This window comes from Microbacterium sp. CIAB417, from assembly GCF_022788845.1.
The window spans coordinates 1-111,781 of record NZ_JAHZUT010000002.1 but is presented as its reverse complement, the minus strand read 5'-3'; the positions used below and the strand labels follow the sequence as shown (position 1 = coordinate 111,781).

At 69.2% G+C, this 111,781-nt stretch carries 110 protein-coding genes, 3 tRNA genes and 1 pseudogene (1 of these 114 cut by a window edge); 51 read left to right on the top strand and 63 right to left on the bottom strand.

Annotated elements, in window-relative coordinates; genetic code table 11:
• On the bottom strand, nt 1–703 hold the 5' end (the start) of the coding sequence (locus KYX17_RS07200; protein WP_243226301.1) for an aldehyde dehydrogenase family protein. Its footprint begins 845 nt before the window's first position; the window shows 703 of its 1,548 coding nt (coding positions 1–703); it begins with the start codon at nt 701–703; the stop codon falls past the left edge of the window.
• A 199-nt stretch (nt 704–902) separates the two neighbouring features.
• On the opposite strand from KYX17_RS07200, the pseudogene KYX17_RS07195 reads away from it, so the two are divergent.
• The 3 genes and pseudogenes from KYX17_RS07195 to KYX17_RS07185 all read left to right on the top strand — a co-directional run.
• Nucleotides 903–1,321: pseudogene (locus tag KYX17_RS07195) on the top strand (transposase); the annotation flags it as partial.
• A gap of 86 nt (nt 1,322–1,407) precedes the next feature.
• On the top strand, nt 1,408–2,058 hold the full coding sequence (locus KYX17_RS07190) for a GntR family transcriptional regulator (protein ID WP_243226300.1): 651 nt from the start codon (nt 1,408–1,410) through the stop codon (nt 2,056–2,058).
• Nucleotides 2,055–3,290 (top strand): MFS transporter, encoded by a 1,236-nt coding sequence (locus KYX17_RS07185; RefSeq protein ID WP_308220854.1) that lies wholly within the window; start codon nt 2,055–2,057, stop codon nt 3,288–3,290. Before KYX17_RS07190 ends, KYX17_RS07185 begins: the two co-directional genes overlap by 4 nt.
• A 94-nt stretch (nt 3,291–3,384) precedes the next feature.
• On the opposite strand, the gene KYX17_RS07180 is transcribed toward KYX17_RS07185, so the two are convergent.
• On the bottom strand, nt 3,385–4,167 hold the full coding sequence (locus tag KYX17_RS07180) for an acetoin reductase (RefSeq protein WP_155049184.1): 783 nt from the start codon (nt 4,165–4,167) through the stop codon (nt 3,385–3,387).
• Nucleotides 4,168–4,338: 171 nt separating this feature from the next.
• Here KYX17_RS07180 and KYX17_RS07175 point away from each other — a divergent pair, with 171 nt between their 5' ends.
• Entirely contained in the window at nt 4,339–4,932 is a 594-nt protein-coding gene (locus KYX17_RS07175; RefSeq protein ID WP_243226298.1) for a hypothetical protein, read from the top strand.
• Here the strand turns inward: KYX17_RS07175 and KYX17_RS07170 are convergent.
• A complete protein-coding gene (locus tag KYX17_RS07170) occupies nt 4,929–6,254 on the bottom strand; it encodes a transcriptional regulator (protein ID WP_243226296.1) in 1,326 nt (441 codons plus the stop codon). The two genes, KYX17_RS07175 and KYX17_RS07170, sit on opposite strands and share 4 nt — an antisense overlap.
• A gap of 462 nt (nt 6,255–6,716) precedes the next feature.
• Nucleotides 6,717–7,052, bottom strand: a complete 336-nt coding sequence (locus KYX17_RS07165; RefSeq protein WP_243226295.1) for a helix-turn-helix domain-containing protein — start codon at nt 7,050–7,052, stop codon at nt 6,717–6,719.
• A gap of 74 nt (nt 7,053–7,126) precedes the next feature.
• Here KYX17_RS07165 and KYX17_RS07160 point away from each other — a divergent pair, with 74 nt between their 5' ends.
• Nucleotides 7,127–7,780, top strand: a complete 654-nt coding sequence (locus KYX17_RS07160; RefSeq protein ID WP_243226294.1) for an FMN-dependent NADH-azoreductase — start codon at nt 7,127–7,129, stop codon at nt 7,778–7,780.
• A 155-nt stretch (nt 7,781–7,935) separates the two neighbouring features.
• On the opposite strand, the gene KYX17_RS07155 is transcribed toward KYX17_RS07160, so the two are convergent.
• Together KYX17_RS07155 and KYX17_RS07150 are read right to left on the bottom strand one after the other, a co-directional pair.
• Entirely contained in the window at nt 7,936–9,363 is a 1,428-nt protein-coding gene (locus KYX17_RS07155; RefSeq protein ID WP_243226293.1) for a CCA tRNA nucleotidyltransferase, read from the bottom strand.
• A 9-nt stretch (nt 9,364–9,372) separates the two neighbouring features.
• Nucleotides 9,373–10,866 (bottom strand): methyltransferase, encoded by a 1,494-nt coding sequence (locus KYX17_RS07150; protein WP_243226292.1) that lies wholly within the window; start codon nt 10,864–10,866, stop codon nt 9,373–9,375.
• A gap of 104 nt (nt 10,867–10,970) precedes the next feature.
• Between KYX17_RS07150 and KYX17_RS07145 the strand changes: the two genes are divergently transcribed.
• From KYX17_RS07145 to trxA, 4 genes are all read left to right on the top strand, one after another.
• Complete coding sequence (locus KYX17_RS07145) at nt 10,971–13,043, top strand: DUF6049 family protein (RefSeq protein WP_243226291.1); 2,073 nt, start codon at nt 10,971–10,973, stop codon at nt 13,041–13,043.
• Nucleotides 13,040–14,641, top strand: a complete 1,602-nt coding sequence (gene murJ, locus KYX17_RS07140) for a murein biosynthesis integral membrane protein MurJ (RefSeq protein WP_243226290.1) — start codon at nt 13,040–13,042, stop codon at nt 14,639–14,641. Before KYX17_RS07145 ends, murJ begins: the two co-directional genes overlap by 4 nt.
• A 70-nt stretch (nt 14,642–14,711) precedes the next feature.
• Nucleotides 14,712–15,689 carry a thioredoxin-disulfide reductase gene (trxB, locus tag KYX17_RS07135; protein ID WP_243226289.1) on the top strand — a complete coding sequence of 326 codons (978 nt, stop codon included), beginning with the start codon at nt 14,712–14,714 and terminating at the stop codon, nt 15,687–15,689.
• 60 nt (nt 15,690–15,749) lie between these two features.
• Entirely contained in the window at nt 15,750–16,073 is a 324-nt protein-coding gene (gene trxA / locus KYX17_RS07130; RefSeq protein WP_137418515.1) for a thioredoxin, read from the top strand.
• A 58-nt stretch (nt 16,074–16,131) separates the two neighbouring features.
• Here trxA and KYX17_RS07125 read toward each other — a convergent pair whose 3' ends face one another.
• The 9 genes from KYX17_RS07125 to rpmH form a co-directional block, all read right to left on the bottom strand.
• Entirely contained in the window at nt 16,132–16,473 is a 342-nt protein-coding gene (locus KYX17_RS07125; protein WP_243226288.1) for a tryptophan synthase subunit alpha, read from the bottom strand.
• A 164-nt stretch (nt 16,474–16,637) separates the two neighbouring features.
• A complete protein-coding gene (locus tag KYX17_RS07120; protein WP_243226286.1) occupies nt 16,638–17,600 on the bottom strand; it encodes a ParB/RepB/Spo0J family partition protein in 963 nt (320 codons plus the stop codon).
• Complete coding sequence (locus KYX17_RS07115) at nt 17,600–18,544, bottom strand: ParA family protein (protein ID WP_243226285.1); 945 nt, start codon at nt 18,542–18,544, stop codon at nt 17,600–17,602. The genes KYX17_RS07120 and KYX17_RS07115 overlap by 1 nt, the downstream gene beginning before the upstream one ends.
• Before the next feature lie 85 nt (nt 18,545–18,629).
• Nucleotides 18,630–19,262, bottom strand: a complete 633-nt coding sequence (gene rsmG / locus KYX17_RS07110; protein ID WP_243226284.1) for a 16S rRNA (guanine(527)-N(7))-methyltransferase RsmG — start codon at nt 19,260–19,262, stop codon at nt 18,630–18,632.
• Nucleotides 19,263–19,282: 20 nt separating this feature from the next.
• The gene (locus KYX17_RS07105) at nt 19,283–19,777 is read right to left on the bottom strand and encodes a R3H domain-containing nucleic acid-binding protein (protein ID WP_243226283.1); all 495 of its coding nucleotides are present in this window, start codon (nt 19,775–19,777) and stop codon (nt 19,283–19,285) included.
• A gap of 10 nt (nt 19,778–19,787) precedes the next feature.
• Nucleotides 19,788–20,885, bottom strand: a complete 1,098-nt coding sequence (yidC, locus tag KYX17_RS07100; RefSeq protein ID WP_243226282.1) for a membrane protein insertase YidC — start codon at nt 20,883–20,885, stop codon at nt 19,788–19,790.
• A 5-nt stretch (nt 20,886–20,890) separates the two neighbouring features.
• The gene (gene yidD / locus KYX17_RS07095; RefSeq protein WP_243227268.1) at nt 20,891–21,226 is read right to left on the bottom strand and encodes a membrane protein insertion efficiency factor YidD; all 336 of its coding nucleotides are present in this window, start codon (nt 21,224–21,226) and stop codon (nt 20,891–20,893) included.
• A gap of 17 nt (nt 21,227–21,243) precedes the next feature.
• Nucleotides 21,244–21,579: a ribonuclease P protein component gene (gene rnpA, locus KYX17_RS07090; protein WP_249223364.1), complete on the bottom strand. Its 336-nt coding sequence runs from the start codon at nt 21,577–21,579 to the stop codon at nt 21,244–21,246.
• Nucleotides 21,580–21,587: 8 nt separating this feature from the next.
• A complete protein-coding gene (gene rpmH, locus KYX17_RS07085; RefSeq protein ID WP_022879826.1) occupies nt 21,588–21,725 on the bottom strand; it encodes a 50S ribosomal protein L34 in 138 nt (45 codons plus the stop codon).
• 291 nt (nt 21,726–22,016) lie between these two features.
• Here rpmH and dnaA point away from each other — a divergent pair, with 291 nt between their 5' ends.
• From dnaA to KYX17_RS07040, 9 genes are all read left to right on the top strand, one after another.
• Entirely contained in the window at nt 22,017–23,429 is a 1,413-nt protein-coding gene (gene dnaA, locus KYX17_RS07080; protein WP_283818105.1) for a chromosomal replication initiator protein DnaA, read from the top strand.
• Between the two features lie 437 nt (nt 23,430–23,866).
• Nucleotides 23,867–25,015: a DNA polymerase III subunit beta gene (gene dnaN / locus KYX17_RS07075; protein ID WP_243226281.1), complete on the top strand. Its 1,149-nt coding sequence runs from the start codon at nt 23,867–23,869 to the stop codon at nt 25,013–25,015.
• Between the two features lie 31 nt (nt 25,016–25,046).
• Nucleotides 25,047–26,201, top strand: a complete 1,155-nt coding sequence (gene recF, locus KYX17_RS07070) for a DNA replication/repair protein RecF (protein ID WP_243226280.1) — start codon at nt 25,047–25,049, stop codon at nt 26,199–26,201.
• A complete protein-coding gene (locus KYX17_RS07065) occupies nt 26,194–26,685 on the top strand; it encodes a DUF721 domain-containing protein (protein WP_243226279.1) in 492 nt (163 codons plus the stop codon). The genes recF and KYX17_RS07065 overlap by 8 nt, the downstream gene beginning before the upstream one ends.
• A gap of 121 nt (nt 26,686–26,806) precedes the next feature.
• On the top strand, nt 26,807–28,840 hold the full coding sequence (gene gyrB / locus KYX17_RS07060) for a DNA topoisomerase (ATP-hydrolyzing) subunit B (RefSeq protein WP_243226278.1): 2,034 nt from the start codon (nt 26,807–26,809) through the stop codon (nt 28,838–28,840).
• A gap of 68 nt (nt 28,841–28,908) precedes the next feature.
• Entirely contained in the window at nt 28,909–31,467 is a 2,559-nt protein-coding gene (gene gyrA, locus KYX17_RS07055; RefSeq protein WP_243226277.1) for a DNA gyrase subunit A, read from the top strand.
• On the top strand, nt 31,464–31,868 hold the full coding sequence (locus KYX17_RS07050) for a DUF3566 domain-containing protein (RefSeq protein ID WP_137418500.1): 405 nt from the start codon (nt 31,464–31,466) through the stop codon (nt 31,866–31,868). Before gyrA ends, KYX17_RS07050 begins: the two co-directional genes overlap by 4 nt.
• A 64-nt stretch (nt 31,869–31,932) precedes the next feature.
• Nucleotides 31,933–32,009: transfer RNA gene (locus KYX17_RS07045), tRNA-Ile, on the top strand.
• Between the two features lie 10 nt (nt 32,010–32,019).
• A tRNA-Ala gene (locus KYX17_RS07040) sits at nt 32,020–32,092 on the top strand.
• A gap of 143 nt (nt 32,093–32,235) precedes the next feature.
• Here the strand turns inward: KYX17_RS07040 and KYX17_RS07035 are convergent.
• From KYX17_RS07035 to KYX17_RS07025, 3 genes are read right to left on the bottom strand one after another with little or no spacing between them, the layout of a single operon-like run.
• Nucleotides 32,236–33,549 carry a hypothetical protein gene (locus tag KYX17_RS07035; protein ID WP_243226275.1) on the bottom strand — a complete coding sequence of 438 codons (1,314 nt, stop codon included), beginning with the start codon at nt 33,547–33,549 and terminating at the stop codon, nt 32,236–32,238.
• Complete coding sequence (locus KYX17_RS07030) at nt 33,549–33,869, bottom strand: type VII secretion target (RefSeq protein WP_234074093.1); 321 nt, start codon at nt 33,867–33,869, stop codon at nt 33,549–33,551. Before KYX17_RS07030 ends, KYX17_RS07035 begins: the two co-directional genes overlap by 1 nt.
• Before the next feature lie 20 nt (nt 33,870–33,889).
• Complete coding sequence (locus KYX17_RS07025; RefSeq protein WP_243226274.1) at nt 33,890–34,243, bottom strand: hypothetical protein; 354 nt, start codon at nt 34,241–34,243, stop codon at nt 33,890–33,892.
• 66 nt (nt 34,244–34,309) lie between these two features.
• Here KYX17_RS07025 and KYX17_RS07020 point away from each other — a divergent pair, with 66 nt between their 5' ends.
• Entirely contained in the window at nt 34,310–34,750 is a 441-nt protein-coding gene (locus tag KYX17_RS07020; protein ID WP_243226273.1) for an NUDIX hydrolase, read from the top strand.
• Nucleotides 34,751–34,829: 79 nt separating this feature from the next.
• Nucleotides 34,830–35,963 carry a PIG-L family deacetylase gene (locus KYX17_RS07015; protein WP_243227265.1) on the top strand — a complete coding sequence of 378 codons (1,134 nt, stop codon included), beginning with the start codon at nt 34,830–34,832 and terminating at the stop codon, nt 35,961–35,963.
• Between the two features lie 15 nt (nt 35,964–35,978).
• Here the strand turns inward: KYX17_RS07015 and KYX17_RS07010 are convergent, their stop codons facing one another.
• Nucleotides 35,979–36,452 carry an aminoacyl-tRNA deacylase gene (locus tag KYX17_RS07010; protein ID WP_243226272.1) on the bottom strand — a complete coding sequence of 158 codons (474 nt, stop codon included), beginning with the start codon at nt 36,450–36,452 and terminating at the stop codon, nt 35,979–35,981.
• Nucleotides 36,449–37,030, bottom strand: a complete 582-nt coding sequence (locus KYX17_RS07005; RefSeq protein WP_243226271.1) for a DNA helicase — start codon at nt 37,028–37,030, stop codon at nt 36,449–36,451. Before KYX17_RS07005 ends, KYX17_RS07010 begins: the two co-directional genes overlap by 4 nt.
• A gap of 99 nt (nt 37,031–37,129) precedes the next feature.
• On the opposite strand from KYX17_RS07005, the gene KYX17_RS07000 reads away from it, so the two are divergent.
• A complete protein-coding gene (locus KYX17_RS07000; protein WP_243226270.1) occupies nt 37,130–37,687 on the top strand; it encodes a peptidylprolyl isomerase in 558 nt (185 codons plus the stop codon).
• A gap of 13 nt (nt 37,688–37,700) precedes the next feature.
• On the top strand, nt 37,701–38,570 hold the full coding sequence (locus KYX17_RS06995) for a rhomboid family intramembrane serine protease (protein ID WP_243226269.1): 870 nt from the start codon (nt 37,701–37,703) through the stop codon (nt 38,568–38,570).
• A 77-nt stretch (nt 38,571–38,647) separates the two neighbouring features.
• Here the strand turns inward: KYX17_RS06995 and KYX17_RS06990 are convergent, their stop codons facing one another.
• The gene (locus KYX17_RS06990) at nt 38,648–38,884 is read right to left on the bottom strand and encodes a cell division protein CrgA (RefSeq protein WP_137418491.1); all 237 of its coding nucleotides are present in this window, start codon (nt 38,882–38,884) and stop codon (nt 38,648–38,650) included.
• A 55-nt stretch (nt 38,885–38,939) separates the two neighbouring features.
• On the opposite strand from KYX17_RS06990, the gene KYX17_RS06985 reads away from it, so the two are divergent.
• Genes KYX17_RS06985 through KYX17_RS06975 form a run of 3 tightly spaced genes read left to right on the top strand, consistent with a single transcriptional unit; the run spans nt 38,940 to nt 40,554 of the window.
• Nucleotides 38,940–39,743, top strand: a complete 804-nt coding sequence (locus KYX17_RS06985) for a class E sortase (protein ID WP_243226267.1) — start codon at nt 38,940–38,942, stop codon at nt 39,741–39,743.
• Nucleotides 39,743–39,898 carry a hypothetical protein gene (locus KYX17_RS06980; RefSeq protein WP_243226266.1) on the top strand — a complete coding sequence of 52 codons (156 nt, stop codon included), beginning with the start codon at nt 39,743–39,745 and terminating at the stop codon, nt 39,896–39,898. Before KYX17_RS06985 ends, KYX17_RS06980 begins: the two co-directional genes overlap by 1 nt.
• Nucleotides 39,895–40,554, top strand: a complete 660-nt coding sequence (locus KYX17_RS06975) for a gamma-glutamyl-gamma-aminobutyrate hydrolase family protein (RefSeq protein ID WP_243226265.1) — start codon at nt 39,895–39,897, stop codon at nt 40,552–40,554. The genes KYX17_RS06980 and KYX17_RS06975 overlap by 4 nt, the downstream gene beginning before the upstream one ends.
• Here the strand turns inward: KYX17_RS06975 and pknB are convergent.
• From pknB to KYX17_RS06940, 7 genes are all read right to left on the bottom strand, one after another.
• Nucleotides 40,539–42,248 carry a Stk1 family PASTA domain-containing Ser/Thr kinase gene (pknB, locus tag KYX17_RS06970; protein ID WP_243226264.1) on the bottom strand — a complete coding sequence of 570 codons (1,710 nt, stop codon included), beginning with the start codon at nt 42,246–42,248 and terminating at the stop codon, nt 40,539–40,541. The genes KYX17_RS06975 and pknB overlap by 16 nt on opposite strands.
• 78 nt (nt 42,249–42,326) lie before the next feature.
• Nucleotides 42,327–44,072, bottom strand: coding sequence for a serine/threonine-protein kinase (locus KYX17_RS06965; protein ID WP_243226263.1), 1,746 nt, complete (start codon nt 44,070–44,072; stop codon nt 42,327–42,329).
• Nucleotides 44,069–45,529 carry a penicillin-binding protein 2 gene (locus KYX17_RS06960; protein WP_243226262.1) on the bottom strand — a complete coding sequence of 487 codons (1,461 nt, stop codon included), beginning with the start codon at nt 45,527–45,529 and terminating at the stop codon, nt 44,069–44,071. The genes KYX17_RS06965 and KYX17_RS06960 overlap by 4 nt, the downstream gene beginning before the upstream one ends.
• Nucleotides 45,526–46,908 carry an FtsW/RodA/SpoVE family cell cycle protein gene (locus KYX17_RS06955; protein WP_243226261.1) on the bottom strand — a complete coding sequence of 461 codons (1,383 nt, stop codon included), beginning with the start codon at nt 46,906–46,908 and terminating at the stop codon, nt 45,526–45,528. Before KYX17_RS06955 ends, KYX17_RS06960 begins: the two co-directional genes overlap by 4 nt.
• Nucleotides 46,908–48,140: a PP2C family serine/threonine-protein phosphatase gene (locus tag KYX17_RS06950; RefSeq protein WP_243226260.1), complete on the bottom strand. Its 1,233-nt coding sequence runs from the start codon at nt 48,138–48,140 to the stop codon at nt 46,908–46,910. Before KYX17_RS06950 ends, KYX17_RS06955 begins: the two co-directional genes overlap by 1 nt.
• A 9-nt stretch (nt 48,141–48,149) precedes the next feature.
• Nucleotides 48,150–48,671 (bottom strand): FHA domain-containing protein, encoded by a 522-nt coding sequence (locus KYX17_RS06945; RefSeq protein WP_243226259.1) that lies wholly within the window; start codon nt 48,669–48,671, stop codon nt 48,150–48,152.
• Nucleotides 48,671–49,417: a DUF3662 and FHA domain-containing protein gene (locus KYX17_RS06940; protein ID WP_243226258.1), complete on the bottom strand. Its 747-nt coding sequence runs from the start codon at nt 49,415–49,417 to the stop codon at nt 48,671–48,673. The genes KYX17_RS06945 and KYX17_RS06940 overlap by 1 nt, the downstream gene beginning before the upstream one ends.
• Before the next feature lie 161 nt (nt 49,418–49,578).
• On the opposite strand from KYX17_RS06940, the gene KYX17_RS06935 reads away from it, so the two are divergent.
• Nucleotides 49,579–49,662: transfer RNA gene (locus KYX17_RS06935), tRNA-Leu, on the top strand.
• A gap of 182 nt (nt 49,663–49,844) precedes the next feature.
• Here the strand turns inward: KYX17_RS06935 and KYX17_RS06930 are convergent.
• Nucleotides 49,845–50,126, bottom strand: coding sequence for a hypothetical protein (locus KYX17_RS06930; protein WP_243226256.1), 282 nt, complete (start codon nt 50,124–50,126; stop codon nt 49,845–49,847).
• 405 nt (nt 50,127–50,531) lie between these two features.
• Here KYX17_RS06930 and KYX17_RS06925 point away from each other — a divergent pair, with 405 nt between their 5' ends.
• Nucleotides 50,532–51,473, top strand: coding sequence for an aldo/keto reductase (locus KYX17_RS06925; RefSeq protein ID WP_243226255.1), 942 nt, complete (start codon nt 50,532–50,534; stop codon nt 51,471–51,473).
• Nucleotides 51,474–51,630: 157 nt separating this feature from the next.
• Here the strand turns inward: KYX17_RS06925 and KYX17_RS06920 are convergent, their stop codons facing one another.
• Nucleotides 51,631–52,272: a GntR family transcriptional regulator gene (locus KYX17_RS06920; RefSeq protein ID WP_243226254.1), complete on the bottom strand. Its 642-nt coding sequence runs from the start codon at nt 52,270–52,272 to the stop codon at nt 51,631–51,633.
• 312 nt (nt 52,273–52,584) lie between these two features.
• Here KYX17_RS06920 and KYX17_RS06915 point away from each other — a divergent pair, with 312 nt between their 5' ends.
• On the top strand, nt 52,585–52,791 hold the full coding sequence (locus KYX17_RS06915; protein ID WP_137418469.1) for a cold-shock protein: 207 nt from the start codon (nt 52,585–52,587) through the stop codon (nt 52,789–52,791).
• A gap of 57 nt (nt 52,792–52,848) precedes the next feature.
• Here the strand turns inward: KYX17_RS06915 and KYX17_RS06910 are convergent, their stop codons facing one another.
• From KYX17_RS06910 to KYX17_RS06895, 4 genes are read right to left on the bottom strand one after another with little or no spacing between them, the layout of a single operon-like run.
• Nucleotides 52,849–54,930 carry a bifunctional lysylphosphatidylglycerol flippase/synthetase MprF gene (locus KYX17_RS06910; RefSeq protein ID WP_243226253.1) on the bottom strand — a complete coding sequence of 694 codons (2,082 nt, stop codon included), beginning with the start codon at nt 54,928–54,930 and terminating at the stop codon, nt 52,849–52,851.
• 26 nt (nt 54,931–54,956) lie between these two features.
• On the bottom strand, nt 54,957–55,637 hold the full coding sequence (locus KYX17_RS06905; RefSeq protein ID WP_243226252.1) for an HAD hydrolase-like protein: 681 nt from the start codon (nt 55,635–55,637) through the stop codon (nt 54,957–54,959).
• Nucleotides 55,638–55,672: 35 nt separating this feature from the next.
• Nucleotides 55,673–56,407: an endonuclease NucS gene (gene nucS / locus KYX17_RS06900; protein ID WP_243226251.1), complete on the bottom strand. Its 735-nt coding sequence runs from the start codon at nt 56,405–56,407 to the stop codon at nt 55,673–55,675.
• Between the two features lie 38 nt (nt 56,408–56,445).
• Complete coding sequence (locus KYX17_RS06895) at nt 56,446–57,180, bottom strand: GAP family protein (RefSeq protein ID WP_243226250.1); 735 nt, start codon at nt 57,178–57,180, stop codon at nt 56,446–56,448.
• A gap of 116 nt (nt 57,181–57,296) precedes the next feature.
• On the opposite strand from KYX17_RS06895, the gene KYX17_RS06890 reads away from it, so the two are divergent.
• Both KYX17_RS06890 and KYX17_RS06885 read left to right on the top strand, forming a co-directional pair.
• A complete protein-coding gene (locus KYX17_RS06890; RefSeq protein ID WP_243226249.1) occupies nt 57,297–58,481 on the top strand; it encodes a sensor histidine kinase in 1,185 nt (394 codons plus the stop codon).
• Nucleotides 58,478–59,119 (top strand): response regulator transcription factor, encoded by a 642-nt coding sequence (locus KYX17_RS06885; protein WP_243226248.1) that lies wholly within the window; start codon nt 58,478–58,480, stop codon nt 59,117–59,119. The genes KYX17_RS06890 and KYX17_RS06885 overlap by 4 nt, the downstream gene beginning before the upstream one ends.
• Before the next feature lie 18 nt (nt 59,120–59,137).
• Here KYX17_RS06885 and KYX17_RS06880 read toward each other — a convergent pair whose 3' ends face one another.
• The gene (locus KYX17_RS06880) at nt 59,138–60,373 is read right to left on the bottom strand and encodes an MFS transporter (RefSeq protein ID WP_243226247.1); all 1,236 of its coding nucleotides are present in this window, start codon (nt 60,371–60,373) and stop codon (nt 59,138–59,140) included.
• A gap of 63 nt (nt 60,374–60,436) precedes the next feature.
• On the opposite strand from KYX17_RS06880, the gene KYX17_RS06875 reads away from it, so the two are divergent.
• From KYX17_RS06875 to mnhG, 7 genes are all read left to right on the top strand, one after another.
• Nucleotides 60,437–61,501, top strand: a complete 1,065-nt coding sequence (locus KYX17_RS06875) for a LacI family DNA-binding transcriptional regulator (protein ID WP_243226246.1) — start codon at nt 60,437–60,439, stop codon at nt 61,499–61,501.
• A gap of 87 nt (nt 61,502–61,588) precedes the next feature.
• Nucleotides 61,589–64,492 carry a Na+/H+ antiporter subunit A gene (locus KYX17_RS06870; protein ID WP_243226245.1) on the top strand — a complete coding sequence of 968 codons (2,904 nt, stop codon included), beginning with the start codon at nt 61,589–61,591 and terminating at the stop codon, nt 64,490–64,492.
• Nucleotides 64,489–65,028, top strand: coding sequence for a Na(+)/H(+) antiporter subunit C (locus KYX17_RS06865; protein WP_243226244.1), 540 nt, complete (start codon nt 64,489–64,491; stop codon nt 65,026–65,028). Before KYX17_RS06870 ends, KYX17_RS06865 begins: the two co-directional genes overlap by 4 nt.
• On the top strand, nt 65,025–66,590 hold the full coding sequence (locus KYX17_RS06860; RefSeq protein ID WP_243226243.1) for a Na+/H+ antiporter subunit D: 1,566 nt from the start codon (nt 65,025–65,027) through the stop codon (nt 66,588–66,590). Before KYX17_RS06865 ends, KYX17_RS06860 begins: the two co-directional genes overlap by 4 nt.
• Nucleotides 66,587–67,180 carry a Na+/H+ antiporter subunit E gene (locus tag KYX17_RS06855; RefSeq protein ID WP_243226242.1) on the top strand — a complete coding sequence of 198 codons (594 nt, stop codon included), beginning with the start codon at nt 66,587–66,589 and terminating at the stop codon, nt 67,178–67,180. Before KYX17_RS06860 ends, KYX17_RS06855 begins: the two co-directional genes overlap by 4 nt.
• Nucleotides 67,177–67,446 (top strand): monovalent cation/H+ antiporter complex subunit F, encoded by a 270-nt coding sequence (locus tag KYX17_RS06850; protein ID WP_243226241.1) that lies wholly within the window; start codon nt 67,177–67,179, stop codon nt 67,444–67,446. Before KYX17_RS06855 ends, KYX17_RS06850 begins: the two co-directional genes overlap by 4 nt.
• A complete protein-coding gene (gene mnhG, locus KYX17_RS06845) occupies nt 67,443–67,823 on the top strand; it encodes a monovalent cation/H(+) antiporter subunit G (RefSeq protein WP_243226240.1) in 381 nt (126 codons plus the stop codon). The genes KYX17_RS06850 and mnhG overlap by 4 nt, the downstream gene beginning before the upstream one ends.
• Before the next feature lie 40 nt (nt 67,824–67,863).
• Here mnhG and KYX17_RS06840 read toward each other — a convergent pair whose 3' ends face one another.
• Nucleotides 67,864–68,244: a helix-turn-helix domain-containing protein gene (locus KYX17_RS06840; protein WP_243226239.1), complete on the bottom strand. Its 381-nt coding sequence runs from the start codon at nt 68,242–68,244 to the stop codon at nt 67,864–67,866.
• A gap of 97 nt (nt 68,245–68,341) precedes the next feature.
• Between KYX17_RS06840 and KYX17_RS06835 the strand changes: the two genes are divergently transcribed.
• Nucleotides 68,342–69,196, top strand: a complete 855-nt coding sequence (locus tag KYX17_RS06835) for an SDR family oxidoreductase (protein ID WP_243226238.1) — start codon at nt 68,342–68,344, stop codon at nt 69,194–69,196.
• Nucleotides 69,197–69,256: 60 nt separating this feature from the next.
• Here the strand turns inward: KYX17_RS06835 and KYX17_RS06830 are convergent, their stop codons facing one another.
• From KYX17_RS06830 to KYX17_RS06775, 12 genes are all read right to left on the bottom strand, one after another.
• Nucleotides 69,257–69,991 carry a hypothetical protein gene (locus KYX17_RS06830; RefSeq protein ID WP_243226237.1) on the bottom strand — a complete coding sequence of 245 codons (735 nt, stop codon included), beginning with the start codon at nt 69,989–69,991 and terminating at the stop codon, nt 69,257–69,259.
• Nucleotides 69,992–70,340: 349 nt separating this feature from the next.
• Nucleotides 70,341–72,194, bottom strand: coding sequence for a YhgE/Pip domain-containing protein (locus tag KYX17_RS06825; RefSeq protein ID WP_243226236.1), 1,854 nt, complete (start codon nt 72,192–72,194; stop codon nt 70,341–70,343).
• On the bottom strand, nt 72,191–72,820 hold the full coding sequence (locus KYX17_RS06820; protein ID WP_243226235.1) for a hypothetical protein: 630 nt from the start codon (nt 72,818–72,820) through the stop codon (nt 72,191–72,193). Before KYX17_RS06820 ends, KYX17_RS06825 begins: the two co-directional genes overlap by 4 nt.
• Complete coding sequence (locus KYX17_RS06815) at nt 72,820–73,437, bottom strand: TetR/AcrR family transcriptional regulator (RefSeq protein ID WP_243226234.1); 618 nt, start codon at nt 73,435–73,437, stop codon at nt 72,820–72,822. Before KYX17_RS06815 ends, KYX17_RS06820 begins: the two co-directional genes overlap by 1 nt.
• A gap of 49 nt (nt 73,438–73,486) precedes the next feature.
• Nucleotides 73,487–74,929, bottom strand: a complete 1,443-nt coding sequence (gene argG / locus KYX17_RS06810) for an argininosuccinate synthase (protein ID WP_243226233.1) — start codon at nt 74,927–74,929, stop codon at nt 73,487–73,489.
• Nucleotides 74,930–74,966: 37 nt separating this feature from the next.
• Nucleotides 74,967–75,647: a peptidylprolyl isomerase gene (locus KYX17_RS06805; RefSeq protein ID WP_243226232.1), complete on the bottom strand. Its 681-nt coding sequence runs from the start codon at nt 75,645–75,647 to the stop codon at nt 74,967–74,969.
• Between the two features lie 232 nt (nt 75,648–75,879).
• The gene (locus KYX17_RS06800) at nt 75,880–76,635 is read right to left on the bottom strand and encodes an ABC transporter ATP-binding protein (RefSeq protein WP_243226231.1); all 756 of its coding nucleotides are present in this window, start codon (nt 76,633–76,635) and stop codon (nt 75,880–75,882) included.
• Nucleotides 76,632–77,441 (bottom strand): ABC transporter ATP-binding protein, encoded by an 810-nt coding sequence (locus tag KYX17_RS06795; protein WP_243226230.1) that lies wholly within the window; start codon nt 77,439–77,441, stop codon nt 76,632–76,634. The genes KYX17_RS06800 and KYX17_RS06795 overlap by 4 nt, the downstream gene beginning before the upstream one ends.
• Nucleotides 77,438–78,310 carry an ABC transporter permease gene (locus tag KYX17_RS06790; RefSeq protein ID WP_243226229.1) on the bottom strand — a complete coding sequence of 291 codons (873 nt, stop codon included), beginning with the start codon at nt 78,308–78,310 and terminating at the stop codon, nt 77,438–77,440. The genes KYX17_RS06795 and KYX17_RS06790 overlap by 4 nt, the downstream gene beginning before the upstream one ends.
• Complete coding sequence (locus tag KYX17_RS06785) at nt 78,307–79,269, bottom strand: ABC transporter permease (RefSeq protein ID WP_243227264.1); 963 nt, start codon at nt 79,267–79,269, stop codon at nt 78,307–78,309. Before KYX17_RS06785 ends, KYX17_RS06790 begins: the two co-directional genes overlap by 4 nt.
• A gap of 60 nt (nt 79,270–79,329) precedes the next feature.
• Nucleotides 79,330–80,823, bottom strand: a complete 1,494-nt coding sequence (locus tag KYX17_RS06780) for an ABC transporter substrate-binding protein (protein WP_243226228.1) — start codon at nt 80,821–80,823, stop codon at nt 79,330–79,332.
• 54 nt (nt 80,824–80,877) lie between these two features.
• A complete protein-coding gene (locus KYX17_RS06775; RefSeq protein WP_243226227.1) occupies nt 80,878–81,576 on the bottom strand; it encodes a DUF1684 domain-containing protein in 699 nt (232 codons plus the stop codon).
• A 200-nt stretch (nt 81,577–81,776) separates the two neighbouring features.
• Between KYX17_RS06775 and KYX17_RS06770 the strand changes: the two genes are divergently transcribed.
• Nucleotides 81,777–83,063, top strand: a complete 1,287-nt coding sequence (locus KYX17_RS06770; RefSeq protein WP_243226225.1) for an adenylosuccinate synthase — start codon at nt 81,777–81,779, stop codon at nt 83,061–83,063.
• 1 nt (nt 83,064) lies between these two features.
• Nucleotides 83,065–84,255: a beta-propeller fold lactonase family protein gene (locus KYX17_RS06765; RefSeq protein ID WP_243226223.1), complete on the top strand. Its 1,191-nt coding sequence runs from the start codon at nt 83,065–83,067 to the stop codon at nt 84,253–84,255.
• Nucleotides 84,256–84,272: 17 nt separating this feature from the next.
• Here the strand turns inward: KYX17_RS06765 and KYX17_RS06760 are convergent, their stop codons facing one another.
• Entirely contained in the window at nt 84,273–85,397 is a 1,125-nt protein-coding gene (locus KYX17_RS06760) for an AI-2E family transporter (RefSeq protein WP_243226221.1), read from the bottom strand.
• Between the two features lie 54 nt (nt 85,398–85,451).
• Between KYX17_RS06760 and KYX17_RS06755 the strand changes: the two genes are divergently transcribed.
• Nucleotides 85,452–85,754: a chorismate mutase gene (locus tag KYX17_RS06755; protein ID WP_234074159.1), complete on the top strand. Its 303-nt coding sequence runs from the start codon at nt 85,452–85,454 to the stop codon at nt 85,752–85,754.
• Nucleotides 85,755–85,787: 33 nt separating this feature from the next.
• Here KYX17_RS06755 and KYX17_RS06750 read toward each other — a convergent pair whose 3' ends face one another.
• From KYX17_RS06750 to KYX17_RS06735, 4 genes are all read right to left on the bottom strand, one after another.
• The gene (locus KYX17_RS06750) at nt 85,788–86,966 is read right to left on the bottom strand and encodes a MalY/PatB family protein (RefSeq protein WP_243226220.1); all 1,179 of its coding nucleotides are present in this window, start codon (nt 86,964–86,966) and stop codon (nt 85,788–85,790) included.
• Between the two features lie 67 nt (nt 86,967–87,033).
• Nucleotides 87,034–87,729, bottom strand: coding sequence for a hypothetical protein (locus KYX17_RS06745; RefSeq protein WP_243226219.1), 696 nt, complete (start codon nt 87,727–87,729; stop codon nt 87,034–87,036).
• A complete protein-coding gene (locus KYX17_RS06740; RefSeq protein ID WP_243226218.1) occupies nt 87,726–88,628 on the bottom strand; it encodes an ABC transporter ATP-binding protein in 903 nt (300 codons plus the stop codon). The genes KYX17_RS06745 and KYX17_RS06740 overlap by 4 nt, the downstream gene beginning before the upstream one ends.
• Nucleotides 88,625–89,008, bottom strand: a complete 384-nt coding sequence (locus KYX17_RS06735) for a GntR family transcriptional regulator (RefSeq protein WP_243226217.1) — start codon at nt 89,006–89,008, stop codon at nt 88,625–88,627. Before KYX17_RS06735 ends, KYX17_RS06740 begins: the two co-directional genes overlap by 4 nt.
• Before the next feature lie 405 nt (nt 89,009–89,413).
• Between KYX17_RS06735 and KYX17_RS06730 the strand changes: the two genes are divergently transcribed.
• From KYX17_RS06730 to KYX17_RS06720, 3 genes are all read left to right on the top strand, one after another.
• Nucleotides 89,414–90,712 carry a glycine betaine/L-proline ABC transporter ATP-binding protein gene (locus KYX17_RS06730; protein WP_243226216.1) on the top strand — a complete coding sequence of 433 codons (1,299 nt, stop codon included), beginning with the start codon at nt 89,414–89,416 and terminating at the stop codon, nt 90,710–90,712.
• On the top strand, nt 90,709–91,587 hold the full coding sequence (locus tag KYX17_RS06725) for a proline/glycine betaine ABC transporter permease (RefSeq protein WP_243226215.1): 879 nt from the start codon (nt 90,709–90,711) through the stop codon (nt 91,585–91,587). Before KYX17_RS06730 ends, KYX17_RS06725 begins: the two co-directional genes overlap by 4 nt.
• A 113-nt stretch (nt 91,588–91,700) precedes the next feature.
• Nucleotides 91,701–92,597 (top strand): glycine betaine ABC transporter substrate-binding protein, encoded by an 897-nt coding sequence (locus KYX17_RS06720; protein WP_243226214.1) that lies wholly within the window; start codon nt 91,701–91,703, stop codon nt 92,595–92,597.
• A 53-nt stretch (nt 92,598–92,650) separates the two neighbouring features.
• Here the strand turns inward: KYX17_RS06720 and KYX17_RS06715 are convergent, their stop codons facing one another.
• Together KYX17_RS06715 and KYX17_RS06710 are read right to left on the bottom strand one after the other, a co-directional pair.
• Nucleotides 92,651–93,283 (bottom strand): TetR/AcrR family transcriptional regulator, encoded by a 633-nt coding sequence (locus KYX17_RS06715; RefSeq protein WP_243226212.1) that lies wholly within the window; start codon nt 93,281–93,283, stop codon nt 92,651–92,653.
• Between the two features lie 82 nt (nt 93,284–93,365).
• On the bottom strand, nt 93,366–94,196 hold the full coding sequence (locus tag KYX17_RS06710) for a hypothetical protein (RefSeq protein ID WP_243226210.1): 831 nt from the start codon (nt 94,194–94,196) through the stop codon (nt 93,366–93,368).
• Nucleotides 94,197–94,334: 138 nt separating this feature from the next.
• Between KYX17_RS06710 and map the strand changes: the two genes are divergently transcribed.
• Complete coding sequence (map, locus tag KYX17_RS06705; protein WP_243226209.1) at nt 94,335–95,105, top strand: type I methionyl aminopeptidase; 771 nt, start codon at nt 94,335–94,337, stop codon at nt 95,103–95,105.
• A gap of 166 nt (nt 95,106–95,271) precedes the next feature.
• Here map and KYX17_RS06700 read toward each other — a convergent pair whose 3' ends face one another.
• The 4 genes from KYX17_RS06700 to KYX17_RS06690 all read right to left on the bottom strand — a co-directional run bounded on the left by KYX17_RS06700 (nt 95,272) and on the right by KYX17_RS06690 (nt 100,131).
• The gene (locus tag KYX17_RS06700; protein WP_243226207.1) at nt 95,272–96,135 is read right to left on the bottom strand and encodes a hypothetical protein; all 864 of its coding nucleotides are present in this window, start codon (nt 96,133–96,135) and stop codon (nt 95,272–95,274) included.
• Between the two features lie 203 nt (nt 96,136–96,338).
• Nucleotides 96,339–96,473 (bottom strand): hypothetical protein, encoded by a 135-nt coding sequence (locus tag KYX17_RS31975; RefSeq protein WP_283818104.1) that lies wholly within the window; start codon nt 96,471–96,473, stop codon nt 96,339–96,341.
• Nucleotides 96,473–98,803 (bottom strand): phosphoribosylformylglycinamidine synthase subunit PurL, encoded by a 2,331-nt coding sequence (purL, locus tag KYX17_RS06695; RefSeq protein ID WP_243226206.1) that lies wholly within the window; start codon nt 98,801–98,803, stop codon nt 96,473–96,475. Before purL ends, KYX17_RS31975 begins: the two co-directional genes overlap by 1 nt.
• 158 nt (nt 98,804–98,961) lie before the next feature.
• Nucleotides 98,962–100,131, bottom strand: a complete 1,170-nt coding sequence (locus tag KYX17_RS06690) for an RtcB family protein (RefSeq protein ID WP_243226205.1) — start codon at nt 100,129–100,131, stop codon at nt 98,962–98,964.
• A 479-nt stretch (nt 100,132–100,610) separates the two neighbouring features.
• Between KYX17_RS06690 and KYX17_RS06685 the strand changes: the two genes are divergently transcribed.
• From KYX17_RS06685 to KYX17_RS06665, 5 genes are all read left to right on the top strand, one after another.
• The gene (locus KYX17_RS06685; RefSeq protein WP_243226204.1) at nt 100,611–101,111 is read left to right on the top strand and encodes an SMI1/KNR4 family protein; all 501 of its coding nucleotides are present in this window, start codon (nt 100,611–100,613) and stop codon (nt 101,109–101,111) included.
• Nucleotides 101,112–101,155: 44 nt separating this feature from the next.
• The gene (locus KYX17_RS06680) at nt 101,156–102,238 is read left to right on the top strand and encodes a DUF4241 domain-containing protein (RefSeq protein WP_243226203.1); all 1,083 of its coding nucleotides are present in this window, start codon (nt 101,156–101,158) and stop codon (nt 102,236–102,238) included.
• Nucleotides 102,239–102,523: 285 nt separating this feature from the next.
• Nucleotides 102,524–102,862, top strand: coding sequence for a helix-turn-helix transcriptional regulator (locus KYX17_RS06675; protein ID WP_243226202.1), 339 nt, complete (start codon nt 102,524–102,526; stop codon nt 102,860–102,862).
• A 47-nt stretch (nt 102,863–102,909) separates the two neighbouring features.
• Nucleotides 102,910–103,890 carry an SRPBCC family protein gene (locus KYX17_RS06670; RefSeq protein ID WP_243226201.1) on the top strand — a complete coding sequence of 327 codons (981 nt, stop codon included), beginning with the start codon at nt 102,910–102,912 and terminating at the stop codon, nt 103,888–103,890.
• A 342-nt stretch (nt 103,891–104,232) separates the two neighbouring features.
• Entirely contained in the window at nt 104,233–105,981 is a 1,749-nt protein-coding gene (locus tag KYX17_RS06665; RefSeq protein ID WP_243226200.1) for a DEAD/DEAH box helicase, read from the top strand.
• A gap of 409 nt (nt 105,982–106,390) precedes the next feature.
• Here KYX17_RS06665 and sufU read toward each other — a convergent pair whose 3' ends face one another.
• The 3 genes from sufU to KYX17_RS06650 all read right to left on the bottom strand — a co-directional run bounded on the left by sufU (nt 106,391) and on the right by KYX17_RS06650 (nt 110,349).
• Complete coding sequence (gene sufU, locus KYX17_RS06660; RefSeq protein ID WP_243226199.1) at nt 106,391–106,852, bottom strand: Fe-S cluster assembly sulfur transfer protein SufU; 462 nt, start codon at nt 106,850–106,852, stop codon at nt 106,391–106,393.
• The gene (locus KYX17_RS06655) at nt 106,849–108,126 is read right to left on the bottom strand and encodes an aminotransferase class V-fold PLP-dependent enzyme (RefSeq protein WP_243226198.1); all 1,278 of its coding nucleotides are present in this window, start codon (nt 108,124–108,126) and stop codon (nt 106,849–106,851) included. The genes sufU and KYX17_RS06655 overlap by 4 nt, the downstream gene beginning before the upstream one ends.
• A gap of 258 nt (nt 108,127–108,384) precedes the next feature.
• On the bottom strand, nt 108,385–110,349 hold the full coding sequence (locus KYX17_RS06650; RefSeq protein WP_243227263.1) for an APC family permease: 1,965 nt from the start codon (nt 110,347–110,349) through the stop codon (nt 108,385–108,387).
• 226 nt (nt 110,350–110,575) lie between these two features.
• On the opposite strand from KYX17_RS06650, the gene KYX17_RS06645 reads away from it, so the two are divergent.
• Nucleotides 110,576–111,301 (top strand): Pr6Pr family membrane protein, encoded by a 726-nt coding sequence (locus KYX17_RS06645; RefSeq protein WP_243226197.1) that lies wholly within the window; start codon nt 110,576–110,578, stop codon nt 111,299–111,301.
• Between the two features lie 117 nt (nt 111,302–111,418).
• On the opposite strand, the gene KYX17_RS06640 is transcribed toward KYX17_RS06645, so the two are convergent.
• A partial coding sequence (locus KYX17_RS06640; RefSeq protein ID WP_374208928.1) for a hypothetical protein occupies nt 111,419–111,781 on the bottom strand: 363 nt, incomplete at its 5' end.

Sequence of the window (111,781 nt, the reverse complement as noted above, 5' to 3'; positions counted from 1 at the left end):
GCGCCCCCGCCTCGATGCCGAAGCCGTTGACGATGTTCACGACGCCCGCCGGCAGCAGATCGCCGATGAGATCGAAGAGGAAGAGGATGGATGCCGGCGTCTGCTCGGCGGGCTTGAGTACGACGCAGTTGCCGGCGGCGAGCGCGGGGGCGAGCTTCCAGGTCGCCATGAGGATCGGGAAGTTCCACGGGATGATCTGACCGACCACGCCCAGCGGCTCGTGGAAGTGGTAGGCGACGGTGTCCTCGTCGATCTGGCTGAGCGAGCCCTCCTGCGCCCGCAGGACCCCCGCGAAGTAGCGGAAGTGGTCCACCGCGAGCGGGATGTCGGCGGCGAGTGTCTCGCGCACCGGCTTGCCGTTCTCCCACGTCTCGGCGACCGCGATCTTCTCGAGGTTCGCCTCGATACGGTCGGCGATCTTGTTGAGGATGACGGCGCGCTCGGCGGGTGTCGTCCGCTTCCAGCTCTGGAACGCTTTCCAGGCCACATCCACGGCGCGGTCGATGTCCTCGCTCGTGCCGCGGCCGACCTCGCAGAACGGCTTGCCGGTGACGGGGGTGATGTTCTCGAAGTACTGGCCCTTGATCGGCTCGACGAACTCGCCGCCGATGTAGTGGCCGTAGCGGCTGCGGTACTCGGCGACCGATCCGCGGGATCCGGGGGCGGCGTAGACGCTCGAGACGCCGTCTTCAACGATGGTCATGTCATCTCCTTCGACGATCAGGACGGAGGCGGCATCAGCGCCGCGCTCGTTGCCCGACACCGTAAGCACCCCCGGGTTGCATCGGGTTGCGCGTCGAGACGACTAGGGCGTGTTGATCAAGAGGCGGGGCCGGGCGCGGCCAGTGATTCCATCCGACGGGAAGGTCGCGGAGGACGGGCTTGGCGTCTTTGAGGCGCTGGGCAGGAAGACCATCCTGCGCGCCGGAGCGGAGAACCTCACCGACAAGCAGCGAGTTAGGCTGGCCGCGGCGATCGAGGCAGATCCTGCGCACGACGAGGTGTTCGTTCGTGGCAGTGCGCGCAGCAACTGCGATCCGCCTACCACGCGAAGGATCTCGCCGAGGGCCGCCGAATCGCGGAGCGAGTCGCCGAGACATTCCACACCTGCCCGATCCCGGAGATCGCCCGCCTCGGTCGCACCCTGCGCCGGTGGCGGTCAGCGTTCCTCGCGTATTTCGCGACCGGGCGCGCGAACAACGGCGGCACCGAGGCGATCAACGGAATCATCGAGCTGCACCGGCGCCTCGCCCGCGGCTATCGCAACCGGCACAACGACCGCCTCCGCATGCTCCTCGCCGCCGGCGGCCTCACCCCATGACCCCCACCGAATGTCCGAGGAGCCACTTTGCACCGGGCTGAGATGCAACTAGTATCTATCTTGTTCATCAGCACGGGGACGGGGTCATGGAGCATCAGGAGACGGAGGCATCCGCCGCGGATGCCGCGTACGCGAAGGTCAAGGAGCGGATCCTCGACGGCGATCTCGCCGGCGGGATGATGGTCAGCGAAGGAACGATCGCCGACGAACTCGGGATGAGCCGCACCCCCGTCCGCGAGGCGTTCCTGCGCTTGCAAGTCGAGGGGTGGATGCGGCTGTACCCCAAGCGCGGTGCGCTGATCCGCGATGTGACGCCGGGAGAGCTCGACGACGTCGTCGAGGCGCGCATCCTCATCGAGACCGATGCCGTGCGGCGGCTCGTCCGTGACTCCGAACGGGTGCAGGACGTCGTCGACGAGCTCTCCGACATTCTCGACGAGCAACGCCGCGCGTACGAGGCATCCGACCTCGCGCGGCTCGCCGAGGCAGACACGGCCTTCCACGCCCGGATCGTCGCGGCCGGCGGGAACGCCCTGCTCGCAGAGTTCTTCGCGACGCTGCGCGATCGGCAGAGGCGGATGCTCGCGCGGTCGCTCTGGCGACGCGACGACCGAGCCGAGCAGGTGCTCGACGATCACGGATTGCTCGTCCGCCTCATCGGCGATGGCGAGACCGCGGCGTTCGAGGTGGCACTCGGCCGTCACATCAAGAAGACCCACCGGGAGCTGCTGTCATGAGTGAGATGTCCTCCGAGGGAGCCGCCGCCGGAGAGCGGATCGCGATCGTCCCCTGGATGCGCGTGAGCGCTGCCCTGTTCGCTGTCGCGTGGGGTGGAAACGAGTTCACACCGCTGCTCGTGATGTACCGCCAGATCGACCAGATGAGCGCCTTCAGCGTGAATGTACTGCTCGGGGCATATGTCCTGGGCATCGTGCCCGCGCTCCTTCTCGGCGGCCCGCTGTCCGACCGGTACGGCCGCCGACCGCTGTTCGTCCCCGCCCCGATCATCGCGATTGCGGGCAGCACGCTCCTCGCCGTCGGGGCTTCCTCGATGCCGCTCCTGTTCGCCGGGCGGGTGCTGTCGGGTATCGCGCTGGGGCTCGTGATGGCAGTCGGCACGAGCTGGGTGAAAGAGCTCTCCGAGCCTCCGTTCACGACCCGCGCCGTCGACGGCCGTGGCGCCTCACGCGCTGCACTCGCACTGACGTCCGGGTTCGCGCTGGGCGCCGGATTCGCTGCGGCGCTCGGGCAGTTCGGCCCGATCCCCACCGCGTCGCCCTACCTCCTGCACATCGCTCTCACCCTCGTCGCGCTCGTGCTGCTGTGGGCGGCGCCGGAGAGCCGGCCGCGCCGAGACACCTCTGGGCCGCTCCTCGCCGACCTGCGCATCCCCACCGCGATGCACCGCCGGTTCCTCCTCGTCGTCGTCCCGATGGCGCCGTGGGTCTTCGGCACCGCCGCAAGCGCGTACGCGATCCTGCCGGGCCTCATGATGTCGCAGGCGCCGGGACTGCAGATCGGTGTGTCGGGTCTGCTGTGCGTCGTCGCGCTCGGCTGCGGTGTCGCGGTGCAGCGGTTCGCCGCGAAGGTCGACACCCCGCTGTCGGCCCGCGGCATCGGGATCGCGCTGACGGTCACCGTTCCCGCCATGATCCTGGCCGCCGTCGCGGTGAGCCTCAACTCGCTCGCCTGGGCGTTCGTGGCCGCCGCGGCACTCGGCGCGGCCTACGGCATGCTGCTCGTCGGGGGACTGCGCGAGATTCAGCGGATCGCCGGTCCGTGCGATCTTGCCGGACTCACCGCGGTGTACTACTCACTGACGTATCTCGGGTTCTTCATCCCGGCGATCCTCGCCGCGCTCGGCGCGTGGATCCCGTACACGACGATGTTCCTCGCCGGCGCGGTCCTGGCGGCGGTCAGCGTCGGGATCGTCGCGCTCAGCTGGCGCCGGCACCTGCCGGCGGCCTGATGAGGAACCGGCCGGGCGCGGCGTCCTCGCGAAGACTTCGCAAAAAAGGGGGGCGCGGGAAGGACATGTCCTCCCCGCGCCCCCTTCGGATGCATCAGTTGTAGAGCATTCCGCCGTCCACGAGGAGCACCTGGCCGGTCACGTAGTCGGCCTTCTCGCTTGCGAGGAACGACACGACGTTCGCGACGTCTTCGGGCGTCTCGATGCGGCCGAGGGCGATGCTCTCGACGTTCTCCTTGAGGTTCTGGCCCCGCGGCTTGCCGTTGATCTCCGACAGCTTCTCGTCGATGAGGTCCCACATGCCCGTGCCGACGATGCCGGGAGCGTACGCGTTGACGGTGATGCCCTTCGGGGCGAGCTCCTGCGCCGCGACCTGCGTGAGGCCGCGCACGGCGAACTTCGACGCCGAGTACGCGCCGAGGATCGGGAAGCCCTTGATCGACGCGATCGAGGCGGCGGAGATGATCTTGCCCTTCACACCGAGCTCGATGAACTTGTCGGCAGCGGCCTGGATGCCGAAGACCACGCTGTTCACGTTGATGGAGAAGATCTTGTCGAGCTCTTCCGCCGTCACGTCGAGGATCGGCTTGACCTGCGCGATGCCCGCGTTGTTCACGATGACGTCGAACCCGCCGAGCTGCGTGGCGGCTGCGTCCACAGCGGCGACGACGTCTTCCTTCTTCGACACGTCGGCAGCCACGAAGATCGCACGGCGGCCCAGCGCCTCGATCTCCGCGACGACGCCGCGCGCCTTCTCCTCCTGGAACGTGAGGTCTGCGACGGCGACGTCGAAGCCGTCCTTCGCGAGCTGGAGCGCGATTCCGCGACCGATTCCCTGACCTGCGCCCGAGACGAGAGCGACCTTGGCAGTGGACATTCCGACTACTCCTTCATGGTTCGATGAAGCGCTGTCGCGCTCCGAGAGAAGGTCGCCCGAAGGCACGTTGCTCGGCGCCGCACGACCCTCGACATCCTCGCAAAACTCATCGAGTCGGACGGAGATGGCAAGTATGCTCGCGAAGACCGCGTCCACGAGCTGCTTTTCCCCATGCGCAAGGACTCGAACGATGTCGGGGTCGATGCGTCGACCCTGTGGATTCTGGACGAGCGGCTCGTCTTCCACGACTACCTCGCGTCCGACAAGACTCTCAAGAGCATGCCCGTCACGGACGACGCCTCGACGAACCGACCGGACATACGGGCGACACGCGTGCTCGAGGCGGACTCGCCCGTGCTCGCGACCGCGGGGCAGAAGTTGCCGCTGCAGTCGATCGTCGTCGTCGAGCTCAAGCGCCCCATGCGCAACGACGCGACGACGGAGGACAAGAACCCCATCGCGCAGTGCCTTGACTACGTCGCGCGGGTTCGCGAGGGCAAAGTAACGACGGCAACCGGGCGGCTGATTCCGTCGAGCGCGCAGGAGCCGCCGGCCTTCTGCTACGTCATCGCCGACCTGACGCCAACGATGGAGCGCATGTGCAAGCTGTCGAACTTGACCAAGACGCATGACGGGCTCGGGTACTTCGGCTACGTCGAGCCGTACAAGGCGTATGTCGAGGTCATCAGTTTCGACGGCCTCGTCAACGCGGCCACAGAGCGGAACAGGGCGTTCTTCGACAGGCTCGGCCTACGGTCGAGCTAGGCGCCGAGCTGCTCCAAGCGCGCCACGATCGGCCCGCGACGCGGCGAGCGCGGGGCGAGCAGCTCGAGGCAGAGCCGGAGCGCATCGGCATCCTCGCGTCCCTCATCCGTGTCGATGTAGGCCAGCAGCACGTCGAGCCCGGCCCCCGCGAGGAGGGATTCGCGCAGCGCCGCCTGCACGCTCTGTCGCAGCTCCTCCACCCCCGGCGCGCGGGAGTCCGGGAGCACGGGGCCGCGGTAGGCGGTGAGGGCCACGCGGTGCGCGCCGCGGTCGAGGAGCGACACGACGTGATCGGCGTCGGTCTGGAGCGAGCTCGTCAGCCGGTAGGGGCGGGATGCGGGAATCAGCGCGGGGGCGACGGCATCGAGCACCCGGCGCAGCCGCACCATCTCGGGGCGCAGGGTCTCCACCGGCGCGGCTTCGCCGTACACGAGGGCGGCCAGGCGTTCCGCGGAGAGGCCTTGCTGGTGCACCGCCAGCATGAGCAGGATCTCCGCGTGACGCGCGCTCAACTCGGTGACGGTGGCGCCTCGGTCGTCGACGACGTCGAGCACCGCAAGGTCGCGTCCGAGCACACGGAGGGTGGCGTGTTCGGTGGCGCCGCGTGTACGACGCGGGGCCTGGCTCTTCACGGGCGGTTGGGCGCGCGCACGCAGCCTGGCCACCAGCAGCTCCCCCTCGATCGCCCGCGCCGTCGCGTCGACGAGCAACTGCGCCTGCGGGGTCGTGGCCTCGGCACCGCCGGTCACATCGATGACCCCGAGCACGCGCCGGCTCTCGGGGTCGCGCACCGGCGCCGCCGTGCACGACCACGGCTGCACGAGCCGGTTGAAGTGCTCGGCTCCGCGGATCTGGACGGACGCGTCGAGGGCGAGGGCCGTGCCCGGCGCCGAGGTGCCCACGGCATCCTCCGACCAGTTCGCCCCCGCGACGAAACCCATGTCGCCCGTGAGGTCGCGGATGCGGCGATCGCCCTCGACCCACAGCAGGCGGCCCGCCGCATCCCCCACCGCCACGACGACGCCCGACTCGTCCTCGTCGCCCGGCAGCAGCAGCTGACGGATCATGTCCATGACGCTCGCGAGGGGATGCGTGCGGCGGTAGGCGTCGAGGTCGTCCGAGATGAGATCCAGGGGCGGCACGGCATCCACGCCGACGAGGCTGCGGGCCGAGCGCTGCCAGCTCTCGCGGACGAGACCGCGCACGGCGGTGACCCGCGGATCCTGCGCGTTTCCGCCGACGAACTCCTCGTGCGCGCGCTCGATCAGCAGGCGCGAGCTCTCGGCCGACGCCTCGCGACGCAGAGACCAGGGCGAGGGCACAATAACTCCGATCAACGGTGATCAGGTGGCTCCAGTGTAGGCACGCGGCTCGCGGGAGGACAGGGCATCAACCCGCAGGGGCGTGCAGCGCTCGACGCGCAGCGCGAGGACTGGGCCTCGTTCTCGCTCACGTTCATCACGCTGTTCGACGCCTCTCGCAAACCCACCGCGCTGCGCACGATCGGACGAACCTGCGGCTGCGCCCCCGGCCCCCGCGGCACCCGCGCGGATCGTGAGCATCGACATCAGTCACCTGGTGCGCGAGGCCCTCGACTCCGACCATCGCGATTGAGAGCCCCCGCCCGAGGGCCCGTTCACCCTGAGGACTCTGTCTCCGAGGTCCCGCACCCCTGTTCCCCTGAGAAGGCATGTCCCACTTGGCGCAGTTCCGAGCCCCGATTCTTGCGGGAAGTGGGACATGCGCGCCGGACCGGGCGCACAGAGGCGGGCGGAGGCCAGGGGTCAGCGGCTGGCGGAGAGGTTGCCGTCGGCCCAGGCACCCAACTGGGCGAGGATCGGCACGAGGCGGACGCCGGCATCCGTCAGCGTGTAGGAGACCGCGACCGGCGGGCCCGCATCCACCTCACGGACGACCAGGCCGGCGTCGGCGAGCTCGACGAGACGATCCGAGAGCACGGCGTCGCTGATGCCGGTGACGGCCCGGCGCAATCCCACGAACGACAACGCCCCCTCGCCCAGAACGTCGAGGATCATGCCGTTCCAGCGCTTGCCGAGAACCGAGAAGGCGCGCGAGACGGCGGCGTCGCACTGACGCTCATCGTGCTGGTCTCCGGCCACGCCCCTCAGTCTAGTCGTGCTAGCGTTCACGTAGCCACTCTCTTTTTCATAGCCGCTAGGTCGATTGGAGCATTATGTCCCTCTTCCGTCTGGATGCGAGCATCCTTCCCCCCACCTCCGCCAGCCGCGCCCTCGGCGACATCGTCGAGACGGAGTGGCTCGCCACGCACACCGACCAGACCGTCGTCCGCCGCGACCTGTCTGCCGAACCGATCCCCGCCACGGCATGGGCGGCAGCGGTCACCGGCAGGAACCTCCCCGAAGCCGACCGCACCGCCGAGCAGCGCGAGGCCCTCGCCCTGGCGACACGTCTCGCCGACGAGCTCATCGACGCCGACGCGCTCCTGCTGACGATCCCCCTCTACAACTACGGCGTCTCGCAGCACGCGAAGACGTGGTTCGACCTGGCCTACACCGACCCGCGCATCGATCCGCAGGGCACCGCCCTGCGCGGCAAGCCCGCCGTGCTGGTCACGGTTCTCGGCGGCAACTACGACGCCGGCACGCCCAAGGAGGGCTGGGACCACTCCACCGCGTGGCTCCGTCGCGTGCTCGAGGACGTCTGGGGCCTCGACCTGCGCGTCGTGCAGCGCTCCTTCACCCTCGTGGGCGTGAACCCCGCGCTCGATCAGTTCTCCGAGGTCGCCGCCGACATCAAGTCCGCCGCCGAGGATGCCGCGCGCGAGGGCGGTCGTGCCATCGCAGAGGCCGCGTCCGCCACGGTCTGAACCGGCGCCGCATCCCTCCCGCAGGAGATCTCCGCCCATCAGGACGATTCACGTCAGATCGTCCTGATGGGCGGATCTTTCCTGTTCAGCGGATGCGGCCCCGTCAGCGGATGCGGCCACGTCAGCGGATGCGGCCACGCGCCCGCCGCGGCGGGTCAGCCGCGCGCCGCCCACCAGTCGCGCAGACGGCGCTCGCTCTCCTCGGGCCCCAGCACGCCCTCATCCAGCCGCAGGTCGAGCAAGAATCGGTACGCCTCGCCCACCTCTCGGCCGGGTGAGATGCCGAGGATGCGCTGGATCTCGTTGCCGTCCAGCTCCGGACGGATGGCGTCCAGCTCCTCCTGGGCCCGCAGCTCGTCGATGCGCCGCTCGATGTCGTCGTACGCCAGACGCAACCGCGTCGCCTTGCGCTTGTTGCGCGTGGTCACGTCGGCCCGGGTCAGGATGTGCAGGCGCTCCAGCTCGTCGCCGGCATCGCGCACATAGCGGCGCACCGCCGCATCCGTCCACGCGCCCTCGGCGTAGCCGAAGAAGCGCAGATGCAACTCGATCAGCAGCGCGACGGAGTCGATCGTCGCCGAATCGAACCGCAGCTCGCGCAGGCGCTTGCGCGCCATCCGCGATCCCTTCACGTCGTGGTGGTGGAAGGTGACCGCGCCGCCCGGCTCGAGCCGGCGCGTGGCGGGCTTTCCGATGTCGTGGAGGAGCGCCGCCAGACGCAGCGGCACGTCGGGCGCGGCGTCCGGGTGGCGGCTGCCCTCGAGCTCGATCGCCTGCCGCAGCACGGTGAGTGAGTGCTCGTAGACGTCCTTGTGGTGGTGGTGCTCGTCGACCTCGAGACGCAGCGCCGGCACCTCCGGGAGGAACTGGTCGATCAGCCCCGTCTCCACGAGCAGCCGCAGGCCGCGGACCGGATCGTCGGTCTGCAGGAGACGCACGAGCTCGCCCTGGATGCGCTCCGGGCTCACGATCCGTAGCGTCTCACGCAGTTCGGTGATCGCCGCGACCGCGTCGGGGTCGACCGTGAAACCGAGCTGCGACGAGAAGCGCGCCGCACGAAGCATCCGCAGGGGGTCGTCGCCGAAGCTGATCCGCGCATCGGTGGGGGTGCGCAGCACACCCGCGACGAGGTCCTCGATGCCGCCGTGCGGGTCGACCAGCTGCGGTCCCGGCACCCGCAGCGCCATCGCGTTGACGGTGAAGTCGCGGCGGACGAGATCGGACTCGAGCGAGTCGCCGAACGCGACGACCGGCTTTCGGGTCTCGCCGTCGTAGGCGTCGGCGCGGTACGTGGTGATCTCCACCTGCTCGCCGCGGATGCGGGCGCCGATCGTGCCGAACGCCCGGCCGATGTCCCACTGCGCGGTCGAGATCGGCGTGACGATGCGCAGGATCTCGTCGGGGTCCGCATCCGTCGTGAAGTCCAGGTCGTGTGTCGTGCGACCCAGCAGCGCATCGCGCACCGGGCCGCCGACGACGGCGAGCTCGCGCCCCGCAGCGGCGAAGGCGTCGGCGAGCGCAACGACGACGGGTGAGGAGGCGAGAGTGCCCAGCCGCGCGAGACCCTCGGCCATGTTGAGCATGCAAAGAGCCTAATCGGCCACGTCGTGCGGCACTTCCAGCATCCCGGTCAGCACGAGCTCGCGAACCCGCGGAAGCAGGTCCGCACGCAGCGCTGCGGCATCGACCTCGAGCAGATCGGCGATCGCGTCGATGAGCACGCCCACGGGCAGTTCCCCGTCGCTCGCTCCCACGAGTGCGGCGAGCGCCGGATCGGCGGACACCGTGCGCGCAAGGCCGCCTCCCTGTCGCAGCTCGATCACGCTCGGTGCCTCTGCGCCGGGGAGGTGATGCCGCGCCTCCGTGACGTCGGTGGACACGCGCAGCACGGATGCGGCGAGCAGCATGTCGTCGGTGCGGTCCAGCCACGCCGCCGCCCGCCACACCGCGGCGGTGTGCGCGGCGAGCACGGCGGTGTCGACGGCCTGCGCCACCCTCTCGAAGCGGCGCAGCCCCGAGCCGCGCATGAGCTGCACCCACCCCAGCCCCACGCCCTCGACGCCGCGGGTCTCGAAGTCGTCGAGCCAGGCGCCGATCAGCGCCTCATGCTCCTCGCCGCCGGGCCGCGTGCCGCCATCGCGCACCCAGAGCTCGGCGTACCGGGCCGGATCGAGCTGTTCGCGCTCGATCACCCACGCGCCGACGCCCTCCGTCCACGCGCGCACCCGCTCCAACCCCGTGAGAGAGTCGCGCTCCTCCCAGTTGCCCAGCATGATCGCCCGGCCGCCGTCGACGAGATGGGATGCGGCGCCGGTCACGACCTCGCGCATGAGTTCGTCGCCTGCCCGGCCGCCGTCGCGGTACTCGTAGGCCGGCACACCGTCGGCCCGCGGGGTGATGACGAACGGCGGGTTCGAAGCGACCAGCTCGAAGCTCTCGTCGCCGACGGGCTCGTACAGACTGCCCTCGCGGACGTCGATGCCCTCCAGGTGGTTGAGCGCCGCGCCCAGCTTCGTGAACCACAGCGCGCGCGGCGAGATGTCGGTCGCGACGACGTCGAAACCCCTCCGACGCAGCTCGAACGCCACCAGCCCGCAGCCGCATCCGAGGTCGAGGGCGCGCCCGCTTCCGGATGCGGGCAGCAGAGAGACGAGCGTCCGGCCCGCACCCCCGACGCCGAGCACATGGTCCGGACGCAACGGGAAGACGCCTGCCAGCTCGTCCAGATCGCTCGCGATCCACCCCTCGCCGCCGTCGGCGAAGACGTGCGGGCGCACCGCCACCGCGGGCGCCACAGCCTGACCGCGCCGCTCGATCACGCCGAGCCGTTCCGCATCCTCGAGTCCCGTGCCGGGCAGTGCCGCAGCGACGGATGCGGCGTCGACGACGTCACCCAGCACGAACAAGCGCGCGAGCACGGCGACGGCATCGTGCGGATGCCGCGCGAGGGCCCGTCGGGCCGGCACGGCGACAGCCCGAGCGAGCGCCGACTCCGCGTCCTCGCCGATGAGCGAGCGAAGAGCCTCGGTCGTGAAGCCGGCGGCGCGCAGATCGTCGGCGAGGCGGTGGGCGATGGCGGTGTGCATGAGTCCATTCAACCCGGGCGTGCGCTCGGTGAATCCCAGGCCGGGGCCCGTAGACTCGCTCCCGACCCTGCGGACTCTCCGCACAGGAGCCTGCTCAGCTACGAATGATTCCGACTTCGGCCCGCACGGGCACCCCCGCGTTCCGGCGGCGACGACTTCTGCTCGCGCCGCTCATCGCCGTCGCGATCGTCCTGGGGATCGCCACTCCCGCAGCGGCCGCCACCCCGACCCCCTCGCCCTCTTCGACAGGGACCGTCGACATCTCCGTGGCACCGCTGTCGGGCGGGGTGCTGGCGGCGGGCGAGGCGCTCACGGCCCTCGTCTGGCTCGAGAACAGCACCGCTTCACGAACTCCCGCGTCGACGGCGGAACTGATGCTCGGAGATGCACCGCTGGACGGGTCCGCGGCTCTCGACGCCTGGCTGTCGGGGTCGGCCGATGCCCCGGCGGGGCGCGTCGTCGGATCCAGCGCGGTCGAGGAGACCCCACCCGGGCAATCGAGCTCGGCGAGCGTGATCGTCGCGGCCGACGACCCCGCGCTCGCGGGCCGCGGCGCGGGGGTCTATCCCCTGTGGGTCAGCCTCGCGGGCAAGACGGCGCGCTCCGTGGTCACGATCGGTACCGGCCCCTCGGGTACCGTCGCGGTCGTCGTTCCCGTCACGGCTCCGGCCCTGACGGCGGGGATGCTGTCGACCGATCAGTTGGCCTCCCTCACCGCATCCGACGGCGCACTCACGGCACAACTGGATGCCGTGGCGGGAACCTCGGCGATCCTCGCGGTCGACCCCGCGATCGTGGCCTCGATCCGGGCGCGCGGAACGTCCGCTCCGGAGTCCGCACGGGCATGGCTGCAGCGGCTCATGGACCTGCCGAACTCCCGGTTCGCGCTGCAGTACGGCGACGCCGACGTGAGCACGCAGTTCGCGGCGGGGCTCGGCGCACCGCTCGCACCGACGTCCTTGAACGCGTATGTGGATCTGACGGCTCAGCCGGCCGCTCCCACACCGGCGCCGACGGACCAGCAGCAATCCGCGTCCACGCCCCCGACCCTCGAGGCGCTCCTGGACGTGGGTGCCGGCGCAGGGCCGACGATCTACTGGCCGCCGTCGGGCACGGCCTCACCGGAGCTCGTCGGATGGCTCACCGCGGCGACGCCGGACGCGCTCACGATCGTCGACAGCACGCAGGTGTCGGCAGCATCCCCCTCGCACGCGCGAACCGGCGGCGGAGAGCTGCTCGTCGCGTCGGCCGGCGCGTCCGCCGCACTGCAGGCCGCATCCACCGCCACCGATCCCACCACGCGTGCGGCGGATGCGGCGGCCGCGGCCGCGCATCTGACCTTCGCGTCGGCCTCGGCGCAGGGCTCCCCCGTTCTCGTCACACTGGGACGATCGGCCACGCGCGACCCGCAGGGCCTGCGCGGAGCGATCTCCGCGGCGACCACGGGCATGACAACGGTGGGGCTGTCGAGCGTGCTCGGCGCCTCCCCGACCGACATTGAGGTCTCGGCGGGCGCGGTCGACCCGGCGCGCCCGGCAGCGCTGACGAGCATGCTCGCCGGTGCGGCACAGATCGACAGCTTCGCCACGATCCTCGACGACCCGTCGTTACTCACCGGCCGTGAGCGCGCCGCCATCCTCCAGGTGCTGGGCGGCGCATGGATCAGCGATCCGTCGGCATGGCAGAGCGCCGTCGACGCACACGCGGAGGCCACCACCACGACGCTCGACTCGGTGTCGATCGTGCCATCGACCGCGCTGAACCTGCTCACCGCGGGAACCAATCTGCGCTTCTGGGTGCGCAACGATCTGCCCTATCCGGTGAACGTCGTACTCGTCGCCACCCCGAACGATCTGCGCGTCGACGTCGAACGTGAGAACGCCGTGGTCGCCGCCGCGGCCGCCAACACGCTCGTCGAGGTGCCCGTGAACGCACGGATCGGCAACGGGGACGTCACGATCGATCTCAGCCTGCGCAGTCCCGCGTACGTGCCCATCGGACAGACGCAGACGGTCGACGTCAACGTGCGCGCGGACTGGGAGGGGATTGGTCTGGTCGTGCTGGTCGTGCTGGCCACGGGCTTCCTCACGATCGGCATCGTCCGCACCATCCGCCGCCGCAGACGCGACAAGGCTGATGCGGCGCGCACCGACGAGAACATCGAGGAGAACGCGTGAGCGGTCTGGGCCGGGCGAGTGTGCTGCTGGGAGCGGGAACGCTCGTCTCCCGCCTCACCGGACTCATCCGCACCATCGTGCTGGTCGCCGTCCTGGGCACGATGTCATCCCGGGCGGGAGATGCCTTCGCCCAAGCCAATCAGTTGCCGAACAACGTCTACGCGATCATCTCGGCGGGTGTGCTCACGGCCGTCATCGTGCCGCAGATCGTCCGCGCGAGCGCACGGGAGGATCGGGGCCAGCGCTTCATCTCGGCCTTGTTCACCGCGGGGATCGTGGTCCTGCTCGCCGTCACGGCGGTCGCGATGCTGCTCGCGCCGGTACTCATCACCCTCTACGCGCCGGCATACAGCCCCGAGCAGCACGCCCTGGCCACCGCGTTCGCCTACTGGTGCCTGCCGCAGATCTTTTTCTACGGGCTCTACTCCCTCCTCGGAGAGACGCTCAACGCTCGGCGCATCTTCGGACCGTTCACCTGGGCACCGGTGCTCAACAACGTCATCTCCATCGCCGGGTTCCTGCTGCTGATGCTCGTCATCGGCGGAGATCGTTCCGCGGTCTCGGACTGGAGCCCCGCCTCCATTGCCGCCCTGGGGGGCACCGCGACCTTCGGCATCGCCGTGCAGGCGTTGATCCTGCTCGTCTCGTGGCGACGCACGGGGCTCCGGCTGCGGCCCGACTTCCACTGGCGCGGGCTCGGATTTCGGAACATGGGCCGTCTCGCCGGCTGGACCGCGGCAATGGTGGTCGTCGGCCAGATCGCCGGCCTCATCCAGAGCCGGGTCATCTCCGAGGCGACCGGCGACGGTGCCTCGACGCTCGCCACTCAGACGGCGTGGCTCATCTTCATGCTCCCCTATTCGGTGATCGTCCTCTCGATCGGAACGCCGTACTTCACGCAGATCAGCGAGCACGCCTCGGCCGGCCGCGACGACGAGGTGCGCGGCGATGTGTCGCGCAGCATCCGCATCATCAGCCTGCTGATCGTCGTGGCGACGGCAGCTCTCGTGGTGGCGTCCGTCCCCGCATCCCGCATCATCGTGAACAACGCGGCGGATGCGGCCGAGCTCGCCCCCGTGCTCATCGCCTACCTCGTGAGCCTGCTGCCGCTGTCGGTACTCTTCGTGCTGCAGCGCACCTTCTACGCGTACGACGACACGCGCACCCCGTTCGTGTTCACGACGGTGCAGGCCGTCCTCGTCATCGTCACGGCATTGGCGGCCGCGTGGCTCGCCCCCACCCCCTGGCTCGCGGCCGCGGTGGCTCTGGGGCAGTCGATCGCCATCACCGTGCAGGCCGTACTCGCCGCCTTCCTGCTGCGCCGACGCATCGGTTCGCTCGGCATCCGATCGTGGTTCGTCGCGATCGGGCGATACACGTTCGCCGCGATTCCCGCTGCCGCAGCCGGATGGGGGGTCTACCTCCTCCTCGGCGGCGACACCGGATGGACCACCTCCGACAAGATCTACGGCGCCATCGGCACCGCCATCATCGGGGCGGCCACCCTCGTCGTCTACCTGGGCGTGCTCGCGGCGCTGCGCACGCCCGAACTCGCCCCGGCGCTGCGACCGCTTCGCCGCATCCTTTCCAGACGCTGACAAACGGACCGCGGGAATGTGCCGCGGATACCATATGTTGAGCACTTTGAAACCACGAGGGAGAACGCACGTGCGTCAGCTCATCATCATCGGCTCCGGCCCCGCGGGCTACACCGCCGCCATCTACGCGGCACGGGCCAACCTCAAGCCGCTGGTCATCGCCAGCTCTGTCGAGGTCGGCGGTGAGCTCATGAACACCACCGAGGTGGAGAACTTCCCCGGCTTCCCCGAGGGCATCCAGGGCCCCGAGCTCATGACGAAGATGGAGGAGCAGGCCCGCAAGTTCGGCGCCGAGATCCTCTACCAGGATGTCACCGAGCTCGACCTGACAGGTCCCGTCAAGCGGGTGCAGCTGGGATCCGGCGCGGTCGAGGAGGCCGCCGCCGTGATCTTCGCGACGGGTTCCGCCTACCGCAAGATCGGTCTGCCGAAGGAAGAGCACCTTTCGGGACGCGGTGTGTCGTGGTGTGCGACCTGTGACGGCTTCTTCTTCCGCGAGCGCACGATCGCCGTCGTCGGTGGCGGCGACTCGGCGATGGAGGAGGCCACGTTCCTCACGCGCTTCGCGACGAAGGTCTACGTCATCCACCGTCGCGACGAGCTGCGCGCCTCCAAGATCATGCAGGAGCGCGCGATGGCGAACGAGAAGATCGAGTTCGTCTGGAACAGCGAGGTCGTCGACATCCTCGGTGACGAGGCGGTGACCGGTGTCGTCTTGAAGGACACGGTCGACGGCTCGACGCGCGAGCTCGACCTGCAGGGTGTGTTCGTCGCGATCGGCAACGACCCGCGCACGAAGCTCGTCCACGGCCAGCTCGACCTGACCCCCGAGGGCACCATCTGGGTCGACGGCCGGTCCTCGCGCGCGTCGGTGCCCGGTGTCTTCGCCGCCGGCGACGTGATCGACCCGACCTACCGTCAGGCGGTGACCGCCGCCGCATCCGGAACGATCGCAGCCCTCGACGCGGAGCACTTCCTCGCGGCGCTGGACGAAGCCGGCGCACCGGAGCCCAACGCAGACCAGATCGAGGGTCTTCCGGTCGTCTGAGGGAACATCCGAACCCCGTCGGGTGTTCGGTAGGAGTAAGACTTACGAAGGGAAATGACAATGAGCGCGAAGGCGACCAGCTCGAGCACCTGGAACCAGGATGTCCTCGAAGCAGACGGTCCTGTCCTGGTGGACTTCTGGGCGGAGTGGTGCGGCCCGTGTCGGATGGTGGCCCCGGTTCTCGATGAGATCCAGGCCGAGAACCCCGAGAAGATCACGGTCCTCAAGCTCAACGTGGACGAGAACCCCGATCTCGCGATGAAGTACCAGATCACCTCCATCCCGGCGATGAAGGTGTTCCAGGGTGGCGAGGTGAAGACCACGATCATCGGCGCGAAGCCGAAGTTCGCTCTCGAACAGGATCTGGCCGCCTTCATCGGCTGACCCTCCCCTCACAGAGAAGGGCCCCCGGAGAGTCTCCGGGGGCCCTTCTCTGTGCTGTTCAGGATGCCTCGGGGCGCACGGTGGCGTCCCAGCGACGTGAGGTGTTCGTCTCGCCGAGCAGGCGCCAGACGGCGCGGGTCAGCGGCGGATAGTCCAGGGCGATCTGACGGAGCACACGATAGTGACGCGCCTCGGACGGCTTGCCGCCACCGGCTTCGGCGATGTTCTCTGCGCGCAGGAGGAACACGACCAGTTCATCGACCGTGGGGAGGTCTTCCATGAAGTCCCACGGATCCTCCCCCTCGCGAAGTCGTTCGTGGATGAGCGCCGCCAGTTCGTCCGCCGCTTCCGCCCGCAGCAGCTCGAGACTCGCTCGACGGCGTGGGGATTCGGAGGTCATGCTTCCAGCCTACGTTTCGCGGGACGCGTCGGGGTCATGACCGTTTCGTCTCCTCGCTCCACGACCAGCACCGCTCGGCGAGCGAGCGAGGCGAGTCGAAACGCCGGGTCGAAAAGCGCCCAACCGAGCGATTTCAGTTCGTCAGGAGCGATTCTCCGCTCCTCTCAGCGCGAGGAGCCGAGCTCTTCCTCGCCGAGTTCGCTGAGGATGCGATTCAGATCCTGAATCGTCGCGAAATCGATCGCGATCTGGCCTTTTCGTGCAGAGATGGAGATCTTCACGCGCGTGTTGAGGCGATCACCCAACCGCTCCGCGATCTCATCGAGATGTGCGCGACGCGCTCCCGCCTTCGGTGCCGGACGCTTCACCGCGGCGGCACCCTTGGCCGCGGCCTCCGCCGCACGGACGGACAGATCTTCGTTCACGATCTTGTCAGCGAGACGCTGCATGCTCTCGCCGTCCTCGACGGAGAGGATGGCGCGGGCGTGCCCCGCGGAGAGCACACCGGCGGCGACGCGCTGCTGCACCGGCACCGGCAGGCGCAGCAGCCGGATGGTGTTGGAGATCTGGGGACGCGAGCGACCGATGCGCGTGGCGAGCTGCTCCTGAGTGATGCCGAAGTCTTCGAGCAGCTGCTGGTAGGCGGACGCCTCCTCGAGCGGGTTCAACTGCGACCGGTGGAGGTTCTCGAGAAGCGCATCGCGCAGCAGATCCTCATCCGCCGTCTCCCGGAGGATGGCGGGGATGGTCTCCAGGTCCGCCTCGCGTGCGGCGCGGGTACGCCGCTCCCCCATGATCAGTTCGTACGTACCGTCTCCCGTGTCGCGCACGACGACCGGCTGCAGCACACCGAACTCGCGCACGGAATGCACAAGCTCTGCGAGATCGTCGGGGTCGAAGTTCGTCCGGGGCTGACGAGGATTCGGGACGATGGCGTGGGGATCCACCTGGATGAGGCGCGCACCCGGGACGGTCAGGAGCTCTTCCTGCGGAGCTTCCTCCTTCGCCGCATCCGACTTCGGTGCCGAAGCACCCGGGAAGAACACGTCGACCGGACGCGCCTCCGACGCCTCCGACGTCGGAATGAGAGCGCCGATTCCTCGACCGAGTCCCGTTCGCTTGGCCATCAGTGTTCTCCTTCGTTCGTGGTCGAGGCAGCCTCGTCGGCTTCGCGTGCCAGCAGTTCGACGGCGGCTTCTCGGTAGGCGACCGCGCCCGCCGACTGGCCGTCGTAGGCGATGACGGTCTGACCGAAACTCGGTGCCTCCGACACACGCACCGAGCGCGGGATCACCGTGCTCAGCACTTCTTTCGGGAAGTGCGCGCGCACTTCTTCGGCCACTTGCTGCGCGAGCCGGGTGCGCCCGTCATACATCGTCAGCAGGATGGATGACACATGAAGCGGCGGATTCAGGTGCTTCTGGATCATCTTCACACTGCCGAGCAACTGGCTCAGACCCTCGAGAGCGTAGTACTCGCACTGGATGGGGATGAGAACCTCGTCCGCCGCGGTGAAGGCGTTGATGGTGAGCAGCCCGAGTGAGGGCGGGCAGTCGATGAGAACGACGTGCGGTGGCTCTTCGGCCGTGCCGAGATACTCCTCGAGCGCGCGACGCAGTCGATGTTCGCGGGCAACCTGCGAGACGAGCTCGATCTCTGCACCCGCGAGGTGAATCGTGCTCGGCGCGCAGGTGAGCAAGGGAGATTCGGGGCTCGTCTGGACGATGTCCGCGAGCGGGAACTCATCGATCAGCACGTCGTAGACGCTCGGGATGTCCGCGGTGTGCGGCACACCCAGCGCGGTGGATGCGTTGCCCTGCGGATCGAGATCGATCACCAGCACACGAGCGCCGACGCTGGCCAGCGCAGCCGCCAGATTGACAGTAGTCGTCGTCTTGCCGACGCCACCCTTCTGGTTCGACACTGTCAGCGTGCGCGTCCCGGTCGGCAGTGTCACGGTGGAATCCTCGAGCGCACGGCGTCGCGCGCGCAGGTCCGCGAGTTCGCGGGCCAGAGGAGTGTCGTCACCGAAGTCCGTCGCGGTGTCGTCGGATTGTTTCACGTGAAACACTTCGCCTTTCGCCAGCATCGAACTCTGTCCACTCTAATCGTCGGCATCGACAGCCACGCCGCGATGTTTCACGTGAAACATCGCGTCAGGAGCGCTGTATCCGTCCGCGAACGACGCGGGTCGGCGTTTCCAGGACGCCTTCACCGACAACCTCTACACGCAGATCGACAACGCGGTGAGAGCGGGCCTGCTTCACTGCCTTCTCGATCTCCGCGTCGGCTGCCGCCCCCTTGAGGAGAATCAGCTCTCCGCCGTCACGGACGAGTGGTGCCGTGATCGGAAGGAGTGTGCGCAAGGCGCTCACCGCGCGGGCGGTCACGGCATCGAGCACCGCTCCGTGCGTCCAGTCCTGCGACCGACCACGGAAGACCTCGACGTTGTCGAGCGCGAGTTCGTCGACCTGCTCCTGTAGCCACTGGGTGCGTCGTTCCATCGGCTCGATCAGCACCCACTCGACATCAGGTCGGGCGATCGCTCCCACGATCCCTGGCAACCCCGCGCCGGAGCCGACATCCCCGATCCGACCCGCTGGAACGAGCGGTGCCATGACCGCACTGTTCAGGATGTGGCGCGTCCACAGCCTCGGAAGTTCCAGTGGACCGATGAGCCCGCGCAACTCGCCTTCCTTCGCCAGGTTGCGCGTGAATGCGCGGGCGCGATCGATCCGGTCACCGAAGATCGCGGTCGCCGCATCCGGCTCCTGCTCGAGATCGTCCATCAATGTTTCACGTGAAACACTCACGCGCGCCGAAGCACCGTGTGACGCTGAGCGCCCTCGCCATAGGACTCGGACACCAGGCCGCGCTCGGCCGCGATGTCGTGCACCACCTTGCGCTCGTAGCTGGACATCGCGGGGAGCGACGCCTGAGATGCACCGTCCTCCAGTCGCGAGGCAGCGCGGTCGACCAGCGCCTCGAGCTCTCGGCGTCGCGCGTCGCGAGAACCACTGACATCGAGGATGAGGCGAGAGAACCGACCGGTGCGGTTCTGCACCGCGAGGCGGGTCAGATCCTGAAGTGCGCCCACCGTGTCCGGGTCCGCCAGCACGCGAAGCGAGTCGTCACCATCCGATTCGATGGAGACGTACGCGCGGTCGTTTCGGACGTCCAGCGCCAGGTCGCCGCCGATGTCGGCAATGTCGAGGAGACCCTCCAGGAAGTCGGCGGCCACGTCGCCTTCCTGCTCGAGCTGCTCGACGGTGTCGGTCGCGGTGGGGGAGAGATCAGAGGTCATGGAGGTCTCCTCAGCTGGAGGGTTCGGAGTCGGAGGCACCGCTCTTGGCGGCGGGCGGCTGCTTACCAGCCTGCTTCTTCGCGCGCTGCTTCCCGACGGGCTGCTGGCGCTTCGGGGCTGCAGCGCGCTTGCGCTCGGCTTCCTCGAGCAACCGCTGCTGCTCGGCCTGGTACTTCTCGATCGGAACGATCTTGCCGCTGCTGTCGATCGCCTTGCCCCGGCGAGCCAGACGCTCCTCGCGCGCCTTGGCGGCCTCGGACCCGGGGGTAGGCATGTTCCGAATGACGAGGAACTGCTGCACCATCGTCCAGATGTTGCTGATGAACCAGTAGACGACGACGCCGAGCGGGAAGAAGATGCCGGAGAAGACGAAGGCCAGCGGCAGGATGTAGAGCATGATGCGCTGCATCTGGTACGCCTGGCCGGTCTTGGCCTCGGGCGACAGGTTCTTCGAGATGATCTGCAACTGCGTGAAGAACTGCGACGCGATCATCAGGACCACGAGGACCAGCAGGATGATGACGGTCACCGTGCCGTCGGGCCGACCCCACGCACCGACGAGGGTGTCGTGAAGCGAAGCGCCGAACAGGTTCGCGTTGTAGAACTCGGACGTGAGGTTCGCGTCGAGGAAGCCGACACCACCGATGCCGGCCGCCGCGTGCTTCGCCACATCGTTCAGAACGCTGTACAGCGAGAAGAAGATCGGCATCTGCACGAGCAGTGGCAGACAGCCCGAGATCGGCGTCGTGCCGTGCTTCTTGTACAGCGCCATGGTTTCGCGGCTCATCGCCTCGCGAGAGAGCTGGTCCCGCTTGCCGCGGTACTTCTCCTGCACCTTGCGCAGTTCCGGAGCGATCTCCATCATCTTGCGCTGGCTCTTGATCTGCTTGACGAAGAGCGGGATGAGAGCGGCACGCACCACGATCACGAGGCCGACGATCGAGAGCACCCAGGCGAGACCCGAGTCGCCTGGCAGACCGAGGAACGTCCAGATCGCGTGCCAGGCCACGAGCACCAGCTCGACGACCCACTTGAGCGGCCACAGGATCGTTCCGATCAGGTCGAACCCGCCCGAAGATTGCGTCGCGGTGGCAAGTACTAGATCCACGGGGATCAGTCCTTTCTCAGTGGCACGACGAATCCGTGCCGGGTCAGTGCGTGGGAGAAGTGCTTGTGGGCGGGCGGATCATCGATCCCGCCCTCGGCCCAGGGGTGGCACCGAGCGATCCGAGCGGCGGTCAGCGCCGCGCCCTTCACCGCACCGTGCTGCTGAACCGCCCCCACCGCGTAGGCGGAGCAGGACGGGTAGTACTTGCAGACGTCGCCGTACGTATGCGAGATCGTCGCACGGTAACCATGGAGAAGACCGAGCATGAGGTTGCGCGGGAGCAGTGGAATCGCGCGGACCCAGCCATGCTCCGGCATCGTCGCCTCGCCGACAGACGCCATCGGCAGCGTCGAGGTGCTCACGACGCCCTCCGGGCGAGGCATCGCTTCACTTCGGCGTCGAGCTCGGCGAACGAGGCATCTGCTCCGCCGGGCAGGACACGCACGACAACGTCCGCGCCCCTGACCACTGTCGGGAGCGCGGACGCGCAGATTGCTTTGAGTCGCCGGCGGATGCGATTGCGGACGACCGCCGTGCCGACCTTCTTGCTCACGATGAATCCGAACCGTGCGGCACGATCGTCACCGGATGCCACCACGTACGTGACGGTGTGGGGTCCGGAACATCGCACGCCGCGACGGACGACAGCCTTGTACTCGGCGCCGTCGGTCAGTCGGTTCGGCCGCGAGAGCAACGGAAGGGTCAGGCCGAGAGCTCGGTGCGGCCCTTGGCGCGGCGTGCCGACAGGATGGCGCGGCCGGCGCGGGTGCGCATGCGAGCGCGGAAGCCGTGCTTCTTGGCGCGACGGCGGTTGTTGGGCTGGAACGTACGCTTGCTCATGGGATCTCTCCGGGAAACGGTTGCCACCCGAAGGCGAAGCCTTCAGACGTGGTCGGGGACTGCCTCGAGGGCATAAGTCAACCGACTAAGACTAAGGCGCGAACCCCCAGAACTCAAACCGCGCAGCTCAACCCGCCATTATCCACAGCGCTGTCCCCGACACCCTGAATCGACACACCCCCGGAACGACGCCGGAGTTTGCTCTCTGGAGCCTCGCTGACTAGCGTGGCTCGCGCAGTTATCCACAGGTGTCGCGCACCGGCGCGTTCTCGCCGGGCCAAGAAGGGGACCATGACCGCGCAAGACACTCCCGACGTCCCGGTGTGGTCGGCGGCTCTCGAGATCCTGGGCAATGACGCCCGAGTCTCGCCGCAGATGCACGGGTTCCTCAACCTGGCACTCGCCCAGGGCGTGATGTCGGGGTTCCTGTACCTCGACGTCCCCAATGACCTCACCGCCGCGCAGCTCAACAAGCGGCTTCGTCCGATGATCCTCGAAGCCCTCGCGCAGGCGTCGACGAACGAGGTCACCGGCTTCAGAGTCGTCGTCAATCCCGAGCTGATCGATGCGCACCTCACGGCAGAGGTACCGGTGCAGACCATGGTCATCGAGCAGCCCGTCGCCGCACCCGCCCCGGCGGCCGAGGCCGCGGATCCTGCATCCGCTCGGGCAGACACCCGCCTCAACCCGAAGTACACCTTCGACCGGTTCGTCATCGGCCAGTCGAACCGCTTCGCCCACGCGGCGGCGGTCGCCGTCGCCGAAGCACCCGCCAAGGCGTACAACCCGCTGTTCATCTACGGCGACTCGGGACTCGGAAAGACCCACCTGCTGCACGCCATCGGCGACTACGCCCTGAGCCTGTATCCCGGCATCCGCGTGCGCTACGTCTCGAGCGAAGAGTTCACGAACGACTTCATCAACTCCATCGCCAACAACCGGGGCTCCGCGTTCCAAGCGCGCTACCGCGACGTCGACATCCTCCTGATCGACGACATCCAGTTCCTCCAGGGCCGCGCCGAGACGCAGGAAGCCTTCTTCCACACCTTCAACACCCTCCACGACCACGACAAGCAGGTCGTGATCACCAGCGACGTCCCGCCCAAGCACCTCACCGGCTTCGAGGATCGGATGCGGAGCCGGTTCGAGTGGGGTCTGATCACCGACGTCCAGGCTCCGGACCTCGAGACCCGCATCGCCATCCTCCGCAAGAAGGCGCAGAACGAGCGGCTCCAGATCCCGCCGGAGGTCATGGAGTACATCGCGACCGTCGTCTCCAGCAACATCCGCGAGCTCGAGGGCGCCCTCATCCGCGTCTCGGCCTTCGCCAGCCTCAACCGTTCGACGCTCGACATGTCTCTGGCGCAGCAGGTGCTGCGCGACATCGTCGACCAGGACGACACCAACGTCATCTCGCCGACGGACATCATCACGGCCACGGCGCAGTACTTCAAGCTCTCGGTCGACGACCTCTACGGGTCAAGCCGTTCGCAGGCCATCGCGACCGCTCGCCAGATCGCGATGTATCTGTGCCGGGAGCGCACGAACCTCTCGCTGCCGAAGATCGGTCAGCTGTTCGGCAACCGCGACCATACGACCGTCATGTACGCCTACAAGAAGATCAGCGACCTCATGAAGGAGCGCCGGTCGATCTACAACCAGGTCTCGGAGATCACCACCCAGCTCGGCAGAGCAGGACGCTAAACAGCCTCGAAGCCCACGGCCCACGCCGTGGGCTTCGTCGTTTCCGGTGGCCGGAGACTCTCATTTGACAATCGCGCCGCGCGGCCTCATCCTCCGCTTTCACACATGTGGAGAAGTTGTGGATAACTGTGCGAAACGCCGACGGGCGATGTGAACGACACGGCGATCACGTGTGGAGAACGCTTGAGCGGCACGAATCACACGATCCGTGTTCGACAGCTCCCTCCGCAGCGCATCCACATCTCACACGTGTGTAGTTCCCATGCGCCGAGAGTCATCCACCGACTTATCCACAGTTTGCACAGCTGTTAACAAGATGACTCTCACATCACTCTTCATTGGCGTGCGATCACCTCTGGGGGCCAGGAGCGTGTTCTTCGTCTGGACCATTCGCAGCACTAGCATGGGTAAGCCCAGCCCGCCGGAGAGGGAGCACTGTGAAGTTCCAGGTCAATCGCGACGTTTTCAGCGAAGCCGTATCGTTCGTCGTCAAGCTCCTGCCTCAGCGCAACCCGCAGCCGATCCTGGCGGGCGTGCTCATCGAAGCAGGATCCGAGGGGCTCTCGCTCTCGGCGTTCGACTACGAGGCTTCGGCGCGCACGACGATCGAGGCCTCGGTGGATGCGCCCGGCACGATCCTCGTCCACGGCCGTCTGCTCTCCGACATCGCCAGCCGCCTGCCCAACGCCCCCATCCAGATCGAGGTGGACGACGACGGGATCCTGCTGACCTGCGGATCGGCTCGGTTCACGCTGGCATCGATGCCGGTTCAGGAATACCCGGCGATTCCCGAGGTGTCGGGCGAGTCCGGTCTCGTTCCCGCCGAGGAGTTCGCCACGGCGATCGCTCAGGTGGCCTTCGCCGCATCGCGCGACGATGTGACGCCGGTGCTCACGGGTGTGCAGCTCGAAGTGAGTGGCACGCAGCTCAGCCTCGTGGCCACCGACCGGTACCGGGTCGCCTTGCGCGAGATCCCCTGGGACGGTCCCGCCACGACCGACGGCGAGAGCACGACGGCTCTCGTTCCGGCGCGCACGCTGCAGGAGGTCGGCAAGACCTTCTCGCACGGTGAGAACATCTCGATCGCGTTCTCCGGCTCGGGCGATCGCGAGATCATCGCCTTCACATCCGGCAACAAGACCGTGACTTCGCTGCTGATCAAGGGCAACTTCCCTCCCGTGCGCCGGCTCTTCCCGGAGCAGACCGCGCATCACGCCGTGGTGAACACGGCCGAGCTCGCCGAGGCGGTGCGTCGTGTGGCGCTCGTGCTCGACCGCTCCGCACCGCTGCGTTTCACGTTCACCGCTGAGGGCGTTGCGATGGAGGCGTCGGGAACCGAGCAGGCCCGCGCCTCCGAGTCCGTCGACGCGACGCTGACCGGCGACGATGTCACTCTGGGGCTCAACCCGCAGTACCTGCTCGAGTCGCTTTCGGCCGTGCGCAGCGAGTTCTCCCGCATCACCTTCACCTCCAGTGACAACGCGAACAAGCTCAGCCCGATCCTCGTGACGCCGCAGACGTCCGTCGAGCGCGCCGGTGAGGGCGAGTTCAAGTACTTGCTGCAGCCGAACCTGCTGCTGCGCTGACCGCGTCGCACCGTCGCCGTAGGGTTGTCCGGTGATCGTGGAACGCCTGAGTCTCGTCGACTTCCGTAACTACGAGCACGCCGACCTCGAGTTCACCCGCGGGGCGAACCTGCTCGTCGGGCGCAATGGTCAGGGCAAGACCAACCTGGCGGAGGCCGTCACCTACCTCGCGACCCTCGGCTCGCATCGCGTGTCGGCCGACGCGCCGCTGGTTCGTTCAGGAGCGGATGCGGCCTTCGTCCGCGCCCGGCTCGGTCACGGAGAGCGTCACATCCAGCTCGAGATCCAGATCAACAAGCAGGGGTCGAACAAGGCACGCGTCGGCGGGGCACCGGTGCGCTCCGCGGAGCTGCCGCGCTACGCGCAGGTCGTGTTGTTCGCCCCGGAGGATCTGCAGATCGTGCGGGGAGATCCCTCCGCGCGCCGGCGGTTCGCCGATCAGCTGCTCGTACAGCTCTCCCCTCGCCTCGCCGGCGTCATCGCCGACTACGACCGCGTGCTCAAGCAGCGCACCGCGCTGCTGAAGTCCGCGCGAGCCCGCGGGCTGCGCGGCGACGCGCTCCCGACCCTCGACGTCTGGGACGACAAGCTCATCGCTCTCGGCACCGAGATCATCGAGGCTCGCACGCGGCTCGCCGCCGACCTGCATCCGCATCTCGTCGCCGCCTACGCCGCGATCGCGGGGGCCGATCACTCGCCCGAGCTCGAATGGGCGAACTCCATCGCAGGCTTCGATCCGGAGGACGACGTCGATCAGCGCGTGGCGTCGGGGGCCGTGACGGCCGAGGCCTTCCGCGCGGCCCTCGCGGCGAAGCGCGCCGCGGAGTTCGACCGCGGCGTGACACTCGTGGGTCCGCACCGCGACGACCTCATGCTCCGCATCCGCTCGCTTCCCGTGAAGGGATACGCGTCGCACGGCGAGTCCTGGTCCGTGGCGCTCGCGCTGCGACTGGCCTCTGCACAGCTGTTGCGTGCCGATTCGCTGCTGGGGGACCCGATCGTCATCCTCGACGACGTCTTCGCCGAGCTCGACGCCGACCGGCGGATGCGGCTCGCCTCCCTCGTCGCGGACTTCGAGCAGGTCGTGGTGACCGCCGCCGTCGAGGCCGACGTTCCCGAAGAGCTCCGCGGACGCACGGTGCGCGTCGAGGCGGGACGCATCCTCGAGGTCAGCGACGATGAGTGACGAGGACGAGGTCCCGGAGACCCTCAGCACCTATCTGCGTCTCCGCGGTCTCGAACCGACGTCGCGTCGCGGGGCGAAGAGGCGTACACGTCGCGGCACAGGCGACGAGGATGCCCCGTTCACCCCTGGCCGTGACCCGCACGGCGTCGGAGACGTGCTCGCGCACTGGACCAAACAGGCCGGATGGGACCCTCTTCTCGCGCGCGCGGACCTCGTCCGGCAGTGGGAGCTCGTGGCCGGCGAGGAGACCGCCAGACACACCCGTCCGGTGGGGCTGGATGCGGGAGTGCTGACCGTGCAGTGCGACTCGAGCGCTTGGGCGAAGCAGTTGCGGTTGATGCGTACGCACATCGTGACCACCATCGCACAGCGCTTCCCGGATGCGGGGGTCCAGAACGTCCGCTTCGTCGGCCCGGACGTCCCCTCCTGGAAATGGGGTCCCAGAGCCGTTCCAGGGCGCGGTCCCCGAGATACCTACGGATAAGGCATCTACGGACGTATCTCACCTCCGTTTACGACGGCACACGGGCGTACACGCCCCGTGAAGAGCCTCCGCTTGATAGACTGGGGAGGTCCGTCTACTAGAACCGGAGCGCTCGAAACCTATGACGTCCCCCACCCCTTCCAGCGTTCCCGACGACGAACAGAACACCCCCGAACCGGTACGCAACGAGTACGGGGCAGACGCGATCCAGGTTCTCGAAGGACTCGAGGCCGTTCGCAAGCGCCCCGGCATGTACATCGGTTCCACCGGCCCGCGCGGACTCCACCACCTGGTCTACGAGATCGTCGACAACTCCGTCGATGAGGCGCTCGCGGGCTACTGCGACCGCATCGAAGTGACGATCCTCGCCGACGGCGGCGTGCGCGTCGTCGACAACGGTCGCGGCATTCCCGTCGACATCCACAAGACCGAGGGCAAGTCCACCGTCGAGGTCGTCCTCACCGTCCTGCACGCCGGCGGCAAGTTCGGCGGCGGCGGATACGCGGTCTCGGGCGGTCTGCACGGCGTCGGTTCCTCGGTCGTGAACGCGCTCTCGACGCGGCTCGATGTCGCCGTCAAGCGTCAGGGCTACGAGTGGAACCAGTCGTACGCCAACGGCGGCGTGCCCCAGGCCCCGCTCGCGCAGGGCTCGGCGACCGACGCGACCGGGACGACCATCACCTTCTGGCCGGACCCTGCCATCTTCGAGACGGTCGACTTCGACTACGACACCCTGCGGACCCGTTTCCAGCAGATGGCGTTCCTCAACAAGGGACTCGCGATCACAGTGCGCGATGAGCGGCACGACCACACGGTCGACGAAGAGGTCGACGGCAAGGTCGTCGCGGTGCAGCCGCACGATGAGTTCCTGTACGAGCGTGGCCTCGTCGACTACGTCGAGTACCTCAACCGTGTGCGCAAGGCGGATGCGGTCAACGACGAGATCATCGACTTCGAGTCCGAGGACACCGAGCGCCACATCGCGCTCGAGCTCGCGATGCAGTGGACGACCTCCTATACGGAGAACGTGTTCACCTACGCGAACACGATCAACACGCACGAGGGTGGAACCCACGAAGAGGGCTTCCGTGCGGCGCTCACGACCCTCGTGAACAAGTACGCCCGCGCGCAGAACCTGCTCAAGGAGAAGGACGACAACCTCTCCGGCGACGACGTACGCGAGGGCCTGACGGCCGTCATCTCGGTCAAGCTCTCCGAGCCCCAGTTCGAGGGTCAGACCAAGACGAAGCTCGGCAACACCGAGGCAAAGGCGTTCGTGCAGAAGGTCGTCGGCGATCAGCTCGGCGACTGGTTCGATCGCAACCCGCAGCAGGCGAAGAACATCGTCCGCAAGGCGATCGACGCCGCGACCGCACGGATGGCGGCCCGCAAGGCGCGTGAGACCGCGCGCCGCAAGAGCGTGTTCGAGTCGGCCTCCATGCCCGACAAGCTGAAGGACTGCACGAGCAAGGACCCCTCGATCAGCGAGATCTTCCTCGTGGAGGGCGACTCGGCCGGCGGTTCCGCCGTGCAGGGTCGCGATCCGCACACGCAGGCGATCCTGGCCCTGCGCGGCAAGATCCTCAACGTCGAGCGCGCCCGGCTCGATCGCGCCCTCGGCAACAACGAGGTGCAGGCGATGATCCAGGCCTTCGGCACGGGTATCGGGGAGGACTTCTCGATCGAGAAGGCCCGCTATCACAAGATCGTGCTGATGGCCGATGCCGACGTCGACGGCCAGCACATCACGACGCTGCTGCTCACGCTGCTGTTCCGCTACATGCGCGGTCTCATCGAGGCCGGATACGTGTACCTGGCGCAGCCGCCGCTCTACCGCCTGAAGTGGTCGAACTCGCCGCACGAGTACGTCTACAGCGACATCGAGCGCGACGCACTGCTGGCCGAGGGGCTCGCGGCGGGTCGGCGTATCCCGAAAGACAACGGTATCCAGCGCTACAAGGGTCTGGGCGAGATGAACGCCAAGGAGCTGTGGGAGACCACGATGGACCCGACCACCCGCACCCTCCTGCAGGTGACGATCGACGACGCCGCCGCGGCCGACGAGATCTTCTCCACGCTCATGGGCGAGGACGTCGAGTCCCGCCGCCACTTCATCCAGCGCAACGCCAAGGACGTCCGGTTCCTCGACATCTGATCCACCCGGATGCGGCGCGAGCCGCATCCGCCAGATGACACGACACCGACGCAGAGAAGAAGAGACGAATGACTGACGAAGAGCGTCCGACGACGGAGCCCGCCGAGCACGACCACGGTCGCATCGACCAGGTCGACCTGCAGTCCGAGATGCAGCGCAGCTACCTCGACTACGCGATGAGCGTGATCGTCGGCCGCGCCCTGCCGCGCGTGGAAGACGGCCTCAAGCCCGTGCACCGCCGCGTGATCTACGGCATGTACGACGGCGGCTTCCGCCCCGACAAGTCCTTCTCGAAGTGCGCCCGTGTCGTCGGTGAGGTCATGGGTCAGTACCACCCGCACGGTGACTCCCCCATCTACGAGGCGCTCGTGCGCCTCGTCCAGCCGTGGTCGCTGCGCTACCCGCTGGCTCTCGGTCAGGGAAACTTCGGCTCCCCCGGCAACCAGGGCGCGGCGGCGCCCCGGTACACCGAGACCAAGATGGCTCCGCTCGCGCTCGAGATGGTGCGCGACATCGAGGAAGACACCGTCGACTTCGTCGACAACTACGACGGGCAGACGCAGGAGCCCGTCGTGCTCCCGGCGCGCTTCCCGAACCTCCTCGTCAACGGATCCGTCGGTATCGCCGTCGGTATGGCCACCAACATCCCGCCGCACAACCTCCGCGAGGTCGCCGACGGCGTGCTGTGGGCGCTGGATCACCCCGAGGCCACGCAGGAGGAGCTGCTCGAGGCGCTCATCCAGCGCATCAAGGGTCCCGACTTCCCGACCTCCGCGCAGATCCTCGGCACGCGCGGCATCATCGAGGCGTACCGCACCGGGCGAGGCTCGATCACGATGCGCGCGGTCGTCAACATCGAGGAGATCCAGGGCCGCACGTGCCTCGTGATCACCGAGCTGCCGTATCAGGTCAACCCGGACAACGTCGCCGTCAAGATCCGCGACCTCGCCCGCGACGGCAAGATCACCGGCATCGCCGACATCCGCGACGAGTCGAGCGACCGTACCGGTCAGCGACTCGTGGTCGTCCTCAAGCGGGATGCGGTCGCCAAGGTCGTCCTGAACAACCTGTACAAGCACACACAGCTGCAGGACAACTTCGGTGCCAACATGCTGGCGATCGTCGACGGCGTGCCGCGCACCCTCTCGCTCGACGGCTTCGTCTCGCACTGGATCACGCATCAGATCGACGTGATCGTGCGTCGCACGGCATTCCGCCTGCGCAAGGCCGAAGAGCGCATGCACATCCTGCGCGGGTACCTGAAGGCGCTCGACGCGCTCGACGAGGTCATTGCCCTCATCCGCGCGTCCGCGACGGTCGACGATGCGCGCGGCGGGCTGAAGAAGCTGCTCGACATCGACGACATCCAGGCCGATGCGATCCTCCAGATGCAGCTGCGTCGTCTGGCTGCCCTCGAGCGCCAGAAGATCATCGACGAGGCCGAGGAGCTGCAGGCGCAGATCACGGACTATCAGGACATCCTGGCAACGCCCGCCCGTCAGCGCACGATCGTGCGCGAGGAGCTGACGGAGATCGTCGCGAAGTACGGCGACGAGCGTCGCACGCAGATCCTCTACGGGTTCGACGGCGACATGTCGGTGGAAGACCTGATTCCGGAAGAGGAGATGGTGCTCACCATCACCCGCGCCGGCTACATCAAGCGCACGCGCAGCGACAACTACCGCTCACAGCACCGGGGCGGTAAGGGCGTCAAGGGCGCCCAACTGCGCGCGGACGACGTGGTCGAGCACTTCTTCGTCACGACGACCCACCACTGGCTGCTGTTCTTCACGAACAAGGGACGCGTCTACCGAGCCAAGGCCTACGAGGTCCCCGAGGCCGGTCGCGACGCGAAGGGCCAGCACGTCGCCAACCTGCTTGCACTGCAGCCGGACGAGGAGATCGCGCAGATCCTCGACATCCGCGACTACGCGGTCGCGACGTATCTCGTGCTCGCCACCCGCGGCGGCCTCGTGAAGAAGACGCGCCTGTCGGAGTATGACACGAACCGACAGGGCGGCGTCATCGCGATTCGCCTGCGCGAGGAGGACGAGCTCGTCAGCGCGCTCCTGGTCGACGAGAGCGACGACATCCTGTTGGTCAGCCGTCACGGGATGTCGCTGCGCTTCACGGCGACGGATGCGTCGCTGCGCCCCATGGGCCGATCCACCGAGGGCGTCAAGGGAATGTCGTTCCGCGGCGACGACAGCTTGCTGTCGGCATCCGTCGCCTCCGTCGACGGTGACGTGTTCGTGGTCACCGAGGGCGGGTACGCCAAGCGCACGGATGTGGACCAGTACCGCGTCCAGAGCCGCGGTGGACTGGGCATCAAGGTGGCCAAATTGCACGAGGATCGGGGCGATCTGGCGGGCGCTCTGATCGTCGGAGACGACGACGAGGTCCTTGTGGTTCTTGCCAGTGGCAAGGTGGTACGCTCTGCCGTGGCCGAGGTCCCTGCGAAGGGTCGCGACACCATGGGCGTCGTTTTCGCCCGACCGGATGATGACGACCGGATCATCGCGATCGCCCGCAACAGCGAGCGGCGCCTTGCGGATGCAGCGGACGCCGATGCATCCCAGGAGACCGAGCCGGCCGCCACCGTTCCCGAGGAGAGTACTGACGCATGAGCACGGTAGCCGACAAGCTCGCCAAGAAGTCGAGCAGCAAGACGAGCGCCAAGCAGGTTCGTCTCCGCCTCGTCTACGTCGACTTCTGGTCGGCGGTGAAGCTGTCGTTCCTGGCGGCTGTCGCTCTGGCGATCGTCACCGTCGTGTCGTTCCTGCTGGTCTACCTGGTCGTGCAGACGACGGGGCTCATCGGTCAGGCCGACGAGTTCTTCAAGTCGTTCTCGGACGGCTCGCTCTCGCTCAGCCAGTTCGTGGGGCTCCCCCAGGTCATGGCATTCGCGGCCGTCGTCGCCATCCTGAACCTCATCGTCGTGACGGTTCTGGGCGCGGTCATCGCTGGGATCTACAACCTCGCGGTCAAGGTCACCGGCGGTCTGCTGGTGGGCTTCACCTCCAACTGACCGCGATTGGTCAAACCGGTCCGCATCCGGTAAAGTCTTGGAGGTTGGCGCCGCGAGGTGCCGAGGGGCTATAGCTCAGGCGGTTAGAGCGCTTCACTGATAATGAAGAGGTCCCAGGTTCAAGTCCTGGTAGCCCCACCACCCTTCTCACGGGGCCTTAGCTCAGTTGGTAGAGCGCCTGCTTTGCAAGCAGGATGTCAGGAGTTCGAATCTCCTAGGCTCCACAATTTCTCCGCCTTCGCGTGACACGCGGAGGCTTCTGTGTCTGGGCGGTCGTTCGTTCTGCCGACGTGTCTGAGTCGGCTGGGCCATCCACGAGTGACGAACGCCCCCGTACCGACCGGCACAGGGGCGTTCGAGGGACGACTCAGTCGCGTTCTGCGGTGGCGAGCTCTTCCTCGCCCGCATCCGCTTCGATGACGATCTCGCGGACCACCTGACGGATGCCGAGACCGCTGCGCTGCCCGCCGTCGCGGCTGGCGCCGCCCATCATGCCGCCCGGTGTCATCATGCGAGAGCCAGCGGCCGCGGCGTGAGAGCTGCCGACGCTCGCCGCCGTGGCGGCGGATGCCGCAGCACCCGTGCCCACGATCGATGACGGGGTGCCCGTGCCGGCACCGGCGGCGGAGGCCGTGGCGCCAGAGGCGTACGCCCCGCCCGCACCGATGCCGCCACCGTCCACGGAACCGTGCACGGCACCGCCGGAGACGGTGCCCACGCCCGCGGCACCGAGCGTCGATCCGTCGGCGGTGAGCGTTCCTTCCGCACCGATGCCCGTGGAGACCACCGCGGTCGGCGTGAAGTGCCAGTTGTCGGCCTTCTGCCCGGCATTCACGAGGTTCGCCTGTGCGGTGTTGCCGAGGCGGGTGGCGCCCGACGCGTCCACGACGGCTCCCGCGTTCACGGTGGCCGACTTCGCGCCGCCGCCCAGCAGGGTCGAGCTAAGGCGCTCGGTGCTCTTGAACAGCGAGCCGAGCTGCTGCACGAAGCCCACGAGGGACTTCACCGAGCGCACGACCTGCGTGAGGGGACGCACGACCTTGTTCACCAGCTGGTTGACCTTGGTGACGACACGGGCGATCGCGTAGCCGATGCCGAGGCCGAAGGATGCGGCGACGACCGCCATGGCCTCGATCGCCGTGGCGACCACCTGCGAGATGGCGTTCTTCACAACACCTTGCATCTTGGCGACGAGCGACGAGGCGCTGCGCAGACCGCCGGCCGCGGCATCGGCCCAGTCCCCGGTCGCGGCGATGTGCTTCGCGGTGTCCTGCGCGAAGCGTACATAGGTGCGCACGGTGTCACCGCTGAGGCCGTCGAGATCGGACAGGCGCGTCACGAGGGTGTTGCCCGTGTCGCGCAGCGCGCTGCCGGCGTTGGTCCACTGCTGAGCGACGGCGGCCACGTTGGCCTCACTGCCGGCCAGCTGGTCGAGCCAGGTGCTGAGCGGCTTGAGGTACTTCATCACCCAGCCGAGCCCGATGCTCGCGAGCGTCCCGATCGGATCCGCGAGCGCGGCCGCGGCGTTGCCCAGCGTGTCGAGGAAGGCGAGTCCGCCCTCGAGCCAATCGCCGTTGCGCACGGCCTGCGACAGCGCGTGGCCGGAATCGAGGAGCTTGCTGCCGGAGTACGGCGAAGCGAAGGAGGAACCGGATGCGGCGAGGGCGGCGGGAGTGGTCATCACAGGCCCAGCGCATTCTCGAGGTCGCGAAGGGTGGTCACCGTGTCGTCCTCGAACTGCTCCCACTGCGCGGCGGTGCTGCGCAACTCTCCTGCCGTGCGAAGCAGCAGAGACTGGTCCGCACCGAAGAGGCCGGTCGCCGCCGCGGACATCGCCATTGAGGGGGGAACGAGGAAGGCACACAGGATGCCGAAGGCGTTGGAGGCGAGATCGCCTCCCTTCAACATCGAGATGGCGCCGGTGACGTCATCGGCAAGCGAGGTGACCAGCGCGGCGTGCTGCCGGAGCCGATCGAAATCCAGGGCGATGTTCTCGGTCATTCGAGGCTCTTTCAGACGTATCAGGGGGTGTCGGTGGAGCGGAGCTGTTCGGTGATGGGGTCGTCGTCGCCCAGGAGCTCGGAGACGGCGTCGATCGTCGCCGCGTGAGCGTTCTTCTCGGCCGAGACGATCGTGGCGAGGATGTCGGAGGCGAGTCGTTGTGCGCCGCGCGCGAGGGCCGACTCGCCGAGGCGGAGGGTCTGGACGCGGCCGGTCGAGTCGACCTGCACGTAGACGTCGCGCGCGGACGACCACGCGGCGCCGCGGATCGCGGAGACGGTGGCTTCGAAGGCGGGCATCTTGGCGGCGCGGTCAGCGCTCTGACGGACATCGCGCTCGATCTGCGCGAGGGATTCTTCGGGGTCCAGAGGCACGCGGTCACGCTAGCGAAGCACCGTGAACGGCAGCGCGAGTTATCCACACCCCGGTAAAGTCACGTCATGGATATGCGTGTCGCCGCTTACGCGATCATCACCGACGATGCCGGACGCATCCTGTTGGCCCATTGGAACGAAGGTCGTCGCAGCGCCTGGACACTGCCGGGGGGCGGGCTCGAGGAGGGCGAGGATCCCGAGCGGGCAGTGCGACGCGAGGTGCGTGAGGAGACCGGCTACCGAGTGATCGTCGACGAGCTGCTCGGCATCGACTCGCGCGTGATCCCTGCCGCGAAACGCCTCGCGGAGACCGCATCCGCGCTGCACACGTTGCGCATCGTGTATCGCGCGCACATCACAGGCGGGCGCCTGCGCAACGAGGTGGCGGGATCCACCGACCGCGCCGAGTGGTTCACGCCGGAGGAAGCCGACGCTCTCCGCCGCGTACGGCTGGTCGACATCGGACGCCGGATGGCGGGATGGAACACAACGTCGACGCAGCCGTGACCTTCGGCACGTATGATCGCCGGACGTGCAGTGAGGATGATCAGTGGTGCGATGGCGTGTTCTTTCTGCTGCGGCTGTGATGGTCGCGGCTCTCGGGATCGGTGGGTGTACGGCGAGCGGGCAGCAGACCCCCGCTCCGACGACCGAGAACACATCCCCCGCCGCGCCGCCGAACACGCTCGCCGCAGACGATGTCCAGACCATCGTCGATCGCTGTTCCACGGGACTCGGGATCGACGCAACCGCCCTGGGCGCTCAGATCGCGGCGGCGCCTCAGCCGGCGGCGGAGGCGGCGCTCTTCTTCGCGTCGTCGGATCAGTGCGCAGACATCCCGTCGGCCCTGGGACGCACGGATGTGGACTCCTTCACCTCGCCGCTGAGTTTCATCGAACAGCCGTGCGCGGGCCGCACGGTCGTCTCCTTCTGGGCGCACTACGACGACGACCTGATCTTCGGCAATCCGGTCATCGACGATGAACTGGGCAGCGGCGCCTGTGTGCGCACCTTCTTCTTCACCTACTCGGATGCGGGAGAGGGTGAATCCACCTACGCCAGCGAACGCGAGAAGGGCATCCGTGCGGCCTACAACGCGATGCTCGGGCGCAGCGGGGAATGGATCGACCGCTCGGTCACGCTCGCCAGCGGCATGACGGTCACGATGACCAGTCCGAGTGACGACGACCGCGTATCCCTCCTCTTCCTGCGGCTTCCGGATGGCGGACTCAGCGGGACGACGTTCATCTACACCGGTCAGCAGACACTCGAGAAGCTGCTCAGCGGCGCACTCCCGTCGCTGCGCACGATCGACGCGGGGCGATCCGTATCGGTCGCGACGCTGGAGAAGTCGGTCGCCGAGATCCTCGCCGGCTATGCGCCGGATCGTGTGCTCACACACCTGCCCAAGGAGGCGCCGGACTCGGCAGGCGATCACCCCGACCACTCGTCCGTCGGAACGCTCGTCTCTCGCGCCGTGGATGCGGGCGCCGCGCCCAGCGCGCAGGTCGAGTACGCGGTCGGCTATCCGTCGGCCGAGCGAGCGGCGAACATCACCGGAGCACAACTGGAGCGCAAGGCCTCGCTGTTCGCGGTGTATGCCGCACACGACCCCGTGATCGGTTGTTCTTCGGCTCAGAGCTGCCTCGCCCGCGCGCACTTCGGAGACTGGCTGCAGCGGGAGTATCTGATCCCGCAGGCGGACCTCACGCGCGGCTGAAACGGCCGCGGCCGCTCAGAGCGGCTGGGAGATGTCCGCCACGGTGGCGTCGAGCGCCTGCAGGAGCGCGTCCGCGTCGACGAAGAGACTGAATCCATGGGCACCCGCACCGAGCGCGATGCGGCGTCCGCGGATCGACTCGTCGGCGAAGACGGGCCAGGCCGTCGTGCTGCCGAGGGGAACAATCGTCCCGCGTTCGTAGCCGGTCGCAGCGAGAGCGATGTCGGCATCCGGCAGCTTGAGCTTGTTCACGCCCACGAGTTGGCGCAGCTTCGGCCAGGCGATGGCTCGGTCGCCGGGGATCAGGGCGAAGAGGAACGTGTCGTCGCTGCGCTTGACGACGAGCGTCTTGACGATGTCGACGGGCGAGATCCCCAGGAGCTCGGCCGCCTCAGGCAGACTCCGTGCTTCGGGGCGCTCGCGCACCTCCACCGAAAGACCGAGGGCGGATGCGGCTTCCCGCACCCGCCTCGTCGGATCTTCGTTCACGCGTCGGGCGCGCTCAGCGGGTCGTCCGCGACCCACAGCTCGTCGTCGGCGCGCAGCGTCTGCCAGGCGGCGTAGAGCACGCCTGCGGCCGCGGCGACACCGAAGATGAGCGCGATCACGCCGCCGGCGCCGATGCCCCGCTTCTTCGGGGACTCGATGGCGAGGCGCTTGGCCAGCTGCTTCGACGCCTTCGCGCCGTACTTGGCCGCCTTCTTCTTGTACGTGGCGGGGTCGAGGTCGATGCCGCGTCCGGCAGCGATGCGCGCACGGGTGTCGCCCGCCGCATCCCACACCGAGAGGGCGCCGCCCACGAGCGCACCCGCGGCCGGAACGACCTTGTCGCTGAGCACGTGCTTCGAGATGTTGACGCCGCGGTCCACGTACGGTGCCGCGTAGCGGTCGTACCCTTCGCGCACCGCGGGCACCACGTGCTCGCGGTTGTAGTTGCCGAGCTGGCGGCCGGCTTCGCGAGCGATGTCCGCCGCTTCACCGACCAGCACCTGCTGCGATTCCCACACCTTGTTGGCGTGGCTCTGGAGCTTCCGGAGCTCCTTCTTACGCTTGCGGCTGAGGCTCATGCGAGATCCCCCTAATCCGTGGGTAGTCGTGAGCCCATCTTGCCAGAGGGATCGGCTGCGAACGGCAGGGCTTGCAGCGAACTCTGAGACAATGACAACATGCCTCAGCACACCGCCGTCGCCACCATTCACACCAACCACGGCGACATCGTCGTCAACCTGTTCGGGGATCACGCACCCCGCACGGTTCAGAACTTCGTCGGTCTCGCCGACGGCACCGGAGAGTGGACCGACCCGTCCACCGGTCAGCCCGGTTCCGGCCCCCTGTACAACGGGGTCATCTTCCACCGCATCATCCCCGGTTTCATGATCCAGGGCGGCGACCCGCTCGGTCAGGGCGTGGGCGGCCCCGGCTACACGTTCAACGACGAGATCCACCCGGAGCTCACCTTCCAGAAGCCCTACCTGCTGGCCATGGCCAACGCCGGTCAGCGCCGCAACGCCATCACGGGAGCCGTCGAGGGCACGAACGGATCGCAGTTCTTCATCACGACCGACCCGACCCCGTGGCTCCAGGGCAAGCACTCGATCTTCGGCGAGGTCGCGGACGACGCGTCGCGTCAGGTCGTCGACGCCATCGCCCAGGTTCCGACCGGAGCCGGCGACCGGCCGGTCGAGCCCGTCGTCATCGAGTCGATCGACATCGCGCAGGTCTGACCACCCGCATCCCGTGACGAGCGAGAGCTTCGCGAACAACCGCGAGAACTTCTGCTACCGGCATCCCGACCGTCAGAGCTTCGTGCTCTGCCAGCGGTGCCTGCGAACCATCTGTCCCGAGTGTCAGACGCAGGCACCGGTCGGGGTGATCTGTCCGGAGTGCATGACCGAGCAGCGACGTGCCGCGACGCCCGCGCAGAAGAAGGCGCAGCGTCGGTGGGGCCGGTCGGCGCCTGTGGCGCTCGCCGCGGGCGGCGGGCGGCCGATCGTGACGTACACGATCATCGCCCTCTGCGCCGCGGTGTTCGTCCTCTCGTTCGGACTCCCCCTCACCCAGTGGCTCGGCTTCAGCGCCGGTTACCTCTATCCCCAGTTCACGGGCGAGTTCCAGCCGTGGCGACTGCTCACAGCCAGCCTCGTGCACTCCGGCTTCTGGCACGTCGGCCTGAACATGCTGACCTTGTGGATGATCGGACGCATCCTCGAGCCGGTGCTCGGAAGCGCCCGCTTCCTGACGCTGTATCTGATCAGCGCGCTCGGCGGGTCGGTGCTGGTCGATCTCATCGCGCCGAGCTCCTTCGTCGTGGGCGCGTCGGGTGCGATCTTCGGGCTGTTCGGAGCCCTCATGGTCATCGCGCGCCGACTGGGCAACGACATCACCGGCATCATCATCGTGCTGGCGATCAACCTGGTGATCGGATTCGTGCCCGGCTTCAACATCTCGTGGCAGGCGCACGTCGGTGGCCTCGTTGCCGGCGCCGTCGTCGGCCTGATCTACGTCATGACGCGCGAGCGTCGACGGCGCGCGCTGCAGATCGCCCTGTTGGCCGGATGGTCGGTCGTCCTCATCGGGCTGCTCGCTCTGGCGCCCGCGATCTGGTGACGAGCGGGAGAGTTATCCACAGGTTCATCCACACGTGGGGATGAATCACACGGATGTAATTCTTCGGCTTCGAGCCGTCAGCGCCACCGAGTGGTCATGAGGAAGCCGACGAAGGCGATTCCGAACCCGATCACGAGGTTCCATGCCTCGATGCCCGGGATGGGGAACTGCATTCCGCTGAGGTAGAACACCAGAACCCACACGAGTCCCACGAGCATGAGACCGATCATGATGGGCTTGAACCACACGGGGTTGGGGGCGGGCTCACCGGCGCCAGCGGGGGTGAGGTCCTCGTCGTTGTCGGAGCGTGCCATGTGCACATTCTAGGGGTCAGGCTTTTGCGTCACCTGCGACGGTTAGACTCCCCTTGTGACCGACACCCCGCCCGCCGCGACGCGGCGTTCGCGCCGGAGCGCCGCCACGCGCCCGCGGCGCATCAGCGCGCTCGGGGTCATCGGAGAGATCTTCATCACCGTCGGTGTGCTCGCCTTCCTGTACGTCGGTTGGCAGCTGTGGATCGGTGACTGGATCCAGGGCCAGCAGAACAATGCCGCGGGCCAGGCGATCGCTGAGCAGTGGGCGCAGGACTACGGTTCGTCGTCACCCTCTCCTTCGACGAGCGCGTCGAGCACCCCCGAGGCGGAAGCGCCGACGGTGAGCACCGCAGAGCCGGTCGTGCGCCCGGATGCCGGGAGCGGCGAGGTCTTCGGCATCATGCACATCCCGCGCTTCGGTCCCGACTACGCCGTGCAGATCGCGGGCGGCGTGGGTCGCTCGGAGAGCTTGGACCTCGGAGCCATCGGCCACTACTCCAGCACGCAGATGCCGGGTGCTGTGGGAAACTTCGCCGTCGCCGCGCACCGTGGCAGCCACGGTGCACCCTTCATGAATCTGCCCGACCTGCATGTCGGGGATGCCATCGTGATCCAGACGCAGGACGGCTGGTACACCTACCGCTACCGGAGCATGGAGTACGTGACCCCGGACTCGGTCGACGTGCTGCTTCCCGTCCCGCGTGAAGAGGGCGTCGAGGCGAACGGACGCTACCTGACCATGACGACCTGCAGCCCGCGGTACGGATTCTCGGAGCGACTCATCGCCTACGCGGTGTTCGAGTCCTTCACGCCGGGAGCCGAGGGCGCGCCGGCATCCCTGAGCGAGGCGGTGACCTGATGTACGCGGCGTTCTGGCGTATCCTTCCCGGCCCTTGGTGGGTGCGACTGCTCATCGTGCTCGTCGTTGCAGCGGCCGTCCTCTACGGACTGCTCTGGTACGTCTTCCCGTGGATCTCGTCGATCGTCGACCCGCAGGAGTCGACCGTTCAGTGACCGCAGCACGCGTGCTGGTCGTCGACAACCACGACAGTTTCGTCCACACGCTCGTGGGCTACCTGCGTGAGCTCGGAGCCGACACCGTGATGCGCGAGTCGGACGAGATCGACGCGGATGCGGCACCGGCGGCTCTCGCGGGATTCGACGGAGTCCTCGTCTCACCCGGCCCCGGTGCGCCCGAGGGTGCCGGATCGTCTCTCGCCGTGGTGGCGGCGGCCGCCGAGTCACGCACCCCGCTTCTGGGAGTCTGTCTTGGACACCAGGCGCTGGCGGTGGCCTTCGGTGCCCGCGTGGCGCAGGCGCCCGAGCTCATGCACGGGATGACGTCGCCGATCATTCACGACGGGAGCGGGATTCTCCGGGGACTTCCCTCTCCCTTCTCCGCCGCCCGGTATCATTCGCTCGCCGTGGCGACGGAGACGATTCCCGACGTGCTGCGTGTCACCGCCCGCACGCCCGAGGGAACGGTCATGGCGCTCGAGCACCGCCGGCTGCCGCTCAGCGGGGTCCAGTTCCATCCCGAGAGCGTCCTGACCGAGTACGGCTATCGGATGCTGGCCACCTGGCTGGCCTCACTCGGCGCGAAGGACGCTCCAGCGCGCGCACTGACCCTCACGCCCCATCGCGGAGCGAGCGCTCAGCCCGCGCAGTAGGTGAGGGTGATCTCTGAGCGGATCGGCACTTCACCCGGCGCGAGTGACATCACCCGGACGGTCGGGGTCGTCCCCGTCGCCTTGCAGCCGGGATCGGCGCTCGGCACGACGGTCAGGCCCAGCGCCTCGAGGTCGCGTGTCGCGGCCTCGATCGTGTAGCCGGTCACGTCGTTCAGGACGACGCGACCACTCGCGACGCGCAGGTTCACGGTCGTTCCGACCGGGATCTCGCTGCCCGCGGTCACGTCGCCCGCTGAGGTGCTGGCACTGAGCACCTCGCCGGCGGGTGCCTTGGCATCGTTGACCGGTGTGATGGTGCCCACGGCGAGGCCCGCCGTCGTCAGCGCATGGCGCGCATCGGTCTCGTTGAGACCGACGATCGTCGGCGCGGCGACGCTCTCCTTGCCCGTTGAGACGTAGAGCTTGATGGTCTGACCGACCTGCACCGAGTCGCCGGCGGCAGGTTCGCTGCGCACGACGCTGCCTTCGGCGACCTGATCGTCTGCCACGGGGACGCGGTCCGAGAGCAGATCGTTCTCCTCGAGGACGTCGACCGCCTGGTCGTACGTCATCGTCGTCAGATCCGGCACGATGCGCGCGCTTTCGGGTACGGCGTCGCCGGGACGGATGGTGACGACCCAGAACAGCACCGAGACCAGCAGCACGGCGAGCACGGCGACGCCGGACCAGATCCACGCGACCGGCGGCCCCGCCTGGGTGCGACGCATCGTCGTGTCGGTCGACAGCTGTCGCAAGGACCGCGCGGTCTCGGCCGCCTGACGCGGATTCGCGCCGTACAGCTCGCTCGTGAGCGCCCCGAGCTGACGCTTGCTGGGTGCCTTGCCGCCCACGGCTGCGGACAGGGCGGAGCGGAACGAGGCCGCATCCTGGAACCTCTGGAAGGGATCCTTCGCGAGCGCGCGCATCACGAGCGCATCGAGCCCGCGGGGGATGCTCTCGGTGTGCTCGCTGGGCGGAACCGGAGTCTCGCTGACGTGCTGGTAGGCGACGGCGACCGGAGTCTCGCCCCGGAAGGGAGGCCGACCGGTGAGCAGCTCGTAGAGAACGACGCCGGTCGAGTAGAGGTCGGCGCGCGCGTCCACCGGCTCGCCCTTGGCCTGCTCGGGGGAGAAGTAGGCGGCCGTGCCGATGATGGCGGTCGTCTCGGCGACCGTCGAGGAGGAGTCCGAGACCGCGCGCGCGATCCCGAAGTCCATCACCTTCACCTGGCCCGCGGCGGTGACCATGACGTTGCCCGGCTTGATGTCGCGGTGCACGACGCCGGCGCGATGGGAGTACTCGAGCGCCTCGAGGATGCCATCGACGTAGCGCACCGCATCGGTCACGGGCACGTCGCCGCCAGCGATGATGTCCTTCAGCAGAGCCCCGTTGACGAGCTCCATGACGATGAACGGCACGGGGTGCACCACGCCGTCGGGAGTCGTCTCAGTGTCTTCGCCGGCATCGAACACCCGAACGATCGTCGGGTGCGACATGCGGGAGGCGGCCTGTGCCTCCAGCCGGAAGCGCGTACGGAAAGCGGCATCGTCAGCGAGTTCGCGGCGGAGCACCTTGAGAGCGACCTCGCGGTCGAGGGTTAGGTCGTAGCCTCGGTACACACTCGCCATGCCGCCGCGACCGATGAGCTCATCGATGCGGTAGCGACCGGCGAGTACGCGTGGATCATCTGACACGGCGACTCCCTGGGTGCAACAGATGAAAGCCTAACCGACCCGCCCTGGCAGAATCCGGGGCGAGTCGGCGGCTTGCGCTCAGTTCCCGCCCGACAGGGGGTTGCTGGGAGAGGGTGTGGGCGTCGATGCGGCCTGCACGTTCGCCTGCGCCTGCGGAGACGACTCGGACTCGCGGGTCGTGCCGTCGCCCGAGCCGGAGCAGGTCACCGTGTAGCTGACGATGAGCGCCTGTCCCGTGTTCGTCCCGACCTCGAGGGGGATCGGACGCTGGTTCGGACCTGCGGCGGCCGTGGACTGACCCGTCGAGGTGAAGATGCCGTTGACCGCGGTGAAGTTGTAGCTGACCACGGACCCCGTGCCCGACGGGCAGGTGAAGCCGTCCCAATTGATCTGCACGGTGGAGCCGGCGGTGACGGTGGAGGCCTTCGAACCGTTGACCTCGATGCGGGGTTCGGTCGGCGCACCGATCGGAGTCTGGTCCGCGTAGACGGTCAGCGTGAGTTGCGAACCCTCGGGTGCGTTGCCGGTCGGGCTCACGCTGTAGACCAGTCCGACCTGGTCGGGGCTCGGGGCGGGGTTGCCCGGGGTACAGGAAGCCACGAGCCCGGCCTGCTGCGCGATGCCCGTCGCCTCTTCACACGTCTTGCCCACCAGCTCAAGCGAGGCGACATCCACCGTCGACGTGGTCGGAGAGGGAGTGGACGACGGGCTCGAGGCGGTCGAGCGCGTGTTCGATCCGGTCGGGCCGGGGTCGGAACTCTGGTTGCCGAAGATGGCCCAGAGGGTTCCGCCCAGCACGATCAGCAGCAGCACGATCAGCGCGACGAGCGGCCACGTCCAGGGGCTGCGCTTGCGCGTTGCCGGCTCGGCCACAGGGGATGCGGCGGTCGAGGCGCTCAGCAGCTGCGTCGCCGCCTGCGTCTCGCCGACCCCGAGCAGCTGCGTCGCGTCGTCCGCGCCCACGGCGCCACCGATGGCGGGCACCGCAACCGTCGCAGCCGTCACGTCGCCGCGGCGCAGCGCGCTGGCGGCGCGGGCGACGGCCGCAGCGGATGCCGGACGCTCTTCGGGCTTCTTGGCGATCATCGCCATGACGAGGTTCTGCACGGGAACCGCCACGGTGGGCGGCAGGGGCGGCGGCTGCTCGTTGATCTGCGCCATCGCGATCGCGACCTGCGACTCGCCCGTGAAGGGGCGCTTGCCCGCGAGGCACTCGTACGCGACGATGCCCAGCGAGTAGATGTCGGTCGCGGGGGATGCGGGGTGCCCCGATGCCTGCTCGGGCGAGAGGTACTGCACCGTGCCCATGACCTGACCGGTCGCCGTCAGCGGGACCTGGTCGGCGATGCGCGCGATCCCGAAGTCGGTGATCTTCACACGGCCGTCGGGAGTGATGAGCAGGTTTCCCGGCTTGATGTCCCGGTGCACGAGGCCGGCGGCGTGCGCGGCCTGGAGGGCGGATGCGGTCTGCGCCACGATGTCGAGCGTCTTGTCCGTGGACAGCGATCCCTCGCGCTCGAGGATCGTGGACAGGGCCTCGCCGGGCACGAGCTCCATGACGAGGAACGCGGATCCGTTCTCCTCGCCGTAGTCGAAGACGCTGGCGATCCCCTCGTGGTTCACGAGTGCGGCGTGGCGCGCCTCCGCGCGGAACCGCTCGAGGAACCCGGGGTCCCCCATGTACTCGTCCTTGAGGATCTTGATCGCCACCGTGCGCCCGATGACGTGGTCAGTGGCTTCCCAGACCTCGCCCATACCGCCGATGGCGATGCGCGAATCCAGCTCGTAACGCCCACCGAACGTCGCTCCCTGTGTCGGCCTCATCGTCCCAGCACCGCCTCCATGACCTTCTTTGCAATGGGCGCTGCGATGGAGTTACCGCTGCCCGACTGACCTTGCCCGCCGCCGTTCTCGACGACTACTGCGACCGCGACCTCGGGATCTTCAGCGGGCGCGAATCCGGTGAACCAGAGCGTGTACGGGTTGGTCCCGCCGTTCTCCGCCGTACCCGTCTTACCGCCCACGTCGACTCCGTCTATTCTTGCATTCGACGCCACGCCGTCACTGACATTGGCGACCATGGCGCTGGTCAGCTGGTTGGCGAGATCCTCATCCAGCGCCCGACCGAACTCGGTCGGCTCGAACTTCTGCTGCACCGAGAGATCCGGCCCGATGACCTGGTCGACCATCTGGGGGTTCATGACCATCCCCCCGTTGACGATCCCGGCCGAGACCATGGCCATCTGCAGGGGTGTTGCCCGGACATCGCCCTGGCCGAACCCGGTGAGGGCGGTCTTGTCGTCGCTGAGGGCGGCGGTGGGATAGACCGACGGTGCGGAGTCCACGGGGGTCGCGAACGAGGTGTTGAAGCCGTACTTCTCCGCCTCGGCGCGGATCGCGTCGTCGCCGAGTTGCACGGCGAGCTCCGCCATCGGGATGTTGCAGCTCAGGCGCAGTGCGTCGGCGACGGTCACTGTCTCGCCGGGGCCGCACGCGCCGCCACCCGCGTTGCTGATGGAGGTGGAGGTGCCCGGAAGCGTGTAGCTGGCGACATTCGGCAGTGTCGACTGGAGAGTCCAGTCGCCCGAGGCGAGCGCCGCGGAGGCGACGACCAGCTTGAAGGTGGATCCCGGCGGGTTCATCCTGCCGGAGATGGCGCGGTTCGACATCGGCTGCAGGGCGTTGTTGATGAGGTCGTCGTACGACGCCTGCACCGCCTTCAGGTCGTGCGAGGCGAGCAGGTTGGTGTCGTAGCCGGGCTTGGAGACCATGGCCAGGATGCGGCCGGTCTTCGGCTCGATCGCCACCACGGCACCCTGCAGGTCGCCGAGCGCGTCGTACGCGGCCTTCTGGACGTTCGCGTCGAGAGAGAGGACGACATTGGAGCCCTGCGGGGGCTGGCCGGTGAAGATCTGCTCGACGCGGGAGAAGAACTGGCCGCCGCCGGTGCCGGAGAGCTCGCGGTTCATAGCCTGCTCGATGCCGGTCGCCGAGCCCAGCGCCGCATTGATGTACCCGGTCACGGGCGACCACATGTCGGCATCCGTATAGCTGCGCTGCCAGCTGTAGACGTCGTCGCTGGGGCTGGAGGAGGCGATCGCCGCGCCGCTGGCGATGATCGAACCGCGCTGGATCTCGTACGAGTCGTACAGCGCGCGCCGGTTCTCACCGTTCTCGGCCAGCGCCGACGCCTGGAACACCTGGATGACGCTGGTCGAACCGAACAGCACCAAGAACATGGCCAGCATCACGAAGCTGAGCCGGCGGACTTCGCGGGTCATCCGATCACCACCCGGGGCTGATTGCGCACCGCATCCGAGATGCGCAGGATGAGCGCGACGATGATCCAGTTCGCCACGAGGGAGGAGCCACCGGCGGCGAGGAAGGGCGTCGTCAGGCCGGTGAGCGGGATGACGCGCGTCACGCCGCCGACCATGATGAACACCTGCAGGGCGATCGTGAACGAGAGCCCGGTCGCGAGCAGCTTTCCGAAGTCGTCCTGGCCCGCGACGCCGACGCGGAGTCCGCGGCTCGTGAAGACCATGTAGAGACAGAGGATCGCGAAGACGCCGATCAGCCCGATCTCCTCGCCCAGGCTGGGGAAGATGTAGTCGCTCTGCGCCAGCGGGGTGATCGAGGGGCGACCCTGTCCGAGGCCCGTGCCGAGCAGACCGCCGTGCGCAAGACCGAAGATCCCCTGCACGAGCTGGTAGCTGCCGCCCGTGCGGTCGATGATGTCCGGGTTGAACGCGTCGAGCCAGTTGGCGAAGCGCCAGCCGACGTAGGTGAGCACCTGGGATGCGGCGACGGCGCCGGCGACGGCGAGCCCCACACCCAGCAGCACCCACCCCGTCTTGCCGGTCGCGACGTAGAGCATCGCGACGAACATGCCGAAGATCAGCAGTCCCGTGCCGAGGTCGCGCTGGAGCACGATGATGCCGAGCGAGACGAGCCAGACCACGAGGATGGGGCCGAGATCGCGCGCCCGCGGCCACGTGATGCCGAGGAACTTCTTACCGACGGAGGTCAGGCTCTCGCGCGTGCGCACGAGGTAGCCGGCGAAGAAGATGGCCAGCGCGAGCTTCGCGAGCTCTCCCGGCTGGAACGAGAAGAATCCGAGGCTGACCCAGACGTCGGCGTTCTGGTTGGTGCCGAGGCCCGGAACGAACGGCAGGAGCAGCAGCGCGACGCCGATGAAGCCGGAGACGTACGTGTAGCGGAACAGCACGCGGTAGTTCCGCAGGAACAGTACGACCGCGATGGCTGCGGCGATCGCGATCGCCGCCCACACGATCTGCCGCGTGGAGGCGGCGGCCCACCCTTCGCTGTCGATCTCGATGTCGATGCGGTAGATCATCGCGAGACCGAGTCCGGTCAGCACGGTCGCGATCGGAACCACGAACGGATCGGCGTCGTGCGCGACGAAGCGCAGCACGATGTGCAGGGCGAGGACGAGCAGGCCGAGCCCGCCGGAGTAGTACAGGAAGCTCGGGTCGATCGCGCCCTTCGCGCCCAGCTGCACGAGTGCGACGGCGGCGCCGTTGATCGCCAGGGCGAACAGCAGCAGCCCGAGCTCGCGGTTGCGCTGCTTCTGCGGCATCCGGATGCGGCGCAGTGCTCGCATCACGGACGTGTCGGTCGCGGGGGCTTCGGCGGTCATCACTGCCCCTCTGCCGGTCGGAGTCGGTCGACGATCAACTGGGCGTCCGCGAGCGAGCGCGCGGAGATGGTGGACTCCACGCTCTGCCGGTCGAACGGGCTGAGATCCGCCAGCGCGATGTCGGTGTCCTCGTAGACGCTGGAGAGGGAGATCGGTCCGATGCCCTGCTGCACGCCTTGGTAGATCACGACGGAGTCGTCGTCGGCGCCCACGTAGTAGCGCGTCTGCGTCCAGCTGTAGCCCGCGAACGCGGCACCGGCGAGGGCGGCGAGCACGAGCAGCAGCCCGACGAGCCAGCCGATGCGGCGGCGGCGGGCGCGGCGGCGGTCCTCCTCGATGAGCTCCTCGAGGAACTCGGGGGCCGGCTCGAAGTGGGTGGGTTCGTTCGCGGCCTGCCGGCCCGGGTGCAGCCACGACGAACGCCCGGGGCGAACGGCGGGTACGACGACGCCGGTGGGGTTCGACGCCGAGCCGACGATGGTGGGCGTTCCCGAGAAGACCGGATGGTGGCCGCCGATGTCGACGATCACGACCGTCACGTTGTCGGGAGCCCCCGCATCCAACGCCTGCTTCAGCAGCACATCCGCGGTGCGGGCGGGTGCCTGCCCCGCCGCGAGGGCCTTCTGCGTGTGGGCGTCGTCGACGACGCCCGACAGGCCGTCGGAGCACAGCAGCCACCGGTCGCCCGGACGCGTCGGCATGATGAACGTGTCGATCTCCGGATCGGGATCCATGTCGCCGAGCACCCGCATGAGCACCGAGCGCCGAGGGTGGTACCGCGCCTCCTCCGGGGTGATGCGGCCGGAGTCGACGAGACGCTGGACGAACGTGTGGTCCGTCGTGATCTGCGTCATCGCGCCGTCGCGGAACAGATAGATGCGGGAGTCGCCGATGTGGGCGATGACGGCGTAGTCGTCGACCATCAGCAGCGCGCTGACCGTCGTTCCCATGCCTGCGAGGGCGGGACGCACGCGGACCGTGTCGATGATGTCGCCCGCGGTGTCGGTCACGGCCTGCTGCAGGGCACGCTCGGCATCCACCGTCGAGGCGAACGGGCGGTCGAGCTGGGCGATGCGGGCGATCGCGAGGCTGGAGGCCACGTCACCGCCGGCGTGGCCGCCCATGCCGTCCGCCACGACGAACAGGTTGGAACCGGCGTACCCGGAGTCCTGATTGTTCGAGCGCACCTTTCCGGTGTGCGAGAGTGCGGCGCTCGAGCCCTGGAAGACCATCTCGACGGATCAGCCCTGGAGCTCGAAGGTCGTGGCGCCGACCTTGATCGGGGCGCCGACCAGCACCGGGACGGGGCTCGCGACGCGCTCGCCGTCGTGCCAGGTGCCGTTGGTGGAGTCGAGATCCTGGATCATCCACTGATCGCCCCACAGCATGAGACGCGCGTGGTGGCTCGAGGTGTAGTCGTCGCGGATGACGAGACCCGATTCGCTCGATCGGCCGATCGTGAGGGGCTCGGTGCCCAGCGGCAGTTCGAGGCCTGCCTTCGGCCCGCTCGTGATGACGATGCGGGACACCGCATCGGTCGTCGCCTTCTGGCCCTTCGAGGACTTGCGCGGCGACGCTTTCGGCGCGACCGGCGCGGTGGCGGCCGCAGCGGGCGCCGGGGCCTGGGCGACGGCCTGTTCGGGCATCTTGCGCACGCGCACGCCGAAGAGGTCGGCGCGCAGCGAGTACACGACCGCGAAGACGAAGAACCACAGCAGCAGCAGGAAGCCGATCTGCAGGAGCAGAAGCGGGAGCTCGTTCATCAGGCCTTCCCCCAGCGGTCGATGTCGTCGAGCGAGAAGGCACGCGTCGCATCGTCGTCGACGCGTGCCGCACGATCCCCTGTCGCCTGGGCGACGATGCGGAAGACGATGTCGGTGCGTCCGATGGAGACGGTCGCGTCGGGAGGCAGCGGCGCCTCGTCGATCTTGCGGCCGTTGAGCTTCGTGCCGTTGGTCGATCCGAGGTCGCGCACCATCGCCCGCTCGCCGTCCCAGAGGATCTCGACGTGCTTGCGGCTCGTGCCCGAGTCAGCGACCGTGATGTCGGCATCGCTCCCCCGGCCGATGACGGTGCGAGAGGCGGTCAGAGGATGCCGCTTGCCGGCGATGTCGAGCACGGCGCTCCACGCGACCCGGCCCGCCGCGGTCGACGACTCCACGCGGACCTGCCCGGTCGACAGGCTCGTGTTGCTGGCCAGGGAGATCGACAGGGGCCCGGCGAAGGTGTACCCCTGCGCGCGGGCGTGCTTGTTCACCAGCGCGTCGAGCTCGTCGGTCAGTGATGGGCCGAGGGCCCGCATCCGCTCGAAGTCCGCCGGCGCCAGCTGCACCGTGAGGGTGTTGGGGGCCAGGATGCGCTCGCGCGAGACGACGGCGGCCTTCGTGTCGAGCTCGCTGCGCAGGGCCGAGGCGATGTCGACAGGCTGGACGCCGCTGCGGAAGGTCTTGGCGAACGCGCCGTTCACGGCGCGCTCGAGACCTCTCTCGAAGCTGTCAAGTAGTCCCACGCGACTCCTCAGGCGGCTGGACGGGTGGCACCATCGTAGTTGTACGGGCTGAACAGGCCATGCAGGACTTCCGCAGGAGGGGTGCGTCGCCGACTTCTCGGGGCACGATCGAGCGTGATACGATCGGCAGGTTGAGTTCGCGCATCCATGATGAGCGACTCGCGCGAGTGGCGGAATAGGCAGACGCGCTGGCTTCAGGTGCCAGTGCCCGAAAGGGCGTGGGGGTTCAACTCCCCCCTCGCGCACAGACAGAACCGGTCGGGATTCATCCCGGCCGGTTCTCGCGTTTCTGCGGGGTCGTTCGTGCTCCTCGGCGCCGCGCTCGAGGGACCCGACGTGTCGCTCTGCGGTGCATCTCACGTCTCTTGAAGGCGCGATGGATGCGTCGCCGTGCTGTTCAAGGGGCGCCCTGCTGGACGGGCGGTGCTCAGGATGCGCTCTGGCGGCAGCGCAGCGGGACCTCGAACTCGACGACGTCACCGGTCAGCGGCGGGAGGCCTTCGGCCATCTCGATCTCGTTGCCGACGAGTGCGGCGATCGCTGCGAGCAGGGCGACCGGCACGTCCTCAGCGCGGGTCGCTCGAAGTTCGACCTCGCGGCGGGCGACGGCGTCGCCGTCGCCGTTGATGAAGCGGAGCGTGGCGCGCCAGGCGGCGCCCGCGTGAGATGGTGCGCTCAGGCGCGCACGGATGTAGCCGGTGTCCTCCACGATGTCCCCCTGATGTCGTGAGAGTGCGTTGCCCTTCCTTCCTACACTGCCCACGTTTCGCGCAGCAGCGACGGTACCTGGCAGTGCGCTGGGTCTCCGGGGGCGATTCGTCTCGCTTCGCTCGCGTGGCGACCGGGGGGGCGACGGGATCCGACTGCGGGACGAGGGAGATTCATCCGAACGGATGATGACGTCGCGCATCCGATCGGGTTGTCTGGAACGGTTGCCGCGGATGCGGCGGTGTCCCTCTGGGGGGAGAGCTCGTCATCATGCCGCGTCGGGCGGTCGTGACGGGATCGCCGACACCGCCCACGCTGCCTCGGTGGGCGCCGCTCGGGTGGCGGCGCCCACCACCTCTCGCGCGCCGCATCCGATACTGGGGCCAGCGACGCGGAGGATGGGCACATGCAGGAATCAGCGCACACGGCGGAACTCGGTTTCGGTCTCGCGGCCGTGGGGCGCCCCGCCTACATCACGAGCGACCGCGAACACGATCTCGGATCCTCCGCCGCGCGCTCCGTCGCCGCGATGGAGAGCCGGGTCCACGCGCTCCTGGACACCGCGTGGGCGCTCGGCATCCGCTATCTGGATGCGGCGCGCTCCTATGGCCGTGCCGAGGAGTTCCTCGGCACCTGGCTCGCCGCGCACCCCGATCGCCGAGCGTCGCTGACGATCGGCTCCAAGTGGGGCTACGAGTACGTCGGTGGCTGGGACCCCGCCGCAGCGCTCCATGAGCGCAAGGAGCACACGCTCGCGATGCTCGACCGGCAGTGGCCCCAGACACTCGCGGCGCTGGGCGGGCCACCGGACTTCTATCTCATCCACTCGGTCACCCCGGAATCACCGGCGCTCGCCGACGCGGCACTGCTGGAGCGGATCGGCGAGATCCGCGACACCGGGGTGCGGGTGGGGATCTCCACGAGCGGACCCCGCCAGGCGGAGGTCGTCGACCGGGCGCGGAACGAGCACGGCGACCTCTTCTCCGTCGTGCAATCCACGTGGAACGTCTTCGAGCCGTCGGCGGGACCGGCGCTCGCGCGGGCGCACGATGCGGGCTGGACCGTCGTGCTGAAGGAGGTTCTGGCCAACGGCTGGCTCAGCGACGCCCATGCGCCGACGGTCGTGAGGGATGCGGCGCGCACCGCATCCCTCACGGTCGACGAGTACGCGTTCGCGGTGGCCCGTCGGCAGGAGTGGGCCGACATCGTGCTCAGCGGTGCCGCCACCGACGACCAGCTGCGTCGCGGTGCGGAGCGCAGTGATCCGGCCGGTCCCCTGCACATGCCGGTGTTCGCCATCGATCCGGAGACCTACTGGCAGAGGCGATCCGCGCTCGACTGGGCGTGACGGTCGTCGCGGGAGAACCTGAGTGTTGCTTATGCAATGACATCGATGTGTCCCCCATATGGGGGACAGGGGTACTCTAGGTGCACGAGCCCTTCACCTCCCCCAATCGAAGGGCTCCTCGGCCCCCTCCGCTCCCCCCAGCAGGAGGGGGCCTTTCTCATTCCCCGCGCTCGCGCTGATATGCGCGCAGGATGGCGTCGCCACGCGCGGCGTTGCGGCTGAGAAGGGCGCGGCGCAGAGCATCGCCGGCGCGGCGTCCCGCGTCGGATGCGACGTCGATGAACGCCCAGCCCTGCAGATTCCGCTCGAGCGTGAGCGACGTCTCGCGGATGAAACGGCCGAGCACGATGTTGCCGGTGGCCATCGACAGCGTCCGGAAGAAAGCGGTCGACGCCTCGGTGTGGCTGCCCGTTCCGAGGGGAGTCGCGAGCATGCGGTCGTATGCGGCGACGAGGATACCCAGCTGTTCGTCCGAGCAGGTGGGCAGCGCGGCGCGCAGGGCCTCCGCCGTGAAACCGACGATGAAGGCGCGGGTGTCCGCGATGAGGCGTTCGGTCGGAACGGTGACGCGGGTGAACCTGTTCGCCGAGATCTCCACGAGACCGATGCGCTCCAGCCGTTGCAGCGCCTCGCGCACCGGTGTGCGCGAGATGCCGAAGCGCTCGGCCAGTTCGACATCGCGCAGGGACTGTCCGGGGACGAGCTTTCCGTCGCGGATGGCGCGACCGAGCAGCTCGAAGACCTCGTCTCCGAGCATCCGGCGACGGCGCGGCGGCCGCGATGTCGGGTGGTCGGCCATGGCGTGACCAGTCTACGGCGCGGCCTTCCGAGCGACCGCGGAGTTTTGCCCTGTCGCCGGGGAATATCTGTGGTGATACGTCGGCGACACAGTAAAGTGATCGCTGTCGCGCTCCGCGCGACGTATCCGGGGGGATCCGTCGACGCCCGGGCCTATGAGCTCTGCTCGGCCCGGGCGTCGAATGGTTAACGGCCCGCGTCGCGCGTGCAACGATTTCGTCACCATCTGCAACTCTTCCCCACTGACCACTCCACGCCGCTACGGTGGGAGGTCACTGGCGCAGAGGGTGCCGGACGCACAAGAAGGCAAGGCATGAGCACGACGGGTACGGTCAAGTGGTTCAACTCCGAGAAGGGCTTCGGGTTCATCGCTCCCGATGAGGGGGGCGCGGACGTCTTCGCTCACTTCAGCGCGATCGACGGCAACGGATACCGCTCGCTCGAGGAGAACCAGCGGGTCGAGTTCGAGGTCGAGCAGGGCCCCAAGGGTCTGCAGGCAGCGAAGATCCGCGCTCTCTGAGGCGCGAATCGACAAGAGGGACGGGATGCGCGGCATCCCGTCCCTCTTGCGTTCGCGTCAGGCGGTGCCGCGGACGAGTTCCAGACCCGCGCCGGCGAACTGACGCAGCGTCGCCGTCGGCAGGAACGCCCGCGTGAGCGCGAGAGAGATGCGCGTGAGGTCGCTCTCGTCGCGGTAGAGCAGGTACATGGTCTCGTAGCGCGGGTGGAACTTCTCCTTGAAGCGATGCAGGGACTGGAAGCCGTAGACGGGCTCCAGCGCCTCGGCGAGCTTGCCGCTCAACTCGGCAATGAGCCCCGCATCCGGTGGATAGTCGTGCGCGAGCGGCGCTCCCGACAGAGACATGATCTGCGCCCCCTCTTCGGAGAAGGCCTTGGCGGACGAGCCGATGAGGAACTCCATCACAGGCCCGAACCCGCCCTCGCGTCGACGCATGAGATCCAGCGTCCACCCGTGGATGGCGCCACCCGGTGCGTAGACGGGCAGCCACGACAGGAACCCGTCGACATCCCCCGCGGGCGAGATCGCGAGTGCGAGCCGCACCTCGGGATCCTCCGCCTCGACGAGGGTGCCGAGGGTGAAGCTCATCTCCGGCAGGCCCTTGTCGCCCACCCAGCTCTCGGAGATCGCGCGCAGTTGAGCGCGGATCCCCCACGGCTCATCGGCGAGCCGCGTGAGTCGGAACGTCATCTCCTCGCGGCCGGCGCGGTTGAACGAGGTGCGGACGGCGTTCCACGCCTTGCCGGCGAACTCCAACCCGGGAAGATCCACGATCGTGTCGTCGGCCACCACGAGGCTGCGCCAGCTCTCGGGCACCGCGTCACGGGTTCGTTCGCTCGCGCTGAAGAAGCAGGGGATGAGGCCGGCACGCTCCGCCGAGTCGATGAACGCCGACACGGCGGGACCGGCGTCGGCCTCCGGACCGATGGGATCGGCCAGCACGAGCGCGACGGAAGCGCGGCTCTGGAACGCGACGATGCTCTCCGACACCCGGGCGTAGTGGTTGCCCTCCCAGGTCGTCATCCACGACAGCGTTCCGCCGCCGACGCGGCGCAACTGTTCGCGCAGCGCCACCTGATCCGGCGCGGGCGGCTGACCGATGCGGGTGCGCCTGCGGGCGCGGAAGGCGCCGCGCACCCAGACGAGGTAGACGAGAACGAGCAGCCAGAGCACGCCGGTCGCCAGCGACAACGACGGATCTCCCGAGAGGACGTCGGCCGCTTCGCTCCACCCCGCCAGAGCGATCACGACGACGAGGAGAGCCAACGACAGAAGGTTCAGGCCCGTCAGCACGAGCCCGAGGACCCAGGCCCATCGGCGACCGCGCCGGAGTCCGTCGGCGATGAGGGCGACGACTGCGACGTCGACCACCACATCCCAGATCGACCCCGATCCGGGCGTTGTCGATCCGAAGGGCCCGTTGGTCGGGACCACGAAGACGATGATCTCGAGGACCGCGAGGATGGCGAGCCCGAGGAAGGCGACGAGTCGCTGCTCTCTCACTGTGGTGCGCTGCGGGCGCAATGAGCGGTCCGCGAAGAGCACGAGGACCACCGCCAGCAGGTGCTCGATGTCGTCGAGATTTCCCCAGAACAGCATCGTGACGAAGACGTATCCGAGCAGGAGCAGCCAGATCCGCATCCGCCACGGCGCGCGAAGCAACCCCACGGCGGCGGCGATGGCGGCGAACGCGCCGCCGGACGGGCCGACATCCAGTGCGCCCGCCTGCGTGAGTGCCCACGGCCACCCGGTGAGCGAGAGCGCCCAGACGAGAAGGGCCGCCGCCAGCACCGCGAACAGTTGGCCGATGGCGAAGTAGGCGAGCGCCACGCGGGTGCCGCGTCGGAACTCGAGGTAGGCCATCCCCGCGAAGCTCGCCACCGCGAACAGGTAGAGGCCGGGGTGGCCGACGATGAACGTGCCGGTGAACGGTGTCCACCAGCGGCCGGCCTCGAGGGCGGGCCAGCCGTAGGCCCACAGCTCCATGCCGGGGTTCCGATGGAAGGGATGCCAGAGGGCACCGGTGATGACCCCGATGACGAGCAGCGCGGCGACCAGGACGAGAGTCGCGGGCACGCGACGAGCGATGCGCATCGCGGTGCGGGGTCGTGGTCGGCCGGCGGCGTCGTCCGTCGTCATGCGCTCACGATAGCGACGCGGAGGGCTCAGCCGTCGGAGTCGACCAGCAGCAGCGCGTGGAGCTCGTCCGCGTTGTCGACGACGGCCTGGGCGCCCTCGGCCTCGTGCGGCCAGCTGAAACCCCACCGCACGAAGATCACGGGCACGCCGTTGGCCGTCGCGCCGTCCACATCGTGGTGCCGATCGCCGATGAGCACGGGGCGCGAGGTGTCGACGCCGGCGGCCCGCATCCGTCGGAGGGCCTCGGCGACGATGTCGGCCTTCGTCGCAAGAGTCTTCTCGTCGGCGGTCGCGCCCGTGATGGCCGTCATGTGCTCCGCGAGGTCGAAGTGCAGCATGAGCGCCTGCACCTGGTTCTCGGGCTTGGAGCTCGCCGTGCCCTGGGGAACGCCCGCGGCGGCCAGATCGTCGACGATCTGCTTGACGCCGGGGTACAGCTTGACGTCTGTCGTGTAACCGTCGGCCTTGCCCAGTGCGCGGTAGAAGGTCACCGCATCCGTGGCGCCCTCCGGCGTCATCCCGGCGTGGTGCTGGAAGGACTCGTACAGGGGAGGTCCGATCCAGTGCACCAGCTCGGCGCGCGTCGGCGCCGGAAGTCCGAAGTGCTCGAGCGTGATCGTCAGGCGGCGCAGAATCCCGTCGGATGCGTCGACGAGCGTGCCGTCGACGTCCCAGAGGACGCAGGAGAACGGGGATCCGACGGACATGGCTCCCACGCTATCGTGCGCCGGCACGGGGCGACTCAGAACAGGGTCGGCAGTCCGCTGTCGATGCCCTTCATGGCCTCGTAATCGAGCACGACGCAATCGATGCCGCGGTCGGTGGCGAGGGTGCGCGCCTGCGGCGCGAACGCCTGGGCGGCCAGCACGCCGCGCACGGGCCGCAGGTGCGAGTCGCGGTTGAGCAGGTCGAGGTAGCGCGTGAGCTGCTCGACCGCGTCGATGCCCGCCCGGCGCTTGACCTCGACGGCCACGTGCAGCGCGCGCGGCGTCTCGTCGTCCAGGGCGACGACCGTGGCCGCATCCGGATCGCGCAGCATGAGATCCACCGGCCCGATGGCGGTGGGGAACTCCCGACGCACGAGCGTGAGGTGTTCGCCGATGACCCCCACCTGCTCGGCCAGCAGGCGCTGCAGGTCGGCCTCGACGCCGTCCTTCTGCAGACCGGGGTCGACGCCGAGCTCGTGGCTGGAGTCGTGGAGAACCTCGTAGAGACGCACGAGCAGCGCGTCGCCGGTCTTGGCGTGCGTGACCCGCCACTGCTCGATGACGCCGGCGCTCGCCGCATCCTCGTCGGGCTCCTCGACCGCCAGCGAGCACGGCGGGCTCATCCAGTTGAGGGGCTTGTAGGAGCCTCCGTCGGAGTGCACGAGGAGACTGCCGTCGCCCTTGTGGACGAGGAGGCGAGTCGCGAGGGGCAGGTGGGCGTTGAGGCGGCCGGTGTAGTCCACGGAGCAGCGGGCGATGACGAGACGCACCCGAAGAGCCTAGTTGCCGCCGGGTCGCTGTTCGACGTTCACAGCAGATCGAACAGGCCGAGCTGGGTCGCCGCCGCGCGCGCCAGCAGGAAGCCGATGACGCCGAGGATCCACGAGGTGGTCTCGCCGGCCGTGCGCGCGAACCATCCCGCGAGACGCTCGAGGGGGCGCTCGATCAGGCGCGCCGCGAGGACTCGCAGGCCCAGCAGCACGAGCGCCGGCAGGATCATGACGAGGCAGTATGCGGCCAGGGCTCCGACCTGAATCGGCAACGCGAGCTGCGACTCGGCCAGCAGGGTCATGCCGATCAAGTACGGGAGCATCGTCGCCAGCTCAACGATCCCCGCCGCGATCGCCACCGCGATGACCGTGCGCGCCGCCACGCCGTCGGCGACCAGCCGGTCGCGCCACCGGACGATGCGCCCGGGGCCGGCGTCGGGACACTCCCGCATCCGCTTCTCGTGCGCGGGGATCGCGAAGGCGGCGATCAGCAGCGCGGCTCCGACGACGAGGCGCACGACGGCCCCGGCGGTCGAGGAGAAGAAGTCGCCGACCACGTCGATGACGTTCATGAGCCCGAGCAGGAACAGCACGCCGACCGCGAGGTAGAAGAGCGAGATGGTCGAGAGGTAGAGCAGGTGGCGGCCGACGCGCACCTTGCCGGGGACGATCATGAGCAGCAGAGGGATGACGAGGGTGCCGACGCTCAATCCGTCGACGAGGGCGAGCACGAACAGGGTGAGCGGCAGAGGGGCGCCGGGAAGGAGGTCCACGCTCCGAGTCTTCGGCGAAGGTGGGATTCGCACATCGGGCGAAGGACGCAGTCCCTCCCCGGCGCCTCCATCCTTCGACGGATGCCGCGGGCGCATGCCTGTGCTTGCATGAACGCATGGGCGAAGCAGACATCTCCCGGCTGCGCGGCTGGGCGCGCCGGCACCGCGGGCCCGCCGACGCGCTCATCTATCTGCTGATCGCCGTCGCCGCCGGCGCGCTGGGACTCACCGTGTCCGGCGCCATCGTGCCGAGCGTGTTCGCCGCCGCATCCCCGTGGTGGACGCTGATCCCCGCCCTCGCCGCCGTGGCCATCGTGCTCGTGCGGGACCGGTGGCCGATCCCCGCGCTGATCGCGGCGACGATGGTGATGGCCGTCGACGTCTTCGTGTTCGGCGGACTCGTGCCCCTGATCGTCGCCGTCGACGTGCTGTACGTCGCCACCCGCGAGACCGAGCGCCGACACCGCATCCTCGTCGGCGTGATCGCCGTCGTCGCGGTCGTGGCGATCGCCGCCGGGTGGATCACCGGTGACGCGCGGGCGACCTTCCTGGTGGCTCTACAGCTGGGCGCGCTGGGCGGACTGGGGTACTGGTACGGCACCGCAGTGGCGCAGTCGCGGGAGCTCGTCGCACTGCATCGGCAGCAGGCGGAGGATGCGCGCCGCGAGGGAGAGCGCGAGCGGGATGCGGCGGTGCAGGGCGAACGCGACGCCATGGCGCGCGAGCTGCACGACGTCGTGGCCGGTCACGTCGCCGCGATGGCGATCCGATCCGAAGCGGCGCTGTCGACGCCCCCGGCTCTGGATGCTGATCGGGCGGCGCTCCGAGCGGTGCGCGACTCGTCGCGAGAGGCGCACGACACACTCCGCACGATGATCGCGGTGCTCCGCGACGGCGGCGCGCAGATCGCGGCGCCGGTGGGGGTCGCGTCGGTCGACGACCTCGCCCAGTCCGCGCGCCGGTCGGGGCTGGAGGTGTCGCTCGAGAACGAACTCGATACCGATCTCAGCACGCCCGTGGACCAGACGGTCGCCCGCATCGTGCAGGAGTCGCTGGCGAACTGCGTCCGTCACGCGCCCGGGGCCGAGGTGCGCATCCGTCTTGTCAAGGAGTCGGGGGAGGTCGCGGTGCGGGTGGACTCCCGTGGAGCATCCGCGCCACCCGCTCGGCTCGTGGGGAACGGCTGGGGCCTCGAGCTGCTGCGCGAGCGCGCGAAGGCGCTGGGCGGGTGGCTGGAGGCCGGACCTCGTCGCGACGGGTGGCGCGTCGAGGCCCGCATCCCCGCGGGGGTGCCGGGGTGAGCGCGCCCCGGGTGCTCCTCGCGGACGATCACGCCGCCATCCGCGAGGGACTGCGCATCATGCTCGTCGCCCACGGCATCGAGGTGGTCGGCGAGGCTGCCGACGGCGCAGTGGCGGTGCGCAACGCGCGCGCCCTGCGGCCGGATGTCGTGCTGATGGACCTGCGGATGCCGGGGGTGGATGGCGTCGAGGCGACCCGCCGCATCCGCGAAGACGACACGAGCGAGGTACTGGTGCTGACGAGCTTCGACGAGGACGAGTTGGTGGATGCGGCGCTCGACGCCGGTGCCGTCGGATTCCTGCTGAAGACGGTCTCGGCGGCGGCGTTGGTGGATGCGGTGCACAGCGTCGCCCGCGGCGACGGGGTGCTCGACCCGCGGGTCACCCGCCGGGTGCTCGCCCGGCGGACGCGGCGGGCGGAGCACTCCCCCGCCGCTGCGGCCCTCGACGCGCTCACGCCGCGCGAGCGCGAGGTGCTCGCCGCCCTGTCGGAAGGGTGCTCCAACGGCGAGATCGCGTCGCTGCTGAGAATCTCCGTGCCGACGGTCAAGACGCATGTCTCGAGCGTGCTGACGAAGCTGGCGGCGCGCAGCCGTTCGCATGCCGTAGCGATCGCTCGGGCCAGTCCGTGGCGGTGACCGCGCACTCGCTGCGAGTCAGTGACCGCGCGGCGCCTTCTCGTCGGAGGCGATGGCCAGCGGGCGGGCGGCGCCCGAGAAGAAGCCCGACGCCACGATCAGCACGACGATGATCAGCAACGTGTTCAGCAGACCGATGTGCTCGCTGATGAAGCCGAGGATCGGCGGACCGCACAGGAACGCGACATAACCGATCGTCGCCGCCGCACTCACTCGCGCCGCCGCGTGCTGCGGGTCGTCGGCCGCGGCCGACATGCCCAGCGGGAAGCCGAGGGATGCGCCCATCCCCCACAGCGCCGCACCGATGAACACGAGCGGCATGTTCGGGGCGAAGATGAACAGCACGAGTCCCACGGCCGCCGTGATGGCGAGCGAGCGCAGCACGACGACGCGGCCGAAGCGGTCGACGAGCGGCCCGCCGAACACCCGCACGACGGTCATCGCCACCGAGAACACCGTCAGCGCTGCGGGTCCGAGCGCCGGGTCGGCTCCGTGATCGTCCACGACCGCGAGGGAGAGCCAGTCATTCGCACCGCCCTCCGCGAAGGCCATCCCCAGGATGATGACGCCCAGCGTGTAGGTGCGGGGCTCCTTCCACGCGCTCAGCGCGAGACGGATGCGTTCGCCCCATCCCTTCGGGGCATCCTCCGCGCCGACGTCCATCGCAACGTCGCGAACCGGCACGCTCGACGCGGTGACGACGGCCAGGACCGCGATGACGACGGCGACGATCGCTGTGTGTCCGACCACACTGAACGCGGTGGCGGCGGCCGCCGTGCCGAGGCCTGCGCCGATCACCGTGCCGAAGCTGAAGAACGCATGGAAGAGCGGCAGGATCGTCTTGCCGGTCTGCTTCTCGATCGCCGCGCCCTCGACGTTCATCATCACGTCGAGCGAGCCGTTGCCGAATCCGAAGAGTGCGAGCCCCGCGAGCACGACGCCGTAGGTGTGCAGGTAGTCGGTGCCGACGCCGATGAGAACGAGCCCGAGCACGACGAAGAAGAGCGCGCCGAGCATGCCCTTGCGCGCGCCGAAACGCGCGAGGATCGCGGAGCTCGCGGTGAGGCCGAGGATCGAGGCGACGCCCATGCCCAGCAGGAGCATGCCCACCTGGATGTTGTCGATGCCCAGCGCCGTCTTGATGGCGGGCACGCGCGAGGCCCAGGTGGCGATGCTCAGACCGCTCGCGAGGAAGATGGCGAAGACGGCGGTGCGCCACCGCACGACCTGGGAACGGGACAGCACTGTTTCCATGAGCACACCCTACCGAATCGATTCGATCCGTGTCGCGGCGCGGGGGGTTAGCATCGAGGGACCATGAACGCACGCCGTGCCACCATCGCCGACGTCGCCCGTCAGGCGGGGGTCGCCGCCTCGACCGCGTCGGTGGTGTTCAGTGGCAAGACCGCGGTCTCCGAGGCGACCCGCTCACGCGTGCTCGCCGCCGCCGCCGAGCTCGGCTACGCCGGGCCCGATCCGCGTGCGGCGTCGTTGCGTCTCGGACGCTCGGGCGTCGTCGGCGTCGTCATCGGCGATCGGCTGCGCGCCGCGTTCCGCGATCCCGTCACCACGATCATGCTCGACGGGCTCGCCGAGGGCGTGGCCGAGCGCGGCAGCGGCCTGCTGCTGCTCCGCGACGACGAGTCGGGAGGCGCCGCCCTGCCCGCGGCCCCGGCCGATGCGTTCGTGCTGATCGGATGCAGCACCCGGCTGCGCTCGGACCTCGAGGTGCTGCAGCGGCGCGGTGTTCCGGTCGTCGTCATGGAGGGGGATGCCGGTGAGGGGATCCCCCGCATCCGCCTCGACAATCACGACGCGCAGGCCGTCATCGCTCGGCACGTGCGAGAGCTCGGCCACCGTCGCGTCGTCGTGGTCGCCCTTCCGGTCGGAGGCGGGCACGGCACGGGATGGTTCGATCCGCAGTCGGTCTCGCAGATCACCGTCGACGTCACGCGCGAACGTCTGGAGGGCGCCCTCGACGTGTTCGAGGACGCCCGCGTCTACGCGGCGGGGGCGAGTCTCATCGACGAGGGCTACTCGGCGGGCCGAGCCATCCTCACGGCACCGGGCGAGCGGCCGACGGCGATCCTCGCGCAGAGCGATGTGCTGGCCGCGGGCATCATCCGCGCCGTGCACGATGCCGGGCTCCGCGTGCCCGAGGACGTCAGCGTCACGGGGTTCGACGGGGTCTCGGTCGACGGCGTCGCTCCTCTCACGCTGACCACGATGGTGCAGCCCGCGGCGGAGAAGGGACGAGCGGCGGGCATCGCCGTGTCGGCCATGCTCGAAGGCGTCGTGCCCCCCGACATTCTGCTCACCTCTGTGTTCCGCCCGGGTAATACGACAGGGCCGGTTTCGTCGGACGTGGCGCCGGGCGCGTAATCCGCCCCTTAGAATAGAGAGCGACACCCCGATCGCCTGGGTGGTTCCGCCTGCCACGGAGCCCCGACGACCACGAGGAGGCCGCGTTTGCTGGTACTCCTCGCTGCGTTTGCCCTCGTCCCGCTGCTGCTCCCCTGGTTGGTGTCCCGCCTCGGGGCTCGCGCGTTCGCCGTGGCGGCGCTGCTGCCGATCATCGCCTTCGGCCACACATTGTGGCTTGCGCCGCAGGTGCTGTCGGGCGGCATTCCGTTCGAGACATACGAGTGGATGCCCTCGCTCGGCATCGAGCTGTCGATGCGGATGGACATGCTCAGCTGGGTGCTGACGCTCATCGTCACCGGTGTCGGAGCGCTCGTCATGCTCTACTGCCGCTGGTACTTCGCGGGAAAGCGCGAGGGCCTCGGCCAGTTCTCCGCCGTGCTCCTCGCCTTCGCGGGAGCCATGTACGGACTCGTGCTCACCGACGACATCGTCGTGCTGGTCATGCTGTGGGAGATCACGAGCGTGCTGTCGTATCTGCTCATCGGGTACTACCACGCACGCGGTGTCAGTCGCCGTGCGGCACTGCAGGCTCTGCTGGTCACGACCCTCGGCGGACTCGTCATGCTGATCGGCGTCGTGCTGATCGTCGTCGAGGCGGGCACGACCAGCATCTCGACGATCCTCGCCGAGGCTCCCACCGGTCCCGTCGTCAACGCCGCTCTCGTGCTGCTGCTCGTCGGAGCGCTGAGCAAGTCCGCGATCTTCCCCTTCCACTTCTGGCTCCCCGGAGCCATGGCTGCGCCCACGCCCGTCAGCGCCTACCTGCACGCGGCGGCGATGGTCAAGGCCGGCATCTACCTGATCGCCCGCTTCGCCCCCGTCTACGCGGAGGCCGATCCGTGGCGCCCGATCATCGTGTGTCTCGGCGTGTTCACGATGCTGCTCGGCGGCATGCAGGCCCTTCGCGAGTCGGATCTCAAGCGCATCCTGGCCTTCGGCACGGTGAGTCAGCTCGGGTTCTTGACCGTCGTGCTCGGCTTCGGCACGAGGGAGGCGGCGCTCGCCGGTCTCGCACTGCTGCTGAGCCACGCTCTCTTCAAGTCGTCGCTGTTCCTCGTGGTGGGCGTCATCGACCGTCAGCTGTCCACCCGCGACATCAACGAGCTCTCCGGAGTGGGGCGGCAAGCACCGACGCTCGCGACCTTCTCGATCATCGCCGTCGCGTCCATGGCCGGCTTCATCCCCACCATCGGCTTCGCCGCGAAGGAGTCGGCACTGGCGGCGTTCCTCGATGACGGATCGGTCTGGGCGACGGTCGCACTCATCGGCATCCTCATCGGGTCGGCGCTGACGGCGGCGTACGGCATCCGCTTCGTCTGGGGCGCGTTCTGGACCAAGAAGGATGCGGCGGGCGCGCCGCGCGAGCGCACCGAGTGGCCCGACCCGCCCGTCGGCTTCCTCGCGGCGCCCGTCATCCTCTCTGGCCTCACGCTCGTGTCGGGGCTCGCCGCGCCCTGGGTCGACACCGCGTTCGCGCGATACGCCGAGCTCGCCCCGGCCGCCGGCGAGAAGACCACGCACCTCGCTCTCTGGCACGGCCTGGAGCCCGCGCTGTTCCTCTCGCTCGGCACGCTGGCGGTGGGCGCGTTCCTGTTCTGGTTCGCCCTGAAGGTGCGGTGGGCCGAGCGTCGCCGCATCCTCCCGTTCACCGCCGCCGACGCCTACAACGCGGTCCTGCGTCTCATCGCCCGCATCTCGGTGTGGACCACCACCCTCACGCAGCGCGGCTCGCTGCCCGTCTACGTGGGAACGATCTTCGTCGTCTTCGTCGTGTCTCAGGGCGCCACCCTGCTGGCGACGCCGGAGTGGCGCGCGCAGCTGGATGCCTGGCAGTCGCCCACCCAGGTGTTCGTCGCCCCGATCATGATCGTGGCGGGCATCATCGCGGTGCGCGCGCGCAAGCGCTACACGGGCGTCGTGCTGGTCTCGGTGACGGGCCTCGGCATGGTCGTGCTGTTCGCCACGAGCGGCGCCCCGGATCTCGCGCTGACGCAGATTCTCATCGAGACCGTCACGCTCATCGCGTTCGCCCTCGTGCTGCGCCGCATCCCGGCGCGGATGGGCGATCACAACGCCTCGGTCGCGCCGCTCGCGCGAGCCGTGCTCGCCGGCGGAGTCGGACTCACGATGGCCCTCGTCGCGATCGTCGCGACCTCTGCGCGCGTCGAGGCGCCGATCTCGCTCGCCTTCCCCGAGCTCGCCTACGAGATCGGCCACGGGCGCAACGTCGTCAACGTGGCCCTCGTGGACCTCCGCGGCTGGGACACGATGGGCGAGCTCTCGGTGCTCATCCTCGCGGCCACCGGCGTCGCCTCGCTCGTGTTCGTCACCCACCGCTCCGACACGCTCTCCGACTTCACCAAGCCTCTTCCCCGCATCCCTCGCCGTCGTCCGCTGCTCGAGACGTCGGAGGGCCTGCGCCCCCAGGGCGCGGGCGAGAGCGGCCGTCGCGCCTGGCTCGTGGGCGGAGCCAAGGTCAAGCCGGAGAACCGGTCGATCCTGCTCGAGGTCGTCGTGCGGATCCTGTTCCACTCGATCATCATCGTGTCGCTGTACGTGCTGTTCGCCGGCCACAACCTTCCCGGCGGCGGGTTCGCGGGCGGCCTCATCGCCGGGATGGCGCTGGTCATGCGCTACGTCGCGGGCGGTCGCTATGAGCTCGGCGCCGCGGCGCCGACGGATGCGGGGCGTCTGCTCGGGGTGGGCATGCTGCTCGCCGTCGGAACTGCCGTCGTGCCGCTGTTCTTCGGCGTGGACCCCCTGACCAGCACCTGGTTCGACGTGACGATCCCCGTGCTCGGCCACGTGGAGTTCGTGACGTCGACGATCTTCGACATCGGTGTGTATCTCGTCGTCATCGGACTCGTGCTCGACGTGCTCCGCAGCCTCGGCGCCGAGGTCGACCGCCAGAAGCTCCAGCTCGAGCAGCAGGGGGCGGGTGCCCGATGAGTGTCTCCGTCGTCCTGATCGCCGTGATGGCCGTGCTCTTCGCGTGCGGCGTGTACGCGATGCTGGAGCGGAGCCTCACCCGGGTGCTGATCGGCTTCCTGCTGCTCGGCAACGCCGCGAACCTCCTGCTGCTCATCGTGATGGGCTTCCCCGGAACCGCCCCCTTCTTCGCGAAAGGCGCCGACTCGGCCCAGTTCTCCGACCCTCTCCCCCAGGCGCTGACATTGACGGCGATCGTGATCACCTTCGCGGTCTCGGCCTTCTTGCTCGCGCTCATCTACCGCTCCTGGCAGTTGGGTCAGGCCGACACGGTCGAGGACGACGTCGAGGACGTCGCGCTTCGCGGTCGTGCGGTCGAGGACGAAGAAGCCATGGAGGACGAGATCACCGCCGACGACGCGACGACAGACTTCGTGGATGCGGCGAGTGTGCCCATCACGGTGCTCGGCAGCCTCGACGTGCCCGGCATCCGCGACGACGCGCCGACCGACCGACCGACCGCGAGGCGTACCGATGACGAGGAGGGTGAGCGATGAACGCACTGGTTCCGCTTCTGGTCACCCTGCCGCTCATCGGCGCAGCCGTCGCGCTCGTGTTCGGCCGGCGTCGGCGCGTTCAGGTCGCCGTCTCGATCACGACCCTCACCGCGGTGCTCGCGATTGCGGCGGTGCTGCTCGTGGTCGTCGACTCAGGCCAGCCGATCGCGGTCGCCGTCGGCGGATGGCCGATCCCCTTCGGCATCGTGCTGTACGTCGACCGGCTGGCGGCGCTGCTGGTGGTGGTCTCGAGCGTCGTGCTGCTCGCGGTCCTTCTCTTCTCGGTCGGCCAGGGAGCCGCCGACGGCGACGAGGAGACCCCGGTCTCGATCTTCCACCCGTCGTATCTCATCCTCGCGGCGGGCATCTTCAACGCGTTCATCGCGGGCGACCTCTTCAACCTCTACGTGGGCTTCGAGATCCTGCTCGTCGCCTCCTACGTGCTGATCACCCTCGGCGGCACCGAGTCCCGCATCCGTGCCGGCATCGTCTACATCGTCGTCTCGCTCGTCTCCTCGATCCTCTTCCTCGCCTCGATCGCCATGATCTACGGCGCCCTCGGCACCGTGAACATGGCGCAGATCGCCGAACGGATGGGGGAGCTGCCGCAGCACGTCCAGCTCACGCTGCACCTCATGCTGCTGCTCGCCTTCAGCATCAAGGCGGCCGTCTTCCCGCTGTCGTTCTGGCTGCCCGACTCCTACCCCACAGCCCCCGCGCCGGTCACGGCCGTGTTCGCGGGCCTGCTGACCAAGGTCGGCGTCTACGCCCTCATCCGCACCGAGACGCAGCTGTTCCCCGACAGCAACGTGAACGTGCTGCTGCTGATCGTCGCCCTCGCCACGATGATCGTCGGCGTGCTCGGTGCGGTCGCCCAGGCCGAGCTCAAACGAATCCTGTCGTTCACCCTCGTGAGCCACGTGGGCTACATGGTGTTCGGGCTCGCGATCGCGACCCCCGCGGCGATCGGCGCGACGATCTACTACATGGTCCACCACATCGTGGTGCAGACGACCCTGTTCCTCGCCGTCGGACTCATCGAGCGTCGCGCCGGCAGCACGTCGATCCTCAAGCTCAAGGGGCTCATGCGTGCGGCTCCCGTGATCGCGGTGCTTTACTTCATCCCGGCGGTGAACCTCGGCGGGCTTCCCCCGTTCTCGGGCTTCATCGGCAAGTACGGACTGTTCGACGCCGCGGCCCAGGTCGGCACGCCGCTCATGATCGTCCTGATCGTCGCCGGTATCGTCACCTCGCTGCTCACGCTCTACGCGCTCATGCGCGCGTGGAACCTCGGCTTCTGGCGCGAGGACGACACGGAGGAGCCCGAGGTCGAGGCCCGCGTGGAGTACCTCGGCAACGCCCCGGCCGCCGGCATCCAGACCGAACGCCGCGTCATCCCCCGCGTCATGACCGCGGCCACCGCGGGGATGGTCGCCGTCACGGTGGCTCTCACGGTGTTCGCCGGTCCCCTGTACGACATGTGCACCCGCATCGGCGACGCGTTGCTGCAGCCGGTTCAGCTCGTGCAGCTGGAGACGCAGTCCGGGGAGGTCGATCAGTGATCCGACACCTTCGCGGCCCCAAAGGACTCATCGCCCAGACCTGGCGGCAACTGCCGTTCTTCCTCTGGCTCGTCGCCCTGTGGATGCTGCTGTGGGGTCAGTTCACGGTCATCGCGTTCCTGACCGGACTCGTGGCGGCGATCCTCGTCACCCGGGTCTTCCGGCTGCCGCCGGTGGAGCTCTCCGGGCGGGTCAACCTCTGGTACGGCCTCGTGTTCGTCCTCGCCTTCCTCGGCGCGCTCGTCAAGGGCTCGCTGCTCGTGGCCTGGCAGGTCGTGAATCCTCGGCGCTATCCCGGGGTCGCGGTCATCGCTGTGCCGCTCGCCACGAACGACGAGCTGATCCTCGCGCACACCGCGGTCACCGCATCCCTCATCCCGGGATCGCTCGTGATCGACATCGACCGAGACGAGAGCATCCTGTACCTGCACGTGATCGGCGTGAACTCGGATGCGGACGTCGAGGCGCAGCGCCGCCAGGTGCAGCGCTGGGAGCGGCGGATCGTGCGTGCGGTCGGCTCGCGCGCGCAGCTCTCGGAGGTCGCGGCGGCCCGCAGGGGTAGCGCGCAGGCGAAGGAGGCCAGCCGATGAACCCGCTGCTCGTGGCGATCTACCTCGTCTTCGCCGTGGCCGCACTGCTCACGCTGTGGCGCGTGATCAAGGGGCCCTCGATCCTCGATCGGGCCGTTGCCAGTGACGTGCTGCTGACCGAGGTCATGTGCGTGCTGGGCGCGGAGATGGCGATCAATCACCACACCCGCACGCTGCCCGTGCTGCTCGTGATCGCCGCGGTCGGCGTGTTCGGATCGATCTCGATCGCGCGGTTCGTCGCGAGGAAGGACGCGAACCAGCGATGATCGCTCACGTCCAGGCGGATGCGGGATTCCCGATCGATGCCGTCCTCGACGCCACAGCTCTCGTGCTGATCCTCGTCGGCGCGCTCCTGTGCCTGACGGCGGCGATCGGCCTGCTGCGCTTCCACGACGTCCCCACGCGCCTGCACGCCGCGACCAAGCCGCAGGTGCTCGGCTTCCTGCTGATCTGCCTGGCGATCGCCCTGTCGGTTCGCAGCTGGGCCGCGGTGGCCTTCCTCGTGCCGATCGCCCTCATGCAGCTCGCCACGGCACCGCTGTCGGCGCACATGGTGGGCCGACAGGCGTACCGTAACCGCACGCTGGACGAGGACGCGATGTACGTCGACGAGCTGCGCGACAAAGACACCGACCCGCGCTGAATCGTCTGGCGACCGGCAGTGACGCCCGGGGAGGTTCCCGCTACGCCTGAGCCGGCTCCGACTCCCCCGCCACGATCTCATCGGCGTTCACGGCGATCCACTCCAGCAGCGGCAGCATCCGCGCCATGAGCTCGCGGCCTCGGTCGGTGAGGTGGTACTCGACGTGCGGCGGCACGGTCGGGAAGGACTCCCGCTCGACGAAGCCGTCTGCGGTGAGCTGGCGCAGGGTCGAGGCGAGCATCTTCTCGCTGATGCCGTCGACCGCCCGACGCAGCTCGCCCCACCGAAGGGTGCCGCGCACGAGGGCCGACAGCACGAGAACCCCCCACCGGCTCATGACGTGATCGAGAACGGTGCGCGTGGGGCACGCGTGGGTGAACAATCCCTCGGGCAGGGCCTGCAATTTCACATAACTCACCATGACGTGGGTACCTTACTCCAAAGTGGGTACCTGACAAAGGGAATGTCTCAAGCGGAAGGTGGGCTTACCCCCACGTACCGGATCGAAAGGACACCCCATGACCATTCTCGTCACCGCCGCCAGTGGACACCTCGGCCGCCTCATCGTCGAAAGCCTGCTCGAGCGCGGCGTCGCCGCATCCGACGTCGTCGCCGGCGCCCGCAGCCTCGACAAGGTCGCCGACCTTGCAGACCGCGGCGTGCGCACCGCCGTCGTCGACTACGACGCACCCGAGACTCTCGACGCCGCCTTCGCCGGGATCGACCGCGTTGTCCTCGTCTCCGGTTCCGAGGTCGGCAAGCGCCTCGCTCAGCACGAGGCCGTCATCGACGCCGCCGTCGCCGCGAAGGTCGCCGGGCTGGTCTACACGAGCCTCTACCGCGCGACCACCAGCCCGCTGCCCCTGGCGGCCGAGCACGTCGCCACCGAGGAGGCGCTCGCCGCATCGGGTCTTCGCTACACGATCCTTCGCAACAACTGGTACATCGAGAACTACGCGCAGGATGTGGCCCGCGCCGCCGAGTCCGGCGTGATCGCCGCCGCCGTCGCCGACGGGAAGGTCGCGGCCGCGACCCGCGCGGACTACGCCGAGGCGGCGGCGGTCGTCGCGACGGATGACGCGTACCTCGGGCGCGTGCTCGAGCTCGCCGGCGATGTGGCGTTCAGCTACGCCGATCTCGCCGCCGCCGCGGCCGAGATCCACGGACGCGACGTGACGTACGTGGCCCTGTCCGAGGAGCACCTGCTCGAGACGCTGCGGGGTGTGGGACTCGACGAGGGCACGGCTGGCTTCGTCGCCGCGCTGGACGCGGGGATCGCCGCCGGCGCCCTGGACTCCGAGGACCACACGCTGTCGCAGCTCATCGGGCGTCCCACCACGCCGCTGGTCGAGGGGCTCCGCGCCGCTCTCTGATCCGGAGATGAGAAAGGGGCACCCGCGCGCGATGCGGGTGCCCCTTTCTCATGAGGGCTCTCAGTACCAGTTGGTCGCCTGCGAGTGACCCCACGCCGCGCACGGGGTGCCGTAGGCGCGGTCGATGTAGTCCAGGCCCCATCGGATCTGCGTGATCGCGGAGGTCTGCCAGTCGCTGCCGGCCGAGGCCATCTTGGAGCCGGGCAGTGCCTGCGGGATGCCTGTGGCTCCGCTGCCGGCGTTGTAGGCCTGGTAGTTCCAGCTCGACTCACGCTGCCACAGGGAATCGAGGCACGAGAACTGGTCGTCGCCCCAGCCGTAGTTCTCGGCCGCCATCGTGCGGGCCGCTGCGCGAGCGCCGTCCGGCGTGTTCGCCTGCGCGAGCGCGGCGGCTGCCGCCTCCGCGGCCGCCTGCTGCTCGGCGGCGACCTGGGCGTCGTACGCATTGCGCTCCGCGGTGACGCGAGCTGTCGCATCGCGCAGCACGGTGATGGAGGCTTCGGCGACCGCATCCGAGAGCTCCGTGGAGGAGCTCAACCGGGCGATCTCCTTGTCGAGCGTCGTGGTGTCGGCCTTGCCTGCCGCGGAGGCCGAGACCGAGCGCGCGAGCGTGAGGTAGAGCGACGCATCGAGGTCGATCGCGCGCGGCGCAGGATCGGCGGGAGGCGTGGAGACCGACGGGGTCGGCGTGGGTGCCGCGTCGTCGGAGGCTGCGAACGCCGCCGTGGGAACGAGAAGGGGGACGGCCACCAGGACGGCAGCGGCGCTCAACAGGGCGCGACGAAAGCGGGGCATAGGGCTCCAGGGTCAAGCGGCCTGCCTGACGCGGGGCACGGAGAACGCGCGGGCGCGAGTGACGTCGGGGACGATCACGCGCTGCGCCAGCAGGGTGGACAGGCCCCGTCGTCGGGGCTGCCGCCGCACGAGTTCGGGCTCGCGGGCGACCTGGACACCGTAGGGGGGCTTTCTGGACGAACCGTGGCAGGACCCTGGGCGTGCGGTGTATGCGCCCGCATCCGTCCCACGGCCCACCCCCACGCCCGCGAGACAGCATTTCGAGCACGAGATCACTGTCATTACCCGTGATCTCGTGACGGAAATGCTGTCTCGCGGGCCAGGGCCGGGAGTGACGCGGATGCCGGGGCTAGCCGATGAGGGAGGGGGCGAGGTCGCGGAGGCTGCGCTTGTGCGTCATCCGCGTCACGCCCAGAGCCGCGAGCACCAGGGCGCCCAGCATCCAGGTGACGAGCACCGTGATGTCGCTGCCGATCCTGGCGATGTCACCGCCGTACATGAGCTGTCTCATCGCATCGACGACGAAGCCCATCGGCAGCACATGATGAAGTCCCGTCAGCGGTGCCGGAAGAGTCTGCCACGGGAACGTGCCGCCCGCCGTCACGAGCTGCAGCACCATGAGCACGAGACCCAAGAACTGGCCGACCGATCCGAACCACACGTTCAGCGCGAGGATGATGGCCGCGTACGTCAGCGAGGCGAGCACCATGATGCCGAGGGTTGCGAGGGGATTCGCGAACGTGAAGCCGAGCGCGAGCGACAGGACGCCGAACAGCGCGATCATCTGGATGCCGCCCAGAAGGCCTGGCGTCAGCCAGCCGGCCAGAGTGATGCGGACGGGGGAGTGCAGCGCCGTGACCGCGCGGCGCGAGATGGGCTTCACGATCAGGAAGAGCGCGTAGATGCCGATCCAGCCCGCGAGCGAGGCGAAGAAGGGTGCGAGGCCTGCGCCGTAGTCGGCCGCCGCGGCGACCTTGCTCGATTCCACATCCACCGGATCGGCGATCGTGTCGGCCTGCTGCTCGCGCAGCGCCGCGTCGGAGTCGGGGATCTGCGCGACGCCGTCGGCGAGTCCGCTCGAGAGCTGATCGGCGCCGTCATCCAGCTGGGACAGACCCGAGGTGAGTGTGCCCGTGCCGTCGCGCAGCGCCGCCGCCCCGCTCGCTGCGGACTCTGCGCCGTCCGCGAGCTGCGCGGAGCCGCTCGCGAGACTCGCCGCGCCCTGCGACACCTGCGCGGCGCCGGCGTTGAGCCGATCGATCTGACTCACGGCGGACTGGACCCGGTCGTTCGCCGATGACACATCGCCGCCGAGGGTGTCGAGACGCGCGAGCACGGTGTTGATCTCGTCGGGAGTGAGCCCGCGCGCGGCGAGCTCCTCGGCGATCGTGGAACGGATGGCGGGCAGATCGTTCACCAGGCCCTGGGATGCGGTGGCTGCGCGTTGGGCGTACCCGTCGAGTGTGGCGGTGCCCGCCGCGACCTGGCTCGCGCCGACGGCGAGCTGTGACGCACCGCCCGCCAGTTGGGAAGCGCCGGAGGAGAGCTGGGCCGTCCCGTCCGCGAGCTGGGATGCGCCGTCGCCGAGCTTCTGGGATCCGGCCAGGGCGGATGCCGCGCCGTCGGCGAGCTGGGATGCGCCGTCCGCCGCGGTGACGAGGTTGCCGCGGATGTCGCTGATCGCCGTCAGGAGGCGGTTCGCGGCCTGCGTGCCCACCAGCTTCGCCACCGAGGCGCGGATCTTCTCGATCGCCTGCGACCCGATCGTGGAGGCGAGGTAGTTGTTCGCGTCGTTGGTCGACAGCTCCAGCCCCGCCTGCCGCGGCGAGGTCCCGGCGGCCGACTGGAGGGCGTCGGAGAAGTCGGCGGGGATCGTGACGGTGAAGTCCACCGCCCCGTGCTTCAGCGCGTCCTGGGCGCCGTCGGCGCTCATCCGCTGCCAGTCGAACGTGCCGTCCTTCACGAGGTTGTCGGCGACCTGGTCGCCGTAGTTCGTGGTCTCGCCGTTCTCGGTCACGCCCGCATCCAGCACGACGAGGCCCACCGGAACCTGATCGAGGCGACCGTACGGATCCTGGTTGGCCCACAGGTACAGGCCGCCGTAGAGCACGGGCACGCACATGAGGGCGATCAGGGCGATCACCGACATCTTCGTGGACGTCAGTCGGCGCAGCTCCGCCGTGATCATCGCGGGGACCTTCATCGCGCCACCTCCGTCTCATCCATCTCGGCCCGTGCGGCACGGCCTGCGAGCACGGCACCGGCCGCTTGCCCTGCGATCACCAGCACCGCGAGCCCGCGGCCGGCGAACTCCTCCGCCAGCTCCCACCACACGTGCGGATCGCCGCCGTGTCGGTCGGGGGAGACGAGTACGAGTCCCTCCACATCCGGGCGCAGCACGGTGAGCTCCAGCAGGATGCGCAGCCGGTCCGCGGGAGCGACGTCGGCGATGGGGGTGCGCGAGATCTCCAGCAGCCCCGCCTCGGTGAGCCACGCCTTGGTCGCGATCGGGTTCGACGGGCGCCCCGCGAACATGAGCTCTTCGGAGACGACGGTGAACACCGTGACGTTGGGAGCGGGATCCGACACGTCGGGCGCGTCGACGAGCGCGACCTTCCGGCGCAGCGCCGCGTCGTCCTCCGCGCCGCCGATCAACACCACACCGGTGTCGGGCCGCATCCGCCCGCTCGCGATCAGTCCGAGCACCGTCGGGCGCTGCTCGGTCTCTGCGGTCGCGAGCCTCGCGCTGCCCGTCTCATAGGCGAGAGACACGGGCGCGAGGGCCTGGCCGCCGCGCCCCTTGCTGACGGTGATCGCCTCGATGCGCATCAGTCCTCCTCCGCCAGCTCTGGGTGGGCCTCGAGCAGGGCGTCCGTCTCGCGCCAGGAGAGCCCGGCGATACTGAGCACGGTACGCACCGCGAGCCCGCGGGCGTGCGAACTCGCCGCATCGATGCGGGTGATCACCATGCGCGCCGCTTCCTCGATGAGCCGCGCGAGCGTCGCCGCGGTGAGGTCGGCGCGCAGCGTCCCGTCATCCTGTCCCTCGCGCACGATCGCCATCAGGCGGCGCCGAACGGGAGCCAGGATGTAGGCGGTCTGCTCGATGTGCGCGTCGTCGAGGGCGAGGGATGCGGCGACCTGCACCTGCGCGGCCTCGTCCCACAGGCGCGCCGCGAGGCGTGCCAGGGCGACGGGCGCCGGCTCGTCGGTGACGGTCTCAGCGGCGAGGGCATTGAAGCGCTCGGCCCCTGAGCGGACGAGTTCGGCCACGAGCGCGCCGCGGTCGGGGAAGTGGCCGTACACGGCGCGGCGGCTGACGCCCGCCGCCTCGGCGATCGAGGCGATGGACGCGTGCGGGTTGCGCGCGATCAGAGAAGTGGCGGCCGCGACGAGCGCTGCGCGGTTGCGCAGGGCGTCAGCGCGCGACGAAACAGCGGTGGGCATGACGAGGAGTCTACGCCCGAAATTGCACAGGTATGTGCAATTTATCCGATCAGTCGGTTCCGGAGTCGAAGGCGGCGGCCTCGTTGACCGCATCCGTCGCCTCGGCGAGATCCTCGCGCTCGGCGTCGTACGGCTCGGCGTGCTCGACGATCTCGTCCGCCGCACCGCGGCGCAGCTCGCCCATCAGCGCGCCGGTCGCTCCGCCGATGAGCCCGAGGCCCGCGTACTGCTCGAGGCGCGCGCGCGAGTCCTGGATGTCGAGGTTGCGCATCGTGAGCTGGCCGATGCGGTCGGTGGGACCGAACGCCGCGTCGCCCACGCGCTCCATCGACAGCTTCTCCGGCCCGTAGGACATGTGGGGAGCGGTCGTGTCGAGCACCGAGTAGTCCTCGCCGCGGCGCAGACGCAGGGTCACTTCGCCCGTGATGGAGGACCCGACCCACTTCTGGATCGACTCGCGCAGCATGAGCGACTGCGGCTCCAGCCAGCGGCCCTCGTACATGAGGCGGCCGAGACGGCGGCCCTGCTCGTGGTAAGTGGCGAGGGTGTCCTCGTTGAGGATGGCGTTGACGAGGCGCTCGTAGGCGATGAAGAGCAACGCCATGCCGGGAGCCTCGTAGATGCCGCGGGACTTCGCCTCGATGATGCGGTTCTCGATCTGGTCGCTCATGCCCAACCCGTGACGGCCGCCGATGCGGTTCGCCTCGAACACGAGCTCGACCGGGTCGGTGTACTCGACGCCGTTGAGGGCGACGGGACGACCGCGTTCGAAGGTGACCGTCACGTCCTCCGTGGCGATCTCGACGGCCGGATCCCAGAACCGCACGCCCATGATCGGCTCCACGGTCTCCAGCGAGACGTCGAGGTGCTCGAGCGTCTTCGCCTCATGGGTCGCGCCCCAGATGTTCGCGTCCGTCGAGTAGGCCTTCTCGGCGCTGTCGCGGTACGGGAAGTCGTGTGCGACGAGCCACTCGCTCATCTCCTTGCGGCCACCGAGCTCCGTGACGAAGTCCGCATCCAGCCACGGCTTGTAGATGCGCAGCGCGGGGTTGGCGAGCAGGCCGTAGCGGTAGAACCGCTCGATGTCGTTGCCCTTGTAGGTGGAGCCGTCGCCCCAGATGTCGACGCCGTCCTCCTTCATGGCGCGAACGAGGAGGGTTCCCGTCACCGCGCGGCCCAGGGGCGTCGTGTTGAAGTAGGTGCGTCCGGCGCTGCGGATGTGGAACGCGCCGCAGGCGAGGGCCACGAAGCCCTCTTCGACGAGTGCGGTCTTGCAGTCGACCAGGCGCGAGACCTCGGCGCCGTACTGCAGAGCACGGCCCGGGATCGACGCGATGTCGTCCTCGTCGGGCTGGCCGAGATCACCCGTGTAGGTGCAGGGCACGGCGCCCTTGTCGCGCATCCACGCGACGGCAACGGAGGTGTCGAGGCCCCCGGAGAACGCGATGCCGACGCGCTCGCCGACGGGCAGGGACTGCAGGACCTTGGACATGCTCTCGATTCTACTGAGCGGACGGATGCGGCCGCGCTCAGCCGACGGTCACCCCGGTGATCGTGACCGGGGTCTTGGGCTTGCCGTCGGCGCCGCCGCTGTCGGTGCCGGCCGCAGCGATCTGCTGCACGACGGCGGTGCCGGCCGCATCCATGTGTCCGAACACCGTGTAGTCCGGGCTCAGCTGGGTGTCCTGGTAGACGAGGAAGAACTGCGAGCCGTTCGTGCCCGGGCCGGCGTTGGCCATGGCGACGGTTCCCGCGGGATAGGTCTCGGAGCCGTCGAGCTCGTCGGCGTAGCGGTAGCCGGGACCGCCCATTCCGGTCGCGGTGGGGTCGCCGCACTGCAGCACGAAGATGCCGGAGGTGGTCAGCCGGTGGCAGTTCGTGTCGGTGTAGTAGCCCTGGGTGGCGAGGGAGACGAAGCTGTTCACCGTGCAGGGGGTGCGGTCCGCATCCATGGTGATCGGGATGTCGCCGGCCGAGGTCTGCAGGGTCACGGCGACGGTGCCGGTGACCGCGGGCTCGGACGGCGGGGTCGTGACCTCGCGCGCGGCTGCGCCACCGGCGGAGTAGGTGCAGGTGCCGGCCGTCTGCGCATCGGCGCTCGAGGCTGTGCTCTGCGCGGTGACGGCGGGGGCGGGGGCCGCGCTCGCGCATCCGGACAGGAGGGCGAGGGCGGCGACGGCGAGGGGGAGAGCGAGGAGTCGGGCACGCATCCAGTCAGCGTATCCGTGCGCATGGGATGCGTGCGGTGCCACCCGCATCCCGTGCCGGTCACGGGGCGTGCCAGTGGGTGGGAGCGGGCGCTGCCGCCACACTTCTGCGCAACCGCGACAGTCCTTTTCAGGCGCAGGTGCGCAAAGGTGTGGCGGTTGCGCAACTGCGACGCAACTCGGGCAGAGGACAGGGCCCGAGCGGGGCGCATCGCGGGGGAGCGGCGTGAGCGGGTCAGCGGGGGAGGCGGGGGACGGCGGCGACGAGTTCGCGGGCGTAGGGGGTCTCGGCGGCGGTGAGGATGCGGGCGGTCGGCGCCTCTTCCACGACGCGGCCGTGCTGCAGCACCACCGTCCGCTCGCACAGGGCGGCGACCGCGCCGAGGTCGTGCGAGACCATCACCAGCGCGAGGCCCGTCTCCTCGCGCAGGCGCGCAAGCAGCTCGATGACCTGCACGCGTGTCGTCACATCCAGCGCGCTCACCGGCTCGTCGGCGAGGAGCACGCGCGGGCGCGACACGATCGCTCGGGCGATCGCGATGCGCTGACGCTGACCGCCCGAGAACTCGTGCGGATAGCGCTCGAGGGTGTCCGGAGAGAGCCCCACGGCGGCGACCGCCTCGGCGACGCGGGTCGCCGCATCCGCTCCTGACGCCAGACCCAGCGAGCGCAGCGGCTCGCCGACGATCCGATCGATGCGCTGGCGGGGATCGAGCGACGAGTACGGATCCTGGAAGACGGGCTGCACGCTCGCGCGGAACCGGCGCATGAGCGCGCGATCGCGCAACGCGAGGGGCGCGCCGTCGAAGCGCACCTCGCCGTCGCGCGGGCGCGACAGTCCCAGCAGCAGACGCAGGATCGTGGATTTGCCCGCTCCCGACTCGCCGACCAGGCCGACGGACTCGCCCGCACCGACCGTGAGCGACACGTCTTCGAGAACCGTCTGCGATCCGTACGCGAACCCCGCCGCGCGAAGTTCCAGCACGCTCATTGCGCACCCCCTTCGTCTCGCGCACCCGCGTCGAGGGCCGAGTCGAGGATGCGGGCGCTGCCGATCAGCTGCGCCGTGTACGGGTGCGCGGGCTCCGTGAGCACCGAGGCGACCGTTCCCTGCTCGATCATCGCGCCCTGGCGCAGCACGATCACGCGCTCGGCCATGCGGGAGATCACCGCGAGGTCGTGACTGATGAACAGCAGCGCCATGCCCCGATCGTCGACGAGGCGTTCGAGCAGCGCGAGGACGCCGTCCTGCACCGTGACGTCCAGGGCCGTGGTCGGCTCGTCCGCGATGAGCAGGCGCGGCTGGGCCGCCAGCGCGATGGCGATGGCTATCCGCTGCCGCTGCCCGCCCGACAGCTCGTGCGGATAGGCGCGGGCGATGCGGGCATCGGGCAGGGCCACCTCGGCCAGCGCCGCGGCGACCGCGTCGCGCAGCGGCGCGCCGCGGAGCCCCCGCCAGCGCCGCAGCGGCTCGGCGATCTGACGCCCCACGCGCATCAGCGGATCGAGGGCGGTCAGCGGCTCTTGGAACACGATCTGGGCGACAGGTCCGCGCAGCGGCCGCAGGTCCGCATCGCGCGTGCCCACGACCTCCCGGTCGTCGAGCCGGATCGAGCCGGATGCGGACAGGGCCTGCGGCAGCAGACCCAGCACCGCGAGGGCGGTAAGCGACTTGCCGGACCCGGACTCGCCGATCACCCCGACGCGCTCGCCGGGTGCGACCTCGAACGAGATGTCGCGCACGGGCGTCGCACGGCCCGCGCGCACCGAGAGTCCGTTCACCGAAAGCAGGCTCATCGCGACCTCCGCCGGGTCGGGTCGGTCCACTCGCGCAGTCCGTCGGCGAGGAAGTTGATGCCGAGCACGAGCGCCACGATCGCGATGCCGGGGGCGATGGCGCCGACGGGAGCGGTCAGCACGGTTCCCTGCGCCTCCTGCAGCATGCGTCCCCACGACGCGTTGGGGGGCGGGGCACCGAGCCCGAGGTACGACAGGCTCGCCTCCGCGAGCACCGCGATGCCGAACTGCAGCGCGAGGCTCACCATGAGGGTGGGCGCGATGTTGGGCAGCACGTGCTGCCGGATGATGCCGCCCAGTCCTGTTCCGCTCGTGCGCGCGGCGATCACGTACTGCTCGCCGAGAACGCGGCGCGCCAGGATGCGGGTGAGCCGCGCCACCACGGCCGACATCGCCAGTCCGATCGCGAGGATCGCCGAGAACAGCGACGGGCCCTGCACGGCGACCACGAGCATCGCCAGCAGCAGCACCGGGAACGCGATCACCACGTCGAGCGCCGCCGAGAGCGTGTCGTCGAGCCAGGGTCGGGCGAACGCGGCCACGAGCCCCAACGAGATCCCGATCACGGCGGCGATCAGCACCGCGCCGGCCCCGACCGTCAGAGCGATGCGGGCGCCGACCATGAGCTGACTCAGCAGGTCGCGTCCCAGGCGATCGGTGCCGAGCAGGTGTGCGGGGCTCGGGGATTCGAGCCGGTCGCCGCTGATGTCGCTGAGCGGATAGGGCAGCCAGACGAGGGAGACGACCGCGGTGAGCACGACGAGTCCCACCAGCACGATCCCGATGATCAGCGTCGCGTGGGGGCGGCGCCGCCGGACGGATGCGGTGGCGACCGCATCCGTCTGCGCCTTCAGAGCCGCCCCGCTCATCGGTTGCCCGAGACGCTCGTGCGCAGGCGCGGGTCGATCAGACGCTGCACCACGTCGGCGGCGAACCCGACGAGCAGCACGAACAGGGTGCTCACCACGAGGACGCCCTGGATGTTCGCGAAGTCGTGCTGCTCGATGCCGGTGAGCAGCATGCTGCCGAGCCCGGGCAGCGTGAACACGCTCTCGACGACCACCGCTCCCAGCAGCGTCGTCGACAGCTCGATACCGAGGACGGCGACGACCGGCACGGCGCCGTTTCGCACCCCGTGACGCACAAGCGCCTCGGCGCGCGAGGCGCCGCCCGCCCGGGCGGTGCGCAGGTAGTCGCTGCCGAGCACATCGAGGGTCGCGGCGCGCACATAGCGGCTGAGTGACGCGCTCATCACGATCGCGATCGTGATGACGGGCAGGGTCAGCGAGCGCAGTGCATCGGCCGGATCCTCCCAGTCGTGGCGGGGGAACCCGCCCGAGGGAAGCAGACCCAGCTGGAGCGCGAAGATCCAGACCAGGATGACGCCGACCCAGAAGACGGGAACGGCGACACCGAGCTGTGCGAAGCCGGACAGGAGGATGCCGTACCACCGGTCGGCCTTCACCGCGGCGGTGATGCCCACGATGAGCGAGACGACGAGGGCGAGGCCGAAGGCGAGCAGGGTGAGCGGGAGCGTGATCGCGAGGCGCGCCGCGACCTCGTCGCCGACGGACCGCGAGGAGATGTACGACTCGCCGAGGTCGAGGCGCAGCAGCTGCGCGGCCCAGGTCGCGAACTGCTGGACGAGCGGTTGGTCGGAGCCGACCTGGGCGCGGGCCGCCGCGATCTGGTCCGGCGTCGCATCCACCGAGAGCAGGGCGTTCGCGGGGTCGCCGGGCAGCAGCCGCAGCAGGACGAAGATGACGACCATGGCGACGACGAGGGAGACCGCGAGGAACGCGGCCCGACGCAGCAGATAGACGACCATGGGGTTCACCGGGAATGGATGATGCCGCCGACCCGGTCGGTCGGCGGCATCATCCGTGGATCAGGACTTGACGATGTCGTAGGCGAAGAACTGCGAGTTCAAGCCGTTGACCGGGTACCCGCTGACGTCGCTGGAGGCCACGACGATCTGCGGGTAGAGGTACAGCCACACGCTAGCCGCATCCGCCGCGATCTGCTCGTTGACCTGCTTGAGCAGCGAGGTCTGCTCGTCGACGGTCGTGGCCTGCTCGGCCTCGGACACCCACTGGGTCACCTGCGGGTTGTTGTAGCCCCAGTAGAAGTCGGGGTTGCCGTACCAGACCACGTCGCGGTCGTTCACGTGCTCCTGCAGGGTGGCGGTGAAGTCGCGGTCCTTGAAGACCTTCGTGTACCACTCGTCCGCGCTGATCGTGTTGATCTCGACCGTGATCCCGACCTCGGCCAGCTGCGACTGCAGGAACTCCGCGACGGCGGGGTGCGGGTCGTAGCTCGGGGTGTCGAGGGTGAACGTGAACCCGTCTGCGTATCCGGCCTGTGCCAGCAGTTCCTTCGAGAGCGCCGGGTCGTAGGGGTTCACGCCCGTGAGGTCTTCGTACCAGGGGTCGGTGGGCGGCACCATCGAACCGATGAGGGTGCCGTAGTCGCCCCAGATCGAGCTCAGCAGCTTCTTCGTGTCGATGGCCGAGTAGACGGCCTTGCGCACGTCGACGTTGTCGAACGGCGCCACGCGGTCGTTGAAGGCGAGCAGCTCCTTCGTGGTCGAGGTGCCCTCGCTCACGACGTAGTCGCTGTTGCCGTCGAACTGCGCCAGCTGGTCGGGGCCCTGGATGCTGGTGATGAGGTCGATCTCACCCGTCAGCAGCGCGTTGTTCTCGGCCGTCGCGTCGGTGAAGTACGTGAAGACGACCTCGGCGTTCTTGGCGGGGCTGCCCCAGTAGCCGTCGAAGCGCTTCAGGGTCAGCGTGCTGCCCTGCTTCCACTCGTCGAGCGTGTACGGGCCGGTGCCGTCCTCGGTCGTGGTCAGATCGCCCGCCTCGGTGTTGACGATCCACACGTAGCTCAGGTTGTAGAGGAACGAGATCGAGCGCTGCGAGAGCGTGAACACGACCGTGTTGTCGTCGGGGGTCGCGATGTCCGCGATCGGGCCGAAGCTCGACTTGCGGGCCGACTTCGAGTTGTCGGCGAGGACCGCCTCGACGCTCGCCTTGACGTCGGCGGAGGTCAGCTTCTTGCCGGAGTGGAACTCGACGCCGTCGCGCAGCGTGATCGTGTAGGTCAGGCCGTCGTCGCTGACCTCTTCGGACTCGGCGAGCAGGGGCTGGACCTCGCCGTCGTCGGTGAGCTTGTAGAGCCCCTCGTAGACGTTGCCGTTGAAGGCCTCCGTCACGCCCTGACCGCCGCCCTGCGTGTTGCTCAGGTTCTGCGGCTCGTACAGCGAGCCGATCACGATCGTGGCGTCGTCGGCGTTGTCGGCCGTGCTGGAACCGGCGGCGCAACCGGCCAGCAGCAGGGCTGCGGCAGCGGCTGCCGTCACGGCGAGCAGAGGTCTTCTCATGCGGGGGTACTCCAGGGTGCTGTGGGTGTGGTCGGGAAGCTGTGCGGCGCCGCGTCAGGCGGCGTAGATGTCGAAGCCGTCGCGGAAGACGACGGACTTCTCGCCCGCGCGCACCGGAACCTCGAAACGGTTGGATGCGGGAGGAAGCGGGCAGTTGTACTGCGCGGAGAACCCACACGGCGGCACGAAGGCGCGGTTGAAGTCGAGCACGACCCGGTGCGGGTCGCCCTCGACGTGCTGCACGAAGAGGAAGCGGCCGGGTCCGTAGGTCTCGACGCCGTTGGTGGTGTCGCCGAACACGAGCAACAGCTTTCCACCGTCGTCGAAGGCGGCGAGGGTGCGCTCCACTCCGGCGATCGTCGCGGTGATGTCGCCGGGGACGATGAGATCGCGGGTGCCGCCGTTGTCGCGGATGTGCTCGAAGGGCACGGTGCGCGAGGCCTCGACGGGGCGGAACGTGCCGTCGATGACCCAGTCGGGGTCGTAGTCGTAGGTGTCGATCCGTTCGAAGGCGCCGATCGCGGGGGAGGCCGCATCCCAGAAGCGCAGACCGTGCTGCGGCTCGCCCGTATCGATGTCGGTGCGCTCGATCTCGGTCACCTGAACCGTGGGCGCGGCCGAGGCCTGCGCGGCGCCGAGATCGGCGCGAGCGCCGGTCCAGCGCGTCTCGACGAGGGCGAGGTTGCCGGTGGGGGCGGCGACGGCGCGTTCGCGCGCGGCGTGCCAGCGGGCGTGGTCTTCTCGGGCGGACATGATGCGTCCATTCTCGGAACTCGGGGACGTGGTGCCCAATCGGGCGTCACGGAAGGCAATGCGCCGGGCGATCGGGATATTCCCGCGCGCTCGCGTGAGACCGGCTCGATAGACTGCCAGAAGACCTCCCGCTCGACGGGTTCGCGTCTTCCGGTGCCGTCAGGCGCCGTCATCTGCCACCCGATTCGAGGGAGCCACCCATGCCAGGCATCGTGATCGTCGGCGTCCAGTGGGGCGACGAGGGCAAGGGCAAGGCCACCGATCTGCTCGGCTCGCGCACCGACTGGGTCGTGAAGTTCAACGGCGGCAACAACGCCGGGCACACGGTGGTGATCGGCGACGAGAAGTACGCCCTGCACCTGCTGCCCTCCGGCATCCTCTCGCCCGGCGTGAACGCCGTCATCGGCAACGGTGTCGTCGTCGACCTCGAGGTGCTCTTCTACGAGCTCGAGGCACTCCAGGCGCGCGGCGTCGACACGTCGCGTCTGCGAGTCAGCGCGAACGCGCACGTGATCACGCAGTACCACCGCACGCTCGACAAGGTCACCGAGCGCTTCCTCGGCAAGCGTCAGATCGGCACCACGGGGCGCGGGATCGGCCCCACCTACGCCGACAAGATCAACCGTGTCGGCATCCGCATCCAGGACCTGTTCGACGAGAACATCCTGCGCCAGAAGGTCGAGGGAGCGCTCGATCAGAAGAACCACCTGCTCGTGAAGGTCTTCAACCGCCGCGCCATCACGGTCGACGAGATCGTGGAGGACCTGCTCTCGTATGCCGAGCGGTTGCGCCCCATGGTCTGCGACACCGGGCTGCTGCTCAACGACGCGCTGGATGCGGGAGACGTCGTCGTCTTCGAGGGCGGTCAGGCCACGATGCTCGACGTCGATCACGGCACCTACCCCTTCGTCACCTCCTCGTCGGCGACCGCCGGTGGCGCCGCGACCGGCTCGGGCGTCGGCCCGAACCGACTGGACCGGATCGTGGGCATTGTGAAGGCGTACACGACGCGCGTCGGATCCGGTCCCTTCCCCACCGAGCTCTTCGACGAGCAGGGCGAGTGGCTGCGTTCGCGCGGCTTCGAGTTCGGCACCACGACGGGCCGCCCGCGCCGGGTCGGCTGGTACGACGCGCCTATCACGCGCTATGCCACGCGCATCAACGGCATCACCGACCTCGTGCTCACCAAGCTCGACATCCTGACCGGCCTCGAGCAGATCCCCGTGTGCGTCGCCTACGACGTCGACGGTGTGCGGTTCGACGAGGTCCCGGTGAACCAGACCGAGTTCCACCACGCCAAGCCGATCCTCGAGTACCTGCCGGGTTGGTCGGAGGACATCTCGACCGCGCGCACGTTCGAGGAGCTGCCCCAGACGGCGCAGGACTACGTGCTGGCACTCGAGCGGATGAGCGGCACCCGCATCTCGGTCATCGGCGTGGGCGCTGCCCGCGACGCGGTCATCGTGCGTCACGACCTCGTCGACTGACGTGCGGCTGCTCACCGGCGGCTACGGCGCCGAGATGGACGGCATCGGCGAGGGCATCGGCGAGCTGCATGCGGGAGCCGCCGATCAGTCGCTCGCGGGATCTGCTCTCGCCTACACCGGCGTGGTCGCCGCCGTCGACGGCTCGCCCTCGTGGGTCGCGCGCCATCCCACTCTCGACGTGATCTACGCGGCTCTCGAGTCTGCGGGCGCGGTGCAGGCCTTCCGTCGCACCGGGGAGTCACGCTACGAGCGCCTCGGCCCGTCGATCCCCACGGGCGAAGCGGTCTGCCACATCGCCGTCGCACCCGACGGCGCCTGGCTCATGGCGACGTGCTGGGGAGACGGCCGCGTCGTGCGGATGACGCTGGACGCCGCTGGGCGTCCGTCGGCTCCGTCGCTCGCGCCGGCCCCCGTCGATCCGTATGCCGGTTCAGGAATGTCGGTGTCCACCGCCGTCGCCGAGGCGGCCGACATCAGCCTCGAAGCGGCCGCCCGCGCCCTACGGGACGCGGCGGGCGAGGAGTACGCGCACCTCATCCCGCACCTGGGGGAGGCGGAGGCGCCTCTCGCTCCGGAGCTCGAGACGCCCGTGTTGGAGCGCGCCCCGCGCGCCCACCAGAGCATCCTTCTCCCCGGTGGCGTCGTCGCCACGACCGACATGGGCTTCGATCTCGTGCGGTTCTGGCGCCCGTCCGGCGACGGGCTCCGGGCTGCGGGCGAGGTCGTGCTGCCCCGCGGCAGCGGCCCGCGCCACGGCGTGTGGCACCCGAGCGGTCATCTCTACATCGTGGCGGAACTCTCGCGGGAGGTGTTCGTGCTGGCGCCGGATGCGTCGGGCGCGTGGCGTCTGGTCGGCGGCGTTCCGCTTGCGGGAACCCTCGACGGCGACACCGCGGCGGAGCTCGCCGCATCCTCCGACGGCTCGTTCCTCGTCGCCGGCGTACGTGGGAGCAACACGCTCGCCACGGTGCGCGTAGCCGGCGCGGGGGAGCAGCTGCAGTTCGTCGCCCTCGCCGACAGCGGGGTGGACTGGCCGCGTCACCACGTCGTCTCGCGCGACACGGTGCTGGTGGCCGGTCAGCGATCGGACGAGGTCGCCGCCGTGTCGCTGAATCTTCGCACCGGCATCGCGGGGCGTGTGCGCTCCCGCGTAGCCGTGCCGTCCCCGACCTGCCTGCTGCCCATCCGCTGACGAGGGAGTTCCCGACCTCAGGCGTCGGGATATAGCTTCGCGTCCTGCTTCGGGATGATGACCTGCTTCACGATGAGCAGGACCGACGCGGTTACGGGGATCGCGACCAGCGCCCCGAGCAGCCCGAGCAGCGTGCCGCCCACCAGCGCTCCGATCACTACGAGCGATCCCGGGATCGAGATCGTGCGGTTCATGACGCGGGGCGTGAGCAGGTATGCCTCGAGCTGCATGTAGACCAGATACGCGATCGCGAACACCAGTGCACCCATGGGGCTGGCGAAGAGAGCGAACACCGAGCCGATCACCCAGAACAGCACCGTCCCGACGAGCGGGATGAGGGTGACGCAGAACGCCACGACGGCGAACAGCTGGGGGAAGGGCAGTCCGAGCACCAGGAACATGATGAGCACGAACACGGCGTTGCACAGCGCGAGCACGACCATGCCGCGCAGGTAGCCGCCGATGGAGTCCGCGATCTCCTCGGTGAGCGAGGCGACCTTGGGGCGCGAATAGGCGGGCGCGAGCGACAGCAGCGAGTTCTTCATCATCGGCAACGAAGCCGTGAAGTAGAGGCTCAGGACGAGGATGATGATGCCGCCGGAGATCCCGGTGACGATCGAGACGCCGACCTTGAGCACGCCGCCGCTGATCGAGGCGATGTTGGTCGGGTTGGTGATGAAGTCCTGGACGTGACCGAGGATGTCCGGCAGGACGCTGCCGAACGTGTCGTGCAGAGATCGATACAGGTCGCTCTGCTGGAACGTGGTGAACAGCTGCGGCACGCCGTTCACGAACTCGGCGATCTGCTGAACCACGGTGGGGATGATGAGCAGCAACACCCCGACCAGCACGATCGCGAAGCCGACGAACACGATGACGATGCCCCAGACGCGTGCGACGCCGCGCTTCTCGAAGAAGCGGACGAGGGGGTCGAGGCCGAGGGCGGCGAACAGTGCGAATGCCACATAGATCAGCACCGTGGACAGGTTGGAGACCGCGAGTCCCAGCACCAGCGCGAGCAGGCCCCCGAGCGTGACGAAGAACCCGAGCGCGAACGGGTGGTGCACGGCGCGCCAGCGCAGACCCGTGGCGGTGGGCCGGGCGGATGCGGGATCGACGGACCCAGCCGATTCATCGGTCATGCCCACACTCTAGGGCGCGGCTCGCGCGGTAGTGTCGAGGCCGAGGAGGACGCCATGACCGAGCCCGTCGACCCGATCTCCACCCTCCAGGGGCTGCGCGCCAGCATCGACAACATCGATGCGGCGCTGACGTTCATGCTCGCGGAGCGTTTCCGCTGCACGAAGGCCGTCGGAGCTCTGAAGGCGGAGCATGGCCTTCCCCCTTCCGACCCGGCACGCGAGGAGCGCCAGCTGGCACGCCTGCGGAGCCTCGCTCTCCAGGCGGACCTCGACCCCGCGTTCGCCGAGAAGTGGTTCAACTTCGTCGTCGCCGAAGTGATCCGCCACCACGAGGCGGCCGCGTCCGCCACCGACTGATCCCTCTCAGCGCGGGGCGATGAGCCCCGACCCTCAGGCAGCCGAACGCGCGCGCAGCGCGGCGCCGAGCCGACGAACGAGGTGTTCGAGCACCGGCCTCGGCGTCGCGAAGATGAGCCGCGCGAAGCCCGTGCCGGCCACGCCGCACATGGTTCCCTCCGTCAGCTGCACGGATGCCTCCCGCCGGAAGAACTCGGCGGGTGCGTCACCGAGGCCGGCGCTTCGGAAGTCGATCCATCCGACGTAGGTTCCCTCGGGCTTCGGCATCCAGGCGCCCGGGATCTCCTCGGCGAGGAGGTTCTGCAGGGTGTCGCGATTGCGCTCGAGGTAGGGCACGAGCTCAGCGAGCCAGTCAACGCCGTCGCGGTAGGCCACCGCGTTGGCGATGGCGCCGAGGTTGCTGGTGCCGTGGCCTGCGAACGGGCCGATCTTCGCCCACGTCTCCCGGTCGGCGTCGCCCGTGAGCACGAGTTGCGCGCACTTCAGCCCGGGCAGGTTCCAGGCCTTGGACGCGCTCATCGCGGTGATCGTGTGCTGCGCGGCCGTGTCGGAGATCGACGCGTAGGGGACATGGGTCGATCCGCTGAAGACGAGCGGGGCCCAGATCTCGTCGGAGAACACGCGCCCGCCGTTGCGGTCGACGACCTCGGAGACGGCGACGAGCTCCTCGCGGCTGAAGACACGACCCACCGGGTTGTACGGGTTGCACAGCAGCAGGAGGTTCCCGCCGTCGTCGAACGCCCGCTGCAGGGCGTCGAGATCGAACTCGTACCGGCCATCACGCACAGCGAGCGGGACCTCGATGACCTCTCGTCCGCGCATCCGCGGCACGAACAGGAACGGCATATACGAGGGCGTCGGCACGATGATCTTGGAGCCCGGAGCAGAGCAGTGCTCCATGGCGAGTTCGAGGCCGACGATGACATCCGGAACGCCCCACACATCCGATGCTGGAACCTGCCAGCCATAGCGGCGCCCGACGAACTCCGCGGTCGCCTCGGACAGATCCGTGGCGATCCCCCGCGGCATGTAGCCGAACGCCCCCGCATCCACGGCTCGATGCAGCGCCTCGGTGATCCTCGGATCGATGCCGAAGTCCATCTCCGCCACGAACGCGCCCAGGGTGCCGTCCTCCGCCGACCACTTGGTGGCCCCGGTGGATCGCAGCTGGTCGACGGTGATGGCATCGACGCGCCGTGCGAACTCGCTCATGTCGGTCTCCTCCTCGACGGCGGACTCGGGTCCTGATCCGAGATCGCGCCACCTCCATCATCCGTCGTCAAGGTGTGGCGCGGCGCAGCGTCGGGAAGGCGATGGCGGCGAGCACTGCGGCGACCGCCGCGGTCAGGAGGGTGATGCCGCCGAACCCGATCGAGGCGAACCAGTCGGCGACGTACGACCAGGCGTCCATCCGCGTGACGGCGAACAGCGCCAGCACGATGACGGCGGCGATCCCGACGAGCGTGACGACCAGCCACAACGTGCCGAAGCGCTTGAAGATCGTCGCGCCCCAGAACCCGGAGACGAAGAACAGCATGGCGAGCACGAAATAGAAGAGTCCCGCCAGCACCGATCCCGACTCCCAGACGACTCCGACGGCGAAGAAGTATCCGTTGAACCCCCAGCCTCCGGTCGCGGTCTCGATGAGCCCGCCGATGACGAAGATCACGGCGAGCATGGCGGCGGTGAGAACAGCCGTCAGCATCGTGCCGAGGAAGAACTCGCGCCGCGTCACACTCATGGCCTGAGAGAACGGGAACGTCATCGTCAACGCCTGGGCGCCGATGACGGCGAAGTACCAGAGAGGCGCCTGCGCGGCACCGCTGTAGAGGTTGCCGGTCGCCCCCGCGCTGATGAGGATGCCGTAGACCGCCAGGTTGAGAGCGAAGGCACCGCCGAGGACGATCAGCGGAACCCAGATGAAGGTCTGTCTGTTGGTCAGCTGCATGCGCACGACCTTGAGGATGCGGTTCATCGCACGACTCCGTTCTCGAGGGCGGGGGATTCGACGCGCTGCGTGAGGCGCACGACGAGCTGTTGCAGGGACACCGGAGCGAACTCGAGACCGGCATCTCGCATGCGCACGCGCTCGTCCGGGGTGAGGGCGCCGAGCACCGTGACGGATGCGACGCGGCCGAGGCTCTCGCGGTGCAGTACCTCGCGGCCGGTGACGAAGGCGTCGACCGCCTCGGCGTCGCCGACGACACTCGTCGCGCGATCGCGCAGCGCCTCGGTGTCCTCGTCGAGCAGGACGCGACCGCCCTCGACGACGATGACTTTCTCGAGGAGGTTGGCGACCTCGTCGATCAAGTGACTCGACAGGATGATGGTGCGGGGGTGCTCGGCGTAGTCCTCGAGGAGCCGGTCGTAGAAGATCTGGCGGGCGACCGCATCCAGTCCGAGGTATGGCTCGTCGAAGAAGGTGATCTCGGCGCGCGAGGCGATGCCGATGATGACCCCGACCGCGGAGAGCTGTCCGCGCGAGAGCTTCTTGATGCGCGTCTTCATCGGCAGCCGGAAGTCGGCGATGAGGCGTTCGGCGAGCTCCTGATCCCAGTTCGGGAAGAAGAGACGGGCGATGCGGAACGCATGGACGGGCAGGGCGTCGTCGGGGTACCGCTGGCTCTCGCGAACGAAGCAGACCCTGGAGAGCACGCGGGCGTTCTCGTACGGGTCTTCGCCGAACACGCGCACCTCGCCGGAGGTCGCGAAGTTCTGCGCGGTCAGGATCGACATGATCGTGGTCTTGCCTGCTCCGTTGCGTCCGAGGAGCCCGTAGATGGCGTCCTTCTCGATCCGGAAGCTGACCTCGTCGATCGCGAGGGTGTCGCGGTACCGCTTGGTCAGCGCGCTGACCTCGATGACGGCGGTCACTTGGTGTCTCCTTCGTTCAGTGCGCCGGCGGCGCGGTCGGCGATGAGGCGGGCGATGTCGTCCGGGCCGAGTCCGAGTCGGCGGGCTTCGGCGAGCAGCGGCTCGACGAATCGGTCGGCGAACGCGGAGCGGCGTTCGTTGCGGAGCGCCTCGCGGGCGCCGGGGGCGACGAACATGCCGACGCCGCGACGCTTGTAGAGCACCCCCTTGTCGACGAGCATGTTGACTCCTTTGGCCGCGGTGGCGGGATTGATGCGATGGAACGCGGCGAGTTCGTTCGTCGACGGGGCCTGGTCCTCCTCGCGAAGGCTGCCGTCGACGATCGCGTCCTCGACGCTCTCCGCGATCTGGAGGAAGAGCGGTTTGCCCTCTTCGATCACTGGATCCCCGTTCGGTGGTTCATTGCTTGACTAACTAACCATGCAACGGTGGCGGTGGCGTTGTCAAGATGGTGACCGTCATACCGCATGTGCGTTCGCGGATGACGTTTGATATCACGCGGGCGCGGTAGCGCGATCGGTCGGATGCGGCAACCGCGTGAGCCGACTTGCGAACCCCGAAAACGCATGACACGTTGGAAAAGGCCCGTCGCCGGGCCCCACGACCAGTCCGCGGTCGCCTGATGCCCCTCCGGGAGCGCGTCGGCGAGCGTACGGTCGGCGACCGTGCCCGGGCCCTATGCCCGGCGCCCGTGCGTGTTGCGCCTCCCGACGCGACCGCCCGTGGTCGTCCACCCGGGCGTGACCGATGCAGTCTGTGCACCGGACTGCCGAGGTGCAATCCACGTGAGTGTCGAACATGCCATTGAGGCGCGGAACCTGTTCAAGGTCTTCGGCAAGAATCCCAAGTCCGTCATCGAGCAGCTGCGCGCGGGCAAGACCCGAGCCGAGGTTTCGGACCGCGGCACGGCCGCGGTGATCGACGCGAGCTTCACCGTCGACCCGGGCGAGATCTTCGTGATCATGGGCCTCTCCGGCTCCGGCAAGTCCACCATCATCCGGATGCTCAACGGCCTGCTGCCCCCGAGCGCCGGCGAGGTGCTCGTGCAGGGCCAGAACGTGACGACGGCCTCGGCCGCGCAGCTGCGCCGCATCCGACGCTCGTCGATCTCGATGGTGTTCCAGCACTTCGCGCTCCTGCCGCACCGCACGGTGCTCGACAACGCCGCGTACGCGCTGGAGATCCAGGGCATCGGCACGCAGGAGCGCCGCGAGCGCGCCCGCGAGATCCTCGACAAGGTCGGCCTCGGCGACCGCGTCGACGCCATGCCCGGTGAGCTCTCCGGCGGAATGCGCCAGCGCGTCGGCCTCGCCCGCGCCCTCACCTCCGGCACCGACATCCTGCTCATGGACGAGGCGTTCTCGGCTCTCGATCCCCTCATCCGTCGCGAGATGCAGGAGCAGCTGATCGAGCTGCAGCAGGAGCTCGGGCGCACGATCGTCTTCATCACGCACGACCTGAACGAGGCCATGTTCCTCGGCGACCGCATCGCCGTCATGCGTGACGGCCGCATCGTGCAGAACGGCACCCCGGAGGAGATCCTCACCGACCCGGCGAACGACTACGTCGCCCAGTTCGTGCAGGACGTCGACCGCGCGCGCGTGCTGACCGCCTCGTCCGTGATGGCGCCGCCGCAGGCGACGACGCCCGTGTCGGCCGGGATGCGGGGAGCGCTGCGCGTCATGCGCGATCTTCAGGCGGGAGCGGTGGCCGTCGTCGAGAACCGTCGCTACATCGGTGCGGTGACCGACCGCGCCGTGATCCGCGCGGTCAAGGCGGGGGAGACCGACCTGCGCCGCATCGTGCAGCGCGCGCAGCAGGTCGTCGGACCGGACGACCCGCTGACGGATGTCGTCGAGCACTCGGTCGAGTCGCCCTACCCCGTCGCCGTGGTCGACGAGCGCCAGCGCCTCGTGGGCGTGATCCCCCGCGTCACCCTGCTCGCCGCCCTCGGCAACGTTCCCGCCGTCACGCGGGAGAACCCGATCATCGACGTGCCCGCATCCGTGCCGGCGAGCGTGCTCACCGAGACGCTCGCCGTCGTCGACGAACCCGCCGCCGCGAGCACGGGAGGTGCCCGATGAACGATCTCTTCCGCCTTCCTCTCGGCGACGTCGTCGAGACCGCCGTCCGCTGGATCATCAAGACCTTCTCGTGGCTCTTCGACGGGATCAGCGTCGCCTTCCGTGCCCTCTACGACGGACTCGACACGGTGCTGTCCGGTCCGCCGTTCTGGGTGATCATCGTCGTCTTCGTCGCGCTCGCGTTCTTCGCGAAGGGGTGGAAGCTCGCCTTGGGCACGGCGATCGGGCTCCTGCTGATCGTCACGATCGATCAGTGGGATGCGGCCATGGACACCCTCGCGCTCGTCATCATCGCCGCTGTCATCGCGGTCGCCGTCGCCCTTCCCCTGGGCATCTGGGCCGCTCGCAGCGATCGCGTCTCCGCCGTCGTGCGGCCCGTGCTCGACTTCCTGCAGACGATGCCCGCCTTCGTCTACCTGATCCCGGCGCTGATCATGTTCAGCGTGGGACCTGTGCCTGGCATCGTCGCGACCATCGTCTTCGCGATGTCTCCGGGTGTGCGACTGACGGAACTCGGCATCCGCGGTGTGGACACCGAGGTCGTCGAGGCCGGTCACGCCTTCGGCGCCTCGCCCGGCCGCATCCTGCGCCAGATCCAGCTGCCCCTGGCACTTCCGAGCATCATGGCCGGCGTGAACCAGGTCATCATGCTCAGCCTGTCGATGGTCGTCATCGCCGGCATGGTCGGAGCGGGCGGCCTCGGCGGTCAGATCGTGCAGGCGTTGAGCCGGATCGACATTGCCCTGGGTGTGGAGGCGGGTCTCGCCGTCGTGATCATCGCGATGATCCTCGACCGCGTCACCTCGAGCTTCGCGGGCCCCCGCCCGAAGCGCGCGCTCCTCGGCCGGCGCCACGCGCTCGCCCGCGCGGCCTGAGCGCGCGCCCACCCATCCGAGACTTGCGAGCTCATCACTCGCGAGCGGCCGTCGACACTCGACGTGCCGTACCGACCTTGTCCGCGACAGCACGCGGACGGAGAGGACTGCAGATGACTGTCACCAAGAAGAACCTGACCGTGGGCATCGCCCTCGCGGGCGTGGCCGCCCTCGCCCTGACCGGCTGCTCGGCCGCCGGCGATGCGGGCGAAGGCTCGGGCGAGCGCCCCATCACGATCGCCGTGTTCAACGGCTGGGACGAGGGCATCGCCGCGTCCGAGCTGTGGAAGAACGTGCTCGAGGAGCAGGGCTACGAGGTCGAGCTGGAGTACGCGGACCCGGCAGCGGTCTACACCGGTATCGCGAACGGCGACTATGACCTGACGCTGGACACCTGGCTGCCGCTGACCCACGCCCAGTACATGGAGACCTACGGCGACGACCTGGTCGACCTCGGCGCCTGGAACGACGAGGCCAAGCTGACGATCGCCGTCAACGAGGACGCTCCCATCGACTCGCTCACCGAGCTCGCCGACAACGCCGACGTCTTCGGCAACCGTCTCGTCGGCATCGAGGCCGGATCGGGTCTCGTGACCGTCACGCAGGACGAGGTCATCCCCGGCTACGGCCTGGAAGGACTCGACTTCGTGACCTCCTCGACGCCGGCGATGCTCACCGAGCTCCAGGCGGCGACGGATGCGGGCAAGGACATCGCCGTCACCCTGTGGCGTCCGCACTGGGCCTACAACGCGTTCCCGATCAAGGACCTCGAAGACCCGGACGGCCTGCTCGGTGACGCCGAGGGCATCCACACGGTGACGTCGTCGAACTTCAAGGACGACTTCCCCGAGGTGAACGACTGGCTCTCGTCGTTCAAGATGGACAACGACACCCTCTATTCGCTCGAGGATGCGATGTTCAACTCCGGTGGCAGCGGCAACGACTACGCCCCGGCGGTCGCCGACTGGATCGCCGAGAACCAGGCGTGGGTCGACGCACTGACGTCCTGACGCCCCCCCCGCAGAACGCGCCGCATCCTCCGGGATGCGGCGCGTTCTGGCGTTCAGTGAGCGCTCTCCTCTGCGAGCAGGGCGAGCTTGCGGACGGAGTCGCGGAACGCCGCCTCCGTGGCCTCCACGTCGCCCGTGCCCGTGGTGTCGGAGATGAGGGACTGGAAGGCGGAGACGGTCACCAGCACCGTCAGCGACGCCTCGCGCATGATCGAGGTCCCATCGGCGGCGAGCCGCCGGCGCTCGGGGTGAGCGGCGAGCCACGGCGCGAGGAACGCCGTGAGCTCCGTGGTGAGCGAGAGGAAGGGGGCGAGGATCGCGGCCTGCGTGTCGGGCTGTTCGAGCAGCATCCGATTGCGTCCCTCCGCCACCACGGCGTTGATCTGCGCGTGGCCGATCGAGGCGATGATCAGGCGGAAGACCGCCGTGGTCAGCGGGACATCCGCCGACATCTCGATGATGACGGCGGCGTGCTCGGCCGGCAGGAGATGGAGCGAGCGGCCGAAGAGGGCGGTCTCGCGGGAGCTCATGTAGTTGAAGAACGTGCTGCGCGACACATCGGCGCGCTTGCAGATATCGGCGACCGTGACGGCGGCGTGTCCGCGTTCGAGGGCGAGCTCGACGGCCGCGATCTCGATCGCGTTCTCGGTTTCGCGCTTCTTACGTGCGCGCAGTGACTCGGTCATAGATCCTGAAGTGAAAGGTGGGCGTGGTATATCTTTGGACGGCGTCCACGTTAGGCGATTGCCTAAGGAGACGTGGCCTGCGTTATGGATGTGAGTGTCGCTGGGGGGCGTCGCGGTGGCCCGGGGGCATCGGCGGTTCGCGTCGGTGCCCCTCCTGTGATTCAGCCGCGGATGAGTCACGCCCACCCCTCGAGGCGACCTCGTCGCTGTCCGGCGGCACCGGTTCGCTCGTTGCAGCGGATGCCGGCAGCTCCAGGGCGACGCGTCGCTCGAGTTCGTCGATCGCCGCGTCGGAGAGCGAGATCAAGCCGTCGAGCTCTTCGCGCACCCGGCGGTAGGCGAGCTGACGTTCGGCGGGAGTCGCCGCCTCGTCGACCGCGACCGACAGCAGCTGCTGGGCGGTGTCCAAGCGCTTGCGCTCGGATGGTGTGAACCCGGCATCCCGCACGCGTCGCGCCTCGCGCTCGGCGACGTCGAAGGCCACCTCGTAATCGGTGACGGCGTTCTGGTAGGCGGCGAGCTCGGCGGAGGTGATCTCGGCATCGACGGAGGCGGGCCGCATCCGATCCGCGACCCGTTTGGCGCGCAGGAACGCGGCGGTGAGCTCCTGACGCCCGTCGCTCATGGCGGGGTAGGCGATCATCTTCGCGACGTCGAGCTCGTACTCGAGCCAGCGAGCCGTGGTCGCGTCGTGTTCGGCGAGAGTGCGTGCGAGCGCGGATGCCACAGGTTCCGGCCGCGGCTCGGCGGGCGCTGAGGAGATCGCTCCGCTTCGGGCTCGGATGAGTTCGAGCCGCCTTTCGTGCCGTCGCTTCGCGCCTCGCTCCCATGCGCGGGCGGCGCCACCGGCGACGCCCATGAGGGGGAAGGCGAGCCACCAGTAGGACTGGAGGAACGCGAAGAGGTGCTCCACCTCTCCATGTTAGGAGCCGGGGCGCGCGGATCGCGGGTCAGGAGGTCAGAGTCGTCCGTGTCCGCGATGCGGGTCCGGCGGCATCCGCCCAGAGGTCGTCGAGGGAGAGCGCGATCACGGTGGAGAATAGGTACTGACATGATCGAGATCTTCACGCCCGCCGAGGTCGACCGCGCACGCCGGACGGGGGCTCTCGTCGGCGAGATCCTCGATTCGATCCGCTCGCGCGTCGTGCCCGGCACCAACCTGCTCGAGATCGACGCCTGGGCGAAGGAGATGATCCTGGGCGCCGGTGCGGTGTCGTGCTACGTCGACTACGCGCCCTCCTTCGGTCGTGGACCGTTCGGCCACTACATCTGCACCGCCGTCAACGACGCCGTGCTGCACGGCATGCCGCACGACGAGCGCGTCGCCGACGGCGACCTGCTGACCCTCGACCTCGCCGTGACGCTCGACGGGATCTCCGCGGATGCGGCCGTCAGCTTCATCGTGGGCGAGAGTCGTCCCGCCGAGAGCGTCGCGTTGATCGAAGCGACCGAGCACGCGCTCGCCGCGGGTATCGCCGCCGCGAAGCCCGGCGCCAAGGTGGGCGATCTGTCCCGCGCGATCGGCACGGTGCTGAAGCAGGCCGGATACTCGGTCAACGTCGAGTTCGGCGGCCACGGCATCGGGACGACGATGCACCAGGACCCGCATGTTCCCAACGCCGGGCGCCCGGGTCGCGGCTTCGTGCTGCGTCCGGGACTGCTGCTCGCGCTCGAGCCGTGGGTCATGGTCGACACGGATCAGCTCGTGATCGACGACGACGGCTGGACGCTGCGCAGCGCCACCGGATGCCGCACCGCCCACACCGAGCACACGATCGCCATCACCGAGACCGGTGCGGAGATCCTGACCCTTCCGCGCTGACGAGGCCGTGCTCCCTGCGCCTCCGGCGCTGTCCTGCCGCGACGTCTGCACGATCGCTGGGGCTGGTGTGTGTTCGTGGGGGCTGCGGGGCGCCGGAGTTCGGGCCGGTCGTGCAGAAGTCGCGGCACCGAAGCTGCGGGCACGGGCGCGGCGCGAGCGTGCCGCCTCAGGGCTGCGGATCGCGGCCGGTCGCGCCTGAGCGGCGCGGCACGGGCCAGACCGCACGGATGACGCGCTCGGCGGTCCCCGGTGACTCCTGCGTGCGCGCTGCGGGCGTCGGCGGCTCCTGCGCGGGACGCTCGGGCTCGCTGTGGACCACGTGCGGCGGCTCGGATGCGGCTGCGCGCTCGCGCGGCGGAACCTCGGTGCGCCGCCGTCCCCGATCGGCGGAGGCGCGGAGGGCGGCTGTCTCCGCAGCCGCGAACGCCTCGTTCAGCTCCCGGACTGCAGCGGTATAGGCCACGAAATCCGCGGGGTCCATCCGTGTCGCGCCTGTCGGCGGCCGCAGCCACTGCGCCCGCTGCATCGCCTGCAGATAGGCGGCCGTCTCCGGATGGTGCGGGTCGCTCATCTGCGGCACGGCGATCGCGAGCTCCACGTCGGTCTCGTACTCGAGCCAGCGGGCGGCGATCTCGTCGTGCTCGCGCACGACCCGTGCCAGCGGAAGCTCGGCGTCACGTGCCGCCAGCTGCGCGCGCTCGGCCTTCACCCGCGTACGAGCGGCACGCAGCAACAGGGTCGCGGTGCGCTGCGCCTCGCGCGCCTGGCTCAGTGCGCGGCGGGCCTGGGAGTGGGAGGCGCTGCGCGTGGCGCGAGCCGCCTGTACCTCGGCCTGCGCCGCGCGCGTGTGCGCCCGGGCGCTCAGCAGCTCGCGGACCGCGTGCTGCTCCTGGTGCCGGGCCGCATCCAGCGCCAGACGACGCGCTCGGCGTCGCCCGGTCGTGGCCGCGACGTATCCGACGGTGCCGGCACCCACCGCAGCGGGGGCGGTCCACCACCAGACCGCGAGGAACTCGAGCAGGGGTCCCACATCTCCATCGTACGGCGCGGCGGGATGGACGGCCCGGGGGAGCGGTCGATGCAGCCCCGGTCGGCGCGGTGGACCGACGTGTGCACGGCGGACCCTGCCGGCGCCGACTCAGACGCCTCGCGGGTTCACTCCCGCATCACGTCTCGTGCAGATGTCGCGGCAGAGGCCCGGCGAGAGTCACGCTCGAGCACGCCCCTGCCGGCTCAGCCGAACAGCAGTGCGAGCACGGTCGAGCCGCCACCGACGAGCACGAGCGCGATGATCACCACCCAGGCCACGACCTTCATGCGCATCTGGCGCTTGTCGGCGAAGCCCTCGTAGTCCTCGTCGTCGCTCATCAGGCGCCCTCGGTCACCGTCGGGCCGAACGCGGCGGGAAGGGTCGCGCGCGAGCGCTCCCGCAGCTCGGACACCGAGAGGCTGAACACGTCCTGCACCTCGAGGACCGACTCGCCGTCGCCGGAATCGGTGACACCGATGCGCAGCACGGGGTAGTCGCGCCCGTTGCACAGGCCCCGGAACTTCACGTCCTCCTCGCGCGGCACGCTGACGATGACGCGACCGGTCGACTCGGAGAACAGAGCGGATGCGGCGTCCACCCCGTCGCGCTCCATGATCTCGGTGAGCCAGACGCGCGCGCCGACACCGAAGCGCATGACGCCCTCGGCGAGTGCCTGCCCGAGGCCGCCCTCCGACAGGTCGTGGGCGCTGGAGATGAGTCCCTGGTCGCCCGCAGCGCGCAGCAGCTGCGCCAGGCGCTTCTCGGCGGCGAGGTCGACCGCCGGCGGACGGCCGCCGAGGTGGTCGTGCACGACCTGGGCCCATGCCGAGCCGCTCAGCTCATTGGCCGTGACGCCCAGGAGATACAGGTTCTCGCCCGCATCCTGCCAGCCGCTCGGGATGCGGCGCGCGACGTCGTCGATGATGCCCATCACTCCCACCACGGGGGTGGGGTGGATCGGGACGTCACCGGTCTGGTTGTAGAAGCTGACGTTGCCGCCGGTCACCGGGATGCCGAGTTCGAGACACGCGTCCGAGAGGCCCTCGACGGCCTGCGAGAACTGCCACATGACCTCGGGGTTCTCCGGGCTGCCGAAGTTGAGACAGTCGGTGACGGCGGTCGGGGTCGCGCCGGTGACGGCGACGTTGCGGTACGCCTCGGCCAGCGCCAGCCTCGCCCCCTGGTACGGATCGAGCTGGCAGAAGCGGCCGTTCGCGTCGGTCGCGATCGCGAAGCCCAAGCCGGACTCCTCGTCCACGCGGATCATGCCGGCGTCATCCGGGAAGCTCAGCGCGGTGTTGCCCAGCACGTAGTAGTCGTACTGGTTCGTGATCCACGAGGTGTCGGCCAGGTTCGGGCTGCCGAGCAGCTGCAGGAACTGTTCGCGCAGCGCCTCCGCATCCGTCGGACGCGGCAGAGCGGATGCGGAATCCGCCTGCAGGGCGTCGATCCACGCCGGGTAGGCGACGGGGCGCTCGTAGACGGGACCGTCGACGGCGACGGTCGAGGGGTCGACGTCCACGATCTGCTCGCCGTGCCAGAAGATCGCGAGGCGCCCGTCGCCGGTGACCTCGCCGAGCACGCTCGTCTCGACCTCCCACTTGTCGACGACGGCGAGGAACGCATCGAGCTTCTCGGGAGCGACGATCGCCATCATCCGCTCCTGCGACTCCGACATGAGGATCTCTTCGGGAGTGAGCGAGGGGTCGCGCAGCAGGACCTTCTCGAGGTCGACTCGCATCCCGGATCCGCCATTCGCCGCCAGCTCGCTCGTGGCGCAGGAGATGCCGGCGGCGCCGAGGTCCTGGATGGCCTCGACGAGCTCGTCGCGGTAGAGCTCGAGGCAGCACTCGATGAGCACCTTCTCGGCGAACGGGTCGCCCACCTGCACCGCGGGGCGCTTGGTCGGGCCGCCGTCGGCGAACGTGTCGGAGGCGAGGATGGAGGCGCCGCCGATGCCGTCGCCGCCGGTGCGCGCGCCGAAGAGCACGACCTTGTTGCCGGGGCCGGTGGCGTCGGCGAGCTTGAGGTCCTCGTGGCGCAGTACGCCGACCGCGAGGGCGTTCACGAGCGGGTTGCCCTGGTAGACGCTGTCGAAGACGGTCTCGCCACCGATGTTCGGCAGGCCCAGGCAGTTGCCGTAGAAGGAGATGCCGCTCGTGACGCCGTGGACGACGCGGGCGGTGTCGGGGTTGTCGATCGCGCCGAAGCGGAGCTGGTCCATGACGGCGACCGGGCGCGCGCCCATCGAGATGATGTCGCGCACGATGCCGCCGACGCCGGTGGCCGCACCCTGGAAGGGCTCGATGTAGCTGGGGTGGTTGTGGGACTCGACCTTGAAGGTCACCGCCCAGCCTTCGCCCACATCGACGACACCGGCGTTCTGGCCCATACCGACCATGAGTCGCTCGCGCATCTCGTCGGTGACCTTCTGGCCGAACTGGCGGAGGTAGATCTTGCTCGATTTGTACGAGCAGTGCTCGCTCCACATGACCGAGTACATCGCCAGCTCGCCGCTGGTGGGACGGCGGCCGAGGATCTCGCGGATGCGGTCGTACTCGTCGGGCTTGAGGCCGAGAGCGGCGTACGGCTGCTCCCGTTCGGGGGTGGCGCGAGCGTTCTCGACGGTATCGGCGGCAGGACGCGAGGCGGTGGCGGGAGTGGTCACGCGGCTGAGCTCCAGGGATCGGGGTGCCGGACCTGCTCAGTCTAGTTGTGGGGGCGGCGCGGCGGGGCGCGGGGTCGGTGCGGGCGCAACCCCACGCCTCGCCTGTCACAGATCGCGCGTTCCGCGTCGATCTGTGACAGGCGAGCATCGGATGCCGGTCAGTCGCCCTTCACGTTGACGAGCTGGCGCAGGCAGTGCCGGATCGACACGAGGTCCTCCGCATCCGTCATCACCCGGTCGATCGGCTTGTAGGCCTGCGGGATCTCGTCGATGAAGGCATCCGTGTCGCGGAACTCGATGCCGGCCATCGCCTCCCGCAGCTGCTCGTGCGAGAACGTGCGTCGCGCGGCGGACCGGGAGTACTCGCGGCCGGCCCCGTGGGGTGACGAGTTGAGCGAGACCGGGTTGCCGAGCCCCTCGACGACGTAGGACGCCGTGCCCATCGACCCCGGGATGAGGCCGGGGCGCCCCGCATCCGCCTGGATCGCGCCCTTGCGCGACACCCACACCTCTTTACCGAAGTGGCGCTCGGGCTGCGTGAAGTTGTGGTGGCAGGTGATCCGCTCGTGCTCGACGACGTCCTCGCCGAGGAACTCGCCGAGCTGGCGCGCGACGCGGTCCATCATCTCCTCGCGGTTCAGCAGCGCGAAGTGCTGTGCCCACTGCAGCTCGCGGATGTAGCGCGCGAACTCGGGCGTGCCCTCCACGAGGTAGGCGAGGTCGGGGTCGGGCAGGTCGATCCACCACTGCTTCGCCAGCCGCTGGGCGACGGCGATGTGGTGCGTGGCGATCTTGTTGCCGATGCCGCGCGAGCCCGAGTGCAGGAACAACCAGACGCGGTCGAGCTCGTCCACCGACACCTCGATGAAGTGGTTGCCCGATCCGAGCGAGCCCAACTGCAGCCGCCAGTGACCGACGTACGACGCCGGGTCGAAGCCGGATGCGGCCGCCTTGGCCTCGAGCTCCGCGACGCGCGGCGCGGCGGTGGCGACGACCTTGCGGTTGTCGTGGCCGGCCGAGAGGGGGATGGCCCGCTCGATCGCCTCGCGAAGCGGCGCGAGGTCTCGACTCGCGAGCTGCGAGAGCTCGAACTGGGTGCGGACGGCGATCATCCCGCATCCGATGTCGACGCCGACGGCCGCGGGCATGATCGCGCCGAGGGTCGGGATGACCGAGCCGACCGTCGCGCCCTTGCCCAGGTGCGCGTCGGGCATCAGCGCGATGTGCGGGTGGATGAACGGCATCCGTGCCGAGGTGCGCGCCTGATCGAGGGTCTTGTCGTCGATCAGGCTCGCCCACGACATGAGCCGTGCGGAGAGCTTCTCCATGATTCCTTTCCTTGCGTGGGGTGGACCAGCCGGTCCGGGTGTTCTCCCCGCGGAAAGAGAAACGCCCCGGACCTTTCGGTGCGGGGCGTGCGACAGAACTCGTCACATGCTGCGCGCCGGCGGGTGCGACTCATAGCGGCCGCTGCGCTTCGAGAGAAGCTGCAGGGCCGCGTTCTGACGCAGGCCGTCGCGTGCGTGCATGGGTCGGTCTCCTCGGCTGATGCCGCGCCAGATGAGGCACAGCCCTCCGAGGCTAGGGGTGCGGCGGATGCGTCGTCAACTGCATCCGCGGCGTGTGGGGTCGGGGCCGATGCCGTGCACAACTCCTGCAGAACCAGGCGGGCGTCGTCTCCGAACGGCCGCGCGGCGGATTCTGCAGGAGTTCGGACACGAGAGGCGGCGGCGTCGATGTCTACCGGGGATCTCGGAGCCGCGCGGCCGCGCTGCGCGAGGTGCCTGTGGGGCCGGAGAATGGATGAGTGGACATCGCCGAACTCCTGGAGCGCGCGCGGTCGCGCACGGACTGCGTGGTGCTGCCGCCCGCCTCGATCCCTTTCGTTCAGCGCGGTGATGAGCGCCTCCCCGACAGCGTGCGGCAGTTCTACGAAGGCTGCGGCGGCGCCGTGCTCTTCGTCGGCCAGGCGCGCGAAGTGACGCTTCTCGCGCCGGAGGAGGTGGTTCCCGCCAACCCCGTGCTCGTCGGCGATGCGGGCGAGGAGGATGCGGTGAGCAGGGCCGCCTATCTGATCGCGCGTACGCCCGGCGGCGACCACCTCTCGGTCGACATGTCGGCCAGCCGCGGCGGGCGTGTCTACGACAGCTTCCACGAGCTCCACGGCGTCGCGGGCGGCTGGCCGGTGATCGCGCCGTCGTTCGCGGACTTCCTGACCGAGATCTGGGAGGCGCCGGGCGCGCTGCCCTACTGGCTGGGGGAGTCCCACGCCGCCGGGCGCGTCTTCCCCGACGCCTACGACGCGTAGAGCAGCGACTGCGCCTCGCGCGACGCGTTCGTTAGCATCGCGTCATGGTGCGCTCTCGTTCGCAGAAGGCGGTGGAGAAGCGTGTGCAGCGCTTCCTCGCGGACTATGACGCGCAGTGGCGAGCGGCGGCACCGGCGTTCGAGCGGCGCGATCCGGCATCCGGGCACCGCGACGCCTTCGAGGCATGGGGCGCCCGCACCGCACGCGTGCGCGAGGAACATTTCACCGCCGATACGACCGAGGAGTTCCGATCCTTCGGGCGTCCGCCCGAGTACGGCGTCGCTGTCGAGCGGATCGTGCGCAGCGAGGTGGTGGGCGAGAAGGCGTATGTGCTGACCGAGGTGTTCTCGCATCCGCTGGACATGTTCCACGAGTTCACGCTGGTGCCGCAGGGCGGCGAGTGGCGGATCCGCGCGATCGCGCAGCACTTCGAGGACCCGGCTCTCCCGTTCGCCTCGGCGGATGTGGTGCAGGACGCGCTCGCCGGGACGGCCGTCGATGCGCCCTGGGATCCGATGCCCGCCGCGCAGTCGCGACTCGACGAGCAGCGCAACTTCACCGATCGCGCCGTCTCGTCGGCGAAGGGGGAGACCACCGAGGCGCGGGTGAATCCGGTCGGCACGCTCGTCACGCGCTCCGGCGCGCTCGCCGTGCTCGATTTCGGCTACGACAACGACGATGCGCGCCCCCTCGCGCATCGGGTGCCGCCGGGTTCGTACCCCGTGGAGCGGGTGACCGCGTTCGGACGCAATGCGGCTGTGCGCGTGCGGTTCAGCGATCGGATGCCGGTCGCCTGGCATCCCGCATCCTTGCCCGGATCGGGGCACGTGATCGGGGTGGATGCGGGATGCGCCTGCATCGTGGACTATCCCGCCTATGCGCAGATGACCCGCCGCGCCAAGGCCGAGGCGTTCGACGACTTCCTGCGTACCCCGCATCCGGTCGCGTTCGAGGTGCCGCTCGGCGACGGCGACGGCGATGTCGGTGTCGCTGCGGAATCCGGTTACGGCGACGGAAGCTACCCGGTGTACTGGGGCGTCGACGAGGCGGGGAAGATCGTGCAGCTTGTCGTCGACTTCCTGGTGCTCGCCGCCGAGGACGACGACGGAGTGCTCGTCCACCTCTGACGCGGCGGCTCTGCCACTCGCGCGGCACAACTCCGGCAGAGCCTGCCGATGTGCGGCTGGGACGGCTGCCCGTGCGGGTTTTGCAGGAGTTGTGCGGCGCGTCGCCGTCGCAAGCGACGTGCGGTGGCGCATCCGACGTGCTCGAACTCCTGCAGAATCCGCCGATGTGCTCCCCGTCCGGCGCGCCGGAACGGGTCTGCCGGAGTTCGGGCGCCCCGGCGCCACCTGAGCTGCGGACAGCACACCGCTTGCACCGCCGGCATCCGCGCGCTAACGTACAACCAAATGGTTGTACAAACGGAACTCAGCGACGCCGAGGTGGACCGGATCTTCCGGGCCCTCGCCGATCGCACGCGCCGCGACATCCTGCGGCGCACGATCGAGGCCGAGCAGTCGGTCTCCGCCCTCGCGGCCGTGTACGACGTGTCGTTCGCGGCCGTCCAGAAGCACGTCGCCGTGCTCGAGACCGCGCGTCTTGTCACCAAGCGCGCCGAAGGAAGGGAGCGGCTCGTGAGCGCCGATCCCGCGACGATCGCCCGCGCCCGTCTGCTGCTCGCCGAGTACGAGCAGCTCTGGCGGTCGCGCATTTCCCGCCTCGACGATCTGCTCGCCGAAGAGCCCTGACCCGGATGCGGCACCCGCCGCGTCCGCCGAACCCACCTGGAGATCCCATGCCCGTCACCGCCGTCACGCATGATCCCGAAGCGCTCACGATGACGCTCGTCGCCGATGTCGACGCCCCCGTCGAGCGCCTCTGGCGTGCCCTCACCGATCCGCGTCAGCTGGAGCGCTTCTGGGGTCCGCCCGGATATCCGGCATCCTTCACCGTGTTCGATTTCGCCGTCGGCGGCACGGCGCGGTACGCGATGACCAGCCCGCAGGGCGAGCGCTACAGCGGCGCATGGGAGTTCGTCGCGATCGAGGAGCCCACGATGTTCGAGGTGCGCGACATGTTCACGGATGCGGACGGCGTTCCCGTCGAGGGGATGCCGGTGCAGCACATGACGTTCACCTTCGCGCCGACCGAGACCGGCGCGCGGCTGACGAACGTGTCGCACTTCGACTCGATCGAGGCCCTCGAGCAGGTCATCGCGATGGGCGCGGTCGAGGGATCGAAGCTCGCGTTCAACCAGCTCGACGCGGTGCTGCAGGAGCTGCGCGCGTACGCCGAGGGCAAGGGCACGCGCACCGAGATCCTCAGCGACCAGCACGTGCGCATCACCCGGCTCATCAACGGCCCGCGCGACGTGGTGTGGCGGGCGCACACCGAGCCCGACCTCGTCCGCCGCTGGCTGCTCGGCCCCGACGGCTGGACGATGACGACGTGCGAGATCGACCTCGTCGCCGGTGGCGACTACCTCTACGCGTGGGCGCCGGGCGCGGGCGTGGTCGGCGAGCCGTTCGGTTTCGACGGGCAGACGCAGCTCGTCGTGCCCGAGCGCCGCTGGGTGACGACCGAGCACATGACGGGGACCGACTTCCCCTCGACCACCAACGACCTCTCGCTCTACGAGGAGGACGGCGCCACGTTGCTCACGCTGCTCATCGAGTATCCGGATGCGGCCACGCGCGACATGGTGCTCGCGACGGGGATGACCGAGGGCATGGAGGCCAGCTACGCGCGCCTCGAGCGCGAGGTGCTCGGCGGCTGAGCCTGCGGGCGACGGACCGGGTCGCGCGGCTTCGGCCGGCGGCCCGGTTCGGTCGTTCGGGCGGAGTGCGGGTCGGGGCGGATGCGAGCCTGCGGGCGGTCCTCCGGGCACGTGCGGACGCCGGCTGCGAGCTGTCCGCAACCCCGGCTCACCGCATCCGGAATGCACCCGCATCCGGCGGTGTTAGGGTTGAATGTCGCCTTCGGGCGGCTGCGTCGTCGATACGCGTGCTCCGCCTCCGGGCGCTGGGCCCTCTTCTCGAGCGGCGAACCGATGCGCGAATCCGCGCCGTCGCCCCGTCTTGCGATCACGATCGATCGCCTCATCCGAAAGCACTTCTTCATGCCTTCTTTCCTTGATCTCGGCGTGCCCGCGCCGCTGGCCGCCGTGCTCGCCTCCTCGGGCAAGACCGAGCCGTTCCCCATCCAGCAGGACACCCTGCCCGACGCGCTCGCCGGCCGCGACGTGCTCGGACGCGGCCGCACCGGCAGCGGCAAGACCATCGCCTTCTCGCTGCCCATGGTGGCGCGGCTCACCGGTGTCTCGCGCACCGCGGGTCGTCCGACCGGCCTCGTGCTCGCCCCCACGCGTGAGCTCGCGACGCAGATCGCCGCGACCCTCGCACCCCTCGCCGCGGCCGTGGGTCTGAACGTCACCACGATCTTCGGCGGCGTCAGCCAGAAGCCGCAGGAGCAGGCGCTGCGCGCCGGCGTCGACATCGTCGTGGCCTGCCCCGGTCGCCTCGAAGACCTCATGAAGCAGGGCGTCATCCGCCTCGACCGCGTTCAGGTCGCCGTGCTCGACGAGGCCGACCACATGGCCGACCTCGGCTTCCTGCCGGGCGTCACCCGCATCCTCGGCGCGACGCCGACCGGCGGTCAGCGGCTGCTCTTCAGCGCCACGCTCGACCGTGGCGTCGACACGCTGGTGCGCAAGTTCCTCCAGAACGAGGTGCGCCACGAGGTCGACGAGTCCAGCGTCCCCGCCGCCGCCATGACCCACCGCGTCTTCCACGTCTCCGACGACGACAAGAACGATCTCGTGCAGCGTCTCGCGTCCGGCCACGGCCGCCGCATCCTCTTCACGCGCACCAAGCACCAGGCCAAGAAGCTCGCCAAGAAGCTGACGTCGGCCGGCATCCCGTCGGTCGATCTGCACGGCAACCTCTCGCAGAACGCGCGTGAGCGCAACCTCGCGGCCTTCGGCGCGGACCCGGATGCGGGTGGCGTGCGCGTGCTCGTGGCCACCGACGTCGCCGCCCGCGGTGTGCACGTCGACAACGTCGAGCTCGTCGTGCACGTCGACCCGCCCGCCGAGCACAAGGCGTACCTGCACCGCTCCGGCCGCACCGCGCGCGCCGGCGCCGAGGGCACCGTGGTGACCGTCGTGCTCGACTCGCAGCGTCGCGACCTCGCCGATCTGCTGCGCAAGGCCGCGATCTCCGCTCCCCTCGAGCGCGTGGATGCGTCGCACACCGCCGTCTCCGAGCTGGTCGGTGCGCCGGCGCCGCTCGTGAAGCCCTCGCCCGTCACCGCTCCCGCGCAGGGCGGCCGCTCCGGCGGTTCGCGTGCGGGAGGCTCGGCTGCCCGTTCCGGTGGTGCGGGGCGTTCCGCGTCGGCTCCGGCCCGTTCGGGCTCCGGCGCCGGTCGCGCTGCGGGCGCGGCTGCCGGTTCGGGACGCTCCGGTGGTGTCGGCCGTTCCGGTGGTGCAGGCCGTTCCGGCGGTGCCGGTCGTCCCGCTGCCGCCCCCGCTCGTTCGACCGGCCGCACGGATGCGCCCGTCCGCGGCGCCGCTCCCGCCGAGGCGCGTCACAGCGCCGCTGCCGAGCGCACGCCGAACCGCCGCGCCGGACGCCCCCAGGGGCACACGGCCGAGAACGTCGCGCCGCGCGGCGGCCGCACGATCGGTGACTCCGTGAGCGAGCAGCAGCGCGCGTGGGTGGAGTCGCTCGCGCGCGGCGGCGACGCCGTATCCGGTCGCTCGGGCTCGGACCGCTCTGGTGCTGGTGCTGGTGCTGGTTCGGGTTCCGGTGACGCGCCGCGTCGGCGCCGTCGCGGTGGCCGCGGCCGCTCCGGAGGCTCCGCCGCCTGAGCCGCGGGCGCTCCCCGAGGGCTCGTGGGCCTCTCCCCGAGCGTTGCGCGCTCCAGGGCGCTCGCCGGGCGCAGTCTCTTTGCAACCGCGCCACTTTCCCGCATCCGCCACAGTCATCGACTGTCGCCTTTGCGGGAAAGTGGCGCGGTTGCGCATATGCGTCGCGGTTCAACACCCAGGACGCCGTCGGAGGCCGGGCCCCGGCTCGGCTCAGGGCTCCGGGCCGTGGGCTCGGCTCAGGGCTCTGAGCCCCGTGGGCCGCACTTTTCCGCATCCGCCACAGTCATTGACTGTCGCTGTTGCGCGAAGGTGTGGCGGTTGCGCAGATGCGTCGCAACTCGGGCGCCGGGAGGGCAGCACCGCCCAGCTGCGCCCGGCCGCGCGCAGGACGGCGTGCGGCGGCGGAGAGTCAGGCGCGGGCGAGGGCGTCCTCGAGGGCGACCCAGGCGAGCATCGCGCACTTCACGCGGGCGGTGAACTTCGACACCCCGGACAGCGCCGCAGCGTCGCCGAAGGTCTCCTCGTCGAGCGGAACGGTTCCGCGCGAGCGCAGCGCCTCGCGGAAGCGCTCGATGCGTTCGCGGGCCGCATCCGCCGTGAGGGAGCCGTCTTCGTCGATGATGTCGTCGACGAGGGCCGCGAGCATGGATGCGGACGCCTGCGAGATCGAGCATCCCGCGCCCGTGAAGGTCACGTCACGCACGGTGCCGTCGTCGTGCAGGCGCACCCGCAGCTCGATCTCGTCGCCGCAGATCGGGTTGCGCTGGTGCGAGGTCGCCGTGCGCCCCTCGGCGTCCGCCATGGGCGTACCGTGCGGATGCTTGGAGTGGTCGAGGATGAGCTCCTGATACAGCCCGTCGAGCCCGCTCATGCGTCCGCTCCGAAGTAGGCGCGCACGTCGCCGACGGCCGCCAGCAGGGCATCGACGTCGGCCTCGGTCGTGAACACCGACGCCGACGCCCGCACGGATGCGGTGAGCCCGAACCGGGCGTGCAGCGGTTTGGCGCAGTGGTGCCCGACCCGTACCGCGATGCCGCGGGCGTCGAGGAACTGGCCGACGTCGTGCGCGTGCACACCGTCGACGTCGAAGGCGGCGAGCCCGACGCGGTCGGCGTCGGGGGCATCGCCGAGCAGCCGGATGCCAGGGATGGCCCTGAGGCCCGCCATCATGCGCCGCCCGATGACGCGCTCGTGCTCGTGCACCGCATCCATCCCGAGGGCGTCGAGGTAGTCGACGGCGGCCGCGAGAGCGACGGTCTGCGACACGGGCTGGGTGCCGGCCTCGAACTTCTGCGGCGGCGGCAGGAACTCGGCCGCATCCTTCGTCACGGTCGTGACCATCGACCCGCCGGTGAGGAACGGCGGCAGCGCCTCGAGCACCTCGCGGCGACCGTAGAGCGCACCGATGCCGTACGGGCCGAGCATCTTGTGACCGGAGAACGCGGCGAGATCGACGCCCAGCGCCGGCAGATCGAGCGGCAGATGCGGCGCGGACTGGCAGGCGTCCAGGACGGTCAGCGCGCCGACCTCTCGGGCGAGCGAGACGAGCTCGGCGACCGGGTTCACGATGCCCAGCACGTTCGACACGTGCGTGAACGCGACGATGCGCGTGCGGTCGCCGATGAGTGCGGCTGCCGCATCCAGGTCGAGGGTGCCGTCGTCATGGACCGGGATGTGGCGCAGCACGGCGCCGGTGCGCGCGGCGAGCTCCTGCCACGGGATGAGGTTCGCGTGATGCTCGATCTCGGTCACCACGATCTCGTCGCCCGGACGCAGCGCCAGGGCAGCGGATGCGGCCGACCCGCGCCCCGCGGTCGCGTTGCCGATCGAGTAGGCAACGAGGTTCAGGGCGAGGGTCGCCCCGCTGGTCCACACCAGGGTCTCCTCGTCGGCGCCGACGAAGCCTGCGACCCGTGCCCGCGCGTCTTCGTACAGCTCGGTCGCCTCAGCGGCGAGGGTGTGCGCACCCCGGTGCACGGCGGAGTTCGCGCGCAGGAGGAAGTCGACCTCCGCATCGATCACGGCGCGGGGCTTCTGGCTGGTCGCGCCGGAGTCGAGGTACACCAGCGGCGCGTCGCCGATCTTCTGCTCGAGGATCGGGAAGTCGGCGCGCAGGGCGGCGGCGTCGAGGGGGGAGGAGCTCACCCCTCCAGGCTAGTTGCGCCGCGGGCTTCCGGCTCCGTGGGCGGGCACGCGTGGGCGGATGCCCGTGGCCCCGGCATCCGCCCACGCGTCGGAGAAACACGCCGATGTCGGAGGATGCGGCGTGGATCCTCCGACATCCGGGCGTTTCTCCGACCGGAGCGATGCGGACGCGCGACGGAGGTGGAACGATCCGGCTGCGACCCGAGCAATGCGGACCGATGCGGATGCGGCTCGGCGGCGCCGACGCCCCCTCCGGGGTCAGTTCCGGCTCTGGCCTTCGCCGTGGCGTACCACGCTGACGTTGCGGGTGGTGGGGCGTCCGGCGCGCTCCTGGCCGGGGAGCGGGCGGGAGCGGCGCCCGTAGATAACCTCGGACGAGTCCAGCAGCCACGGCACGAGGGTGATCGTGACGCCGTGGACGAGCATGAGCTGCTGCGCGATACGGCGGGCGCGACGGTTGTGCAGGAAGCTCTCCCACCAGTGTCCGACGATGTACTGCGGCAGGTAGACCGTCACCACGGCGGACCCGTGCTTCTCCCGGTACTTCTCGATGAAGGCGATCACCGGTTGGGCATACGTCCGGTAGGGAGACTCGACGATCACGAGTGGCACGGGCGGACGGTGCTCCTCCCACTCCTTCTGCACCGCATCCGCCGACTCCTTCGTGACGGCGACGTGCAGGGCGATCGTCTTGTCGTGGCGTGCGGCGAGAGCGTAGTCGATGGCCTTCGCCACGGGCTTCTGCAGACGCCCGACCAGCACGATCGCGATGTCGCCGGCCGCACCGAAGTGGGTCGTGTCGTCGAAGGTGATCTCGTGCTCGACATCGCGGTAGTAGCGGTGCACGCCGATCATCAGGATCGACAGCACCGGGATCGCGAGGAACACCAACCAGGCGCCGTGGGTGAACTTGGTGATCGTGACGATGATGAACACCGCGGCCGTCAGGCCCGCACCGAGCGAGTTGATGATCAGACCGGAGATGATCTCGCGCCGCTCGAGGCGCGCCGACTTCTGGTCGCGCGCGTCGGGGGGCAACTGGTTGAGCGCGCGGAGCTCGCGCCGCCAGTGGCGCACCATCCCGATCTGTCCGAGCGAGAACGACACGAACACGCCGATGATGTACAGCTGGATGAGGGTGGTCAGGTTCGCCTGCGAGGCGATGAGCACGACGATCGCCGCGAGCCCCAGCAGGATCATGCCGTTCGAGAACACGAGGCGGTCGCCGCGCGTGTTCATGGCCTTCGGGGCATATCCGTCTCGCGCGAGCACGGCACCGAGCAGCGGGAAGCCGTTGAAGGCGGTGTTGGCAGCGAGCAGCAGCACGCAGGCGGTCGCGGCCTGGATGATGAAGAACGGGATGGAGTTCATGCCGAAGGTGGCGGCCGCGACCTGTGCCATGAGGCTCGGCTGGGGCTGTGTGCAGTCGAACCCGATGAGGTGGCACGGGTTCTCCGCGTAGCGCACGCCCGACACGAGGGCCAGGATCGTCAAGCCCGAGAACAGCAGAATCGCGACGGCGCCCATGGCGACGAGAGTGCGCTGTGCGTTCTTGACCTTCGGCCGGCGGAACGCGGGCACGCCGTTCGAGACGGCTTCGACGCCCGTCAGGGCGGAACAGCCGCTCGAGAACGCCCGCAGGATGAGCAGGATGACGGCAGCCTGGCTGAGGCTCTCGGCCTGCACGGAGAACGCGGCGCTGGAGGCGACGGGCGGGTCCCCCAGGATCCAGCGGACGATGCCGGTGACGATCATGAGCCCGACGGATCCGATGAAGATGTACGTCGGCAGTGCGAAGGCGCGCGAGGCCTCCCTCACACCACGGAGGTTGACGATCACGATCAGGATGACGAAGCCGACCGCCAACTCGATGCGCCAGGGGTTGAGCCCCGGCAGCGCGGAGATGATGTTGTCGACGCCCGACGCGACCGACACGGCGACGGTCAGGATGTAGTCGACCAGCAGGGCCGAGGCGACGATGACGCCGGGGATCTCCCCGAGGTTCGTTCGTGCCACCTCGTAGTCGCCGCCGCCCGACGGGTAGGCCTTGATGAGCTGCCGGTACGAGAGCACCACCACGATCAGCAGCACGACGACGGCCGCCGCGATCCACGGGCTGAAGGCCAGGAACGAGAGCCCGCCGATCATCAGGATCATGAGCAGTTCCTGCGGCGCGTACGCCACGGAGCTCAGTGCGTCGGACGCGAAGATCGGCAGCGCCATGCGCTTGCGCAGGAGGTGATCGTCCGCATCCGTGGACGCGAGAGGGTCCCCGATCAGCAGGCGTTTCGCGATCGGAGTCTCGGGCGCCGGCTCGGCGCTGTCGTTTGCCACGACGCGCGACACTACGCCGATCGCTCAGGCCGCGCAACGCGAGTGCGGGGTGTTTGCCATGCCGTCATCGTTCCGTGATGATCGACGGCTCGTGCGTCGACCTACGATGTAGCGCATGCATGTGCCCGACCGCCGCCTCGCCCTCGCCTACCGCCTCATCGCGGCGGTGCTCATGGCGTGGGGGATCGGCAGGGTCACCGGCATTCTGGATGGGCGCCCCAGTCCGGTCGAGTTCCTGTACTACACCGTGCTCAGCAACCTGCTCTGTCTCGTCTGGATGGTGGTGCTCGCCGTCCGCACGATCGCCGACCTTCGCTCGGACGGGCCGCGCGGAGCGTCGACGCCGTCTCAGCGGTTCTCGCTCGCCGTGGCGTTCGCGATCACGGTGACGATGCTGATCTACCTCATCGTGCTCGTGCCCGAGACCTACACGCAGGGCAACGGATATCAGCCGTTCACGCTGACCGACAACCTCATCCACATCATCACGCCGTCGCTGGCGATCGCGGACTGGCTGCTGTTCGTGCCCAAGGGGCGCAGCCGTTGGTTCGACCCGCCCCTGTGGACGCTCATCCCTTACGCGTATCTCGCGTTCGCGTTCGTCTATGGGGCGGCCGGCGGTCGGTTCGCCGGCGGGGGTCAGTACCCGTACCCGTTCATGAACGTCGACCGCAACGGCCTCGGCGGAGTCGTGCTCTGGATCGTGGGTCTCACACTCGCGCTCGAGGTCGTCGCCTACGTCTACATCCTCATCGACAAGGGACTCGGCGCCTGGGACCGGCGGATGCGGCGGGCGGCCCCCCTCGGTGCGACGGCGGATGCGGGCGCCGGGCGCGATTGATCAGCAGACTCAGCGCCGGAGCCAGCAGAATCGGTGAGACGGCGGCGTGTCAGCAGCGCAGACTCAGCGCCGGACCCAGCAGGATCGGCGAGACGGCGGCGGGTCAGCAGGGCGGGTTCAGCGCAGGGGACCCAGCAGGATCGACGTGATGGCCGCCGCAACGCCACCGGCCAGGACCAGGGTCCACACCACCCAGGTGCGCCGGAAGTTGACGGCGAGTTCGTTCGAGCGCATGGGGAGCGACGCCGGCTGGGGGACGCGGGCCTGATCCGTGGCACTCGCAGGCGGGACCGGTGCGCTCACGTAGGGAGGCTCGTTCGGGACGGGCGGGCGCGGGGATGTGATCGGGGTGCTCGGCTCGGGCAGGCGGCCGCCGAGGCGGGTGCGCAGCGCGCTGATGAGGGCGATCAGGCGCTGCCAGACGGCGGGGTCGGGGACGGCGAGCGGATGCGGTGCGTAGAGGAAGAGCGAACCGGGCGC

Bases quoted from the DNA above. Each gene is read 5' to 3' on its own strand.
- KYX17_RS07190 (WP_243226300.1), top strand. From the start codon at position 1,408: ATGGAGCATCAGGAGACGGAGGCATCCGCCGCGGATGCCGCGTACGCG.
- KYX17_RS07185 (WP_308220854.1), top strand. From the start codon at position 2,055: ATGAGTGAGATGTCCTCCGAGGGAGCCGCCGCCGGAGAGCGGATCGCG.
- KYX17_RS07180 (WP_155049184.1), bottom strand. From the start codon at position 4,167: ATGTCCACTGCCAAGGTCGCTCTCGTCTCGGGCGCAGGTCAGGGAATC.
- KYX17_RS07175 (WP_243226298.1), top strand. From the start codon at position 4,339: ATGCGCAAGGACTCGAACGATGTCGGGGTCGATGCGTCGACCCTGTGG.
- KYX17_RS07160 (WP_243226294.1), top strand. From the start codon at position 7,127: ATGTCCCTCTTCCGTCTGGATGCGAGCATCCTTCCCCCCACCTCCGCC.
- KYX17_RS07155 (WP_243226293.1), bottom strand. From the start codon at position 9,363: ATGCTCAACATGGCCGAGGGTCTCGCGCGGCTGGGCACTCTCGCCTCC.
- KYX17_RS07150 (WP_243226292.1), bottom strand. From the start codon at position 10,866: ATGCACACCGCCATCGCCCACCGCCTCGCCGACGATCTGCGCGCCGCC.
- KYX17_RS07145 (WP_243226291.1), top strand. From the start codon at position 10,971: ATGATTCCGACTTCGGCCCGCACGGGCACCCCCGCGTTCCGGCGGCGA.
- trxA (WP_137418515.1), top strand. From the start codon at position 15,750: ATGAGCGCGAAGGCGACCAGCTCGAGCACCTGGAACCAGGATGTCCTC.
- KYX17_RS07125 (WP_243226288.1), bottom strand. From the start codon at position 16,473: ATGACCTCCGAATCCCCACGCCGTCGAGCGAGTCTCGAGCTGCTGCGG.
- KYX17_RS07120 (WP_243226286.1), bottom strand. From the start codon at position 17,600: ATGGCCAAGCGAACGGGACTCGGTCGAGGAATCGGCGCTCTCATTCCG.
- rsmG (WP_243226284.1), bottom strand. From the start codon at position 19,262: ATGGACGATCTCGAGCAGGAGCCGGATGCGGCGACCGCGATCTTCGGT.
- KYX17_RS07105 (WP_243226283.1), bottom strand. From the start codon at position 19,777: ATGACCTCTGATCTCTCCCCCACCGCGACCGACACCGTCGAGCAGCTC.
- yidD (WP_243227268.1), bottom strand. From the start codon at position 21,226: ATGGCGTCTGTCGGCGAGGCGACGATGCCGGAGCATGGCTGGGTCCGC.
- rpmH (WP_022879826.1), bottom strand. From the start codon at position 21,725: ATGAGCAAGCGTACGTTCCAGCCCAACAACCGCCGTCGCGCCAAGAAG.
- dnaA (WP_283818105.1), top strand. From the start codon at position 22,017: ATGACCGCGCAAGACACTCCCGACGTCCCGGTGTGGTCGGCGGCTCTC.
- KYX17_RS07065 (WP_243226279.1), top strand. From the start codon at position 26,194: ATGAGTGACGAGGACGAGGTCCCGGAGACCCTCAGCACCTATCTGCGT.
- gyrB (WP_243226278.1), top strand. From the start codon at position 26,807: ATGACGTCCCCCACCCCTTCCAGCGTTCCCGACGACGAACAGAACACC.
- gyrA (WP_243226277.1), top strand. From the start codon at position 28,909: ATGACTGACGAAGAGCGTCCGACGACGGAGCCCGCCGAGCACGACCAC.
- KYX17_RS07050 (WP_137418500.1), top strand. From the start codon at position 31,464: ATGAGCACGGTAGCCGACAAGCTCGCCAAGAAGTCGAGCAGCAAGACG.
- KYX17_RS07035 (WP_243226275.1), bottom strand. From the start codon at position 33,549: ATGACCACTCCCGCCGCCCTCGCCGCATCCGGTTCCTCCTTCGCTTCG.
- KYX17_RS07030 (WP_234074093.1), bottom strand. From the start codon at position 33,869: ATGACCGAGAACATCGCCCTGGATTTCGATCGGCTCCGGCAGCACGCC.
- KYX17_RS07020 (WP_243226273.1), top strand. From the start codon at position 34,310: ATGGATATGCGTGTCGCCGCTTACGCGATCATCACCGACGATGCCGGA.
- KYX17_RS07015 (WP_243227265.1), top strand. From the start codon at position 34,830: ATGGTCGCGGCTCTCGGGATCGGTGGGTGTACGGCGAGCGGGCAGCAG.
- KYX17_RS07005 (WP_243226271.1), bottom strand. From the start codon at position 37,030: ATGAGCCTCAGCCGCAAGCGTAAGAAGGAGCTCCGGAAGCTCCAGAGC.
- KYX17_RS07000 (WP_243226270.1), top strand. From the start codon at position 37,130: ATGCCTCAGCACACCGCCGTCGCCACCATTCACACCAACCACGGCGAC.
- KYX17_RS06990 (WP_137418491.1), bottom strand. From the start codon at position 38,884: ATGGCACGCTCCGACAACGACGAGGACCTCACCCCCGCTGGCGCCGGT.
- KYX17_RS06980 (WP_243226266.1), top strand. From the start codon at position 39,743: ATGTACGCGGCGTTCTGGCGTATCCTTCCCGGCCCTTGGTGGGTGCGA.
- KYX17_RS06965 (WP_243226263.1), bottom strand. From the start codon at position 44,072: ATGAGGCCGACACAGGGAGCGACGTTCGGTGGGCGTTACGAGCTGGAT.
- KYX17_RS06960 (WP_243226262.1), bottom strand. From the start codon at position 45,529: ATGACCCGCGAAGTCCGCCGGCTCAGCTTCGTGATGCTGGCCATGTTC.
- KYX17_RS06955 (WP_243226261.1), bottom strand. From the start codon at position 46,908: ATGACCGCCGAAGCCCCCGCGACCGACACGTCCGTGATGCGAGCACTG.
- KYX17_RS06950 (WP_243226260.1), bottom strand. From the start codon at position 48,140: ATGGTCTTCCAGGGCTCGAGCGCCGCACTCTCGCACACCGGAAAGGTG.
- KYX17_RS06945 (WP_243226259.1), bottom strand. From the start codon at position 48,671: ATGAACGAGCTCCCGCTTCTGCTCCTGCAGATCGGCTTCCTGCTGCTG.
- KYX17_RS06925 (WP_243226255.1), top strand. From the start codon at position 50,532: ATGCAGGAATCAGCGCACACGGCGGAACTCGGTTTCGGTCTCGCGGCC.
- KYX17_RS06920 (WP_243226254.1), bottom strand. From the start codon at position 52,272: ATGGCCGACCACCCGACATCGCGGCCGCCGCGCCGTCGCCGGATGCTC.
- KYX17_RS06915 (WP_137418469.1), top strand. From the start codon at position 52,585: ATGAGCACGACGGGTACGGTCAAGTGGTTCAACTCCGAGAAGGGCTTC.
- KYX17_RS06910 (WP_243226253.1), bottom strand. From the start codon at position 54,930: ATGACGACGGACGACGCCGCCGGCCGACCACGACCCCGCACCGCGATG.
- KYX17_RS06905 (WP_243226252.1), bottom strand. From the start codon at position 55,637: ATGTCCGTCGGATCCCCGTTCTCCTGCGTCCTCTGGGACGTCGACGGC.
- KYX17_RS06890 (WP_243226249.1), top strand. From the start codon at position 57,297: ATGGGCGAAGCAGACATCTCCCGGCTGCGCGGCTGGGCGCGCCGGCAC.
- KYX17_RS06880 (WP_243226247.1), bottom strand. From the start codon at position 60,373: ATGGAAACAGTGCTGTCCCGTTCCCAGGTCGTGCGGTGGCGCACCGCC.
- KYX17_RS06875 (WP_243226246.1), top strand. From the start codon at position 60,437: ATGAACGCACGCCGTGCCACCATCGCCGACGTCGCCCGTCAGGCGGGG.
- KYX17_RS06865 (WP_243226244.1), top strand. From the start codon at position 64,489: ATGAGTGTCTCCGTCGTCCTGATCGCCGTGATGGCCGTGCTCTTCGCG.
- KYX17_RS06860 (WP_243226243.1), top strand. From the start codon at position 65,025: ATGAACGCACTGGTTCCGCTTCTGGTCACCCTGCCGCTCATCGGCGCA.
- KYX17_RS06850 (WP_243226241.1), top strand. From the start codon at position 67,177: ATGAACCCGCTGCTCGTGGCGATCTACCTCGTCTTCGCCGTGGCCGCA.
- mnhG (WP_243226240.1), top strand. From the start codon at position 67,443: ATGATCGCTCACGTCCAGGCGGATGCGGGATTCCCGATCGATGCCGTC.
- KYX17_RS06840 (WP_243226239.1), bottom strand. From the start codon at position 68,244: ATGGTGAGTTATGTGAAATTGCAGGCCCTGCCCGAGGGATTGTTCACC.
- KYX17_RS06835 (WP_243226238.1), top strand. From the start codon at position 68,342: ATGACCATTCTCGTCACCGCCGCCAGTGGACACCTCGGCCGCCTCATC.
- KYX17_RS06830 (WP_243226237.1), bottom strand. From the start codon at position 69,991: ATGCCCCGCTTTCGTCGCGCCCTGTTGAGCGCCGCTGCCGTCCTGGTG.
- KYX17_RS06825 (WP_243226236.1), bottom strand. From the start codon at position 72,194: ATGAAGGTCCCCGCGATGATCACGGCGGAGCTGCGCCGACTGACGTCC.
- KYX17_RS06820 (WP_243226235.1), bottom strand. From the start codon at position 72,820: ATGCGCATCGAGGCGATCACCGTCAGCAAGGGGCGCGGCGGCCAGGCC.
- KYX17_RS06815 (WP_243226234.1), bottom strand. From the start codon at position 73,437: ATGCCCACCGCTGTTTCGTCGCGCGCTGACGCCCTGCGCAACCGCGCA.
- argG (WP_243226233.1), bottom strand. From the start codon at position 74,929: ATGTCCAAGGTCCTGCAGTCCCTGCCCGTCGGCGAGCGCGTCGGCATC.
- KYX17_RS06805 (WP_243226232.1), bottom strand. From the start codon at position 75,647: ATGCGTGCCCGACTCCTCGCTCTCCCCCTCGCCGTCGCCGCCCTCGCC.
- KYX17_RS06800 (WP_243226231.1), bottom strand. From the start codon at position 76,635: ATGAGCGTGCTGGAACTTCGCGCGGCGGGGTTCGCGTACGGATCGCAG.
- KYX17_RS06795 (WP_243226230.1), bottom strand. From the start codon at position 77,441: ATGAGCCTGCTTTCGGTGAACGGACTCTCGGTGCGCGCGGGCCGTGCG.
- KYX17_RS06790 (WP_243226229.1), bottom strand. From the start codon at position 78,310: ATGAGCGGGGCGGCTCTGAAGGCGCAGACGGATGCGGTCGCCACCGCA.
- KYX17_RS06785 (WP_243227264.1), bottom strand. From the start codon at position 79,269: ATGGTCGTCTATCTGCTGCGTCGGGCCGCGTTCCTCGCGGTCTCCCTC.
- KYX17_RS06780 (WP_243226228.1), bottom strand. From the start codon at position 80,823: ATGAGAAGACCTCTGCTCGCCGTGACGGCAGCCGCTGCCGCAGCCCTG.
- KYX17_RS06775 (WP_243226227.1), bottom strand. From the start codon at position 81,576: ATGTCCGCCCGAGAAGACCACGCCCGCTGGCACGCCGCGCGCGAACGC.
- KYX17_RS06770 (WP_243226225.1), top strand. From the start codon at position 81,777: ATGCCAGGCATCGTGATCGTCGGCGTCCAGTGGGGCGACGAGGGCAAG.
- KYX17_RS06760 (WP_243226221.1), bottom strand. From the start codon at position 85,397: ATGACCGATGAATCGGCTGGGTCCGTCGATCCCGCATCCGCCCGGCCC.
- KYX17_RS06755 (WP_234074159.1), top strand. From the start codon at position 85,452: ATGACCGAGCCCGTCGACCCGATCTCCACCCTCCAGGGGCTGCGCGCC.
- KYX17_RS06750 (WP_243226220.1), bottom strand. From the start codon at position 86,966: ATGAGCGAGTTCGCACGGCGCGTCGATGCCATCACCGTCGACCAGCTG.
- KYX17_RS06745 (WP_243226219.1), bottom strand. From the start codon at position 87,729: ATGAACCGCATCCTCAAGGTCGTGCGCATGCAGCTGACCAACAGACAG.
- KYX17_RS06725 (WP_243226215.1), top strand. From the start codon at position 90,709: ATGAACGATCTCTTCCGCCTTCCTCTCGGCGACGTCGTCGAGACCGCC.
- KYX17_RS06720 (WP_243226214.1), top strand. From the start codon at position 91,701: ATGACTGTCACCAAGAAGAACCTGACCGTGGGCATCGCCCTCGCGGGC.
- KYX17_RS06715 (WP_243226212.1), bottom strand. From the start codon at position 93,283: ATGACCGAGTCACTGCGCGCACGTAAGAAGCGCGAAACCGAGAACGCG.
- map (WP_243226209.1), top strand. From the start codon at position 94,335: ATGATCGAGATCTTCACGCCCGCCGAGGTCGACCGCGCACGCCGGACG.
- KYX17_RS31975 (WP_283818104.1), bottom strand. From the start codon at position 96,473: ATGAGCGACGACGAGGACTACGAGGGCTTCGCCGACAAGCGCCAGATG.
- KYX17_RS06690 (WP_243226205.1), bottom strand. From the start codon at position 100,131: ATGGAGAAGCTCTCCGCACGGCTCATGTCGTGGGCGAGCCTGATCGAC.
- KYX17_RS06680 (WP_243226203.1), top strand. From the start codon at position 101,156: ATGGTGCGCTCTCGTTCGCAGAAGGCGGTGGAGAAGCGTGTGCAGCGC.
- KYX17_RS06675 (WP_243226202.1), top strand. From the start codon at position 102,524: ATGGTTGTACAAACGGAACTCAGCGACGCCGAGGTGGACCGGATCTTC.
- KYX17_RS06670 (WP_243226201.1), top strand. From the start codon at position 102,910: ATGCCCGTCACCGCCGTCACGCATGATCCCGAAGCGCTCACGATGACG.
- KYX17_RS06665 (WP_243226200.1), top strand. From the start codon at position 104,233: ATGCCTTCTTTCCTTGATCTCGGCGTGCCCGCGCCGCTGGCCGCCGTG.
- sufU (WP_243226199.1), bottom strand. From the start codon at position 106,852: ATGAGCGGGCTCGACGGGCTGTATCAGGAGCTCATCCTCGACCACTCC.
- KYX17_RS06650 (WP_243227263.1), bottom strand. From the start codon at position 110,349: ATGGCGCTGCCGATCTTCGCGTCCGACGCACTGAGCTCCGTGGCGTAC.
- KYX17_RS06645 (WP_243226197.1), top strand. From the start codon at position 110,576: ATGCATGTGCCCGACCGCCGCCTCGCCCTCGCCTACCGCCTCATCGCG.